This window comes from Sphingobacterium nematocida, from assembly GCF_900168125.1.
In the GTDB taxonomy this organism is placed as follows: domain Bacteria; phylum Bacteroidota; class Bacteroidia; order Sphingobacteriales; family Sphingobacteriaceae; genus Sphingobacterium; species Sphingobacterium nematocida.
Window position 1 is genome coordinate 1 of the sequence record NZ_FUZF01000013.1, and the last position, 115,343, is coordinate 115,343.

At 41.8% G+C, this 115,343-nt stretch carries 97 protein-coding genes and 1 pseudogene (1 of these 98 running past the window's edge); 71 read left to right on the top strand and 27 right to left on the bottom strand.

Annotated features, from left to right (window positions below; genetic code table 11):
• Both B5X76_RS13845 and B5X76_RS13850 read left to right on the top strand, forming a co-directional pair.
• A partial coding sequence (locus B5X76_RS13845; protein ID WP_176141073.1) for an ATP-binding protein occupies positions 1-243 on the top strand: 243 nt, incomplete at its 5' end.
• A gap of 118 nt (positions 244-361) precedes the next feature.
• Positions 362-694 carry an RpnC/YadD family protein gene (locus tag B5X76_RS13850; RefSeq protein WP_139375320.1) on the top strand — a complete coding sequence of 111 codons (333 nt, stop codon included), beginning with the start codon at positions 362-364 and terminating at the stop codon, positions 692-694.
• Between the two features lie 275 nt (positions 695-969).
• Here B5X76_RS13850 and B5X76_RS13855 read toward each other — a convergent pair whose 3' ends face one another.
• The 3 genes from B5X76_RS13855 to B5X76_RS13865 all read right to left on the bottom strand — a co-directional run bounded on the left by B5X76_RS13855 (position 970) and on the right by B5X76_RS13865 (position 3,057).
• Entirely contained in the window at positions 970-1,518 is a 549-nt protein-coding gene (locus B5X76_RS13855; protein ID WP_079643857.1) for an ORF6N domain-containing protein, read from the bottom strand.
• 423 nt (positions 1,519-1,941) lie between these two features.
• Entirely contained in the window at positions 1,942-2,337 is a 396-nt protein-coding gene (locus B5X76_RS13860) for a DUF1016 N-terminal domain-containing protein (protein WP_217699659.1), read from the bottom strand.
• Between the two features lie 180 nt (positions 2,338-2,517).
• A complete protein-coding gene (locus B5X76_RS13865) occupies positions 2,518-3,057 on the bottom strand; it encodes a hypothetical protein (protein WP_079643859.1) in 540 nt (179 codons plus the stop codon).
• 927 nt (positions 3,058-3,984) lie between these two features.
• Between B5X76_RS13865 and B5X76_RS13870 the strand changes: the two genes are divergently transcribed.
• From B5X76_RS13870 to B5X76_RS13880, 3 genes are read left to right on the top strand one after another with little or no spacing between them, the layout of a single operon-like run.
• Positions 3,985-7,272: a SusC/RagA family TonB-linked outer membrane protein gene (locus B5X76_RS13870; RefSeq protein ID WP_176141074.1), complete on the top strand. Its 3,288-nt coding sequence runs from the start codon at positions 3,985-3,987 to the stop codon at positions 7,270-7,272.
• Positions 7,273-7,274: 2 nt separating this feature from the next.
• The gene (locus B5X76_RS13875; protein ID WP_079643863.1) at positions 7,275-8,633 is read left to right on the top strand and encodes a RagB/SusD family nutrient uptake outer membrane protein; all 1,359 of its coding nucleotides are present in this window, start codon (positions 7,275-7,277) and stop codon (positions 8,631-8,633) included.
• Between the two features lie 22 nt (positions 8,634-8,655).
• Positions 8,656-9,969, top strand: coding sequence for a TlpA family protein disulfide reductase (locus B5X76_RS13880; protein ID WP_139375321.1), 1,314 nt, complete (start codon positions 8,656-8,658; stop codon positions 9,967-9,969).
• A 56-nt stretch (positions 9,970-10,025) separates the two neighbouring features.
• Here B5X76_RS13880 and B5X76_RS13885 read toward each other — a convergent pair whose 3' ends face one another.
• The 4 genes from B5X76_RS13885 to B5X76_RS13900 all read right to left on the bottom strand — a co-directional run bounded on the left by B5X76_RS13885 (position 10,026) and on the right by B5X76_RS13900 (position 12,532).
• Entirely contained in the window at positions 10,026-10,337 is a 312-nt protein-coding gene (locus B5X76_RS13885) for a hypothetical protein (protein ID WP_079643867.1), read from the bottom strand.
• On the bottom strand, positions 10,301-10,828 hold the full coding sequence (locus B5X76_RS13890; RefSeq protein WP_079643869.1) for a MauE/DoxX family redox-associated membrane protein: 528 nt from the start codon (positions 10,826-10,828) through the stop codon (positions 10,301-10,303). The genes B5X76_RS13885 and B5X76_RS13890 overlap by 37 nt, the downstream gene beginning before the upstream one ends.
• Positions 10,829-11,044: 216 nt before the next feature.
• Positions 11,045-11,614, bottom strand: coding sequence for a cyclic nucleotide-binding domain-containing protein (locus B5X76_RS13895; protein WP_079643871.1), 570 nt, complete (start codon positions 11,612-11,614; stop codon positions 11,045-11,047).
• A gap of 312 nt (positions 11,615-11,926) precedes the next feature.
• On the bottom strand, positions 11,927-12,532 hold the full coding sequence (locus B5X76_RS13900; RefSeq protein ID WP_139375322.1) for a cyclic nucleotide-binding domain-containing protein: 606 nt from the start codon (positions 12,530-12,532) through the stop codon (positions 11,927-11,929).
• Between the two features lie 297 nt (positions 12,533-12,829).
• On the opposite strand from B5X76_RS13900, the gene B5X76_RS22015 reads away from it, so the two are divergent.
• From B5X76_RS22015 to B5X76_RS21720, 5 genes are all read left to right on the top strand, one after another.
• Complete coding sequence (locus B5X76_RS22015) at positions 12,830-12,976, top strand: hypothetical protein (RefSeq protein ID WP_176141075.1); 147 nt, start codon at positions 12,830-12,832, stop codon at positions 12,974-12,976.
• A gap of 54 nt (positions 12,977-13,030) precedes the next feature.
• Positions 13,031-14,008 (top strand): lysophospholipid acyltransferase family protein, encoded by a 978-nt coding sequence (locus B5X76_RS13905; RefSeq protein ID WP_079643875.1) that lies wholly within the window; start codon positions 13,031-13,033, stop codon positions 14,006-14,008.
• A gap of 103 nt (positions 14,009-14,111) precedes the next feature.
• The gene (locus B5X76_RS13910; RefSeq protein ID WP_079643877.1) at positions 14,112-15,158 is read left to right on the top strand and encodes a hypothetical protein; all 1,047 of its coding nucleotides are present in this window, start codon (positions 14,112-14,114) and stop codon (positions 15,156-15,158) included.
• Between the two features lie 4 nt (positions 15,159-15,162).
• A complete protein-coding gene (locus B5X76_RS13915; protein ID WP_079643879.1) occupies positions 15,163-15,879 on the top strand; it encodes a LytR/AlgR family response regulator transcription factor in 717 nt (238 codons plus the stop codon).
• A 294-nt stretch (positions 15,880-16,173) separates the two neighbouring features.
• Entirely contained in the window at positions 16,174-16,353 is a 180-nt protein-coding gene (locus B5X76_RS21720) for a hypothetical protein (RefSeq protein WP_139375323.1), read from the top strand.
• A gap of 147 nt (positions 16,354-16,500) precedes the next feature.
• Here B5X76_RS21720 and B5X76_RS13925 read toward each other — a convergent pair whose 3' ends face one another.
• From B5X76_RS13925 to B5X76_RS13985, 13 genes are all read right to left on the bottom strand, one after another.
• Positions 16,501-17,373, bottom strand: a complete 873-nt coding sequence (locus B5X76_RS13925; RefSeq protein ID WP_079643883.1) for an endonuclease/exonuclease/phosphatase family protein — start codon at positions 17,371-17,373, stop codon at positions 16,501-16,503.
• A 3-nt stretch (positions 17,374-17,376) separates the two neighbouring features.
• Positions 17,377-19,218, bottom strand: coding sequence for a carbon starvation CstA family protein (locus B5X76_RS13930; protein WP_176141076.1), 1,842 nt, complete (start codon positions 19,216-19,218; stop codon positions 17,377-17,379).
• A 70-nt stretch (positions 19,219-19,288) separates the two neighbouring features.
• Positions 19,289-20,890, bottom strand: a complete 1,602-nt coding sequence (locus B5X76_RS13935) for an FAD-dependent oxidoreductase (protein ID WP_079643885.1) — start codon at positions 20,888-20,890, stop codon at positions 19,289-19,291.
• A 43-nt stretch (positions 20,891-20,933) separates the two neighbouring features.
• A complete protein-coding gene (locus B5X76_RS13940) occupies positions 20,934-22,604 on the bottom strand; it encodes a RagB/SusD family nutrient uptake outer membrane protein (RefSeq protein ID WP_176141077.1) in 1,671 nt (556 codons plus the stop codon).
• Positions 22,605-22,618: 14 nt separating this feature from the next.
• Positions 22,619-25,879, bottom strand: coding sequence for a TonB-dependent receptor (locus B5X76_RS13945; RefSeq protein WP_176141078.1), 3,261 nt, complete (start codon positions 25,877-25,879; stop codon positions 22,619-22,621).
• Positions 25,880-26,092: 213 nt separating this feature from the next.
• Positions 26,093-27,241 (bottom strand): FecR family protein, encoded by a 1,149-nt coding sequence (locus B5X76_RS13950; RefSeq protein WP_079643891.1) that lies wholly within the window; start codon positions 27,239-27,241, stop codon positions 26,093-26,095.
• Between the two features lie 71 nt (positions 27,242-27,312).
• A complete protein-coding gene (locus tag B5X76_RS13955; protein ID WP_176141079.1) occupies positions 27,313-27,903 on the bottom strand; it encodes an RNA polymerase sigma factor in 591 nt (196 codons plus the stop codon).
• 192 nt (positions 27,904-28,095) lie between these two features.
• The gene (locus tag B5X76_RS13960) at positions 28,096-28,911 is read right to left on the bottom strand and encodes an endonuclease/exonuclease/phosphatase family protein (protein WP_079643895.1); all 816 of its coding nucleotides are present in this window, start codon (positions 28,909-28,911) and stop codon (positions 28,096-28,098) included.
• A gap of 88 nt (positions 28,912-28,999) precedes the next feature.
• A complete protein-coding gene (locus B5X76_RS13965; RefSeq protein ID WP_079643897.1) occupies positions 29,000-29,860 on the bottom strand; it encodes an endonuclease/exonuclease/phosphatase family protein in 861 nt (286 codons plus the stop codon).
• 3 nt (positions 29,861-29,863) lie between these two features.
• Complete coding sequence (locus B5X76_RS13970; RefSeq protein ID WP_245801044.1) at positions 29,864-31,462, bottom strand: RagB/SusD family nutrient uptake outer membrane protein; 1,599 nt, start codon at positions 31,460-31,462, stop codon at positions 29,864-29,866.
• A gap of 12 nt (positions 31,463-31,474) precedes the next feature.
• Positions 31,475-34,750 carry a SusC/RagA family TonB-linked outer membrane protein gene (locus tag B5X76_RS13975; RefSeq protein WP_079643901.1) on the bottom strand — a complete coding sequence of 1,092 codons (3,276 nt, stop codon included), beginning with the start codon at positions 34,748-34,750 and terminating at the stop codon, positions 31,475-31,477.
• A gap of 102 nt (positions 34,751-34,852) precedes the next feature.
• Positions 34,853-35,893 carry a FecR family protein gene (locus tag B5X76_RS13980; protein WP_079643903.1) on the bottom strand — a complete coding sequence of 347 codons (1,041 nt, stop codon included), beginning with the start codon at positions 35,891-35,893 and terminating at the stop codon, positions 34,853-34,855.
• Positions 35,894-35,932: 39 nt separating this feature from the next.
• Positions 35,933-36,487: an RNA polymerase sigma factor gene (locus B5X76_RS13985; protein ID WP_079643905.1), complete on the bottom strand. Its 555-nt coding sequence runs from the start codon at positions 36,485-36,487 to the stop codon at positions 35,933-35,935.
• A gap of 321 nt (positions 36,488-36,808) precedes the next feature.
• Between B5X76_RS13985 and B5X76_RS13990 the strand changes: the two genes are divergently transcribed.
• Entirely contained in the window at positions 36,809-38,119 is a 1,311-nt protein-coding gene (locus tag B5X76_RS13990) for an ATP-binding protein (protein WP_079643907.1), read from the top strand.
• Positions 38,120-38,219: 100 nt separating this feature from the next.
• Here B5X76_RS13990 and B5X76_RS13995 read toward each other — a convergent pair whose 3' ends face one another.
• The 4 genes from B5X76_RS13995 to B5X76_RS14010 all read right to left on the bottom strand — a co-directional run bounded on the left by B5X76_RS13995 (position 38,220) and on the right by B5X76_RS14010 (position 40,778).
• A complete protein-coding gene (locus B5X76_RS13995; protein ID WP_079643908.1) occupies positions 38,220-38,654 on the bottom strand; it encodes a hypothetical protein in 435 nt (144 codons plus the stop codon).
• 72 nt (positions 38,655-38,726) lie between these two features.
• Positions 38,727-39,254, bottom strand: coding sequence for a CHAP domain-containing protein (locus B5X76_RS21725; RefSeq protein ID WP_139375324.1), 528 nt, complete (start codon positions 39,252-39,254; stop codon positions 38,727-38,729).
• A gap of 314 nt (positions 39,255-39,568) precedes the next feature.
• On the bottom strand, positions 39,569-39,958 hold the full coding sequence (locus tag B5X76_RS14005; protein ID WP_079643912.1) for a hypothetical protein: 390 nt from the start codon (positions 39,956-39,958) through the stop codon (positions 39,569-39,571).
• 184 nt (positions 39,959-40,142) lie between these two features.
• The gene (locus B5X76_RS14010; protein ID WP_079643914.1) at positions 40,143-40,778 is read right to left on the bottom strand and encodes a fibronectin type III domain-containing protein; all 636 of its coding nucleotides are present in this window, start codon (positions 40,776-40,778) and stop codon (positions 40,143-40,145) included.
• Between the two features lie 613 nt (positions 40,779-41,391).
• Here B5X76_RS14010 and B5X76_RS14015 point away from each other — a divergent pair.
• The 46 genes from B5X76_RS14015 (at position 41,392) to B5X76_RS14240 (ending at position 90,733) form a co-directional block, all read left to right on the top strand.
• Positions 41,392-41,628, top strand: coding sequence for a hypothetical protein (locus B5X76_RS14015; RefSeq protein ID WP_079643916.1), 237 nt, complete (start codon positions 41,392-41,394; stop codon positions 41,626-41,628).
• Between the two features lie 186 nt (positions 41,629-41,814).
• Positions 41,815-42,150, top strand: coding sequence for an RNA polymerase sigma factor (locus B5X76_RS14020; protein WP_079643918.1), 336 nt, complete (start codon positions 41,815-41,817; stop codon positions 42,148-42,150).
• Between the two features lie 21 nt (positions 42,151-42,171).
• Positions 42,172-43,032 carry a helix-turn-helix domain-containing protein gene (locus B5X76_RS14025; RefSeq protein WP_079643920.1) on the top strand — a complete coding sequence of 287 codons (861 nt, stop codon included), beginning with the start codon at positions 42,172-42,174 and terminating at the stop codon, positions 43,030-43,032.
• Between the two features lie 101 nt (positions 43,033-43,133).
• Positions 43,134-43,427: a putative quinol monooxygenase gene (locus tag B5X76_RS14030; protein ID WP_079643921.1), complete on the top strand. Its 294-nt coding sequence runs from the start codon at positions 43,134-43,136 to the stop codon at positions 43,425-43,427.
• 161 nt (positions 43,428-43,588) lie between these two features.
• Positions 43,589-43,813, top strand: a complete 225-nt coding sequence (locus tag B5X76_RS14035; RefSeq protein WP_079643923.1) for a hypothetical protein — start codon at positions 43,589-43,591, stop codon at positions 43,811-43,813.
• Positions 43,814-43,815: 2 nt separating this feature from the next.
• Complete coding sequence (locus tag B5X76_RS14040; protein ID WP_079643925.1) at positions 43,816-44,337, top strand: RteC domain-containing protein; 522 nt, start codon at positions 43,816-43,818, stop codon at positions 44,335-44,337.
• Positions 44,338-44,575: 238 nt separating this feature from the next.
• The gene (locus B5X76_RS14045; RefSeq protein WP_079643927.1) at positions 44,576-45,634 is read left to right on the top strand and encodes a FecR family protein; all 1,059 of its coding nucleotides are present in this window, start codon (positions 44,576-44,578) and stop codon (positions 45,632-45,634) included.
• A 162-nt stretch (positions 45,635-45,796) separates the two neighbouring features.
• A complete protein-coding gene (locus tag B5X76_RS14050) occupies positions 45,797-49,306 on the top strand; it encodes a SusC/RagA family TonB-linked outer membrane protein (protein ID WP_139375325.1) in 3,510 nt (1,169 codons plus the stop codon).
• Between the two features lie 14 nt (positions 49,307-49,320).
• Positions 49,321-50,760, top strand: a complete 1,440-nt coding sequence (locus B5X76_RS14055) for a RagB/SusD family nutrient uptake outer membrane protein (protein WP_079643929.1) — start codon at positions 49,321-49,323, stop codon at positions 50,758-50,760.
• 24 nt (positions 50,761-50,784) lie between these two features.
• Complete coding sequence (locus B5X76_RS14060; RefSeq protein ID WP_079643931.1) at positions 50,785-51,858, top strand: TlpA disulfide reductase family protein; 1,074 nt, start codon at positions 50,785-50,787, stop codon at positions 51,856-51,858.
• Positions 51,859-51,875: 17 nt separating this feature from the next.
• Positions 51,876-53,060, top strand: a complete 1,185-nt coding sequence (locus B5X76_RS14065) for a TlpA disulfide reductase family protein (protein WP_176141080.1) — start codon at positions 51,876-51,878, stop codon at positions 53,058-53,060.
• Between the two features lie 113 nt (positions 53,061-53,173).
• Positions 53,174-55,450 carry a redoxin domain-containing protein gene (locus tag B5X76_RS14070; protein WP_079643935.1) on the top strand — a complete coding sequence of 759 codons (2,277 nt, stop codon included), beginning with the start codon at positions 53,174-53,176 and terminating at the stop codon, positions 55,448-55,450.
• Between the two features lie 431 nt (positions 55,451-55,881).
• A complete protein-coding gene (locus B5X76_RS14075) occupies positions 55,882-56,076 on the top strand; it encodes a cold-shock protein (RefSeq protein ID WP_079643937.1) in 195 nt (64 codons plus the stop codon).
• Between the two features lie 231 nt (positions 56,077-56,307).
• On the top strand, positions 56,308-56,814 hold the full coding sequence (locus B5X76_RS14080; RefSeq protein ID WP_079643939.1) for a winged helix-turn-helix domain-containing protein: 507 nt from the start codon (positions 56,308-56,310) through the stop codon (positions 56,812-56,814).
• A 95-nt stretch (positions 56,815-56,909) separates the two neighbouring features.
• Positions 56,910-57,389 (top strand): adenylyltransferase/cytidyltransferase family protein, encoded by a 480-nt coding sequence (locus B5X76_RS14085; RefSeq protein ID WP_079643941.1) that lies wholly within the window; start codon positions 56,910-56,912, stop codon positions 57,387-57,389.
• Between the two features lie 129 nt (positions 57,390-57,518).
• Entirely contained in the window at positions 57,519-58,514 is a 996-nt protein-coding gene (locus B5X76_RS14090) for a mannose-1-phosphate guanylyltransferase (protein ID WP_245801045.1), read from the top strand.
• Positions 58,515-58,519: 5 nt separating this feature from the next.
• A complete protein-coding gene (gene rfbB, locus B5X76_RS14095) occupies positions 58,520-59,569 on the top strand; it encodes a dTDP-glucose 4,6-dehydratase (RefSeq protein WP_079643945.1) in 1,050 nt (349 codons plus the stop codon).
• Positions 59,570-59,609: 40 nt separating this feature from the next.
• A complete protein-coding gene (rfbC, locus tag B5X76_RS14100; RefSeq protein ID WP_079643947.1) occupies positions 59,610-60,179 on the top strand; it encodes a dTDP-4-dehydrorhamnose 3,5-epimerase in 570 nt (189 codons plus the stop codon).
• A gap of 172 nt (positions 60,180-60,351) precedes the next feature.
• Positions 60,352-61,200 carry a dTDP-4-dehydrorhamnose reductase gene (gene rfbD, locus B5X76_RS14105; protein ID WP_079643949.1) on the top strand — a complete coding sequence of 283 codons (849 nt, stop codon included), beginning with the start codon at positions 60,352-60,354 and terminating at the stop codon, positions 61,198-61,200.
• Between the two features lie 92 nt (positions 61,201-61,292).
• On the top strand, positions 61,293-62,153 hold the full coding sequence (gene rfbA, locus B5X76_RS14110; RefSeq protein WP_079643951.1) for a glucose-1-phosphate thymidylyltransferase RfbA: 861 nt from the start codon (positions 61,293-61,295) through the stop codon (positions 62,151-62,153).
• Between the two features lie 35 nt (positions 62,154-62,188).
• The gene (locus B5X76_RS14115; protein ID WP_139375326.1) at positions 62,189-64,660 is read left to right on the top strand and encodes an SLBB domain-containing protein; all 2,472 of its coding nucleotides are present in this window, start codon (positions 62,189-62,191) and stop codon (positions 64,658-64,660) included.
• A 4-nt stretch (positions 64,661-64,664) separates the two neighbouring features.
• Positions 64,665-65,753, top strand: a complete 1,089-nt coding sequence (locus B5X76_RS14120; RefSeq protein ID WP_079643954.1) for a GumC domain-containing protein — start codon at positions 64,665-64,667, stop codon at positions 65,751-65,753.
• Positions 65,754-65,755: 2 nt separating this feature from the next.
• Positions 65,756-66,166, top strand: coding sequence for a sugar 3,4-ketoisomerase (locus B5X76_RS14125; RefSeq protein ID WP_079643956.1), 411 nt, complete (start codon positions 65,756-65,758; stop codon positions 66,164-66,166).
• Positions 66,159-66,593 (top strand): sugar 3,4-ketoisomerase, encoded by a 435-nt coding sequence (locus tag B5X76_RS14130; protein WP_079643958.1) that lies wholly within the window; start codon positions 66,159-66,161, stop codon positions 66,591-66,593. The genes B5X76_RS14125 and B5X76_RS14130 overlap by 8 nt, the downstream gene beginning before the upstream one ends.
• Positions 66,565-67,092: an acyltransferase gene (locus B5X76_RS14135; protein WP_079643960.1), complete on the top strand. Its 528-nt coding sequence runs from the start codon at positions 66,565-66,567 to the stop codon at positions 67,090-67,092. The genes B5X76_RS14130 and B5X76_RS14135 overlap by 29 nt, the downstream gene beginning before the upstream one ends.
• Before the next feature lie 2 nt (positions 67,093-67,094).
• Positions 67,095-68,195: a DegT/DnrJ/EryC1/StrS family aminotransferase gene (locus B5X76_RS14140; RefSeq protein ID WP_079643962.1), complete on the top strand. Its 1,101-nt coding sequence runs from the start codon at positions 67,095-67,097 to the stop codon at positions 68,193-68,195.
• Positions 68,196-68,197: 2 nt separating this feature from the next.
• Positions 68,198-69,457, top strand: a complete 1,260-nt coding sequence (locus tag B5X76_RS14145) for an O-antigen translocase (RefSeq protein WP_176141081.1) — start codon at positions 68,198-68,200, stop codon at positions 69,455-69,457.
• Entirely contained in the window at positions 69,444-70,379 is a 936-nt protein-coding gene (locus B5X76_RS14150; protein ID WP_176141082.1) for a glycosyltransferase family 2 protein, read from the top strand. The genes B5X76_RS14145 and B5X76_RS14150 overlap by 14 nt, the downstream gene beginning before the upstream one ends.
• Position 70,380: 1 nt before the next feature.
• Positions 70,381-71,616 carry a glycosyltransferase gene (locus tag B5X76_RS14155; protein ID WP_079643968.1) on the top strand — a complete coding sequence of 412 codons (1,236 nt, stop codon included), beginning with the start codon at positions 70,381-70,383 and terminating at the stop codon, positions 71,614-71,616.
• Positions 71,604-72,335, top strand: a complete 732-nt coding sequence (locus B5X76_RS14160; RefSeq protein ID WP_079643969.1) for a glycosyltransferase family 2 protein — start codon at positions 71,604-71,606, stop codon at positions 72,333-72,335. Before B5X76_RS14155 ends, B5X76_RS14160 begins: the two co-directional genes overlap by 13 nt.
• A 25-nt stretch (positions 72,336-72,360) precedes the next feature.
• Positions 72,361-73,557, top strand: coding sequence for an O-antigen polymerase (locus B5X76_RS14165; RefSeq protein ID WP_176141083.1), 1,197 nt, complete (start codon positions 72,361-72,363; stop codon positions 73,555-73,557).
• A complete protein-coding gene (locus B5X76_RS14170) occupies positions 73,554-74,276 on the top strand; it encodes a glycosyltransferase (RefSeq protein WP_079643973.1) in 723 nt (240 codons plus the stop codon). Before B5X76_RS14165 ends, B5X76_RS14170 begins: the two co-directional genes overlap by 4 nt.
• A 60-nt stretch (positions 74,277-74,336) precedes the next feature.
• Complete coding sequence (gene gmd / locus B5X76_RS14175; protein ID WP_079643975.1) at positions 74,337-75,416, top strand: GDP-mannose 4,6-dehydratase; 1,080 nt, start codon at positions 74,337-74,339, stop codon at positions 75,414-75,416.
• 63 nt (positions 75,417-75,479) lie between these two features.
• Positions 75,480-76,406: a GDP-L-fucose synthase family protein gene (locus tag B5X76_RS14180; protein WP_079643977.1), complete on the top strand. Its 927-nt coding sequence runs from the start codon at positions 75,480-75,482 to the stop codon at positions 76,404-76,406.
• A gap of 6 nt (positions 76,407-76,412) precedes the next feature.
• Complete coding sequence (locus tag B5X76_RS14185; protein ID WP_079643979.1) at positions 76,413-77,234, top strand: glycosyltransferase family 2 protein; 822 nt, start codon at positions 76,413-76,415, stop codon at positions 77,232-77,234.
• Positions 77,231-78,127, top strand: coding sequence for an NAD-dependent epimerase/dehydratase family protein (locus tag B5X76_RS14190; protein ID WP_079643981.1), 897 nt, complete (start codon positions 77,231-77,233; stop codon positions 78,125-78,127). Before B5X76_RS14185 ends, B5X76_RS14190 begins: the two co-directional genes overlap by 4 nt.
• 118 nt (positions 78,128-78,245) lie before the next feature.
• Entirely contained in the window at positions 78,246-79,202 is a 957-nt protein-coding gene (locus B5X76_RS14195; RefSeq protein WP_079643983.1) for an MraY family glycosyltransferase, read from the top strand.
• Positions 79,203-79,564: 362 nt separating this feature from the next.
• Positions 79,565-79,993: a WxcM-like domain-containing protein gene (locus tag B5X76_RS14200; protein WP_079643985.1), complete on the top strand. Its 429-nt coding sequence runs from the start codon at positions 79,565-79,567 to the stop codon at positions 79,991-79,993.
• 413 nt (positions 79,994-80,406) lie between these two features.
• Positions 80,407-80,790 carry a hypothetical protein gene (locus B5X76_RS14205; RefSeq protein ID WP_079643987.1) on the top strand — a complete coding sequence of 128 codons (384 nt, stop codon included), beginning with the start codon at positions 80,407-80,409 and terminating at the stop codon, positions 80,788-80,790.
• Positions 80,791-80,950: 160 nt separating this feature from the next.
• The gene (locus B5X76_RS14210; protein WP_079643989.1) at positions 80,951-81,721 is read left to right on the top strand and encodes a tyrosine-protein phosphatase; all 771 of its coding nucleotides are present in this window, start codon (positions 80,951-80,953) and stop codon (positions 81,719-81,721) included.
• 207 nt (positions 81,722-81,928) lie between these two features.
• A complete protein-coding gene (locus B5X76_RS14215) occupies positions 81,929-82,447 on the top strand; it encodes an RNA polymerase sigma factor (protein WP_079643990.1) in 519 nt (172 codons plus the stop codon).
• 52 nt (positions 82,448-82,499) lie between these two features.
• Positions 82,500-83,642, top strand: a complete 1,143-nt coding sequence (locus B5X76_RS14220) for a FecR family protein (protein WP_079643992.1) — start codon at positions 82,500-82,502, stop codon at positions 83,640-83,642.
• A 92-nt stretch (positions 83,643-83,734) separates the two neighbouring features.
• Positions 83,735-87,124, top strand: coding sequence for a TonB-dependent receptor (locus B5X76_RS14225; protein ID WP_079643994.1), 3,390 nt, complete (start codon positions 83,735-83,737; stop codon positions 87,122-87,124).
• 28 nt (positions 87,125-87,152) lie between these two features.
• A complete protein-coding gene (locus tag B5X76_RS14230) occupies positions 87,153-88,994 on the top strand; it encodes a RagB/SusD family nutrient uptake outer membrane protein (RefSeq protein WP_079643996.1) in 1,842 nt (613 codons plus the stop codon).
• A 28-nt stretch (positions 88,995-89,022) separates the two neighbouring features.
• Positions 89,023-89,928: a DUF5017 domain-containing protein gene (locus B5X76_RS14235; protein ID WP_176141084.1), complete on the top strand. Its 906-nt coding sequence runs from the start codon at positions 89,023-89,025 to the stop codon at positions 89,926-89,928.
• Positions 89,906-90,733 (top strand): glycoside hydrolase family 16 protein, encoded by an 828-nt coding sequence (locus B5X76_RS14240; RefSeq protein WP_176141085.1) that lies wholly within the window; start codon positions 89,906-89,908, stop codon positions 90,731-90,733. Before B5X76_RS14235 ends, B5X76_RS14240 begins: the two co-directional genes overlap by 23 nt.
• Before the next feature lie 33 nt (positions 90,734-90,766).
• On the opposite strand, the gene B5X76_RS22275 is transcribed toward B5X76_RS14240, so the two are convergent.
• The 3 genes and pseudogenes from B5X76_RS22275 to B5X76_RS14250 form a co-directional block, all read right to left on the bottom strand.
• The gene (locus tag B5X76_RS22275) at positions 90,767-90,937 is read right to left on the bottom strand and encodes a hypothetical protein (protein ID WP_245801046.1); all 171 of its coding nucleotides are present in this window, start codon (positions 90,935-90,937) and stop codon (positions 90,767-90,769) included.
• Positions 90,938-91,040: 103 nt separating this feature from the next.
• A pseudogene (locus B5X76_RS22470) lies at positions 91,041-91,106 on the bottom strand (zf-TFIIB domain-containing protein); the annotation flags it as partial.
• 101 nt (positions 91,107-91,207) lie between these two features.
• A complete protein-coding gene (locus B5X76_RS14250) occupies positions 91,208-91,846 on the bottom strand; it encodes an HdeD family acid-resistance protein (RefSeq protein WP_079644004.1) in 639 nt (212 codons plus the stop codon).
• Between the two features lie 327 nt (positions 91,847-92,173).
• Here B5X76_RS14250 and B5X76_RS14255 point away from each other — a divergent pair, with 327 nt between their 5' ends.
• The 14 genes from B5X76_RS14255 to B5X76_RS14320 all read left to right on the top strand — a co-directional run.
• Positions 92,174-94,084 (top strand): polysaccharide biosynthesis protein, encoded by a 1,911-nt coding sequence (locus B5X76_RS14255; protein WP_262507910.1) that lies wholly within the window; start codon positions 92,174-92,176, stop codon positions 94,082-94,084.
• Between the two features lie 378 nt (positions 94,085-94,462).
• Positions 94,463-97,369 carry a SusC/RagA family TonB-linked outer membrane protein gene (locus B5X76_RS14260; protein ID WP_079644008.1) on the top strand — a complete coding sequence of 969 codons (2,907 nt, stop codon included), beginning with the start codon at positions 94,463-94,465 and terminating at the stop codon, positions 97,367-97,369.
• Positions 97,370-97,387: 18 nt separating this feature from the next.
• The gene (locus B5X76_RS14265) at positions 97,388-98,995 is read left to right on the top strand and encodes a RagB/SusD family nutrient uptake outer membrane protein (RefSeq protein ID WP_217699660.1); all 1,608 of its coding nucleotides are present in this window, start codon (positions 97,388-97,390) and stop codon (positions 98,993-98,995) included.
• A 378-nt stretch (positions 98,996-99,373) separates the two neighbouring features.
• Entirely contained in the window at positions 99,374-99,784 is a 411-nt protein-coding gene (locus B5X76_RS14270; protein ID WP_176141086.1) for a hypothetical protein, read from the top strand.
• 135 nt (positions 99,785-99,919) lie between these two features.
• The gene (locus B5X76_RS14275; RefSeq protein WP_079644011.1) at positions 99,920-101,620 is read left to right on the top strand and encodes a hypothetical protein; all 1,701 of its coding nucleotides are present in this window, start codon (positions 99,920-99,922) and stop codon (positions 101,618-101,620) included.
• Between the two features lie 125 nt (positions 101,621-101,745).
• On the top strand, positions 101,746-102,330 hold the full coding sequence (locus B5X76_RS14280; protein WP_079644013.1) for an RNA polymerase sigma factor: 585 nt from the start codon (positions 101,746-101,748) through the stop codon (positions 102,328-102,330).
• Between the two features lie 87 nt (positions 102,331-102,417).
• Positions 102,418-103,605, top strand: a complete 1,188-nt coding sequence (locus tag B5X76_RS14285) for a FecR family protein (RefSeq protein WP_079644015.1) — start codon at positions 102,418-102,420, stop codon at positions 103,603-103,605.
• A gap of 170 nt (positions 103,606-103,775) precedes the next feature.
• The gene (locus B5X76_RS14290) at positions 103,776-107,285 is read left to right on the top strand and encodes a TonB-dependent receptor (RefSeq protein ID WP_245801048.1); all 3,510 of its coding nucleotides are present in this window, start codon (positions 103,776-103,778) and stop codon (positions 107,283-107,285) included.
• 13 nt (positions 107,286-107,298) lie between these two features.
• Positions 107,299-109,065 (top strand): RagB/SusD family nutrient uptake outer membrane protein, encoded by a 1,767-nt coding sequence (locus B5X76_RS14295; RefSeq protein WP_079644019.1) that lies wholly within the window; start codon positions 107,299-107,301, stop codon positions 109,063-109,065.
• A gap of 49 nt (positions 109,066-109,114) precedes the next feature.
• A complete protein-coding gene (locus B5X76_RS14300) occupies positions 109,115-110,809 on the top strand; it encodes a right-handed parallel beta-helix repeat-containing protein (protein ID WP_079644020.1) in 1,695 nt (564 codons plus the stop codon).
• A gap of 3 nt (positions 110,810-110,812) precedes the next feature.
• Entirely contained in the window at positions 110,813-111,967 is a 1,155-nt protein-coding gene (locus tag B5X76_RS14305) for a YdcF family protein (RefSeq protein ID WP_079644021.1), read from the top strand.
• A 20-nt stretch (positions 111,968-111,987) separates the two neighbouring features.
• Positions 111,988-112,863 (top strand): phosphodiester glycosidase family protein, encoded by an 876-nt coding sequence (locus tag B5X76_RS14310; protein ID WP_176141087.1) that lies wholly within the window; start codon positions 111,988-111,990, stop codon positions 112,861-112,863.
• 240 nt (positions 112,864-113,103) lie between these two features.
• Positions 113,104-114,246 carry an Sb-PDE family phosphodiesterase gene (locus B5X76_RS14315; protein WP_079644024.1) on the top strand — a complete coding sequence of 381 codons (1,143 nt, stop codon included), beginning with the start codon at positions 113,104-113,106 and terminating at the stop codon, positions 114,244-114,246.
• Positions 114,247-114,262: 16 nt separating this feature from the next.
• Positions 114,263-115,343 carry the start of a SusC/RagA family TonB-linked outer membrane protein gene (locus B5X76_RS14320; RefSeq protein ID WP_079644026.1) on the top strand. Its footprint extends 2,174 nt past the window's final position, so the window shows 1,081 of its 3,255 coding nt (coding positions 1-1,081); it begins with the start codon at positions 114,263-114,265; its stop codon lies off the right edge, out of view.

The following is a 115,343-nucleotide window of genomic DNA, read 5'->3' on the forward strand; positions in this document are numbered from 1 at the left end:
GACCTGTTGATTGTCGATGACTTCGGGCTGGTAAATCTAGACCAGCAACAAAGGTTGGATCTAATGGAAATAATTGAAGATAGGCACGCTAAGGCATCGACCATAATTGCTAGCCAGTTACCTGTTGCCAGTTGGTATGATGTAATCGGAGAAGATACAATTGCAGATGCCATACTCGATAGGCTAATTCATGGCTCATATCGAATTGAGCTAAAAGGCGAAAGTCTAAGAAAAAAGAAGTAATATTGTCAGGTCATCAGTTGGACTGTAGAAATCCTCGACAGAGGGGTCAGTATGTCCAGCGGAGGGGTCAACATCACCATTATATCCAAAAGATATCAAGCATGATCTTTATGATGAAATGATGAAGCGTAAAATGGATAAAAGCACGCGTCAGGGTCTATACGACTTTTTAACATATTATGTGAATTTTGATAACCAACACATTTTGAGTATCTTTGAGCAAGAGATTAAAGAACAATTAGGAAGGAGCGACATTATGGGCACTCGAGAATATTTATTGGACAAGGCCAAAAAAGAAGGACTAGACAAGGGAATTCAGACTGGAATGGAAAAGGGAAAAATTCAAGGCAAAATCGAAATGCTTAAAGAATTAGGTTATTCGATCGTGGAAGTCTGCAAAAAACTTAGCTTGACTGAAGAGCAGGTTAAACCATATTATACAGGAGCATAATTAGCATTTTCATAACAAACATTATATTGAAAAAGCGTTTAGAATTTAAGTCTAAGCGCTTTTTTATGTTTTAGTCTTGTGTGCTTTCGGTTTCCATTACCTGCTGTCCTCCTCGGGAAGCGCCAAGGCTATAATAGGACGCTCGCAGTCGCTCAGGATTCCTCCTTACTTTTTATCCTCTTTTGGTTTTCTTCTGGTGTTGGCTAGCGAATACGTGCTTTTAATAGTTAGACACGAGCGAGGACGCTCGCGCGAGCAGGGGGAAATCTAAATAGCTAAAGCTTGTCTTTTAGTTCGTATCCAATCGGTTTTCTCTCTGTTACGGGCTGTTGCTTTTTGTCTACCATTTCGTCGAGGTACTGAAATACAACCTCTAAGTTTTTGTCCTGATTATCGAGTTTCTTTTTTATTTGTTCAATTTCTAATCGTAATTCAGAATAAGAATGGAGGCTTCTTCGCAGTTGTACAAATATCTCGATAAGCTTAATGCTCATTTTTGTCGCCAGCTCGCTCTTCAATACATTTGACAGCATTAGTACGCCATGCTCGCCGAATGCGTATGGCAATGAGCCTCCTAAGTGTTGTCGTGAAGGTATCGCATTTTGCGAGACCATGATATCGACTTCTTGTTCGGTAAGCTGAAACATAAAATGTTCGGGAAATTTTTCGATATTTCTACGGACTTGTTCTCTAAGTCGAAAGGGTTTTACACCATACAGGTCTGCCAAATCTCTATCCAGCATAATATTTTCATGTCGTAAAGAATAGATTTTACCGAATAATATCCCATCAGGGACTATAACCTCTTGAATAGATTTTGACATAATTTCCGATTGGTATCTTAGTTTATCTAAGGTCTCGCAAAATGCGATACCTTAAAGTTTCATTTATTGGTTCTAAAAATAGAAAGTGCCTTCTGATGTTCTTGTGTGAATCAGATGGTTGGATTTTATAACATAAAGATAATAAGTATATTATATATTGTCAATTATATCCAGTGTTATAGATGGTTAATCAAAATAATTCCTTAATTCTATGCTACAGGTAAATATAATACCACTCTCATGACACGATTAAAGAAAGATTAACATGGCTATTTGAATATTCGATGATTTCTATTTTCCTTTCTTCTCGTCCGCTGGAGGTGCCAAGGCTATAATAGGGCGCTCGCAGTCGCTCAGGATTCCTCCTTACTTTTTAGGCTCTTTTGGTTTTCTTCTGGAGTTGGCTAGCGAAGATACGTACTTTTAATAGTTAGCACACGAGCGAGGACGCTCGCGCGAGAAGGGGTAGAATTCCATTTCTTCAATGTTTTTACATCTTGAAAAAATCAGTAGATTGTTTGTCCAGCTAATTTCTCTCACCAGTGGTGAGAGTTCTGGAAACTTTTCGTAAGTCTCGTAAAATTGCTTCATTCTCCAGATATTCTTATCGGAGAAACCTTTTATTTCTGGCTCGTTTGTCTGTATGAAATTGGCCAATTCTGCTACTACAGAGTCCCCCCATTCAGATTGTTCAATTTTTCTGTATATATACTCTCCGATATTCCAATAGAGATTTATTAGTTCTGCATTCACGGCTTTTATAGCCTTGGTCCGTGATTGCTTGATTAATTGAATAATATCTGTAAAGCGATTGTCCATTGTTATTTCTATGTCTTTTTTCCTTGCTTAACTAAGTTTATTTCTTGCTTAACTAAATGGTTATCATGTTTTGTTTTTATAACTTATTGATTTTAAGTTTGTTGATTTGTTTGTTCAACCTTGCTTAGCGATACTTAATTCTTGCTAAAGCGTTAAAAAATTTTAGACTTCTATTTTTTCTTATTTCTCTTCCGCAGGTGGCACTAAACCTATAATAGGACGCTCGCCGTTGCCGTAGAAATATTCGAAAAGTTGGCTGGGGAGAATTCCTGATATTTTTGCTAGGGCGTAAACTTGAAATGGATAAAAGTCTGTATCATCGGTGTTGTTCCTAACACGACTTATCCTGCTACCACTGGAGCCAATAGCTGATGCTATTTCCCCATCATTTAGGCAGATGCCAGAAACAAAAATGGCAAACTTACTTGACAGTTTAGTTGATGGAGTAATTCCAGGATACACATAATCATCAAATAGACTTTCACAAACTTGATCGATATCTCCGTCAATATTCTTTAATGTAACATAGAACATTTTCCCAGCAAAGTTATCTCCGCCGTATTCCACAATTAGGTCTTGTATTTCAGATTTCTTATCTTCCTTGTCAGCTCTCGATAAATCACTGTCTTTGATTTTTTTATAAAGATATTCTCTAAATCGTTTTAATTTAAAATCCTTATAATCAGTGCTTTCTGTTTCTTTGTGAATATTTGTATTCATAAATGATTTTAATTAACTATATTTGTTGAGTAATCAGTTCGCTGATTGGAGTCTCGACAAAAAAAACTAGCAATTTTAATGACGCGAGACCACTAGGAGTTTTATCCCTACTTTGCTATCTTTGCGATGTGCGGGATAGGCTCCTGCTGGATGTCACGTCACGGTCTTTGCTAGTACCATTTTGTTGACTGAAAGCAGGAGCCTATCCTTTTTTAATGATCCTAGCTTTCTTCACGAGACTCTTTAAAATGTGTTACCAATTTTATAGACAACATGAAACAAAGAGAATCATTCACCAACAACAGTGTACAGCATTCGGCCCAAGGTCGAGACTGCTACCCAGCGCTAATCGTACTGATAAAGAACAAATGCTGTCCGCCGGAATAGAGCTTCCAAAACATTAAAAACCAACAAAGGGGTGCATAGACCTAGGTCTATCGCATAGTACATATTAAGGGCCTTGAAGGTCAATAATCAGTACGACTTTTATTGGTTTTTCCGACTTGTACAGATACGAATCCGACACAAGGCAGACGTGTTTTCCACACCTTTGGACTTAAGCAACCTAAAAGTAGGAAAATATAAATGCACTTGCAAGGATATGAATCAGAATCATATAGATTTTCTATAAAAAATAGGTCGGTTTTTATTCTTGTGCAGATGGGGAGTCACCAATTAATGAACCCATATGAGATACCGAATAGTCCTCGTCTGCCTTTCAATTTTATTTTTTAACCGTGTGGCCTGATCAAGGATTGGGTACGGTAGGATATTGATCGATTCCACCATCATTGGGTCACACCTAATGAACCAAAAATGAAACATTTTTTTTGGGGTGGTAATATATTGCCTTATCGGCGAGACAGTGACTGCTCAATAATTGAAAAAAAGGAATTACCATGTAGGCGTGCTTTAAGTCTCCTATATGTGTTTAGATACCTCCACTTCGGTCGGCATGACGCAACAAAAGTAGGAGGAGTGCTTTTAATAATATTCTGTGTGTTGTTTAGTCAGTCTGTATTTATACAGGCGGTCGCTCAGGAGCAGTCGAGGTTGGTACTTGTTGGGGAAGTGCGCTCGGCTGCCGATGGGCAGGCTATCGAGGGGGCATCTATCACTTTCGATAAGAAACATACGAGTACGGACAAGGCGGGAAGATTTACGATCAGTGTAGACAAGCCTACAGGAGTATTAATTATAAAACATATCGGATATAAGGAGCAACGGCTTGCCTATGAAAATACGTCTACATTTATAAAAGTACAATTACAGCCGAATGAGAATAATATAGAAGAGGTTGAGGTGGTATCCACGGGGTATCAGACAATACCGAAAGAAAGAGCTACGGGAAGTTTTTATAGCGTGGATCATAAACAGCTTGATAGTCGTGCATCGACCAATATCATCAACAAGTTAAATGGAATCGCTAGTGGACTGGTATTTAACAAGCAAGGTATCACAGGTCAGGACGAATTGCAGATACGTGGACGTAGTACCTTATTCGCTAATGAACAACCACTGGTGGTCGTTGATAACTTTCCTTTTGAAGGTAGTCTTAGTCAGATCAATCCTAACGATATTGCCGATATAGTGCTGTTGAAAGACGCCGCTGCAGCATCAATATGGGGCGTAAGGGCAGGTAACGGGGTGATTGTGATTACGACCAAGAAAGGAAGTAAATCGGATAAGCTTAATATCAGTTTTAACGCTAATAATTCCATAAGTGCTAAGCCTAATTTATTGTACAACCCCAACTTTATCTCTGCAAAAGATTTTATCGAATTTGAACGATTTTTGTTTGACAAGAATTATTATCAGGCTGATTTAATATCCAAAAGTAAAGCTCCTCTATCGCCTGTGGTGCAGCTGCTGTATGCACGCCGGGATAACAAAATTACAGATGAAGAGTTGAGAGATAGATTGGCTGCGTACCAAAACTACGATGTGCGTAGTGAAATAGGGCATCATTTGTACCGGCCTGCGCACAACCAGCAGTATGCCGTTCAGTTTTCAGGAGGAGCGACGAATTACAGATACCTCTTTTCAACAGGTTATGATCGCAATGATCTCCCTACAATCCGGGATTATAATGATAGGCTCACGCTTCGGTCCAGTAATCAATTTGACCTTTCGCAAGCACTTCAGATTGGGGTAGATTTTAATTTTGCTAAAACGGGAACCGCATTTAACAAAGGCGGTATTAATTTAAATACGGGAAATGGAAGGGGTATTTATCCTTATCTCCGATTGGCTGATGAGTATGGTAATCCCCTACAGATGGTCAAGGATTATCAACAGTCCTTTATTGATGATGCTACCAAAAATGGCTTCCTGGACTGGACTTATACCCCGCTGCGTGATATCGGTCTACATAGCGAATTGACCCGAGGACGGGATATCCGTATCGAACCCAGTATAAATTATCGTTTATTTGAGGGGTTAGAAATACAGGGTAAATATCTCTATCAGGATTTCAGGTCAGATCGCAATGAATTGGCTTCCCAAGACAGTTATTATACACGGGATCTGATCAATCGGTATGCCACAGTGAATACTGCGGGAGTAGTCACTAAACCGGATAATATTCCGGTGGGCAGTATTCTGGATGAGACCTATAGCGGATTTGTCTCACACAATCTTCGTGGACAGCTTCGCTTTTCGCGTACGATAGCTTCAGTCCATCAGATCGATGCCATTGCAGGTGCCGAACAGAAAATGCTTTCTAGAAATTCATCATCTCTACGAACTTATGGGTACAATGAGGATAACGGTTCGAGTAAACTGCTGGAATCTCCGCTTAAGAACTATGTCCTTTATCCTTCAGGAATGGGAGCACCCATACCCAGTATGCGTTCACTAGGAGGGGGCGAGGATAGGTTTAGGTCTTACTTCAGCAACATTTCTTACAGCTACGGTAATTATACTGTATCGGCAAGTGGTCGTATAGATCAGTCTAACTTTTTTGGCGTCAATGCCAATCAGAAATCAGTGCCTTTATGGTCATCGGGTTTTAAGTGGCGTGCCTCCAATGAGTCATTTTATTCTATACAATGGCTTCCAGAGCTTTCACTTCGGGCCACCTATGGCTATAATGGTAATTTAGACCGTTCATTGACAGGAGTGACCATTTTACGCTTTAATGCTGCACCTGCACCTATTTCTGGCTTGTCCTATGCCGATATCAATACGTTGGGCAACCCGGATCTCCGTTGGGAACGGATAGCAATGCTGAATCTGGGGCTCGACTTCGGGACGAAAGGCGGTTTGCTGCGGGGTAGCGTAGAGTATTTTAAGAAGAATGGAAAGGATATGATCGGTGATGCGCCAATGCCTCCGAGCTCGGGTGTGCAGAATTTTCGGGGCAACTATGCCGAGATAAGTGGACAGGGGCTGGATTTTGTATTAAAGCTTAACAAAAGCTTTGCGAAAGAGTTCCGATGGCAGTCGTCACTCCAATGGAGCTGGGCGACCGATAAAGTTAAAAAATACGAGACTTCTTTTGCGCCCGCACTCTATTTTGGAGCCAGTGGAAATACTTTTGATAAATATCCTATTGAAGGCTATCCTTTATACGCTGTATTCAGTATGCCATGGGCAGGTCTTGATCCTGCCAATGGTAATCCTAGAGGATACATTGGGGAGGTCGTGAGCGATGACTATGTAGCCTTGAATACGCCTGCATTGGAGGATATCCGGTACCATGGCCCAGCTAAGCCCGTTTATTTTGGGAATCTATTCAACGAATTATCTTATAAAGGATTTTATGCCTCGTTCAATATAGTGTATAAGCTGGGCTACTATTTCCGTCGTGGATCCATCAATTACAATTCACTTATCAACAATTGGTCTGGGCATCGGGATTTTGCGATCAGATGGGAGCAACCCGGTGATGAGTTGAGAACAAATGTCCCATCTATGCTGTACCCCAATAATACCAATAGAGATACTTTTTACCAGCGTGCCTCTGTATTGGTAGAGAAAGGCGACCATGTCCGCTTGCAATACATCAATTTGGGCTATGAGTTCAGGCCTAAGACAGGAAGCGATGTCCCATTCAATAGCCTTAGATTGTATACACAGCTGGATAATCTGGGTATACTCTGGAAAGCCAACAAACAGGGACTTGATCCCGATTTTCAAGCGTATGCTGGTGCCGCTGCGGTCAGTATACCTACTCCATTTGTATTCACCCTTGGTTTAAAAATAAATTATTGATTATGAATGTTCTAAAATATGGCGCATGCCTATTGCTATGGCTCATTACTTCTTGTCAGAATGAATGGCTAGATGTCAAACCTGTACAGTCTATGGTAATACCCAAGACGATAGCTGATTATGAAGCTGTTTTGGATAATGTTAGCCTTATGAATAGCGATTTTCCAGGAATGGGAGAGATTGCTGCTAATGATTTTCAGGTTGCAGATGCGATCTTTTCGCGATTGACCGAAAATGAACGTATCGCTTACCTGTGGTCGTTCAATCCTGCTTACACGTCAAATATGCTCTCCGAATGGAATTATGCATATGCCAGAATTCTTCGTGCAAATATAGTATTGGACGGTTTGGAGAAGATGAAAGGGGAATCGAATGCTACACAAAGGAAAGAATTAAAAGGCAGTGCATTATTCTTTCGTGCATTTAACTATTTCCAGCTAGCGCAGACATTTGCAAGTCCCTATGCAGCATCTGTCACAGACAAAGAATTGGGGTTGCCGCTTAGGTTGACTGCTAACGTCAATGAAAATGTAGGCAGGTCCAGTCTTAAGGGATTGTATGCGCAAATTTTAGATGACCTGACGGAAGCGAAGGATTTATTGCCCATGCATGTTATTTCTAAAACAAGACCGTCAAAATCCGCTGCTTACGCTTTGCTCTCACGTCTTTATTTTTCAATGAGTGATTATGACAATGCATTGATCTATGCAGATTCCTGCCTTTTAGAACACAACAGTCTGATGGATTTTAATGGTGATGGTGATATCAATCCCCAATTGACAAATCCAATCAAACAGATGAATCGAGAAACTTTATTCTTGGCAAGAATAGGTAATTACTCGGCATTTTCCCCAGCAACACTAATTGTTGATGAGTACTTGTACAAGCTATATGTCCCTCATGATCTGCGAAAAAAGGTGTTTTTTAGAGAAGATGGAACGTTGGTGAGGTATAAAGGAAGTTATGACGGTACACGCCTTTTGTTCTGTGGCCTATCTACGAGTGAAATACTGCTAAATAGAGCTGAATGCTATGCTAGAAAGGGATTGGTGGATAGTGCATTGGAAGATCTCAATGCGTTATTGAAGATGCGTATCGATAAGAACCACTTCCTTCCGATTTCAATTACAGATAAGGATATCCTTCTAAAGGAAATTTTGCTAGAGCGAAGAAAGGAACTTTGTTTTCGGGGATTAAGATGGTCAGACCTTAGGAGATTGAATCAAGATTACAAAACGGAAACCGTACTAACAAGAGAGCTCGCTGGAACGCATTATGAATTATTACCTGGCTCTGCCCGTTACACCTTTGCTATCCCTAATCAGGAAGTGTTATTGACTGGAATTGAACAGAATAATTAATACTAAAAATAAAATAAAAGAAATGAAAACAATAAAGTATGTATTGGGAATTTTGTTTGTCCTCAGTATAAATCTGGCTGTCGGCCAGATCAAGCCTTTAAAAATAGGAGATCAATTCCCCGAGGCAGGTCTGCACGAGGTTGTAGGGCGTGAGCAGGATTCTGTAGATTTTAAGGAATTTAAAGGGAAGCACATTATTCTTGACTTCTGGGCGACTTGGTGTGCGCCCTGTCTGGCCGGATTTCCAAAAATGAAAGCTATTCAGGAAAAATATATAGATAAATTAATGGTTATGCCGGTCACTTACGAAACGAAGGAGAAAATTGAGCAATTTTTCACGAGATCGGATATTGGTAAATTGGGCCTGATATCCATTGTCAATGATAATAACTTGAAGCGTTACTTTCCGCACCGTACCATACCGCACTATGTATGGATCGATGACAAAGGAAAGGTCGCTGCTATAACCGAATCGCAATATGTTACGCTCGAAAATGTGGAAAAATGGATAAAGGGGGTAACTATTTCTTTTCCTGTAAAACAGGAAGCCATGGAGTGGCTGAATGATAAAGAGCCTGTTTTTAGACTAGGAAATGTATTGCATAGTGATACCTTCAGTCGGTTGGAGCCTCTTCATGATAGCAGTATTAACTATTACTCTATCCTTACCAAAGGTAATATTCCAGGGGTATATGGTTCATTAGTTAGGGATTCAACAAGAGTTTCCTATACCAATACATCTGCGCAGAGTTTATTTAAATTAGCTTTCTCAGATTTTAACAGAGCATACTTGTATACAACTAGAGTGGTTTTTGAGAATCAAGATTCTTCTATGCTTACCAGTGGTGGGCTGCGTGGTCTGGCTTATGAAGAATGGCTTAAGAGTAATGGATTTTCGTATGAGCTACGTATGCCTAAGAAGATTGCCAATAAAATGTTAGAATATATGCAGCAGGACTTAAATCGATATTTTGGAGCCATGTATGGAATTGAAGGTCGACTGGAAGAAAGGGATTCTCCTGCATTGGTTTTGGTTTCAACAAATGAAGGAACACTTTCGAGGAGTACAAGTGATACTTCTATTTATAATGCAGACTTAGCAGGATTAAAAATCGTGAATAGAAAGCTATCTTGGTTGACGCACTATTTGACTTTTACCTTACAACATTTAAAATGCCCAATTTTGGACGAAACTGGTATTGATTTTCCGATTGATATACATTTGGAAGGTAGCCTGTCTAACTTAGAATCTATCAATATAGCTTTGAGCCCTTATAATCTTAAACTAGATGAAGTTATAAGGAAAGTTAGAGTTATTGTTATATCTGATATATAATAACCAAGCAGAGCCGGATAAAATATCCGACTCTGTTCGCCTCCTAAGACTTTTTTCTAAGGAGTGTAATCACCCTGTTTTTCTGCTGTTACGGGACCTAATGGATTTCCCGATCCATCGGCTCCTAAATCCGATGATCCATAACAATAGTTTGCTTCATTGATAGTACAATCCAATGCCCCAGGTTCTACAGTACCGATGTATTTCCAGATTGGACTAGCCATAGTGCCCTCATTTCTAAAGAAATGTTGCGTTTGTTTGCTGGTCTTTTCAACCGGAATACTTGTAAATGCCGAACCAACTACTGCCAGTCCTAATAATAATGCGCCAACTAGCGCTTTGCCCTTGTTTTTTTGTGAATTTTCCACGGCTTTAAATTTAGTTGTTTATAATTTTTTTGTCGGATGGCGTGTATGCCCAATATAAGCCAAAGTATGTTAAAGGCTAGGTGGGTACCCCATCCCATGCTTTCGATTACACCGCCACAACTACATAAGCGGTCTGGAACAAATAGCATCATTACTGCTAGGTATGCTGTAAATATGCCCATCAATATTGTGCTGCCCCGTAAGGAGTTGCGTTGATAACGGGGCAAGATCAGTCCGATCGCCAATAGGATTTCGAGCTGTGCCACGTCCCAGCCTATGGGTTGTGCATAGTTGCCTATATAGGGGATTTCTGCTATTCCCTTAATAAAGGTTTCCATTTTCCATAGTTTGCTGGATGCCGTATACATATAGAGCATAGCATAGCCATATACCGTGAAGTTGTATACCGGTTGGCTCAGATATCTCCGATACCAGCATAAAGTTTTGCCTAGCCTATCCACTATTGCCTGCTTGTACCTGAGTGTGATCATGTTTCTATTACTTATGTTCTACGTGATTGTGTTCAAAAGCTTTGCTGCCGCACTTTCTTTATACACCTAGGTACAGCTATCGCGGTGTGCCCTTTTGGTGAGCTTCCCCTTTTCATTGACACCTGGTATCGCCGATCCGCTGTACTTGCGTTTTGATATTTCAAAGGTAGGGGGCGTTTATTTCTTAAAATCGGGTCGTACGGTAGTATTTTATTTTTATCGGTTTATTTCTTTCTTCCTACTTTTGTACAAGGTTTTTGGATTGATATTTAGGTATTGCGCCAGCTGGTTGTTATTGAGGGTAGCGGGTATAGCGGGTATTTCGTATAGCGTCTCCCTGTAACGATCTGTGGCATTGCGCGCCATCACTCTGGACTTGATATCACCTATGGTAAATCGCCGCTGCCGCAGCACATTGATCAGTCGCATGATAGGGATTTGCTCGTCCATAAGTTCACACAGCAGCTGCAGATGGATCATAGCCACCTTGCTGTCTTTTAAAAAACGGATCTCGAGAGAATGGCTGTTATCGCTGTACTCATGCTTAGTGCCTGTAAATGTCTGTCCGGGCAATGTTGCCCAGTGCATATAAGGTGGTTCGTATTCGAAGTACTGATACGCACCGACCAGACCATCGATCACATAACACCAATACGGCTTCTGCTCGCCCTCGCTGCAGTATACCTTGTTTTTATTAAACTCCTGTATCTTGATATGGCGCAATAGTGCCTGGCTGGAGGCCTCGCATCGCAACAGTTGCTTGGTTTGGATCATAAATTTATCCATATTATTCGATTAAAAATAACAGCTGATCACCCTCTTTCTTTTATTGGGGCGGAGTGATCACTAGCGCCCCACTGTATTGTGAGGATACTTATTGTTCTTTAAGCATAGTTACTTTACAGTTCGTCATTCAGGTTTATAATATGCACGTACCGGCCTACCCGGAAATACGGCAAATTTTCTTTTATAGTGTTTCATTGTGCGCATCTTTTGTGTCCCCAATATGGCTTGTGTTTTTCTATGGGTGCCAAGTTACAGCGGGATCCTCCAGCGGTTTCGTGCCATAGATAACGCAAAATCAGCCGACTTAAACCATCATAACAGGTGTTTTTTTGCGAAAGCGACTGTAGCTCTGGATATTTCCAGGTATTCGGCTTGCTCTTTTTGGATGGTGGCTCGGTAAATGTCGGGAAGCAGTTGCGTAAACTTGACAAACCGCTTGGAGGGCGATTCTTCTTGGAGTAACTCCGTATGGATACGCATCTGCTTGAGCTTCTTTTCGCGCAGTACATTGAGGTAGTTTACGAATACGGGATCAATCGTTTTATAGGGGACGATCTTGCTATTGGGACTATATAGCAGCAAGCTGCGCTTTAGCGATACGATGTCGCCATTTAAGGGGGTTCTGCTCTCCATGTTGCTGGTATTGAGCAGCATGTTGCCGGGCAGACAGATCGATATGAGCTTTCGCTTACTATTTTCCTGTACAGTACTACGGGCCATCAGTCCTTCGACAAGGTAGAATGCAGCGGGTACAAAGTCGTGCAGCACATCCATTATTTTTTGTCCTTTTTTTAGTTCTAATAGTTCAGCATGTCTCCAGATCCACTCTTCGTGAAATTTTTCTGTAGCAACATACTTGTTCCATTGCGTCATGGCAAAGGTTACCGCTCTGCGGCATTTTGGGCTTTTTCTGTTCATAATCGGTCATTTAAAAAATAACCTAAGTTACCTCGGACATCCTCGTACGCCCAACTTTTGGGACATAAACCCCTGTTTTAGGGATCAACCTCCACCATTCCTGTGACGAATGCCCTTGGTCATAAGCTTTGTATCCTCCTGTCACGGTTTCCCGCCTTTAAGTCCCGCAATGAGGCGCAGCTAAAACTTATTTTTCACCTTCGTTATCGATAGCTATCACCTCTGGCCAGAGGAAACTCAAGGTGGATGTCCTTACCTGGTAAATGGACAAAATGGTTTTAGTTAAATAAAAAAATTATGTTACAGCTAATTATGGATTTCGCTGTGTCGCTAGGTACATTCGGCGGCGAATATATGGACTCCGATACCATGGGTCAACTCTTGAACGATGTGGTAGAGGCTGGTTCTAAATGTCGTATAGATCCTTTAGAACCTACAAACTAAAAAAATGTGTGGATTAGGGGAGGTAAAAGCAACCTCCCTTTTAAGCCTTTTATTATGAGCGAAATTCTTGGTAATCCTCTATTTGCGCTTTTCTGCGCTAATCTACAGTATTATTGGCCTTCACTTCCGGTTTCTTCTTACTGCCGGCTATACTCCGATTTGATACAGCGTCAGCATTTTTTGCTGCAGGACCAGCAGCTTCTCGACCTTTTTAGCAATGTGCATATACCTATTGAGCAACGTGAGCGAATCGTGGAGATGCGGCAGCAAAAGGGCATTATATTGACCTTTCATACGGGCGCTTACCGCGTATTGCCTCGACTATTATGCGAGTTAGGATTTAATATCGCATTGCTGGCTTCAGCCAAAGTACGCCAAGAGCAAATGGAGGGGCTCGGGTTACAGCACGCAGGTATACGACAGGTCGATTCCAAAACCGGCGATTTTATTATTTTGGATGCCGAGCAGGGTAGTAGCTTATTACAAGTACGTAAAGCATTACGAGATGGCTATCATATTTTAGTTTATGCCGATGGTAATACGGGAAGCCAGCAAAAGCAAAAGGATAATGGCCATAGCTTGGGTATTCCATTTTTTAAAAGATCTATTCTCCAGCGAACAGCGATAGCCTGCTTGTCTTATCGTTGGCAGTTGCCTATCTACAGTATACTTGGTAGCAAGAAGAATGAACAGATTTCTTTTAGTTTAGGCGAGCCTACGTTGTGGGATGAATACAGGGATGCGGAGACCTATTGCAAGATTCTTTACACCAGGTTATATGCAGATTTAGAGCGATTGATATGGGATGATCCGATGACCTGGGAGGGTTGGCGCTATGTGTTGCCTCGATCTAAGGGAAATGCTTATGTATGGAGTAAACGGTATTACGGGTGGAATACGAGTCGCTTGTGGCCATTATTTATGAATGGTACGTATTATGCGCTTGATAGTCAATATCTACATAGTCATACATTACATGTTAGGGCTTATGATCGCTTGTGCAGGGGCAAATCAAAATTGCTGTCAGGTTAGTCTATTCGTAATGTTGTTCTTACAATATAACGTTGTGTTTCAAACGGAGATTATGTAGTTTTACTATCTTGAAATAGTATAACCTCAAGCACTATCTACTTCCATGGCAAACATTTACCTTGTATTTGAACGGTACCGATATTGGATTACGGGTGTATTTTGGACGGCAGTCTGGCTCCTATATTCGCTGAAAAATTATAAGAAATTAGAGCTAGAGAGTTTCTTGCTTAGTGCGGTGCTGCTTATTCTATATGCACTATTTGCCTATACGATTGTTTATTTACTCGATGTTTTATTAGCTAAAAACAAGTTTGTTTTGGCTCCGGTTTTAGTTGTTTTCGTGTTCCCGATCGCATTGATCGTCGTTTATCTGTGGGTCTATCAGGTATTGCCTGTCATCGGGGTTTTTGTGTTTGAAAGAGAAGCTGCTTTTGATTTCAATGAATTTGTTACGACCGTAGGCACCGAATATGGAAAATTAGTATTGCTTTATATAACGCCCATCTGGTTGTTTAATTCATTGATAACACTGCTCCGCAGTTGGCAATCCTATCAGCGGGGCTTTGGTCTATTGAACGATCAAGTCAAGCGCAGCAGGATGTCCATGCACCTAGAACGTAATACGCTGAGCTTTATCCTGTACGTGACCCGTATTGGCCAGGCTGTCCACACCGCCACCCTATTGCATATGTACATTGATATCAAAGATTATATTGAAGAAGTTTCGCAGCTATCTCTTCCGGTCAAACCCATAAAAACCGAAATGGCTTATGTAGAGAAGATGCTTGATTTCTACTGCCTAAGGTATCAAAAGCAGGATGCCGTGCGACTTCAGGTAACTGGACGGTATTCGGGACAGATTATACCAGCTCTCGTATTACTGACCATCACTGAGAATGTAGGTACCTATGCCGATCTTACCCGCCCCGATGCGGTGTGCATTGAGCTTCTGCTACGTGATGATGGCTATACTTTTCGTGTCCGGAATATTAAAAGAAGCGGGAGAGTAGCTGTTACACATGCTACAGGTAGGGGCATGCAATTTGTCCGCGAGCAGCTGGATACACATCTTGACGGCAAGTACGATCTACAAGTTGTGGATATGGAGACCACATACCAATTGGAGTTAAAAGTTAACCTAAATCAGTAACCCTATGCAAGAGCGCGTAAAAAAGGTATTATTGCTGGATGATGAGCCGGCCCTATTGGATAAACATGCTGACCTGTTTAAGTTAATTCCTGGTTATGAAATTAAGACCGAGACCAACAGTATCCGGGCGATTGATTATGTCAAAAATAATCCCGTAGATCTACTGGTATTTGATGTGGAGATGCCTGGCTTGAACGGGCTAGAAATGCTTTCGCTCTTAAACCCCAGGCCTAAGCTTTTGATGGTGACAGGCTATGCAGATTATATAGTACCGGGCTACCTGGACGATGTGGATTATTGCTTGACAAAGCCGCTTCTGATACCTCACCTGCTCAAAGCACTCCATGTCATATTTAAAGAGGAGACGCACTCCAGCAAGGTATTGCGTCCCAAGCTTGTCATCAAAGACAAAGAGACCAATCATGAACTGCTACTCAGTGTGGATGAGGTGTCGGTCATCGAGGCCTCAAAAAATGATGTTAAAATTTATTTTATCGACGGCGGGTTGTATATGCAGCGCATGACGTTGGAAAAAATATATGAAAAATTGCCTAAAGACCGATTTGTGCAGATAAATCGCAGTTTTATTATCCATATCGAGAATCTAATAAGCCTCGATACCAAATTGTATAAAATACAGATGCGTGGTTACCGCGGATCGGTACGCGTCACCGATATTTACAGCGAGAGTTTCCTTGCGCTTTATAAACGCTTTCAATGATGTTCTTGATGGAGCCTGTTTTTCTATGCGAGTCTAAATCAAACACACTTAATCATTGTAATTATGGATTCTTTAGAAAGTATGGTCAATCAAAACGACCGATTTTATTTTTTAGTTATGGAGCTGTTCGAGTGGTTGAAGACGCAGTTTGCGCCTAATACCCGATGTCCCGCTTGCCTGTCCCGCTATGGGGCGCAGACCATGCATGTGCCCACTGCAGACTGTGAGATCCATGTCGATAAGCGCCGTGTTGTACATATCCGCGATCTGGTACTGGCCCAGGGCGACTGGCTCATGGATACCGTCGAGGCACTCGATGTATTGGGGTTTTCCCGGGGTACACTGGTATCCCACCGTGACGAAGGCCTGCTTACCGAAGTACGGATCGGCAAGAAAGGGGGTGGCGTACGCTTTATCTCCAGTGAGGTAGCCAAGCTCCGGGAATGGTATTCGGTACGCAAGGGGAAGGTTTAGTTAGTTTTAGATAGGAGATGAGGTGATGAAGGTTAAGAAGGTGATGGGAGTTAATGAGGTTGATAAAGTTGATAAGGGTGATAAAGATAATGGCGGTTAAGTTAACCGCCATTAAGTTATTCTATAAGTATGGTCATATAATAGCAGTTAGAAGATTACATCACAAGAAACGGGCAAATGGTCCGAAGGGTAGCGTGATGAACCATACTGGTCTGCATATACCTCGTAGTTTTTAACCTCTATATTCTTACTCACAAAAATGTAATCGATACGTCCCTCGGGCGTGCCCTCAAAATTACCACCGCCCAGATTGGTGTCTTCAAATCCCTTTGTGCCATTTTCACTCGCTTCAAATGTATCTTGCAAGGAAACTTTTATAGCCTGTATCTGGCTTGTTTCGGGGGTAGAATTGAAGTCACCTACACATAATACAGGAGCATCACCTGCTATATCCTTTATCTTGGAGACCAGCACGGGGCCGGACGCTTGCTTCGCCCTATGATAGCGCCAGTAAAAATGCGCATTGAAAAAGTAAAATAAACGACCTGTATTCTTATCCCGTATTTTTGCCCACTGGCAGATACGCCTGTCGGTCGCGTCCCAGCCGATACTAGGCACATCAGGCGTCTCACTCAACCAAAATACGCCGTGCTGGACTAACTCGAAACGGTCTTTCTTGTACAGGATCGAGCAGGTGTGCAGATCTCCTTTGCCGCCATATGGCTGTGCTATATAATCGTATCCGGGCAGCAACGTTTTCAGCTGTGCCATCTGTATCGTATCTCCCTCTTGGGTACCAAAGATTTCAAAGCCATGTTCGAGGATCACCTGCGCCACAGCCTGCTTGCGCTGATCCCATCCATTGCCGGTGGTCTCGTCTGCTGCAGCACGATACCGTATATTGTAGGTGGCCGCCCGAAAACTCACCTTATCCGAGAGGGTTTGGCCTAATAGGGAGGTATGACCTAAAAAGACACTAAATAGTAATAACGCAATCTGAATCGTAATTTTCATTTTCATTAATTATCTTTCAACCAATTCTTTGACTTCCTCGCCAAAGTTATCCATTTTTGACTTCTTTATTCCGAACAGCTGCCCCCATTTGAAAAATGTACCAATGAACACAATACCCATCAGTAGCATTGCCACACCCGCCAAAGAAGCTAGCAGGTACTGCTGTTGTGGTAGATAGATCTCCACAATCTGTACATAACCTGCCCAAAAGGTGATAATAGCCATAAATATTCCCGGTATCGCCGCACAAAGTGCGTAATTTTTTCTATTCATTCGAATGAGCATAGTCGTACAAACTATCAGTCCACAGGCTGCAAGCAATTGATTGGATATCCCAAATAGGGGCCAGATGCTGCTCACATTGCCGGTGTAGACCAAGTATCCCCAGGAGAAAGTGAATACGGCACTGCAAAAAATTATGCCGGGCCACCAATTCTTATCTTTAAATGCGGGAAAAACAGAGCCGAGCATTTCCTGTAGAAAAAAACGCCCCACCCGCGTGCCCGCATCGATAGCGGTCAAAATAAATACCGCTTCGAACATAATGGCAAAATTGTACCAGTAGGCCATCACATTGTCCATGAAGGGCACCTTATCAAATATATGTGCCATACCCACGGCTAAGGAGACCGCTCCTCCAGTCCGGCCATAAAGATCGACTCCAATTTTGTCTATAAAATGCGGTAAATCCACCGCATTTAACTCGGGATGCAATGCCAGAAAAGCCTCGTACGAAGCTACCGGTGTATTGATCGCAAAATAGTCGCCAGGCAGCAGGGTACAGGCTGCGATTAATGCCATTAGGGCTACAAAACCCTCGACAAGCATAGCGCCGTATCCCACAAAAAGTATTTCACGTTCATTGCCGATCATTTTTGGGGTTGTGCCGGTAGCGATAATGGCATGGAAGCCAGAAATAGCGCCACAGGCTATTACAATAAAGATAAAGGGCAATACCGGCCCCCCTATGATAGGCCCGCCACCGTGTACAAAACTGGTCAGTGCCGGCATCTGTATCGTCGGGGCAACAAATATAATGCCTATAGCGAGCATCAGAATCGTTCCGATTTTGAGGTAGGTAGAGAGGTAGTCTCGAGGTACCAACAGCAGCCAGATGGGGAGTACGGATGCCAAAAAACCATAGACGGCAATCGCTATGGATATGGTGCCTATACGCCAATTGAAAAGATTGGCAATGGCAGGTATTTCCATCAGATGATGTCCGGAGATAATCCCAATAAACAATAATATGCCGCCCAAAATACTGGCAAAAGTGACAGAGCCTTCCCGAAAACGCATAATCAATCCCATAAGTAGGGCAATAGGCATCGTAAGGATAATGGTAAACAAGGACCAGGGGGCTTCGTGCATGGCGGATATGCAGGCTAGAGATAATCCAGCTAAGGTCAGGATCAGAATAAAGAGCACGGCCAATCCGGAAATGGTACCGATGGGTCTAGAAATTTCTTTGGCGGCGATGCTCGCTAGACTCTCACCTTTATGCCTTACCGAGGCAAATAGTACTACCATGTCGTGCACCCCGCCTCCCAGTACGCAGCCGATCAATATCCATAGTGCACCCGGAAAGTAGCCAAACTGCGCTGCCAATACCGGACCTACCAAAGGTCCCGCAGCTGCAATAGCTGCAAAGTGATGTCCAAAAAGCACTTTTTTGTCGGTGCGCACATAATCCTGTCCATCCGCAAATTCTACTGCAGGGGTCACCCTGTTTGCATTCAACCGCAATACCTTATTAGCGAGAAAAATTCCGTAAAAACGGTAGGCAATAGCGAAAATAAGCAAACTGCTAAAAACGAGCGTTAGGGCATTGATGCCGTTAAGAAATTCCATGTGTCTATTTTTAAGAACAAACCGAAAATCTTTTACTAGAAGAAGATTTTCGGTTCAGCTGCTATTTTAGTTATTTTTTCGGTTGAGCGAGGATCTGGCCTTGCTTCAGAAGTTCCATTTTTAATTTACCATAATCCACGGCCTGCACCGATGTATCTTCATCGATGGCATGCGTTGCGACAATAGCTGCACTCTGCCCCAAAACCATAAAGACAGGCTCCATCCGTATCGATCCGAAAGCGATATGCGAAGCAGAGAGTGATACCGGCACGATTAGGTTAGTACACTCTGTTTTTTGGGGTACGATAGCACGAAGTGAAACAGGATAAGGAGCAAATCCTCCGACCTCCACATTCCCTTCATTTTTGACCATCCCATTCACCACGATACGTTGGGTGTTATGACTGTCCATCCCATAGGCTGCCATTCCCACTGGATCGTTTACGACTTCGTGTCCAACGCAGTTGTGCTCGGTCATTACATACTCGCCCAACATTCTTCTGCCTTCACGAATATACAATTGTGGGGTAAAATGTCCATTCTTTACGTACTCGTCTTTCGGATAGCCCCAGTTTGCAATAAACGCGCTAAATGCCGCAGGGACACGCTTGTCGGTCAGATAAAAATACAATAACCCCTTTGTGTAAGACTCATGCTCTTCAAATATTTTTTTCCGTTCATCAAAACTTGCTTCTGCCCAATTGTGGTTTGCGCCGATCATATCGGTAGAGAAAGCACCTCGGTTGTTGATATCTGTTTTTCGTTTAGGCATTCTGCTCCAGATAAAGTAGCGATCAAGTTTATCATCCGGTTGAGCTTCAAATAGGCGTGCTAATAGCTCATATTTCTTTACGTCATAGCCCTTGGGTTTGGTAATCGGAATTCTGTTTTCCACACTGTCAGTTAGACAGATGCGAAAATTATAAGCCTGTACCAGCTTATCGCCACTGCCGGTAGGAGTAGCTTTATTGTCACTGATGCCCCACACCAATCCGCTCGATGGGTTATCGGCCACAACATACGGACTCACACCATCAGGAAATTGATGAAAGCCAGATTTTTTGCGATATTCGGGCAAGTGAAAGCCGCTCAGGGTTTCTCCGTACAGGTCATTATTTTCACGGCCTACTGTATAGGAGACTTTAGCCATCGCCATCAGATCTCCTTCATACGTGCAGTCTAAAAATACTTTTGCAGCTATACGCTTTTTCTTACGGCTGGATCCAAAAGTGTTTACTAGCGTGACCGACACTATAGCAGCCCCTTCTTTTTCAACCGTTTCGATACGTTTATTAAAAATAATAGGCACATCGGATTCTTTTAGGTAGTCATTGAATATTTTTAATGCAGCTTTGGGTTCAAAGGTCCAAATTTCTTTTTCGCCGTAGATTTGTCCCAATCGTTGATAAAAGTCTCTTGAATAACCGCCGATTACCTGCTTGTTGCCGATATCTGTCGCTCCAAGTCCTCCGGACGATAACCCACCAATATGTTCATCTGTCGCAATCAGCACCACGGATTTTCCCATTTTTCGGGCGGTATGTGCAGCTATGACACCAGATGATGTCGCGCCATAGATGCATATGTCATATTGATCTGTATCTTTTGATGCCCAGCTCTCTAGTGGGAGTACTGCCCATAAAATAAGTATGCTTAAAATAATTCTTTTCATTTCGTTTTTATTAAATAGTTCTTAACCTTGAAGATATAGTCGTTTAATAGTTCGGGTTTTGTTCTAACTTCGTGTTTACTTCCCTTTCTAACCTTGGAATTGGCCATAAATAATTCTTCTTTTCATCGAAGGTTCGAGTTTCGATCACCCGCATTTTTTCGGCATTGGATACCTTCTCATAGTGTGGTGTGCCATTTTCATCGATCACAGGTGCTGACGCAAGAAAGGCATTACGGATTCTTCCTAATAGCTTACCAGGGATCACTTGATGGGCTATTTTCCACCTTCGGATGTCAAAAAGCCGCAATCCCTCGGCAGCGAGTTCGTACTTTCTTTCTTTGCGCACTATGGAGCGAAGCTCTTCTTGAGATTTGCCCGTTTGGATAGGGGGCATATTCACAGTAGGGCGCTGCCGTACGGTATTAATGGCATCGTACACGGACTGATCAAGCTGGTTTTGTTCAATTTTGGCTTCGGCATAATTCAACAATACCTCTGCATATCGGAAGGCTATGATATTGATGTCCGAATTTGCCGGGTCATCCTTATCGGCTACGTCCGCATATTTTCGCCATAGGTAGCCTGAAAAAGTGGCATACGCATTGGTCACATCTGTATTCGATACCCGCGTCGCCGGATTGGTATTGTAATTCCAGGTTTTGAGGCTGTCTGGATGTGTCTCAAACATATAATTGATAAATACGGTCTGCGGGAGGACAATAGATTGTGTCAATCTTGGATCTCGATTCTCAAACGGTTTTTGAGGGTTGTATCGCGGTGATTTGTCTATCGAAAGACCATCAGTACACTCGTACGAATCTACCATGGACTGCACGGGGATCTTGCCTGAAAATCCCTTGGCTAGACGCGAGAAAAACTGTAAGGATATGGCATGCACCTGGAGCCCTTTTTGATATTGAATGGACCATATGATCTCATCGGATTTTTCGCCTACATAAGAGAATAGTTCTCCGAATTTTGGGTGTAGCTTATAGGTGCCGAGATCCATCAGCGCTTTGGCCGCCATAGCCGCCTCATCCCATCGTTCATTGAACAGGGCCACTCTGGATTTTAGTGCTAGGGCTGCACCTTGATTCGCGCGCCCCTTATTGGATAAGTTCGTTACTTTTAATAGGTGGGGCTCTATCTGATCGAGCTCGTCGAGTACAAAATTTGTTACTTCTTCTTTTGTCGATCGGGCTACCTGCGACTCGGATAGGGGTAATACCTTGGTGATCAGGGGTACGCCTCCATATAGCTCGTTGAGGTAGGAATAAAAATAGGCTCTTAAGAAGCGGGTTTCCGAAATTAACTGGTTGTATTTTGCCTCGGCTACGATCGCTTTGATGCCCTCTGCTTTGTCCAGAATATTGTTGCACCGTGCTATTCCTTTGTAAAGTTGATTCCAGATAGCGCTCGTATAACCATTGTCCGGATTTCCTAAACCTAAACCTAGATACTGCAGATCGTTTGTATTGCGATCCCACCCGATGTCGGACGCATAATCGAAGGTGAGTGACATAGGTAGCCCCGAATATGAATACCATAAAGCGTTATAAGCACCGGTGACGGCCATCTCTAGTTCTGCCTCGTTGGTCAGGAATGTCTCATTGGAAGGGCTGTCTAAGGGATACCGCTCCAAATATTCGCTATTGCAGGAAGTAAAGGTCAGCATTACTATGCCAACGATGTATAGGTATGTTTGCTGTTTCATTGTTTTCGTCATTATTAAAGCTTAACATTCAGTCCAACACTGTATACTTTCATCTGTGGGTACCAGCTTCCATCACCAACAGGACCTTCTGGATCATACCCTTCCCAAAATTTATTATGGGTGAAAAGATTCTGACCGCTTACATAGATTCGAAGTGCCTTGATATTTTCCTGCATCCGAGGAGACAAGGGGACAGTGTAGCTTAGTTGTACATTTTTTAGACGCAGATAAGCGGCACTTTTCATCCAAAATGTAGAATTCTGGATATTGTTGATTTCATTAAATGCAAAACGGGGGAAATTACTGTTCGTATTTTCGGGTGTCCATCGATCTTTGTGCTGTTCCTGCACCGTGCCACCTTCGTAAAAAGGCATTATACCTTGCCCATACAGATAGCCCGATGCTTTTCCTACCCCTTGTAAAAATAGAGACAGGTCGAATCCTTTATAGCCTAAATCAATATTCGTACTGTAGGTGTAGCGCGGCAAATGGCTGCCCATGATGATTTCGTCTTGGTTGTCGATCTTGCCATCACCATTCTGGTCTTTGTATTTAATATCCCCAGGAGCCACTGTGCCAAATTGTTTGGCATGGTCTGCAATATCTGCAGCATCTTTAAAATACCCCTCCGCTTCATAACCATACAGTGAATTCATAGGATAGCCTTCATGATTGACCTGCAATCCCGTCCTTTGTACACCCCGCATATCCAGTACTTTGTTTTTGACATCCGAGAGATTTACCGTAACTCCGTATTTAAAGGAATTGACCTGATTGCGGTACCCTAAAGAGACTTCCCAGCCCTTGTTTTCCATTACTCCTGCATTCTGGTAAGGAGCACCCAGACCATTGGTCTTTGGGATGTCGAGTTGCAGAAGGATGTCGGTTGTTTTGCGATAGAAATAATCTGCCGTCAGGCTAAAGCTTTTCCATAGCTGAAGATCCACCCCGATATCCGTAACGGTGGTTGTCTCCCATTTTATTTCCGGATTTGCCATGGTAAGTAGTGCCGCTCCCGTATAAATGCGGTCGTCAAAAACATAGTTATTGTCCCCGATAGTGACAAACGCAGCAAATGGATATAGTCCTATATCTTGATTGCCCAGCTTACCCCAGGATGCCCGCAGTTTCATATCGTTGATGGTAGGAAGAATATCTTGCATAAAGGACTCCTGGCTCAATCTCCAACCTGCTGAAAAGGATGGAAAAAAGGAGTATTTATTACCCTTGCCAAACCGAGATGAACCATCGTAGCGTGCATTGGCTTCAAAAAGGTACTTTTCTTTATAATTGTAGTTTATTCTCCCAAATAAGGATCTTAAAGACCAATGGGTGGAATTGCCACCCGTGCGTTCGTTTTCCTTATTTCCGGCATCGATCTCCTGAAATTGGGGAAGCAGAAAAACCTCTCGAAAAGCAGATAAGGTATGATCTACTTGGTCCTCTTGTTGAAACCCCGCCAGTATGGTCAACTGGTGATCCGCTGCGATCCGCTTGTCGAATGTGGCCATAGCACGTAGATTATTGTACCAATATTGAGAAAAGCTTTCCTTTAATGAATTGCGGGCAGGTTTGGCAAAACTCTTTGTTCCGTCCCAATTGTAGGTTTGGATGATTTCTGCGAATGATTTGTTGTGGCTTATCTCAAATTTTGGGGAGTATACCAGGTTAAATTTCAACCATTCTACAGGCTGATATTTTAAATCCAGATTGATAATGGAATTGAAAGGGTTCACTTTATTAAGTCCACCATCACGGGCTTTGGCAATGGGATTATCGCCATTCCAGCCTTCTCCATATTGGCCATTGGAAAAAATCCCGGGTTGATTTGCGGGAATACGTCGCATCCAGTGAAAGACAGAACTGGTGCTGGAAGAAGGTTCTATCAGATTTTTGCGTACCAACAGTAGATCCATGGCTGCCGACCACTTGTCATTTAAGGTAATATCTGTATTTAGCCGCATATTGTAACGCTTGAAATTCGTATTGTCCAATATGCCGTCCTGATCGATATAGTTAATCGATCCCAATACTTTTACCTTCTCACTCGATGAACTAATGCCTATGTGGTGATTATGCATAAAGCCGTTACTACGCATGGTGAGTGCTCTCCAATCGGTATCTGGATAGCGGTCTGGATTGGTGGATATCCCTGCTATATATTCATCGATTACTTTTTGCGTATATAAGGGATCTCGTCCGGTATTTGTATAGGCTTCGTTGATCATCGTCATATGATCTATTGCACCTACCATCGATGTATTATCCGTCGGGACCTGCCAGCCGGCGTAGCTGCTGTATTCGACCATAGCTCCCGGTTTGTTTGCGCGCTTGGTCGTTATTAGAATTACACCTCCTGCCGCGCGGGAGCCATAAATTGCAGCGGAGGCTGCATCTTTCAAAACAGAGATATTCTCGATATCATTGGCATCCACGTTGTTCATCGTAGACTCTACGCCGTCCACCAAGACAAGAGGCCCCATGCCACTGCCGAGTGTACCTACACCTCGGATTAATAAATTCCCCCCATCTCGGCCCGGCTGCCCGGACTGTTGTCTGACGGTGAGCCCGGGAACTAATCCCTGTAGGGCGCTTGATACCTGTGCTACCGGTCGTTTTGCTATTTCATCCCCTTTTACAGAAGATACGGAGCCTGTTAAGTTTACTTTTTTTTGCACCCCATAGCCTACTACGACAACTTCGTCCAGTTCATCATTCTCCTGAATAAGGACAATTGCCATGGAATTGCCAGATACTTTAGCTTCTTGGGGTTTAAATCCTACCGAGCTGAATACTAGGGTGCTTGAAGGATCGACCTTTAAGGTGAATCGACCGTTTTCATCGGTCAACGTCCCTGCTGAAGTTCCTTTAACCTTGACACTAACGCCCATAATAGGTTCCGCACGTTCGTTAGTTACTTGTCCGGTGATAGACTGTTGCGCTGCTGCAGGATCTATATTCCGCTTATCACTTAGTGCGATCGGCTTTTTCCGTACTAGAATAATCCGATCCACAATTTCATAGGTCAGCGGTTGTTTGGAGAATAGTTGCTCCAACGCATGTTCTATCGATGCATTGCGGATGGTGATGTTTACCGGCTGGGCGATGTCCAATATTTCGGCATTGTAGGAAAAGTCATACCGGGTCTGTTTACTTATTCGCTCCATCGCTGTGGACAACAACGTCTTTTTGAGCGTAAGATTTACAGTCTGGGCAGATATCTTGGCCGAAACTTGCAAGCTTAATGCCAGTAGTAGTGTCACGAAAATCTTCATAAGAATAAGCGTTCTTAAAAAACGTCTGTCAAAGTGAAACTTGTATACCACTAAAGGGATATACGCCTCCTTGCAAACTGAGGTATAATTCATAACTTTGTGTTTAATGGTCAATTATTCTGTTTAACAATACGCAATAAATGCTGGCCAAAAAATGCCGGAGTGTTCCACCACTTCGGTATTTTTTATTATAAGGCATCGCATCACTATAATCTATTCGCTCATAACCTGAAGCCTCCTTCCTTCTATTTTAAGCTTAATATTAGCCATCCTTTCCAATACATAGAGTACACTGGAAAGCTTCTTGTCATTTCTTATCGAAGCATGTATTTTTACATTTTCTGGGATCCTATTGTAATCTACGTCCAGATCATACCAGCGTTCTATTTGACGGATGACTTCGGGCAGCGGCGTCGCAACGAATCGAAATTCTCCGCTCGTCCACGCGGTGTATGCCTCGGAGTTTACCTGTTTTACACGATATCCAGCACTGCCGAGCGAAGCTTGTTCATCGGGGTTCAGTATCGTTGAAGCCCCGCTATCCACGGTTTTGAGTGCTACCTTGCCACTTACTAAGGTTGTGGTTACATCGGGTTCATTGGCATACGCATTTACGTTAAATACGGTTCCCAAGACTTGCAATTCTTGTTTGTCTGTCTTTACAACAAAAGGCTTTGCTGTGTTGCTGATGACCTCAAAATAAGCCTCTCCCTGTAGCTCCACTTCTCTTTTGGTCCCGCCAAACGCAGTAGGGTAGCGGAGGGAAGACGCTGCATTTAACCATACGAGCGAGCCATCGGGCAATATTAATTTATACATTCCTTTGCGAGGAGTGACTAAGCGGGCAAACTTGCTCTCCGCATCATCGACTATTTGTGTACCGTCGGTATAAGTAATCTTATCGTTTTGCATGGAAATACCGGTATTTTCTTCCTTGAGTGCGATGGATTGCCCATTTTCTAAGATCAGGGTGGCGCGATTTGTCCCGGGCTCAATATCGGTAAGAACACTGTTAGTAGAGGGAAATCCTGACTTTATGCGCTGGATAACGAAAGTAAATGAACATATAAGTAGGATCGATGCCGCAATAGAAACCAATTTTATCCGTCGTGTTACTATTTTTTTGTTATTATACTGGTTTTCTATCGCACGGAGAATTTCCCGTCGTTTGGATTTCGCTAGATGGACCGCATCAGTGGAGATTTCATTTTCCGGGACGGGCTTTGAGAATTCCTTTTCAACAAGGCGATGGAGATCTTCTGTATATTCATTGAGTTCAAAGTGTCTTAGTAATATACTCAACTCTTCTTGAGTATATTCGTTATCCAGAAAACGTTTAAATATATCATGAATATAGGCCATAGGGAATCTCTTTAACTATACAGACTCCGTTTAAAGAAATGTTCTCGGCTCGGGATTGAAAAAAAATGAAATTATTTAAAGACTAAAGTAACGAGCAGGGAAAAAAGTATTTCCGGATGATTTTTTGCTATCTCGTCGCGAAGGAATACAGCAGATTTAGCCATGTGGTCTTTAATCGTGCTGATCGACACGCCAAAGTATTGAGACGCTTCTTCGTAAGTTTTGCCTTCCAATTTAATAAGCCTAAAGACCCGTTGTCTTTGTGGGGGGAGCTGCGATATCAGCTTTTCTAGCACTTCCAGCGTTTCTTTCTCCTCTAGTAGTGGCTGTATATGATCATAACTGACCCTAACATGAAGCAACAATTGCCTTTCAAGTTCTTTATCTTTTGAAGCCCGATGAAAAAAATCTATCGCCAGGTTCTTGGCGATAACTAGGAGATAGGCTTTTATATTGGTTTCGTTTGTTAGATTTTTGCGTCCGTTCCACAGCTTTAGAAAAGTGTCCTGAAGCAACTCTTCTACAATTTCAGTCCTTTTTACCAAGCGATAGAGCTTATAGGTGAGCGTGTCTGCATACTGATCATACACTTCTTCATAGGCCCAAGGTTCCCCCTTTTTAAGCCCCAGAACAAGTTCTGTATCATCGATTGGACAGTGCATTCGCATTAAAAATTTAGATTTATAAGTCAAACCTACATAAATTCACCTTTACAAGCAATACAATTGCGCCGAAATATACAAGCGAAACAGTTGATAAGGGTGATAAAGTTGATAGGGTTACAATAACATACGCCTGAAGTGATCTGCTTCAGGCGTGTTCCTTTTAGATACCTTTTCGGCAGAGGTAGATTTTTAATCGTATTGATATATGGCGACTACGGGGAGGTGATCTGATGCATATTGTCCGGTCATAGCTATCGCCGATAGCAAGCTATACGTTTGCTTTGCCAATGGGTTATATACGATAAAATCAATTGCTTTAGTTGGGTTTACGACAGGGATCGTAAACTGGCAATTGCCCATGCAGGAAAAATTGAACCCTTTCTTGAGCAGGGTCATTTCTTCCGAATCGGGTGTCGCATTAAAATCTCCGCCGATGAAAAGTGGCTTCTTGAGCTGCTCACTTATATCATTAAGAAACTGTGCCTGTGCTACGCGGATGGTATTCAGATCAAAATGTGTGGATCCAAATTCCATAGTCTTGCCATCCGGCAAGGTCACGGTAGCTAAGGCAATACTACGCTGTTCGCCTCCCACAATCGCAGGCAGATCAAAGCGACGTTTGTTGCTCAGCGGATATTTACTAAGGATTGCATTCCCATATTCTCCTCCTTTGTAATCAATGGATTTGGAAAAATAATACTCCATGTCGAGCAATTCGGCTAATTTTTTGATCTGATCGATCTGATCGGCGACATTTGCCGAACGTGTGGTGTTTACGTCGACTTCCTGTAAAGCGACTATATCGGCGTTGCTTTTCTTGATGACGGCCGCAATATTATTCAGGTTGATCACGTCCGAATTGTAGGGTGCACCATGCCTGATGTTATACGTCATCAGCGTCAGTCTCTTTTTTTGTGTTTCGGGCTTGGTCTCTTCACCTGAGCTGCTGCAACAGGTAATGACCAAAAACAGAAGTGCTGTGATAGCAAGTAATCCTTTTCTCATTTTTTTTTGATTTGTTAGTGGTGAAAACACCAGATTTATACAGCTTTCTAAAGAGCCATATAAATCTGGATGATTTACTATTGCGTTTCTATTTTTGCGTTTTTACTTTGATTTCTGCTGTTGTAGGGAAAAAAGTGTTGGCCGTTTCTGGATTTTTGAACGCTTCTAACGTCTTGTCCACAATAAGAATGTTCGCAGGATCCTGATAGGTAATGTAATCAAAGGTGCCAGTGGGGTTAGCCTTGGGAGCATTAAAAACACAGCCTGTCGCAGGGCAGGCATATTTGAAATTGCCCGTAATATATGTCAGTGCAGCGCCAGGTGCTGACCACTGCTCATTAAAATTCCCAACAAAAATAACAGGATCTGTTAGATTCTCTGTCGCACGAAGGATATCAATGGCTTGTAATCTCCTGTCGTCAGCATTTGTTTCTAACTCTGTCCCTGCAAATTGCACAAATATGCCATCCTCCACCTCTACTTTTATCCTAGCCAGCATCCGTTGCTCCCCTCTGCTAGGGTCTTTGGTCAGATCTAGGCCAAAACTTTCGGTGATAGGGAATTTAGAAAGCACAGCATTGCCAAACTGTCCTCCGCCGTAGCTCCGGCCTTTCATAAATACCTGCATACCCAGCTCGTCACCGATCACCTGCGGTCGGTCAATACCTGCGGCACGGGTTGTCTTGCTGTCACATTGCCTTAAGAATAATAGATCCGGGTTGTATGCTTTTATCATCGCGACCATAGCCGGAAAATTTGTTGCGGTATTTCCCAAATTCATATTCACCGACATGATCTTCAATGTCTTTACGGGACCGGTATATTCATTAGGATCTAGAAATTTGGTAGGTGTAACATTCCAGTCCCCGGCATCAACCGATTTACGGCAGGACTGCGCCAGGACCAGCACAACACAAACGCCTAATAGGGTAAAAAATATCTTTTTCATCTCTTAATAATTTGGATTTTGAACCATGTTCGGATTTGTACTCGTTTCCGTTTCGGGTATCGGCCACAGGTATTCGCGATTACGGTTGTATTTGCGCATCTGCACCTGTACAATTTCGCCAGTAGTCGGGTTGGTGGCCCCATACACCTGTCCATTCATCACATCGGTGTCTATACCCCAACGGCGGATATCAAAATAACGCCCACCTTCAAATGCTAATTCAGCCTGTCGCTCGCGGCGGACCAATGTACGCATACGTTCCTGCGAATTGTACACCATGGTCGTTACCGCTGGCATAGTAGCCCGCGTGCGTACTTGATTGATAGCATCAAGTGTCTCTGCATCATTCCACTCATTCAGCTCGATCTTGGCTTCGGCATAGGTTAATAAAATCTCGGCATAGCGAATGATCATAAAGTCAAGCTCACCTGACTTTTTCTGCTGATCTCGGGCATCGATATATTTCTTGATCCAATAACCTGTAGCTGTAGACTTTGTCAAGCCGATCTTGTCGGCAGGACTATAAAAGGGGTCCAAGGTGTACTGTCCCAAAAACTTTTCATTGGGTACAAATACGGAGGCCGAAAGCCGTGGATCCCGTCTATTTAGGTGGTTGGGGTCTTTACGGTAAATAGCCAACGAATCAGGTCCCAGCTCATAAATGGTTTTTCCTTGTTTTGTTTCATAGTTATCAACTACCCGGTTAGTGGGCGAAAGATAAGTCTCGCCGCCTATACCATACGGGGCAAAGGAAGTCCACGCATTGCTTGCTCCCTGCTCTTTGAAGAAAATACGCTCATTGTTCAACTCGCCCGTGTAGCTGAACAGCTCGCTGTAGCTTGCCTGCATATTAGCGGTATTCTGCCATAATTTGTACACCTTCGAATCAATGATCTTCTTGGAGGCCATCTTTGCGAGTTCATAATCTTTTTTGTAAAGACCCAATCGTGATAATAACGCCCAACAGATACCACTCGTGATTCTTGTCCTATCGGCATTGGTATAGGTCGACGGCAACAGCTCCGCACATTGTTTTAGCTCTTCGGCGACAAAATCATACACCTGATCCTGTGGGGTCCTCGATTGATTATTTTCCTCGGGTTTTAAGGAAGCCGTCAACAAGGGAATATCTCCATAGAGCATCATGAGTTCCATGTGGTAATAGGCCCTTAGCGCACGGGCTTCCAGCTTCATCCTTTCTTTCAATCCTGCATCTGCAAACACCTTGTCCACATTTTCCAAAAAACGATTCGCTCTTCGGATACAGGTGTAGTCATCCTGCCACAAGGACTGCGAAACACCCCAGCGACTGGTAGCTAATCCTCTGGTAAAACCATCGTAATCTCCCTTAAACTCGCCCCGTTGTACAGCCTCGTCCGTAAGGCCTGAATAGTACATGATGTTACGTCCCGAAGAACCTCCTGGGATCCCCGCATAAATGGAAGACAGTGCGTTGTAGGCATCGGTCTCGGTATTCCACCACTTGTCATCCGACACCCCCGTAGGACTGTCTATAGTAAGGAATTTTTCGCAGGATACCTGCAGCATTCCCACCGCGACCAAGCTGTATATCAATATTCTCATCTTATATATCGTGTTCATATTTTCCCCTAATTAAAAGTTTGCAGTCAGTCCCACGGTAAATGTTTTCATAATTCCATACGTCCAAGAACCACCTTGCGACTCTGGATCTGCCATTTTTACACCGGAGAACAAAAATGGATTCTGCGCGTTCAGATAGATACGTGAACTCTTGATACCGTATTTATTCAACGTCTTTCCGCTCAGACGGTAGCCTGCCTGGATAAATTTGACCCGCATATAGCGCGCATTGAACAGCCAAAAATCACTGACAAATACGTTGGTACCCGGTGTGGTCTTTATGCGTGGGTATATGGCATCCTGATTGTTCTCGCGCCAAGAATTGGCAGCACGATACGTCGTAGGTACACCGCCCGAAGCACTCATATTGAGCGGATGCCATAGGTAACCACTCGATTTACCACCTAGATTGGCAGAGTAGTCGTGATTGCCCGCTCCTTGGAGTAGCACCTCTATATCAAACTTTTTATAATTTACACTGAAGTTTGCAAAGTAATTAATACGAGGTGTAGGGTCGCCGATCATCTGCTGATCGTCGTCGTTGATTACGCCATCTTGATTGAGGTCCTTATAATGAATATCGCCGGGGCCTTGGCTCTGGTTGGCCAGCAGCACATTAGCACGGCCGTACTCATCAAAATTGGAGAGCTGCAGAATACCATCCGATACATAGCCGTAATAACTGCCCAGTGCATAACCTTCGCGCTGCCGTATGATTCCTGTTTCTCCAAACACACCACCAGCCAACTCTAGAATTTTATTCTTATTGTAAGTGATTCCAGGTTTTACGGAGATAAAAAGGTCGGGAGTGATCTGCTCATTATACGTGATCTGAGCCTCTACCCCTCTATTCATCACTTTTCCGGCATTCAACCGGATAGCCCCCAACGAGCCCGATGGAGGGATCATAGGCCGCATCAACATATCTGTCGTTAGCTTATCGTAGTAGTCGAAGGTCAAAGCAAACTTGTTATTGAAAAGTGACATATCAAATCCAAGATCCGTGATCCGTACCTTTTCCCAGCTGATATCCGGATTGCCCCATACCGACTCGGTCCCATTGGTCTCATTGATCAGATTCTGATATTGGTAGTATCCTATATTCTCGTTGCCCAGGTGTCCATAAGATGCCCTTAGCTTCAAATTATTGATCGCATCCAGTTTGAAGAAATCCTCATTGTGCACATTCCATCCGACCGCAACGGAAGGGAAGTAACCCCATTTGTTGCCTGCTCCGAATTTGGAGGATCCATCGGCACGGAAAGCCAACTCGGCCAGGTAGCGGTCGTCGTACGAATAATTAACTTTACTGTAGGCTGATGCCAAAGCGGACATATCCCAGTAGCCTTCATTAAAACGCTCTATAGAAAAGCCTCCTAAGGCAAATACATTGTGCTTATCGAATCGTTTTGAATAATCTAAGGCTCCACTACCGAAAATGTAAGTATCCCGCTTGTCTGAGTATGAATTGCGCTGTACCGCCCAGGTCTGTACGAGCTGCTTGCTGTAATAATCAAAGAAATAAAAATTATCACGGTTCTGTTTATACACATCGGAGTTGAGTCGGTAACTAAACTGCCCTGTCAGGTTGAGGTTATCGGTAATCGTCCACTTAGGCTGCAAATTGATGGTAGCTTGGTCAAATTGATAACCGATGGACCCGCCGACCTCTGCATAGGCCACTGGATTGACGATATCTGCATACCGTCCATAGATGGTAGGCCATCCTTCTTCGGCCGGATATTTGGGCAATATGTTAGGCGGTAGCCTGTATAGGTCGTCCAGCATACGGATTCCACCGTTGCCCAATCCACGATTGGGGTACAACACATTACGACGGATACCGAGTACATCCAGATTGACCAAGAATTTCTTGGATAGTGATACGGATGTATTGGCTCTAATATTGAAGCGGTCCATCTTGTTGACCGGCAACATCCCTTTTTGATACATGTAATTGCCCGTAATGGCAAACCTCGCGACATCGTTACCTCCGCTGAGCGCTAGCGAATGGGAGGTCAATGGCGCATACTCATCGATGACCTCCTTGGTCCAGTTGGTATTTGGAAAATTGATCGGATCCTCACCCGATTCGGTCTTGCGAATCTGCTCGTCATCAAAAAAAGCAGCTTCGCCCGATGCCAGAGCCGCATAATTATAGGTACGCATATAGGTCGCGGCATCAACAAACTCGGGCATCAGTGTCGGGCTCTGTATACCATAATACCCATCGTACAACACATTGATCTGTCCGGCTTTGCCTCGTTTGGTCGTAATCAGGATGACCCCATTGGCTGCTCTGGCACCGTACATGGCAGCCGCAGCCGCATCTTTTAGGATAGTCACACTTTCTACCGTTACGGGGTCGATATGATTCATATCCATAGGAACCCCATCTACAAGCACCAATGGGTCGGAGTTGTTCATCGTAGATATACCTCTGATCTTGATCGTAGCGGCATCTCCCCCAGGTAGTCCCGATCCCTGCTGTACGTTGAGTCCGGTGACACCTCCTTGTAAGGCTTGAGAGAGATTGGTGATTGGCTTACCTTCAATATTAGATTTGACATCCAGTGTAGCGACCGAACTGGCAATATGCTTCTTTTGCATCTCGGTCATCCCCACCACCACGACTTCTTCTACATCTGCTACATTTTCCTGCAACGACAAGCTTAGGTTATTTTCATTCTTATTGACCAATACTTCATATGGGCGGTAACCTACGAGTGTAAAGACCAGTTGTGATCCTTTGGGTACCGCAACATCGTAATATCCGCCAGCACCGGTCATACCTACGGATGCTCCTCCTTTGATCGAGATACTTACGTTCTCTAAAGCCTGTGGTGGTTCCTGGCTATTGAACACACGTCCTTTAATGATTATTTTTTCCTGCCTCATCTCTTCTCGGTCTACCCCTTTGCCGTAAGAGGAATGGGGTACGATCGTGATCTGTCCATCGGACTCCTTGAAGGTAAGGTGGTACTTGGGCAACTCTTTGGACAAGAGCTCCTTGAAATCCCGGTTCTTGGTATTGACCGTGATCCGCTTGTTGGCGACCAACTGATCCGAATACAATAAGGCCACATCGACCTGTGTCTGTACCTGTTCAAGAAATTGTTTTAGTGTTGCGTTTTCCATTTTGACGGTGACACGCTGAGGAAAGGCAACCGCACTGATCGATAGGAAGATACCTGTCAGTGCTAATGATCCTATTTTCATGCTATAGCTCCATTTTGACGGCAATCGCCATCGAGCGGACGCGTATTGTTCCGCCTGTTTATTTTTCATAATTTTGAATAGATTAAATTGTGCAAACGATTTATTGATCAATCGATAAAGGGGAGGTGCAACTCCTCTTTATCTTCTTTGTGATACCATTCTTTTTTTGATTTATCTTTTTCTGATCCAGACCTCCTTTTCTATTTGTGTGATTTCGTAATCATTCAGTTCATAGAGACTTCTCAGCGAAGTCACAATATCCACATCGATATTGAGCCTACCGGAGTAAGCTACTGATAATGCCCTAAGCCGATTGTCTAGGTGTATCCGTACATTATAGATACGCTCCAGTCTACGTGCCAGCTCATCGATGCTCAGCTGCTGCAATACCAATTGGCGTTTGGTCCAGAGGACATCATCCCCTTTGGCATTACGGTTGATATTTATTTTCTTATTCTTGCTATCAAAGCTTATCCGTTCTCCCGGTTTCATACGGATTCCTTCAAAAAGACCTTTCGTACTCTCCAGAGATACGGCTCCTGTGAGTAGCTCGATGACAGTATGGTTATCCTCCTCGTGCGAATTGACATTGAAAGTAGTACCCAATACATGGATTTGGGTCTCGGCTGTACGCACGACGAAAGGCCGCCCGGTATGGGTAACGTCAAAATACCCCTCGCCGTTCAGGTATACTTCGCGCGTGCCCTGACTCATATCCTTTTTAAATGTCAGATAGGAACCGGCGTTGAGCCAAGCCGTAGATTGATCGGGCAGTACAAAGGCCTGCCGTTTTCCGTAAGGAACATACACGGTAGCATATTGTACCTCGTTATCCCCGACATGCTCGTCGAGCTTAAGCATATCCTCATTACCATCCACCTTTAAGGGATTGACCTTGGTGCGATCCTGCCCCCTCGCAGAAGATACTAGTAATAAATCGCTCCCCGCCGGAATAGCCCTTTGATTGTGTTGTGCAGTCTGGATGATATCGTCTTGTTGAAATAGTTCTTTCGCGGGATTATAGGGATAGTACATAAAAAACAACATCAGCGCCGCGGCGATCCCCGTTGCATAGCCCCATACACGCCTATAACGCCTTCTACGGTGTTGCCTCCTTATCGATTGATAGAGTACGGCCTTGGCATCCGTGTCGAACAATTCACTCGTACCAAGGTTAAAAATCTTTTTATAGTTCTCTTTATTTCTGTCCACAATAAGTGTATTTACTTATATAGAGCAGCAATTGTCGTTTTATTGACTATAAATTATAAAAAAAATAACAGAGAGTGCTTCGGGCGAGCTCAGTTCCAGGCGAAGCTGCTTCATCCCCCGAAAAGAGAGGGTTCTACAGGTCTCTATATGGATCGACATCATCTCGGCGATGTCCTCATATTTGAAATCCATATAATATTTTAAGAAAAGAACCTCCCTTTGCCGAGTTGGTAATTTTTCGAATTTTTCGCGTAACAGGATAATTTGCTCTTCCTTCATCTCCTCCTGCTCAAAACTGTTGTCCTCAGACCAGTTCAGGATTTCCTCTAACTGTACATTGCTAAACTTGTCCTGTGCGACTTTATTGCGCAGCAAACGTCTACGTAGAGAAGCAAATAGATAGTATTTAATATTTACTTCCTTCGCTATCTTGACATTCCCAAATAAATCAGTAAAAAGATCATGAATGCAATCTATAACGGTGGCATGATCGGTATGGTAATGCGTACCATATTTGTACAGATCTTCAACATAGTCGTTATAAATCTGTTCAAATGCGCTGGTATCCCCCTCTATAAATTTAACCCAAGACATAGCTAATTTACGTTTTTTAATGGCTTAAAAAGCTTTAGCAAAGTTTGACAAATTCTATTAATTATGTGTTATCTAAAGATTAACTTCAGGTTTACTTTTTGCTCAATGGTTTATTAATCAGGTGCAAGGTAATTATTTTATGCAAGATTTACAACGTCATTGCCAGCTCATGTTTTTCAAGATAATCAGATAAGGATGTACACGGGTATCTTTGGTAGATATGTGGAGAGGGCTTAAGAAAGTTATAAAATAAATTGTTATTTTTGTAATGACTATTAACTTAATGGCGGTTAACTTAATGGTTGTTAAATTATTTGTGCTATGCAGTTTTATAATAGACATAAGGAGTTGGAGTTGCTTCAGGCTAATCTGAAGCGATCGGTTGATGTGGCCTGTTTTCAGGCTGTCATTGGTAGAAGACGGGTTGGTAAGACCTCTTTGCTGATGGAATCTGTCCGTGGAGCGCGTTATCTTTATTTATTTGTAGCCCGAAAGAATGAACAATTGTTGTGTCAACAGTTTCAGCAGGATGCCGAACAGATGTTGGGCTTGCGTATTTTTGGTACAATATCTAGCTTTAAGGATCTGTTTGAGCAGCTTTTAATATTCTCGACACAGCAGCACTTTACCTTGATCATCGATGAGTTTCAGGAGTTTGATAATATCAATCCATCGATATTCAGCGATATTCAGCATTTGTGGGATCAGTATAAGGCTCAGGCAAAGATTAATCTGGTAGTCTGTGGCTCTGTATATTCGTTGATGATCAAGATTTTTGAACATAGCAAGGAGCCGCTTTTTGGACGCTTGACTTCCAAAATGATCGTACAACCCTTTAAAGTAGACGTTATTAAAGAGATTCTGTCCGACTATAATCCAGATTTTCAACCCGAAGATCTGTTGTGTCTGTATATGATTTCGGGAGGCGTAGCCAAATATATCGAACTGTTGATGGATTCTGGGGCGTTTACAAAAACGCAGATGCTGGATTTTATTACCCGTGCCGATTCTCCTTTTTTAGGGGAGGGCAAGGATATTCTTATTACCGAATTCGGCAAAGAGTATGGTACCTACTTTTCGATACTTCAGCTTATTGCCTCGGGCAAAAACACACAAAGTGAGATAGATTCTGTTATTTCCAAGAATACAGGTTCTTATTTAAGTAATCTAGAGACCAATTATTCTTTGATCGTCCGCAACAAACCTATTTTCTCCAAACCGAATAGCCGCAATACCCGTTGGAGCCTTCGGGACAACTACCTGCGTTTTTGGTTCCGCTTTATTTATCCACATCAGTCGCTTATTGAGGTCGGTCGCCTCGATCTACTGCGCGAGTTTATCGACAGGGATTATGAGCAGTACAGTGGACTGTTATTGGAGCAGTATTTCAGAGAGAAGATGAGCCTCGAGGGGCGAATTACTGAGATAGGTAGCTATTGGGACAGCAAGGGTGAAAATGAGATTGATATTGTAGCCCTAAATCAATTGGATAAAGTAGCTATCCTAGGGGAGGTAAAAAGAAACCCTAAAAAAATAAGCCTTGGCCTGTTAGCACACAAAGCAAATGCACTGAAAAAAGAACTTGCTTCTTTTGAATTTCAGTTGATCGGGCTGTCTCTGGATGATATGTAGTTGTGAAGGCGATGAGGGTTAAGAAGAGCTTGTCCCGAGTATCGGGATGATAGGATTACAATAAATACGCCTGAAGTGATCTGCTTCAGGCGTTATTAATTTAAAGGCATTTTCTCCAAAGGTAATATATCCCTACGGATCCTATCCCGAGTAGCGCAATTACATAAATATACCAAGGGAGCTGATTTTTTCGAATCGTTGTTTGCTCCGTTCTGGACGAATGTTGTTGATTTGACAGGCTATCCCTATGGCTAACATTGGACTGTAGTTTGCTTTTACGTGCCGACTGCTCCTCCGCATACAGCCAGCCACACTGTGCCCACAGCCCACTATCGGGGTGGAAGTAAAAAGCGGAATCACTGGCAAAGTGCCAATACCGCTTGGTGCTATCCTGCTGTAGGTATTGTTGCCATTCCTGAGACGCAGAGAGTCTTATCTGTTGTGAGGCTTTTTGCTCCTCAAGCCTGTGCTTGCTCGTACGGCAAGAGATGATGGTGAAGATTCCCAAAATCGGGATAAGGGTGATGTTTTTCATGGTTTATAAGGGTTACAGGGTTACGGAGTGACGCGAATCCGCCATTAATCATTAACAATTAATCATTAACCATTAATTTACCCATTTCGCTAATGCATATATCGTCCGTAGATGCCTCCGTCTAGACTCCACCCGGTTGTTGCTGTTGCCTTCGATGCTGATGAGGTAGTCATTAGATATTTCTTTGACCAATCCTACGTGGTTGATGCGTCTCACTTTTGCACCATAGATACCAAATACATCGGCTGGCTGACATTGTTTTTTTAAGATTTGTCTAGCCTTTGGAAACAGCGCTGGCGCCCAAGGATTACGGGGTGCGGTAAGACCCGCCTGCCCATAACACCAGCTTAGGAATGAGGCACACCAATTGTACCCTTTACCAAGGTTCGTATAGTGAAGGTATTGTTCAACGCGATTGCCATCGTTATTGCCTGTAGCTTCGTGAGTTCCTAGTTCTTTGCCTGCTATTTGTATTATTAGATCTCTTTTGTCTTCATCGCCAGACGGGCTCCTTCTTTTTCCCAAAAAGAAGCAAAAATCGTCGCTCGAACATTCTGACCGTACGTTAGTGCCTCCCATTGCTATTGTCAGAATCTTCACAGGCGACATTATTTCTGATTGTAAGGGGGGACTAGTATTATTCTGGTAAAACGGCCTAGGTTGCGCAAGGCGTAAAGAATTGTCGATTATTTCTGACGAGCAATCAGACCTGTTTGAGCGAAGTGAGTTTAGCTTCGCTGAGCTCGGCTTCCAGCCTTCGGTTGTCTTATTGCCAGAAATAAGAAGACAATTTAGCCGAGCAACCAAGCCTTGATTTAGCTTCGCTGAGCTCCACTTCGTTCCGGTTCTTTGCGTACTTTCTTGATCAAGCAAGAAAGTATGAGCCACTCGCGGCTTGAGCGAGAATAAAGAACTTAAAACACCACTTCTATCCCCTTTAAAACCGCATATAACAGTAAAAAGAAGACCGAAAAATAAAGAATACATTGTTGCCATGATGATAGTTGATTAAAGTGATGATCAAACTGTTTACGAAACGATTTAAAAGAATGCCATAGCAGCTCCTGCAGCCATATGCTGACATATACCGCTAGCCAGCCGACCAGTAGGCCAAAGACAGCAATGGTCAAGGTGCCAAAATCGAGCACGCCAATAGCAGGATCTAGCAGCTGTAATATGGTAGATACCATGATCCAGCCGATGATTAGAAATAGAGAACCAAAGAATAGTTTCTCTTTTAGCGAGAGCTCCCACCGCCAGCCCTGGGCCAGCAAAGAAGAATTTTTTGTTAGTGTTGTTTGCATATTTTTTAAGTTATGTAGTAACGAGTGACAAGTGACCAGTGACTAGCAAACAGTTCGTTACTTCATCACTTTTGTCACTCTGTCACTCTATTCTTTTCCAATCCCCCCAAGAATCAGATTGAGCTAATAAAACCTTAGGAATAATGCGAAGCTTTGTTCCAGCTTTAGGGCCCAACTTGATTCGCTAACGCACTATCATCGATACCGGATCTGACCAATCGCCTGTACCAACCTTATTGCGGCCGCGTACACGTATGTAATAGCGGGTGCCAGGTGTCAGCGGAGCGATAATGGTATTGTTGCTGGATGGTGTCAGGTGCGTTTCTCCCCAGATAATCCGCTCTGAGGCACTATCCATCTCGCCGACTTCAATTTCATATTCGTAGGCATTAGGTATTTTGTCAAAATCTACCCGCATTTGTCCTGTCAGGCGGCCATCCTTGAGTATGATCCTGTCCGTGATGCCCGGTTCCTGCAGTGCAGTAGGCAGCTTGTTAAACACCAGACCCGTGCTGCTGAGCGCTACCATATTGCCTTTGGCTTCTATATTGACCATATGGGCGAGGTGTGTCAACATCCCCTGAAGCTTTAGCTTAGCTTCCTTCTTGAGCTCTTTCTCGTGAGAGGAGCCCCCATTTATAGCTACCTCATGCTTGACCCTATAGTCTTCGGCTGCGGCCAGTAGCTCTGCCGCCGAGGGTTTGATGTCGGCACTGAAAAGGGTATTGCCCTCCATAAATCCGGCAACCTTGCCCGCTAGGATAGCCAGCTCGCTGTCCTTTACCCCCGTATAATCTGTTTTTACTTTTTCTTTTCTCATGATTTTTAATTTGTTACCTGTATTGTTATCTAGTGAACGAGTTATCTAGTTAAGAAGGTAATAGCTCTTGACTTCGCTATCAACCCCTGTCCCGATTTTCGGGATCTTCATTAATAATCAACCATTAATAATCAACCATTAATAATTAACCATTAATCATTAACAATTAATAAGGTGGTGCCCGGGCACGATTACTGTTTGTTTCCATACCCCGAAATTGAGGGATAATACCGCGGAGTACGAATATTTGAACAAGATTGGGCAAAGGTTGTACAGACACTGTATAAGCGTTGTACAAGCAGAGGTGCGGTCAGCCACTTTTAGCAGAAGGATCTCAAATTTGGATGTCCTTTTGCGCCAGCCGTTACATCAAATGGAACAGCCGATTAATCAAGTGTGCCGAACGATGAATCAATTGGCCTGGGAACATAATCAAATGAGCTGGATTATGAATCAACGGAGGCAATCGATTAATTAAATGACTTGGACGCATAATCAAATGAGCCGGATGATGATTCAAATGGACTAAACTATTCATCAAGTAATACAGACGATAGATCAAGTGACCCAATCGATGAATCAAGCGAGGTGATCTATTAATCAAACGCGGTCCATGATGAATCAAATCGATAATGAGATTAATCAAATGAACCAGACTATTCATTATCTGCTGCAGATGCATCATCGAATGGGTTGTATGGTCAATCAAGTGGGGGAGATGATTAGTCAATTAGAGCAACCGATGAATAGAAAGAGTAGGGTGATTAATCAACTTAAGCAGGAGATTAATCAAACGGAGCACTTGATAAAGCAGACGGTGCAAATGATTAATCATTTATGCCGTTTTTAGTTACACAGATTTATTTTATCTTGCCAAACTAATAATTAGGAATGACGACCAAATCGTCGTTAATGGATTGGCATCGCCATTAATGCAGAAAGATGCGAATGCGTTTTAAAATAATTTTATTAAGTTTGGTTATAGTCTAATAGGCGTTATGAAATCTTGATTTCGTCTTAGATCAAAGAATGGCAAATGAATAGGGATATACAAGAACAACAGCTGTGGGGGGCGTTATGTGCAGGAGATCAAGATGCTCTTCAAAAATTGTATGTCAGCTATTACAATGGTTTACTGCAATATGGCTTAAAATATTCGGACGACCGCGATACGCTCAAGGATAGTATTAACTCTACGTTTTTGTATATCTGGGAAAATCGTGCAGGACTTTCTTATGCAAACCACGTAGGTAGCTACATCTTTATGTTTAGCTGTACAGATCAGGAACCATTGGTAGCCGAATTATTTAATCTGGCTAAAATCGCTTTTGGAACGAATTTCTTAATGACACAACCAAAGAACACTCCGTAAAAAATCAATTTAATTTTGACGATGGACATTACAAACCTTCCCGAAGATCTATGGGAACATAACGAAACTCATACTTCGGACTTTCAAATTTTCAATTACGAAGTGTATAAGAACGGTTCCAGAAACAAGATTGGCCTGAATAAAAATGTATTCAGTTTCTTATTGGATGGTCAAAAAAACATTCACTTTTCTAATGATATCATTTCAATCAATGACACACAATCGCTACTTATCACATCTAATAATGTTTTGGTTACCGAGCTGGTAGGTGTAAGTTCATACCGTTGTTTACTCTTCTTCTTTTCTCACAAAAACATCACCGATTTTTTATTGAAACATTCCCATTCTTTCAGTCAGAATGCCTCAGATAAAAAGATAACGGATATACCTTATTTCCTTTTAGAGAAAGACAATTTTATCATCCATTATATTCATTCGCTCCAACAGATTTTTGGTTTGCAACAATCTATCTCTCAAAAGATTTTGGAACTGAAATTTCAAGAAATAATGCTTTATCTGGCGGATAAATATGGGACGGTATTTTTAGATTACTTACATTATTTACTAATCAATGAAAGAGAATTATCATTTAAAATGGTAATTGAAAAGAACCTTTATACGAACTTGAATATTGACGAAATAGCCTTTCTGTGCAATATGAGTGCCTCTACTTTTAAGAGAAAATTTATAAGTATATACCAGAAATCTCCAGGGAAATGGTTTCAGCAAAAACGGCTTAACAAGGCCAAAGAATTGTTACATAATAACCAAGTCACACCTTCCGAAATTTTTATGGACTTTGGCTATGGCAGCTTGTCAAATTTTAGTGCAGCCTTTAAAAATGAATTTGGGTATAGCCCCAACCACATCCAATCAAATTGACCTCTATTCATAACTTATTGAACCAAACTAATAAACGAAGCAGCGCTGGTTTTTTCTAATTTTGTCTGATTAAAGAATTGTTTAACTAAAAAATAAAAACAATGAAAAAATTAGGATTGTTAGTTCGGTTGGAAGCAAAGGCCGGCCAAGAAAAAAACGTTGAAGATTTTATTACAGGAGCATTACCGCTTGCTCTTGAAGAAGCCGGTACCGTTACGTGGTATGCATTCCGTATTGATGCTTCTACCTTCGGTATTTACGATACTTTTTCAAACGAAGAAGGCAGAGAGGCACACCTTGGCGGTAAGATCGCAAAAGCATTAATGGAAAATGCACCAGACCTATTGGCAACACCTCCTTCTATTGAAAAATTGGACATTTTAGTTGCCAAATAGCCTAAGATAATACCATTATATTTAAGGGAGGATTTTGCAAAAACTCAGCAAAATCCTCCCTTAATTGTTCAAAAAAATATCTTCTCTTCCTCATTTTTTTAGATATCTAAAAAATCAACCCAAAAAAGCTTACGTCCTTTGCATTATCAAATTTTAAAGAGATGCAAAAGGTAAAAGAAACCACGTATAAACACCTTGTCTTCGCTGCCGACAGCGATGGGATCAATACCGTTTTCCCGATGCTGGTGGAGCGGCTCAAAGATGACCGTTTGTATGGGGAGCATTTAACGCTGCTCTATGTTTCCGACAATTATGGGTTTGTCTTCAAAGAAGAACTGAATATCCTGACCAAACGTTTTCCAACTCGTTTTTTGACCTGCGTTTAAAGATGTTCTTCGATAATAACCTTGATTTTTATAAGTACTATCGGACCAACATTACGTACATGGACGATAAATACTTTATCAGAGGTAATTATGATATTAAATACACCCTTGACTCATACTATTTTGAATCAGATTCTAGGTTTTCTACTTCACACGATTTTAAAGTGGCAAAAATTCTTGCAAATGAGTTAATTCAAGTTTATATAGAGAATCAGTTATTGAATTTAAACAAACATATAGGAATTGCGAACAGCGATATTGGAAAGATGAGATTACAATGGACGGGAAGTAAAACAGCCTTAATAGAATTGATCTATGCGTTACAATCTTATGCTGTTTTTGATATGGGAAAGGCTGACATTAAAGCTATCGCTACATATTTTGAAAATGTTTTTGAAATTGATTTGGGTGATTTTTACCATACGTACCTTGAGATAAGAACCAGAAAAATAAACAGAACCAAGTTTCTTGATTCGCTTAAAGATGCTGTCATACGAAAAATGGATGAGCAGGACGAAAAATAGGATTGGACTTTAATCCAATCCTATTTTTTTTGTAATTCAGCATCTGATTTACAAGGAAATTAGAAGAAAAGAAATGTTGTAAGCACCATTACTAAATCGTTACCTACTCCGATAAAGTCCTTTACAAACCACTATTGATGAGCTACTTTAGCTTTTTCTAACGTTTTTATAAAAAAAAACTGGTAAAAATAAGGGAACTCGCTCTCTATATATTAAAACGACTAATTTTTTAAATCTTATGAAGGGTTACCAATCTATTCATGACTTTTTGCTTGATGAATCTTTTGTTCGCTATGTTTTGAAACAAAACAGTGCCGATGTCGAAAGATGGGAGGAGTATATAATGCATAATCCCCAAAAAAAGCAACTTCTAGAGCAGGCCAAAGTAACCCTCTTGGACATGCAGCAAGCCCTGTCTTCGATCGATGCAGAAGAAAACTACCAGAAACTGAAACCGATGCTACTCGACGGAGCGCTTAAAGAGCTGCCTAAGCGTCGTAATTGGTTTTACTATGCGGCGGCCAGTATTGCAGTCCTATTTATTTCTATTGCCTCGCTATGGATCTTGATGAATGATGGCGCTAACAATGATGCCGTCTATGCGACACAACCCTCCCAACGAAAGACGATCACACTAGCTGATGGTACACTGGTAAAACTCAATGCAGACAGCAAATTAGAGGTTATGGAAGGGTTTGGAAAGACCAATAGAGCTATCAAACTGACAGGAGAGGCCTATATGGAAGTGGCTAAAAACCCAGACCTTCCGTTTACAATCGGTACCAGTACTATCGCGGTACGCGTACTGGGCACCACACTCAATATTCGGGCCTATGCCAATGAAGACCATGCCGAAGCTTCGCTACTAGAAGGTAGTGCCGAAGTGATCTTAAAAAATAAAGACGTAGCGCCCATAAGGTTAAAACCTATGGATAAAGTTGTCGCCTCCGTAGGCGAACTGTCTAGCAGCAGAAGCGACACCCGTACCGAAGTGCCCGATAGCACGGCATACAAATTGGCATCGATGACCCATTATGATAGTAAGCAAAGATTGGTAGAAACTTCGTGGACTGAACAAAAACTGGTTTTTGTCAATGAGCCCCTATCCTCTATTGCCAAAACCCTGGAGCGCTGGTATAACATCAAGATTGAATTTGATACCGCAGGTATTAAAGATCGAAAATACACGGCTGCTTTTGACGAAAGTGAAGAACTGCAAAGTGTACTGGAGAGTTTAAAGGCAAGTATGCCTTTTCATTATAAAAAAACAGGACCAAGAACAATAAGTATAAACTAACTAACCACATAGATCCATAATATGACGTACACAGGAAGTTAAAAGTAGATAAAAGAAAAAGGAGCATGCCAGGCACGCCCCTAAATCGTTAACTAACAGAACAGGCTGCGACGGCTAATCTCAGGCCTGGTTACTAATCGTTTACATTAACATTTCAAAATTATGAAAAAAAACGCAATATGCGTTAAGGGAAGATATTGCCCGAGACTTTTAAAAACACTCATTGTTGTGAAACTGACCCTCATCCTCGCCCTGCTATTCAATCTGACCGCTATTGGCAATACCTGGGCTCAAAATGATCGCGCTACATTAAACATGAAATCGGTCAAGCTTGGATCCATACTAAAGGAAATTGAATCTCAGACCAAGTATCGGTTTGTATACGGCGAAGATCTTGTTGAAGATCTAGGGAGTTCTTTTGTGGTGCGTACCCATAATCAGCCCGTAAAAGAAATACTTCAAGAGTTGTTGGTTGGCACAGATTTAAGCTATACGCTCAGCAAAGATTACCTTATTGTCTTGACAAAAGCACATAAATCGGGCTCCCAACTTCAAACCAGAATTCAGGGCATAGTGACCGATGATCAGGGCAAAGCCATACCGGGTGTTACAATTTCTGATATAAATAATAAAGCCGTATTAACCGATCAGAATGGTCGCTTTGCCATTGAGGCCAATCCAGGACAAACACTGCGGATCTCCTGCTTGGGCCGTATTTCGCAAACGATCATCATCACCTCCTCGCACCTACAGGAAGGTATAAAGGTGACAATGACTGCCGGAGTAAATGCCCTAGAGGAGACAGTAGTAATCGGTTATGGATCCATTAAACGGAAAGATTTAACCGGGTCTGTAGTGTCCGTGGATCCAAAGGAGATCCGGGATGTGCCTTTCACCAGTATTGACCAGGCTTTGACCGGAAAAGCTGCTGGTGTACAGGTTATTCAAGCAGACGGTTCGCCTGGTGGTGTCGCCAAGATCCGTATTCGTGGCGGAACTTCCTTAATGGGTGGAAATGACCCACTCTATATCATTGATGGTGTACAGATGACGGTTCAGAACCAGTATGTCAGTAACTCGGCCGAGGTCGTAAATCCGATAGATCGCTTCGGTTCGGACGATCCGAATAGCGCTGTCTCTGGCTCATTTGCCAGAGGATTAAACAGTCTTGCTGGCCTTAATATCAGTGATATCGAAACCATTGACGTCTTAAAAGATGCTTCTGCAACAGCTATCTACGGATCACGTGCAGCCAATGGCGTGGTGATCATCACGACTAAGCGGGGTAAAACAGATCAAAAACCGACTTTAGAAGCCAATTATTACCGAGGTATCAGTAAAGAAAGAAGAATAGATTTATTAGATCGTGATCAATACATCATGATTATGCAAGAAGCGAATAAAAACCTGTTGGCTTCAAAGTTAGCCGCCGGCGAGCAACTCACGCCAGCCGAACTGGCTGATTTTGACGGTCGGATTAATAACCGTGATTTTTATGGGACTGCAAATACAGACTGGATGGATCTGGTAACACGTACCGGTAAAACGGACAATGTTGACCTTTCGGTACGCGGAGGAGGTAATGCCTCTCGTTATTTTATTTCCTTAGGATATACGGGCAACGAGGGTGCGATAGTTGGGACGGATTTTAAACGTCTATCGGGTCGCATTAATCTCGACAACGAAATAAATAGCAGATTACGAACACAAGCGACTTTTGGTTATGGTTATACCATTAACAATATCACCAATGGCTTATATACACAAGCACTATTTGCGCCACCGACCTTCCCTGCTTTTAATGCAGATGGTTCCATTGCTACATATACGGCATCCTCATTAGGAGGTTACGATTACCAAGGCTTCCAAAACCCTTTGGTTCTTCTGGATGGGATCAATCGAGCAGCAAGCAGTGCGCTGTTGGGATCCGTATCAGCAGATTACAAGATAGTTCCCGGTCTGGTATTCCGTAGTACAGCGTCCATAAATTATAACAATGTACACCAGCGCAACTATGTTACTGGCGATGCGTTGATAGCTTCGGCAAGCGGCGTTAGTACGTCGAGCTTGGGCACAGGTTCGCAGTCGCAAAACCAAGGGTCTGATTTATTCTTTGAGAACACATTGACCTGGGATAAAGAGTTCAATGCCGACCACCGTATCAATGTGGTAGGTGGTACTTCTTGGCAGAAGGCTCGGAGACAACTCTTCGGCGTGACTGCACAGGGCTATCCGGATGACAAGTACCTGAATAACCTTTCTTCTGCCAGCTTAGTAACGGCAGCAGTAGGTACCAGTGGACAAAATTCCTTATTAAGCTTTTACGCACGGGCCAATTACGCCTGGAAAGACCGTTATCTCTTTACATTTACAGGCCGTTCGGATGCCTCTTCCAAATTTCCCAAAGCGAATAGAACCGGCTTCTTCCCTTCGGGAGGTATTGCATGGCGTATTTCCGAAGAGCAGTTTATGAAAGACATAACATGGGTGGACGATATCAAGCTTCGCGCCAGTGCCGGTTATACGGGCACACAAAATATTGGCGACAACATGTTTTATACCTTGTATAGTCCCTATTCGTATGGTGGCACCAGTGCCATGGTTCCCGATCAGCTCGGAAATGGCGACATCCGCTGGGAATCAACCTTGCAAAAGGATGCAGGATTGGACATCAGTTTATTTAATTCCAGATTTGGAGCTTCTATTGAAGTATACCAAAAAGCAACTACCGGGATATTATTTACCAAGGCAGTGGCAGGAAGTTCTTCTTTCAGTAGTATAATCGCGAATCTAGCGAATATCCGTAACCGCGGATTGGAGATATCCTTACGTGGTACTTTTATAGAAAAGAAAGATTTCAATTGGAACGGAGCCTTTAATATCTCCTTCAATCGCTCATTGGTGACCAATGTAAACCGGGATTTCACCAACCCGAATAATGTGGATGATCAGTATTATCTCGGTAATGCTATTGTACGGGAGGGGGAGCCATTAGGATTGATCTACGGTAAAATATTTGAAGGGTTATTTAAAAACCAAGAAGAAGTAGATGCCTATAAGGCAGGAAATCCTTATTGGATGTATTTTGATCCGTATATTGGTATAGGTGACCCCAAGTATAAAACAGTAGAAGGAGATCCATTTCCTGTCAATGATATTATCGGTCGTGCCGAGCCTAAATACTACGGTGGATATACCAATACGCTTTCGTACAAAGGTTTGAGCCTCGTCACCCTTTTCACCTTTAGCCATGGAAACGATATCCTTTATCAGGGCGATATACAGAACAATAATGTGTCCAATAGATCGAATAAGACTATGGAGATTCTGGGAAGATGGACGCCGGAAAATCCGACGTCAACCCGCCCAAGACTTATTTACGGAGGTAATGGCACGGCATACACCAATAGTGCAGCCGTATATGATGGTTCTTTCTTCAGACTGAAGACCTTAACATTAGCTTATTCGTTACCTGCGCGCTGGAGCAGCAAGGTGGGGATTCCACACGCTTCCATTTTTGGTTCTGCGACAAACGTAATAACATGGACAAAATATCCGGGGGTAGACCCGGAGGTGAGCAACGATCCATATAGCTTAATCAACGGAGCTAGTGATCCTGGAACTTTTCCTGCTGTTAGACAATTTACCTTGGGACTTCGTTTTAACCTTTAACAAGAACAGATATTATGAATCGTAAAATAACATGTATAATATTCGCGCTGGCTTATGCTGTATCCAGCCTCACCTTCACTTCCTGCGAAAGCGAACTCGGGGCATTGCCTGAGAATGCGAAAGTAGACGGGAATACCGTTTTGGATGCCGCTACAGCAAGAATTGCGCTCAATGGGGTGTATTATCGCTTTGCCAACGTCAGTGCAGGAGATAATATTACACAATGGAGGAATAATGAACGATTGCCAGCACAGCTATCGGGATACATGACGTATGGCTACGGGACCGGCGCCGGTGCTCCCGAAGACAATCAGATGCTTAGTTCTGCGGGTCAATATTGGATGTATGGATACGGTATCATCAATGCTTCCAATTCGTTGATTCAGGCGATGGATCAATTGCCGTCTGGCCGTATCCCGCAGTCTGAAAGAGAGCTAATTGAGGGGGAAGCCCGTTTCTTACGTGCTTATGCCAACTTTAAATTATTAAGTTTTTATGGACAGTGGTTTGACCATAGCAGTAAGTATGGGGTATTATTACGCACAGAGCCTGTTACCATCAGCAATATTGCCAAAGCACGATCGTCTGTTGCAGAAAGCTATCAGGCGATAGTAGCAGATCTGGATTACGCCATAGCGCATGCGCCTGATAAAAACGCCAAGTTTTACGCCACTAAGGCAGCGGCTAAATCTTTAAAAGCAAGGGTACTGATGTGTCGGTCTCAGGCCGGAGATTATGCTGAAGTCATCAAATTGGCAGATGAAGTGATCAACCAAGGAGACTACAGTCTAGAACCGCTAGCAAAGGACCTGTTTCGTACCAAGGGGGCTACAAGCCCAGAGGTTATTTTGAGTGTTGTGCCACAACCCAATCAAGCCGCATATTATTATAATCGGACACGACAATTTTGGCCTAGAGCATCTTCATTGTACTGTGCGACCGAAGGCCTACGCAATCTGTTGGTTACCGACCCAAGGCAGGCCTGGATGATCGGCAGTTTCCGTACAGCATACGCCAATTATTTCTTTACGAAATACGTGGCCGAAGGCAGCACGCCAACAGAAATTACGGAGACGGCATACGCGATCCGATTGACAGAGTTGTACCTACTTAAGGCCGAAGCTATATTACGAAATAATGGCGCCGTGAGTGATGCTAAAACCATATTGAAAAATATCGGAACACACAATGGCCTCACGGATTTTACAACGCTGGATGGATTGACGGATAGAGCCGATGTTTTACGCTATACTTATCAAGAGGTGTCCAAATGTCTGGTTGCCGAAGACGGACAAGAATGGTTGGCCTTATTGCGTTTACCTTTGGAGACTGTTACATCACTACGCCCCAAGCTAATTGGTAAAGAACAGTACATTCTTCCGGTGCCTACAAACGAGTTTGCAGAAAACCCGGCCTTTGGCGAACAAAACCCAGGATATACGATTGATTTATAAGATTAAAAATAACAATCTAACACGATGAACTACAAACATTACATTACCATCACCGCGATTGTTATTTCAGCGATAGCTGTTCAAGCGCAGGAAGCCTCTGTTTTAGGGCGTATAAAAGATATAGGAAACGCTGAATTTGTCATGCATTATATGGATGGCGCTACACGCAGATCGGATACGGTACAGATAAAAAATGACCTCTTTAGTTGGAAGGGAGTCTTAAGAGAGCCCCAAAAAGTCGGCTTTATGTTTCCATCCCGCTATGCGGAAGCCTTTTTAGAGGCGGGCACGATTAAATTAGATGCACATAAAGATTCGCTTTATAATCTACGCGTGACGGGCAGTAAACTTCAAGATGAGGCCGACGCCTATGCTGCGACATTGGTCGATCTAGAGGAACGGACTAATCCACTTTATGAAAAATGGGGCAAAGGAACTGCCGAAGAGCAGTTGAAAATCGAGCAGGAAATGGAAAGTATCCGCAAGGAGCGGAGGCAGCGTGCTGCTAAATACATCGCTGCTCACCCCAAAAGTGCGTTTAGCCTGAGTCTCGTAGAAGACCGGTCTGCCATGGGCAGCTTCGAAGAGGTGAAACCATTATATGACTTATTGGACAAGGGGCTATTGAATACAGCGAAGGGAAAAGCATTGACAGATCGTCTAGCGGTTATCCAACGTAGTGCCCTAGGTTCGGACATGCTCGCTTTTACACAAAATGACCAGCATGGCAATCCGGTGAGCTTTGCCGACTTCAAAGGTAAATACGTATTGGTTGACTTCTGGGCCAGTTGGTGCGGTCCGTGCCGGGCGGAAAATCCGAATGTGCTCAAGGCCTATAATACTTACAAAGACAAAAACTTCACCGTATTGGGGATCTCTTTGGATGATAATGCGGAGAAATGGAACAAAGCAATTAAAGACGATGCTATGCCATGGACGCAGGTATCTTCGCTCAAGGGTTTTGACAATGAAGTGTCAACGTATTATGGTATACGCGGTATCCCGAGCACATTGCTGGTAGACCCTACAGGCAAAATCATTGCGAAAGACCTACGCGGAGAATTCTTGCAGCAAAAATTAGCGGAAATATTCGAATAATAACCACTGAAATGAATATGAGAAATACCCTAACTTGCCTCGCAGCAGCCCTCCTGTTGATGCAGGGTTGCGCAAGCAATAAAACAGAAAATAAATACGTGTTGAACGGACAGCTCACCGGTATTCCGGATGGGATGGTGAAGCTGCAGCGCATAGATCAGACTGAACGTAAATCGATCACCATCGATAGTGTACAGGTTCAAAATGGTAAGTTTACACTCGAGGGGGATCTGAGCGCTCCAGAGATGATGACCTTGATGATAGAGCCGGGCAACTGGTCGACCACCTTTTTTATGGAACCGGGTACCCTGCAGTTTGAGGCGGATACTACGGGAGCCACACACTATGACTATACGGCGTACGAGGGGGAGAAAGGAGCAGTCCTAACCAAGTTTAACGTGAAGGGCTCTCAAAATCAGGCTATCTATAATGCTTTTGAAAACCACCCGAAGAGCGTAGCTGCTAAAGAAGTATACACAGCCTTGAATAAAAAATACGAAGCTGAGCCAAATCCTGAAGGTAAAGAAGCTATCCGTGGAGAGATGAGTACTTTTGGCGAGCAGCATAAGGTATGGGAACTGCAGTGTATCGACAGCTTGATCCAGGCACATCCCTCTTCGGTAGCGGTTGCCTACCTGTTGCAGCGCTACCAACAATTTAACGAAGCGCTACCGGTATCGGATCTGGAAAAGCGTGTAGCAAGACTTAGCTCCCCGGCAAAAGAGTCGGCTTACGCCAAAGAACTACAAGATGTTATAGTCATCAAAAAAGCATTACTGCCCGGACAAGAAGCACCAAATTTCAAAGCGTTAAAGACGGACAGTACGGAGTTTACCTTATCCGCACTGCGCGGCCAGTATGTGCTGTTGGATTTTTGGGCGAGCTGGTGTGCGCCATGTCGCAAAGCTATTCCCCACTGGAAAGAGGTCTATGCGCAGTACCATAATAAAGGTTTAGAGATCGTGGGCGTGACCAATGATAGCAGATGGCCGGATTGGTTTAAAGCACTGGACATGGAAAAAATGCCTTGGTTGCAGGTGGCAGATGATTTTCCGGTTAAAAATAGACCCGCCCGCATAGCCACATTGTATGACATCCCGAGTCTACCGACTTATGTGCTGTTGGACAAGGCGGGTAAGATCCTGGTACATACGACCTCCAAAGAAGATATAGATGCGGAGCTGAAGCGTATATTTAATTAATAAATTTTAAGGGGCTGTCTCCAATCAAAAACTATAACGTCACCCCGAAGCAAGTTCGGGACAAGTATTCGAGCTTCGCTTTATGATACAGCCCCTTTTTAACTTTATATAACATGCTAAAGAAACTAATTTTCATTTCGGTGTTGTCCGTTGCGAGCCAGGCTTTTGCGCAAAAACCGAATACCCTAATCACAGGCAAGCTCGAAGGGCTACCAAAGGAAGAGTGGATCTACCTTATGGGATTTGGAGATAGACAGAAAGATTCTGTACAACAAACCGAGAAAGGGTTTAAATTTGAATTGGATATCCCAGAGGGGCAGGGAGACTTCTATATTTTGCAAGCGGGCAAAATGGATCGTTCGGGTAACATGAACGGTGCATTTCTATTTTTGGAAAAAGGGAAGTTGACCATACAGAGCAAAACCAACCAATTGAAAGATGCTAAATTCTCAGGCGGTAAGCTTGCTGGATATTACAATCTATTTCAAAAAAGACCGCAGGTTGCAGGGGTTAAGGACTTGTATGATCAGCTTGGAGATGCTCAGGTCAAAAAAGATACAGCGAGATCGGCCGATTTACGTAAGCGTATTGATGCACTGAACGAAGAACAGCAAAAGCTGGATCAAGCTTTTGTACTAAAACACAAAAATAGTGCGGGCATCGTCTATCCGATGTTTTTCACCCTTCGGGATCGGGATAACCTAGCCGAGGTCGATGCACTCCTACAGCAGGTGAGTCCGCAGGCTAAAAATAATATACCGATTAAAAATATCGAGCACAGCATCAAGACCGATAAGCTGACGGGCATAGGTCGTAAAGCCTTACCTTTCTCACAGACAGATACTTCGGGCAAGGTTGTTTCCTTGAATGATTTCAAAGGGAAGTACGTGCTTATTGACTTCTGGGCGAGCTGGTGTGTGCCCTGCCGGATTGAAAACCCACATGTGGTGACCGCCTACCAGCAGTACAAGAATAAAAATTTCACCGTGTTGGGCATATCCTTTGACAACCCGGGCCAGCACAATCGCTGGATAGAGGCCATCCATGCGGACAACCTGAGCTGGACACAAGTCTCCGATCTAAAAGGCTGGAAAAATGAAGTTGGCGTGCTGTATGATATTAAATCCATCCCTTCCAACCTATTGCTGGATCCCAATGGCACCATTATCGCGAAGAATCTAAGAGGGGATAAGCTGGAAGAAAAACTTCGGGAGTTATTAGGCGCCCCGCAGATGGATCAGAATACCTTTGTTCTATCGGGGAAAGTCGAGAACCCGGAACAGTACACCGCATTCCACATCCGCTATGAAGGTGCCGATGGCAAGACTGTAGCCGACAGCACCCGGATCTTCAACGGTGTCTTCAGCTATATCGGTAAGGTGTCTTCTCCTGTTGAAGTCAGCGCTTATTTTACAAAAGATAAGGAAGGCGCTCCTCAATCCTATGAAAAGTATATGCGCTTTTACGTTGAACCGGGAGCACTCAGTTTGACGGGGAATACCGACCTACCACAAGAGCTACAGATTGCCGGATCAAAGACCCAAGACGAAAATACGCTTTACAATAGTTTGATTAAAGATGAAATTGAAGCTATAAAGCCCTTAAATGAACATTATAGCAAAAAAAGCAGGGAGTACGGCGACTTGAAAAAACAAGGAGCCACAGAAGAAGTGTTAAATGCGAAACTGGATGAATTGGAAAAGCTGAAAGATAGCATGTCTCCATATCAAAAGAAAATGCGGGATAAGCAGTTTGCCTATATCAAAAAGAATCCAAACTCGCATATTTCAGCTTCACAATTGCGCTTTTTCGTAAGCAGCACAGACTTGATTGAGCTAGAAAAGATCTACAATCAGATGGACGATGACATTAGAAACTCCGCCTCAGGTAAAGAACTGGCAGTTGAAATTGCTAATCTTAAATCCGGATCACCAGGTTGTATGGCCACAGATTTCTCCGGTCAGGATATCAATGGAAAGCTACTAAAGCTTTCAGACTACCGCGGACAGTATGTACTATTGGATTTTTGGGCGAGTTGGTGTGTGCCTTGTCGTAAAGGCAATCCCCATCTGTTGCAGTTGTATAGCAAATACAAAAAGAAAGGGTTTGAGATCATCGGTGTTTCGGATGATGATACCAATCCGGCAGCATGGCGTAAAGCCGTAGACCAGGATAAAATCGGAGTCTGGAAACATGTATTACGTGGTCTCAAAAAGTCGCCGGATGGCAGGTATGATAAGTCAGAGGATAAATCCGAAGCTTATGGTATACACACGCTACCAAGCAAAATATTAGTAGGCCCTGATGGTATTATCATAGGCCGTTACGCCAGCGGCGCAGGATCAGATGAAGATCTCGATGCAAAGCTAAAAGAGGTATTTAAGTTTTAACGCCGAGAGGTTATTGCCAAATTAGAGATGATTGCGCCCGTGGTATTATACCATGGGCGTACTTGTCACTCGTCACTCTCTTACTTTTGCGTCGGCCGTTACATCAAGTAGGCTGGCTGATGAATCAAATAAAAACATTAATTCCTTGCATATTAAAATATTAAGTGTATATTTGTTTTATAATCAGGCTCTGCCTAAGCAATCTTTGAGCTTGTTAAGTTTACTCTTCTCCTCTCTCATCCCTTGCATATCCAGCTGCTATTTTTGTTATCAATTGATGATACGTACGTTTTCGAAACTTGGATATTTTCAAGAACCTTAAAATTACCACTATCTTTTTCTTGCCAGCAAACAGTGTTATATAAGTTGTTCGATGACGACTTAATGGTGCGGCCTGATGTAACAAAATTTTTTAATAAATAATTAATACAATGCAAGAAGGAACAGTAAAATTCTTTAACGAGACAAAAGGATTTGGTTTTATTACACCAAAAAACGGTGGACAAGACGTATTCGTACATTCAACAGGTTTGATAAACAACATCCGTGAAAACGATAGCGTAACATTCGAAGTAGAAAACGGACAAAAAGGAGTTAACGCAACTAACGTTCGCGTAGCTTACTAAACAAAAGAAAGACATATCTTTTTGAAAGAGATGCTCGAAAGAGCGTCTCTTTTCGTTTTATAGACATTTTGCTGCAATCTCCCCCCTTCGCGGTTTCGCCATTTTTCTTCTCAACCTTCTAATCTCTGCACGGTTTCACCTTGTCACTCCTCACTTTCTCCCTCTTTTTTTTCTTTTATTTTTGAATTTTAATTTATAACGAGTACTTTTGTGACTCAACGCTATTAGCCAATGTTGCAATCATTGATTACGTCTAAGACGAGACTCAAGTTATTAATTAAATTTTTTGTTTCTGCGAGCAATCGCGGGTATCTAAGAGGTATTGCCGAAGAATTTAATGAGTCGACCAATGCAATTCGTAAAGAGCTTAATCAATTGACCGATGCAGGGTATCTTATTCGTGAAGATGGCGAACAAAAAGTTTTTTACCGTGCAAATTCTAAACATACCCTATTCGATTCCCTACAAGGCTTAATCCATAATTTCCTCGGAATAGATCAGATCGTAGATCAGGTATTGGAACGGGCAGGTGACGTAGAGCAAGTGGTACTCTTGGGAGACTACGCGCAGGGACTGGATTCTGGACATATTGAGGTGTTGGTAACGGGGCAAAATATAGATTCGGCATATTTATTGCAGGCAGCAGAGAAAGCCGAAAAACTGTTGGATAAAAAAGTAAGTTTATATATAGAAGCACCAGAACAGGTGCGGTCAAAAATAATATTGTATAGCAAATAAGCAAACGGCACCATTTTCCCGTCATTTCGACCGTAGTGGAGAAATCTATGGTTAGATAGGATAAGCGGAACTTGAATTGATAAAGGAATATATTAATGAAAGAGCAAGAATCAATACTAAAACATAAGGATTATAATCCCGGACCTCGAGTAGGAATCACCTTTTCGACTTTTGATTTGTTACATGCTGGGCACATCATGATGTTGGCGGAGGCCAAACGTCAATGTGATTATTTGATATGTGGCCTACAAATGGATCCTACATTGGATAGGCCGGAGAAGAATGCGCCAACACAAACCGTAGTTGAGCGATATATTCAATTACGCGGCTGTCAATATGTGGATGAGATTGTGCCTTATTCAACCGAACAGGATTTAGAAGATATCTTACGTTCTTTCAAATTGGATGTACGTATTGTGGGCGATGAGTATGCGGATCGTGATTTTACCGGAAAGCAGTATTGTATAGATAAGGGGATTGAACTTTATTATAACAGTAGAGATCACCGTTTTTCAAGTTCAGGATTACGTAAGATTGTAGCAGATAAAGAGAATTTGAAGAACGGAAAGGGGTAATGTTCAAAAACGAACAAGCCTATTTTTCGTCATTTTGCTGTGTCCCGACTTTTCGGGAACCGTAGTGGAGAAATCTAAGATAAAGTCAAGTGGAAATTTAGATTTAAAGTAAACTAACAAAAAAATATAGTGAGCGTAGTACACGTATTATTATCAGGAGGAATAGGTAGTCGGTTATGGCCCTTATCTAGAAAACAACAACCTAAGCAGTACTTAGATTTATTTAATGGACAATCGTTGTTTGGCTTGACTGTTCAGCGCAATGCAAAAATTGCAGATGAAGTGATTGTCGTAGGAAATAAGGATAATGCACATTTAAGTGAGAGAGCAATGATTCATGGCGGATTGCCTTACCGTAGTATTGTGGAAGCGACACCAAGGAATACAGCTGCTGCCATAGCTTTCGCTGCTCTTGCTGTTAATCCAGAAGATATATTGATCGTGACACCTTCCGATCATATGATTTCAGGAGATGAAGCGTATGGATCAGCAATGAAAGCAGGTATCGCCAAAGCAAACGAAGGTTTTATTGTTACTTTCGGTATTCAACCTACTCGTCCAGAGACAGGGTATGGTTATATCGAGTTTCATGGCGATATGGTAAAGTCTTTCCGTGAGAAACCAAATCAAGATACGGCCGAAGACTTTATCGAGCGAGGTACTTTTCTCTGGAATTCGGGTATGTTCTGTTTTCAGTCCTCCGTGTTTTTGGAAGAACTGAAAAAATATGAGCCAACTGTTTATGATGCGGCTAAGCTAGCATGGGAATCTGCTGAGAATGGAAAGTTGGATGAAGAACTTTCTTTACAAATCCCTTCTATATCTGTTGATTATGCCGTTATGGAGCGTTCAAAAAAAATCAGGGTAGTACCTACCGAGTTTGAGTGGTCCGATTTGGGATCTTTTGAAGCACTGTATGATTATTTAGTGTCTACAGGTTATCCCAAAGACGAAAATGGCAACATTGTGATTGGAACAGATAAGTTTGCTGGTTTTGTTGGACTGAAGAATACGATTTTTGTATGCACAAAAGATGCTTTCTTGATGGTTCAGAAGGAAAAATCACAAGACGTAAAGAAAATATATAATATGCTGGAGAAGCATCAATCTAAACTATTGGATTAAGCGATATGGAAAAAACAATATTAATCACGGGAGGTGCAGGCTTTATCGGTTCACATGTTGTTCGTGAATTCGTAAATAAATATCCTGATTATAACGTCATCAATCTAGATGCATTAACGTATGCCGGTAATCTGGAAAACTTAAAGGATATAGAAGATAAACCGAACTATACCTTTGTCAAAGCGGATATTACAGATGGCAAGCATATTTTAGAGGTGTTTCAGAAATATCAGCCGGATGGTGTGATTCACTTGGCAGCAGAATCGCATGTAGATCGTTCAATCAGCGATCCTCTGGCATTTGTCATGACCAATGTAATCGGGACAGTGAACCTGTTGAATGCAGCTCGTGAGATCTGGAAAGATAATTTTGAAGGGAAGCGTTTCCACCACGTATCTACGGACGAAGTCTATGGTACATTAGGTGAGACAGGGTTATTCACAGAAGAGACGGCTTACGATCCTCATTCGCCTTACTCAGCCTCCAAAGCTTCGTCAGATCATTTTGTTCGTGCATATCAGGATACGTATGGCTTGCCAATAGTGCTCACAAACTGTTCCAATAACTATGGGCCGAATCACTTTCCAGAGAAATTGATTCCGCTGTGTATCCACAATATATTAAATAATAAACCACTACCTATCTACGGTGATGGTAAATTTACGAGAGATTGGTTATTCGTAATCGACCACGCCAAAGCTATTGATTTGGTATTCCACCAAGGAAAGACAGGTGATGCGTACAATGTGGGGGGCTTCAACGAATGGCAAAACATTGATCTAGTTAAAGAATTGTGCAAGCAGATGGACGAGAAGTTAGGAAGACCAGCAGGTACAGCGGCGCAATTGATCACATTTGTAAAAGATAGACCAGGGCACGATTTGCGCTACGCTATCGATGCTACGAAGATCAACCAAGAGCTAGGCTATCAACCATCCGTCACATTCGAACAAGGATTATCTATTACGATAGACTGGTTCTTAAATAATCAAGTCTGGTTAGACAACGTAACATCAGGAGAGTATCAGAGCTACTATTCAAAACAATATAACTAATCTAGATAACTTGTTAACAAGATAACACCATAACTTTATAATGAAAATCACAGAAACCAGTCTAAAAGGCTGTTATATATTAGAACCCGCAAAATTCGGTGATAGCCGAGGGTATTTCATGGAAGGCTTTAATGAAAAGACTTTCAATGAGGTGACCGGTACGAATACGCATTTTGTGCAGGATAACCAATCGTTTTCTACGAAAGGAGTGCTTCGTGGATTACACGCGCAGTCGGGCGAACATGCTCAGGCTAAGTTGGTACGTGTATTGGATGGTGAAGTGTTGGATGTAGCGGTCGATGCCAGACCAGAGTCTCCGACTTTCGGTCAATACGAAGCCGTTAGACTATCTGCAGAAAACAACCTGCAGTTGTTCGTTCCACGTGGCTTCCTGCATGGGTTTGTGGTGTTGAGCGAAACAGCAACGTTCTTTTACAAATGCGATAACTACTATAATAAAGAGTCCGAGTGTGGCGTACACCCGCTAGATCCCGTTCTAAATGTAGACTGGCAAATCCCGGTAGAAGAGATGCTATTGTCAGATAAAGACAAAGAAGCACAATCATTTGCGGAGTTTAAAAGAGTGACGAGTGACATAGTTATAAAGTGACAGAGTGAGATAAAAGCTCAGTCTGTACAAATTATAGAATGTCGCCTATATTTTTGAAAATAGAAGGAGTTTCACTATCCATACATTCAAAAATATCAAGCGACGAGGTTTGACCACTTTGCCGATACAAAGTGGGATGCTTGTCCGGCATAGAGGACAAAGATAAATTGATATGAAGATATTAATAACCGGCTCTAATGGCCAACTCGGTTCAGAATTAAGAGAATACCTAGAATCCAATCCTAGATATGAAACCTATTTCTTGGACCGTAAACAACTGCCTTTAGACCAAACCCTGATCATTCAGGACATCTTAGGAATGTATCAGCCAGATTTGATTATCCATGCCGCAGCCTATACAGCTGTGGATAAAGCCGAATCAGAGCCCGTACTTGCCGATGCGATTAATCATTTGGCTTCCGAAGAGATCGCCCAATACTGTAGGCTGCATGGTACGAAATTGATTGCCATTTCTACCGATTACGTCTTTGATGGTAATTCGGATATAGCACTAACCGAAGATGCTCCAGTAGATCCCATCAATACCTATGGCTTGACCAAGCTAAAAGGCGAACAAGTGATCCTGAAATGGCATGCGGAGAGTATTGTGATCCGTACCTCTTGGGTGTATTCGACTTATGGCAATAATTTTGTCAAGACCATGATCCGCTTGATGACAGAAAGAGACGAGATCTCCGTTATTAATGACCAAATCGGTTCGCCAACTTATGCGAAGGACTTAGCAAGAGCCATAGTCGATATTATAGAAGGTGAAGATTGGGTTGGTGGACTATACCACTACTCCAACGAAGGTGAGATATCCTGGTATGACTTCGCTACGGAAATTAAAGAAATAAAAGGACTAGATTGTAAAATAAATCCGATACCTACTACAGAGTACCCTACACCAGCAAAGCGACCAAAGTACTCGTTGCTAGATAAATCAAAGATAAAACGTACATTTAAAGTAGAAGTACCAAACTGGAAAGAAAGTCTAGAGCGCATGCTCAATAGTCTATAAATCTTGATAACAGGTTCACTTGATAACACAAAAATAAGTTAAGAAAGTCACTTTGTAACATTGTAACTTTATAACAATATAACTAAAAACACATGAAAGGAATAATACTCGCTGGTGGTTCTGGCACACGATTACACCCTTTGACATTGGCCGTATCTAAGCAGTTGATGCCAGTCTACGACAAACCAATGATATATTACCCGCTATCTACATTGATGCTAGCCGGAATCAATGAAATATTGATTATTTCTACACCTCAAGACTTACCAAATTTTGAAAAATTGTTAGGGGATGGTTCACAATTGGGATGTAAATTCTCGTATAAAGAGCAGCCAAGTCCAGATGGATTGGCACAGGCCTTTATATTAGGAGAAGAATTTATAGGTGATGATAAGGTAGCTTTGATCTTGGGAGATAATATCTTTTATGGATCAGGTATGTCCAAGCTATTGCAGGATTCTGCAGATCCAGAGGGGGGCGTAGTATTTGCCTATCCTGTTCACGATCCCGAGCGCTATGGTGTGGTAGAATTTGATGCAGACAATAAAGTAGTTTCTATTGAAGAAAAGCCAGCAGAACCAAAATCAAACTATGCGGTCCCAGGACTTTATTTCTACGATAATGAGGTGGTAGGGATTGCTAAAGGTATAAAGCCATCGCATCGCGGAGAATTGGAAATTACGGATGTGAATAGAGAATATTTAAGAAGAGGGATGCTAAAAGTTGGTGTCTTCGACCGAGGAACAGCCTGGTTGGATACAGGAACTATACAGTCTCTGATGCAGGCAGGTCAATTTGTGCAAGTTATTGAGGAGCGGCAAAGTCTGAAAATTGGCGCTATCGAAGAGGTAGCTTATCGGATGGGCTGGATTGATAAAGAACAGTTAAATCGGATAGCTCAGCCACTTGTGAAATCCGGGTATGGGGAATATTTGATTCGATTGGTTAAATAGATTTAGCTACTTTTGTAGAATTGAATTATAAATACATGAGAAAAATTTTACTTCTTATTACGGTTTGTTTGGTTACTTTGGAGTTAAGTGCTCAGATGAATGCACAACAGATTCGAGTTGACCAGTTAACCGATGCGCAGATTGAACAATATATGAAGCAGGCCGAGTTGATGGGGTATTCCGAAGCAGAATTGCCTGCATTTGCACGAGCGCAAGGTGTGTCGTCTACCGAAATTCAAAAGTTGCAAGATCGATTAAAGCAGATAAAGGCAAGTAAAGGCGAGAAAGCAAATAATGGGGCTAGATCTTTGGGGCGCCAGGTAAATAGTTCGAAGATACCGGACTCTGTGCGATCAAATGTAGATACGGTTACTTCTAGAATATTTGGCAGTGACCTGTTCCGAAATAACAGTATCACCTTCGAACCAAATTTGCGTATGGCTACACCAAGTTCCTATATTATAGGGCCAGATGACGAATTGTTGTTGGATATCACGGGAGATAATGAGGTCTCTTATAAATTACCAGTGAGTCCAGAGGGAACTATTAAGGTAGAATATGTGGGGATAATACCTGTTTCTGGACTTTCTATAGGCGCAGCTCGTGAAAAAGTAGCACAACGTTTATCGGGTACATATCCTGCGATTCGTTCCGGTAGGACGATAGTAAATATCAATGTAGGAAATATTCGCAGCATACAGGTTACTATTACGGGTGCTGCAACTAAGCCAGGTACGTATACACTTCCTTCCTTGGCAACAGTTTTTAATGCTTTATATGCTTCAGGCGGTCCCGCTGAGAACGGTACATATAGAAATATACAGGTGATTCGTAATAACAGTGTCGTTACTACCATTGATGTGTATGATTTTTTGGTAAACGGAATGCAACAGGGAAATGTACGGATACAGGATCAGGATATTATTCATATTCCTGTATACGGTCATAGGATAGAGTTTCAAGGCGAGGTAAAACGTCCAGCGATCTTCGAAGGTAAAGAAGGCGAAAGCCTTCAGGATTTGGTCCTTTATGCAGGTGGATTTACAGAAAACGCTTACACATCTAAGGTAAAGGTGTTTCAAAAAACAGACAAAGAACGTCGTATTACCGATGTTTATGCGGATCAGTTTGCTAGCTATAAGTTGAAAAATGGAGATAGTTTTGTAGCAGAGACCTTATTGGATCGCTACGAGAATAGAGTGAGTATATTGGGGGCGGTATTTCGTTCGGGTGTATATGGGTTGGAAGATGGAATGACCTTGCGTGATGTTTTGCAGCTCGCACAAGGGGTACGTGAAGATGCTTTTTTAGAAAGAGGACTAATCAATCGTCTAAAGGCTGACAATAGTATGGAGTTGATTAACTTCAATCTTCGAGAGGTATTGGCGGGTAACGCACCCGATATCCTGTTGAAGCGCGAAGATCGAATTGAGATTTCTTCCATATTTGATCTACGCGACGAATATAAATTCACAATTCAAGGACAGGTACGTTTACCTGGAGATTTTCCTTATGCAAGTAATACTACTGTATCGGATATGATCCAAAAGGCAGGCGGATTGACCGAAGAAGCCAAGAATGCAAGAATAGAAATCGCAAGACGGATTAAAAACCGAGGCTCACAGGATAGCGTTTCAGCGCAGACCATCCTGATCAATATCAGAAATGGTGTGTTGGATCAGCCTGATGTTTCCTTAAAGCCTTATGATGTAGTTACAATATTGGGTGATGCCAATTATCGCGTACAGCGACAAGTCAAGATTGAGGGAGAGGTGATGTATCCAGGCATCTATACGATAAATAGGGAAGACGAAAGAATTTCTGATTTGATCAAGCGAGCTGGTGGCTTGACTGCTTATGCCTATGTCGAGGGAGCTTCGTTAAGACGTACGGGAAGCTCAAAAGTGAAAGAGGAAGCGAAAAAGGCTCGAGAAGAACAGTTGAAAGCGATTGGGAAGGATTTGAAAGATAATAGTTTTGAAAGTGAGCTGGAAGGTGGTGAGGAGGCGGGAACTTCTAGTGCAAAGCAGAGAGAGCAAACCTTAGCCAAAGCAACAGAGCGAGGCGCTACACCCATATCTTTAGAGACATCTGATTTAGTGGGTATCGAGCTGCACAAAATATTGGAAACACCTTATAAAACAGGAGATTTATTATTGTTGGATGGCGATATTGTCACGGTGCCAAAAGAATTACAAACGGTACGAGTAATGGGGGAGGTGCTCCATCCCAATAATGTGGTATATCAAAAAGGAAAACCCTTGAGTTACTATATCAATCAAGCTGGCGGTTATACTTCGGAAGCGTTAAAGAAAAAGGCATTTGTTCAATACGCCAATGGTTCTGTAAAAGGTTCATCTGGTGGTACGCCATCTGTAACACCTGGCGCCGAGATTATTGTTCCTAAGCGCGCACCTCGTGAACGGATGAATGCCCAAAGTTGGATTGGTTTAGGCACTGGGGTGGCTTCATTGGCTGCGATTATTGTTTCACTATTGCGTAATTAGGAAAATGGAAAATAGTATTGAAAACATTAATGAGTTTGATAAAGAGATTTCCTTAAAAGAAATTTTACTTAATTTCGCTAAGGTATTGAATTTTCTTGTTTCAAAATGGCTAATTATTGTTATAACTAGCCTTTTAGGCGCTACAATAGGTTTTTTGATTGCTAAGTATAAAAGTCCCCTCTATACCGCATCCACAACTTTTGTTATTCAATCTGGTGATCAAGATGGAAACTTAGGGCAATATGCAGGAATAGCATCAATGATGGGGTTTGATATGGGCGGGGGAAATGGAAGTCTTTTCCAAGGAGAGAATATTTTAGAACTTTACAAATCCCGGAAGATGATTGAGGCGGCTATGTTAAGGCCTGTCTCTTATGATAGTTCGATTAATATTCTGGATTTATACCTATTGCAGGCGGGTATGTTTAAAGAATGGCAAAAAGATTCTTCGACTTTATTAGAAGTTAATTTCCAAAAGATTAATCAAGAGAATGATTTTTTACAACGTCAACGTGATAGTGTATTAAATGAAGTTGTTTTAGAAATAAATAAAACATATTTAAATGTTGGAAAGATTGACAAGAAATTATCTTTGTTGAAAATTGATGTCAAATCAAAAAATGAAGTATTTGCAAAAGAATTTAATAGCGCATTGGTCAATGAAGTTAATAGCTTCTATATATCCACCAAGACAAAGAAGTCGCTGGATAATATAGAGATTTTACAACATAAAACAGACTCTGTGAGGGCTGTTATGAATGGGGCAATATCTTCAGCTGTGGTTGCAATCGATAATACACCCAATCTCAATCTCACAAAACAGTCTCAACGTTTAGTACCTGCTCAAAGATCACAATATTCGGTAGAAGCGAATAAAGCTATACTTTCTCAATTAATCCAAAATTTAGAAATGTCAAAAATGGCCTTGCTTAAAGAAACTCCATTGATTCAAATTGTAGATGAACCTGTTTATCCACTTGTTAGTGAAAAACTTAGTAAGATTAAAAACATTATATTGTATTCATTTATTTTTACATTTTTCATAGTGTCCATTTTACTGTGTCAAAGATTCTACTACTCACTTATAAAGTAAAAATGAAAAGTCCTAAACTAATTCAATTACCAAAAATATTTGACCAAAGAGGAAATCTCTCTTTTTTTGAAAATGATATTCAAATACCATTTTCAATTAAGAGAACATATTGGATATCTGATGTTCCAGGAGGGGAGACAAGAGGCGGGCATGCATTTCGACACCAAAATGAATTTATAATCGCTTTATCTGGTAGTTTTACAGTAAAATTACATGATGGTAATTGTGAGAGTACTTACTTTTTAAATAGATCAAATTATGGCTTATTCGTGCCTCAAATGTTTTGGAGGGAAATCACAGACTTTTCAACGAACTCATTAGCATTAATTGTTTCAGACAGATTTTTTTCTGAAGAAGATTACGTAAGAGATTTTTTGGAATATAAAAATTTAAAAAGTATAGAGTATGAATAAAGTTATCGATTGTTCGGTCTTGGATTTAGAAGTAGTACATGAGGAAAAGGGGAATATCACTGTTCTTGAAAATCTAAAAAATATTCCTTTTGAGGTAAAGAGAATCTATTATTTATACGATATCCCATATGGGGCAGAAAGAGGTGGACATTCGCATTATGAACTTGAACAATATATAATAGCTGCTAGTGGTTCATTTTCATTTATACTAGATGATGGTGTAAATAAGCAAGAGATTTTTTTAAACAGTCCAGTAAAGGCTCTCCATATTAAACCAGGAATTTGGAGGGAAATTAAGGGGTTTTCGAGCGGCAGTGTTTGTTTAGTGCTTGCCTCAAAAGAGTACTCGGAGGAAGATTATATAAGAGAATATGATGATTTTTTAAAATTTAGAGATAATGACAATTCATCCTACATCAGAAGTTAAGACAACAAATATTGGCGAAGGTACTCAAATATGGCAGTATTGTGTGGTATTAGCAGGTGCCAAAATTGGGAAAAACTGTAATATTAATTTTAATGTTTTTATTGAAAATGATGTCATAATTGGTGACAACGTCACTGTAAAATCTGGCGTTCAAATTTGGGATGGAGTTATAATTGAAGATAATGTCTTTGTTGGTCCAAATGTAACTCTAACAAATGATTTGATTCCTAGATCAAAACAATACCCTCCCTTTTTCTGCAGAACCTTAATTAAAGAAGGAGCCTCTATTGGGGCTAACTCAACAATTATTTCTGGTAATGTAATTGGTCGTTATTCCTTTGTTGGGGCTGGAAGTGTTGTTACTTGCGATATACCGCCTAACACAGTTTACTTTGGAAATCCAGCTAAGCATAGGGGGTATATAACCCGAGATGGAATTCTATTAGATTTATCTGGAACTGACAAAAATGGGGTTAAATATAATATTAATGAACTATAAGTATGATAAAGTTTTTAGATTTGCAAAAAGTTAATTTGCAGTATAGTAAAGAGATAGAGGATAACCTTATAAATGTCTTTAGGAGCGGGTGGTATTTACTAGGATCTCATGTTAAAAATTTTGAGTCTAATTTATCAAGATACATAGGTGTCAAACATGCAATTGGTGTTGCTAATGGCCTAGATGCATTAAGATTAATTTTTCGTGCTTACTTGGAGTTAGGCATCCTAAAAAAAGGTGACGAGGTAATAGTGCCAGCAAATACTTATATAGCATCATTATTGGCGCTATCAGAAAATGGCTTAATTCCTGTTTTATGTGAACCAAGAATAGATACTTTTAATATTGATATTGCGAAGATAGAGAATTCAATAACTAAAAACACTAAAGCCATTTTATTGGTGCATCTATATGGAAAAATCTCTTTCTCAAACGAGATTCTTGAATTAGCAAAAAAATATAATTTGAAAATTGTTGAAGACAATGCTCAGGCTATTGGTGCCATGTGGAATGGTATTAAATCTGGGAATTTAGGTGACGCCGCTGGGTTTAGCTTTTATCCAGGTAAAAATCTTGGGGCTTTGGGAGATGGGGGGGCAGTGACTTGTAATAATGATAAGCTTGCAGAGGTAATAAGAGCTTTAGCTAACTACGGATCTTCTGAGAAATATATTAATATCTATAAGGGATTAAACTCTCGACTTGATGAAATTCAAGCGGCTGTACTGGATGTTAAATTAAAATATATTGATAAGGAAAATAGTAGAAGACGGGAAATAGCAAATCGATATATTACGGAAATTCAGAATGAGAAAATTATATTGCCAATTCCTCAACAGGAAAACAGTGAAGATGTTTGGCATTTGTTCGTTATTCGCACTACGAATCGTATTGAGTTGCAGGAATATCTGTCACAAAATGAGATTCAGACATTGATTCATTATCCCATCCCCCCCCATCTTCAAAAGGCTTATAATGAGCTTTCTGATTTGACACTTCCATTAACGGTTCAGTTGCATAATGAAGTTTTGAGTTTACCTATTAGTGCAGTTTTGACTGATGAGGAAGTTTCAAGAGTGATATTTGTTTTAAATTCGTTTTAGTCTTGAAATTATTATCAACTTCTGTCTTCTCTGCAATTATTACATTTGTTAAAATTTCAGCAAGTTTTGCTGCAAGCAAAGTGATAGCTTATTTTTCGGGTCCCATAGGGGTGGCAGTTATTGGTCAGTTTTATAGTTTAACTTCTATAATTGTCGGGTTTTCTAATGGTGGTATTAGTACAGGTGTTGTGAAATTTACTTCTGAGTTTGAAGGTAATAAATTTAAGCAGCAGCAACTAATATCTACTGCGTTAAAGCTGAGTTCGATCTGTGCTTTTTTTTTATCTATTTTAGTTGTATGCTTTTCTGAGGTTATTTCAAAAAGTTTATTTGAATCAAAGAATTTTAAATGGCCTATTGTTTGTTTTGGTTTAACTCTGATATTTTATGCTTTTAATAACGTTATTATATCTATTATTAATGGGAAAAAACAAATTAAATTATATGCGTTAGTTAATTGTATCGGAAGTATAGCGTCATTGATATTAACAGTGTTCTTAGTTTATAGGTTTAAGATAGTTGGGGCTTTATATGCATTAGTCGTATCCCAAGTTACTGTTTTTTTTATTACTTTGTGGTGCGTAAGAAAACAAGAATGGTTAAATTTAGATATTTTTAAAATACCTATCAGTAAACAGCTCCTATCTAGTTTAGGTCAGTACAGTATTATGGCTCTGGTTGCTGCGATTTCTCTCCCATTAACTCAACTAATTCTTCGAAATATAATAATACAAAATGGCGATTTGTTTTCTGCAGGTCTTTGGCAAGGTCTTATACGCATATCTGATGGTTATTTAATGATAGTCACCATATCCTTAAGCACTTATTTTGTCCCAAAACTTGCCGGAGCCAGTGACTATATTGCAAAAAGTGAAATATTAAATGGTTATAAAATAGTTTTGCCTTTTTTGATTGTAGTTGGAGCCTCAATTTATTTTCTACGATTTTTTGTTATTAGAGTATTATATACCGATGATTTCTTTGGTATGAGCGAATTGTTCGTTTTCCAACTTGTAGGTGACTTTATTAAAATTATTGGTTTTTTTCTTGGTACCTTAATGGTAGTTAGAAAACTTACTCGAGCGTATTTATTTTCAGAAATAGCTTTTAATATTATCTATATATCGCTAAGTTATTATTTGGTGAAAATAAACGGACTAATAGGTATAACGTATGCATATAGTATATCATACAGCATCCTTCTTTTATATTTTCTTATTTTTTTTCGAAAACTTCTTTTTTCTAAGCATGAGAAATATTAAACATACTATAATCGTTTTGACTTATAATCAAGCCGATTTGTTACCTCAGTGTTTGAATTCTATTTTAAACAACAATGTTTTACCGTATGAAATAATTATAGGAGACGACTATTCTACGGATGGAACGGAGGAGCTATTGGAAAATTTTAGAGCAAAGTTTCCAGATATAATTAAAGTATATAGAAGTACGGCTAATTTAGGTGTATTTGGAAATTGGAATAGATTAATGAGTTTAGTGGAGGGAGAGATTATTTCGTTAATTGCGGGAGACGATTTTTTTAAACCAGATCTTTTGAATTCGTTAAATTCCTTAATGTATGAGAAGGAATTAAATGGATACAATGACAAATTTATTATTGTTACAAACTCAATTGAGCTACATCCTAGTGGAAAGGAAAGAATTTATGATAATTTTCAACTAAGAGACAAAAATATATTTAAAGCTAGAATTCGCTATGGACTTTCTTATAGAGAGGTGGGGTTAAGTAGGAAATTATACGATTCGCTAGATATGATCGACGAAAAAATTGGTTATCACGCGGATTGGTTATATATCATTGATCAAGTTTTTAAAAGCGACAAATTTTATTTCCTAGATAAAGCGTTTAGTGTTTATCGATTAGGATTGGGAGTAACATCAAAAGAGAGGAAAGTAGCATTGGTAAAATCAAAATTGAAGGTTATTCAGATTATTAGAGATAGGTATAAAGAATCTTTAGATTCTCGAGATTTAAAATTCCTAAATTATTGGGAGAAGCGTCATGAATTTTTATTAAATCCTACTCTCAATGGATATTTAAAACTATTTGTGTTCCAATTTTTAAATATAGGTAATTTTACCCCTAACAATAGTTTTTTATTAAATGCTAGACTTCTACTTACTGCACCAATTAGAATATTATTAGGCAATAAAGCGAAGTAGGATGAAGGAAATTAAAGTATTACATGTTTCTTATAGTTCTAATGTTGGTGGCGCAAGTGTTGCTATGTTTAGAATACATAGATCCTTAATCAAATTAGGTATAGAATCTAAAATTGTGACATTGATAAACGATGATGCAAATTTTAGGGAAGGGGTTGTATTAAAAAGAGGGCTTTCAAAGTTTTTTCATAAAATTTATATAAAATTTGAGAGTTTAATAGTTAGGAACTTGCAACATAGCGTTTTTAAAACAACAAGGTCTCTTAATTTGTTTTCAACTGGTCTAGTTAGTTTAATCAATAATTCCGATTGTGAAATTGTTAATTTGCACTGGATTGGTGCAAATACCGTGGGGATTAAAGAACTATCTAAAATTACTAAACCAATAGTGTGGACTCTGCACGATTTATGGGCAATTCTTGGTAGTGAACATAATAACATATCTAAAGATTTTAGATATGTTCAAGGATACTTAAGTTCAAATAGAGGTAACGGGTATAAAGGCTTAGATATTGAAAAGTATGTTTGGAAATTAAAGCGGAAATATTGGAAACATCTGAATTTACATCTAGTTCCTGTAAGTGTTTGGCAGGAAAAAGTTGTAAAAAACTCATTATTATTTCAATCTTATCCGGTTAAGTGTATACATAATCCAATAGATTCAAAGTTGTGGTATCCTGTTAATAAAGATCAAAGCCGTACTAAGCTAGGTATAAGTCAAAGTAAAAAAATATTGCTTTATGGTGCATACAATTTTATATATGATCCGATTAAAGGATTCCAAAGACTTGTTAAATCGCTTGATTTAATAGTAAATAAAAGCGATTTTATTATCGCTTATTTCGGTTCTGATGAAGACGCTTCGTTCGGCGATTTTGAAACAATAAATTTTGGGAAGATATCTTCAATCGAGAAATTAAGATATATATATTCATCGGCCGATGTTTTTCTAATGCCCTCTTTGCAAGAAACTTTTGGCCAGACAGTTCTTGAGGGTATTTATTGTAATTTGCCAGTGGTTGCTTACAGCGGTACAGGTGTAAATGATATTTTAATTCATAAAGTAAATGGCTTTCTAGCGGAAGAAGATAATATAAATGATTTTTATACTGGGATTCAATGGGTGTTGGATCACAGTTTGTTAAACATTAGGGAATCCGTGGGGAATAAATTTTCTTCGGAGGTTATTGGTGAGAAATATTTAAAACTATATAAAGAGATTTTATGCAATCCATAATATCAATAATTACTGTTGTTTTTAATGGAGTATTGACTATTGAGAATTCCATTAAAAGTGTATTAAGTCAGAATGTTAGAAATTTTCAATATATTGTAATAGATGGTGGATCGACGGACGGTACGGTTGAAGTTGTTGAAAAATACTTGGATCAAATTGATGTCTTTTTGTCAGAAAAGGATGAAGGAATATATGATGCTATGAACAAAGGTATTAGTTTAGCAAAAGGTAATTTTTTATATTTTTTAGGTGCAGATGATTTTTTGTATAATAGTTTTGTTACTAAGAATATCGAATATTACACTAGTCAAGATAATTGCGACTTAATATTTGGTGATGTAAAATATGATACAGGTGATTTTGTGAGGTCTAAATTTGATTGGACGTTGTTATTGCATAACTCATTACATCATCAAGGTACTTTTTATAATGTAAAGCTATTTGACCAATTTAGATACGATACCTCGTTCAGGCTGATAAGCGATTATGAATTAAATCTCAAACTTTATTTGAATAAAAGGAACTTGGTTGTTAAAAAAGTTCCTCTTACAATATCTCTTTGTTCGGATAATGGTGCTAGTAGATCCATGTTGAGTATTGCATTGAGAGAAACTAATCAGATTAGGGAAAAATGTTTAGGCGCAACTAAATCTTTTATTTTTTCTTTATTATACAAGTTGAAATTAAAATTATGGCATGTTCGACATAACCAATTATAATCAGCAGGTATTATTTTTTACTTTCGTGAGTACAGTAATATTATTATTTACTTTGTTTAAAAGAAATTTTAATAATCTGCTTGATCCTATTGCTATGCATATATTTTGGTTATCAGGGAATATAGCTTTTTTAACTGCATACATATATAGATATGGGATTTCTAATATGCCAATATGGTTTTTTTTATTTTTTTTAACCTACATTTTTGTCCTTAAAATATTCCTTAAAAAAGTAAGAACTGGAATAATTGACCATAACATGTCGGATAAGATTAAAGAAAAAACGTTCAAAATTAAATTTGTATATATAGTAATAACTTTTATTTATTTTTTTTCAAAAATTTCTTTTTTTAAGTATGCGATGGAAAATCCATCATTAAGTAGCTGGTTTTTTTATCGATTTGTTGACTTACAAGGTAGAGACCCTGTTCTTAGAATATTATCAACGGGTTCCGAAGTTTATTTTTATTTCTTTTCTTTTATTTTAATTTTTCTGATTAAAAAGTGGCGCCATTTAGCATTTATTGGGGTGGTTATGGCTCTTTTGATCGGAGTTTTTTCTGGGGGAAGATCATCACTATTAGCGGCTTTGGTCTACTTGGGGGCTTTTATTTTTTATTTTAATAACTTATTCGAAAAGAAAACTATTACAAAAGTAAATTTTATTGGCGTTATTATGGTCTCATTTGCAATACTTGTAGCGATTGTTGTATCCACATTTTATGAGGAAGATATGTCAATTGTAGATGGCTTTAGTATTATAGTAAATAGATTCATAGCAGTTGGAGATGGTTTAGAATATTATATGTTATATAATGGTTCCACTCATATAAAGTCTGGTTTAACCGAATATTTTATGGCAATATTTGGTGTATATGTTAAACAATTTAGCAGCATAGAATATAAAAACGTAGGAACGCAATTAACAGAATTGGTTGTCGGTGATGTGTATTTTGCCCAAGGAGCGAACTTTGTTTTTCCTTTACAGACAATGGTACTTGGGTTTTATTCTTGGTTTATTTATATTCCAATATTGGCCGCATTTGTGGCTTTATGCAGAAGTAACAGGACTAAATCATTTATTTTGTTACCCTTTTCATTTTTTCTATCATTCCATTGTTTCACTTTCGCCACAGATATGGAATATGCATTATTATGTTTAATTTCAGGTGTCCTGATTTATCTGATCGTTGTTTACCCAATATTAAAAATTAAGTTTTGAAGAAAATTTCTGTTTGTTTACCTAGTTATAATGGAGAATTATACATTAAAGCCCAACTCGAATCTATATTAATGCAATTGTCTTCTGATGATGAGATAATAGTTTCTGATGATACTTCTATCGATAGAACTGTAGAAATAATTGAATCTATCGGCGATCAAAGGGTTATCTTGCATAAAGGAAATAGCTTTAAATCTCCAATTTACAATTTGGAAAATGCTCTTAAAAAGTCAAATGGTGACATAATAATATTGGCCGACCAAGATGATTTTTGGTTACCTGGTAGAGTGGATTTAATATCTCAAATGCTGCAAAAATGTGATCTTGTGATGACTGATGCTTTTATTGTAGATAAATTTTTAAATAAAACAGGAACAACAGTTTTTGAAGTGCTTAAAACAGACGTGGGGTTCCTGTCAAATTTGGTTAAAAATAAATTTGTTGGATGTTGTATGGCATTTAATAAAGATGTTAAAGAAAAAGTTTTGCCTTTTCCGAGAAATCTTCCTATGCATGACCAATGGATAGCATTGATTGCCCATTTGTATTTTGATATTAGATTTGTTACAACACCAACATTACTATATAGAAGACATGATAGTAACACTTCTAATACTGGAGAAAAAAGCTCAAATAGTATTTACGTAAAATTATTATTTAGGGTCAGGATTTTTATAGCAATAGTAATCCACTTTTTTAGCAAAAAAAAGTTTAATTAGACTATCGAAATGTTAAGATATTTAGAGTATGAATTTAAAATCATTCAAAAGGGATAATAAATGAAAATAGCACTCATAACGGGTATTACCGGACAAGACGGATCTTACCTAGCCGAATTATTATTAGAGAAAGGGTACATGGTGCATGGCATTAAACGCAGGGCTTCATCTTTTAACACACAACGGATAGACCATCTATATGTAGATCAGCATGAGCAACATGTTCGATTTAAACTTCATTATGGAGATCTTACGGATTCTACAAATCTTATCCGAATTATTCAGGAAGTAAAGCCTGACGAGATTTATAATTTAGGAGCAATGTCTCACGTAAAAGTTTCTTTCGACTCTCCGGAATATGTAGCAAATGTGGACGGAATAGGTACCTTACGTATTTTGGAAGCTGTACGTATTTTGGGTTTGGAGAAAAAGACTAGAATCTATCAAGCATCTACCTCGGAACTGTATGGTGGATTGGCAGAGAATAAAAATGACAAAGGATTTTATGATGAAAATTCACCTTTTTATCCCAGATCGCCATACGGGGTTGCGAAAATCTACGGTTTCTGGATAACTAAAAATTACCGAGAAGCGTATGATTTATTTGCTTGTAATGGTATTTTATTTAATCATGAATCTCCGCGGCGAGGTGAGACATTTGTAACTCGAAAGATTACGATGGCTACAGCCGCTATTGCGTTAGGAAAGCAAGAATGTCTTTATTTAGGTAATCTTGATGCGTTACGTGACTGGGGGCACGCAAAGGACTATGTAGAAGCTATGTGGCGTATATTGCAACAGGACAAAGCAGAAGATTATGTAATTGCTACCGGTGTAACCACTACCGTACGCGATTTTGTAAAGATGTCTTTTGCTGAGGTCGGCGTTGAATTGGAGTTCAAAGGAGAAGGAGTAGAAGAAAAAGCCTTTGTAAGATCAAGCACTAATCCTGAATATAATCTTGAAATAGGAAAAGAAGTTGTGGCTGTTGACCCAGCTTATTTTAGACCTACTGAAGTTGATCTTTTAATTGGTGATCCTACAAAATCCAGAACTAAATTAGGATGGGAACCTAAGTATGACTTAGCAGGTTTGGTTAAAGAAATGATGCAAGCAGATTTAGAAATATTAAAGAAGTAACTGATAAAAGACAAGTAAATTGTGTGTCGTTTGTAGTTTTTTGACAGAAGTAGAATAAGAAGTATGAAAAAAAGTGATAAAATCTATATTGCAGGTCATCGAGGGATGGTCGGGTCTGCTGTATTACGAGAATTGCAACGTGTAGGATTTAATAATTTTGTATTAAAGACTTCATCCGAATTAGACTTGCGCGATACCACTCAAGTGGTAGATTTCTTTGAAATCGAGAAGCCGGATTATGTTTTTTTAGCTGCAGCTAAGGTTGGGGGAATCGTTGCAAATAATACTTACAGAGCTGATTTTATTTATGAGAATTTAATGATTCAAAATAATGTCATACATCAATCTTATTTAAACGGTGTTAAGAAACTTATGTTTTTAGGCTCATCTTGTATCTATCCTAAGTTCGCTCCACAGCCGTTAAAGGAGGACTATCTTTTAACAGGGGTATTGGAGCCCACGAATGAACCTTATGCTATAGCAAAGATCGCGGGAATTAAGATGTGTGATGCTTATCGCGAGCAGTACGGCTGTAACTTTATTTCGGTTATGCCAACGAATTTGTATGGACCAAATGATAATTATGATTTAAATAACTCTCACGTCTTACCTGCCTTATTGCGGAAGTTTATAACTGCAAAGAATAAGGGTAAAAACGAAGTTGTAATATGGGGGAGCGGAGAACCTCTAAGAGAGTTTTTACATGCTGATGATTTGGCTAGTGCATGTGTATATCTGATGGAGAACTATAATGAATCAGGGTTGGTAAATATTGGGGTGGGAGAGGATATTTCTATTTATGACTTAGCTGTTTTAATTAAACAAATAGTTGGTTTCGAAGGAAGTATTGTTTTAGATAAAACTAAACCCGATGGTACACCTCGAAAACTGATGGACGTATCTAAACTAAGGAGTTTAGGGTGGGTAGCAAAAACGTCTCTAAAAGATGGGATTGAAAGTGTTTATCAAGAAGTGAAATCAAAATTTTAATCATTTATGATAAAGATTTCTGGAGCAATAGTACTATATCGAAATGATAGAAAGGTTCTTTTGGGGGCAATAAATAGCTTTTTAAGATCTACTCTTGTCGATACGTTATTTCTAGTTGATAATTCACCAGATAGCACTCTAGCTGATATTGTACAAAATCCTCGTGTTGTTTATATTCACAATCCCAGTAATCCTGGATTTGGTGCTGCTCATAATATTGCATTGAGAAAGGCTATGGAAAATGGTTCAAAGTATCATTTAGTCCTGAACCCAGATGTATACTATAATGAATCTGTACTAGAAAATTTAACAACTTTTCTTGAAAAGAATGATTCTATAGGAAATGTGATGCCTAAAGTCTTATATCCGGATGGGCAAAATCAGTATTTGTGTAAGCTATTGCCTACTCCTTATGACTGGATAGGACGACGATTCAACCCATTGAGATCAATGGTAGATAAAAGAAACGAAACATTTGAGCTTAGATTTTCAGGTTATGACAAAATTATGGATGTTCCTTATTTGTCAGGTTGTTTTATGTATCTACGGATATCAGCTCTCGAAAAGGTTGGCATGTTTGATGAGGGGATATTTATGTATGGAGAGGAAGCAGATTTGTGCCGTCGTTTGATTGACGGGGGGTATAGAACGGTTTTTTATCCGAAGGTAGAGATATTTCACCATTTTGAGAAAGGCTCTCATAAATCTTGGCGTCTAACTAAGATAGGCATGCAGTCTGCTATCTACTATTTTAATAAATGGGGTTGGTTTTTTGATAAAAGACGTAGACAAATAAATAGGAGGGCGCTTCGAAATTTAAGAGGATGAAAACAGCAATTCTAGGCTCCTCTGGTTTTATTGGGAAGAATCTTTTGAAAGTATTATCAAATGCTCATGGAGTTTCCCTTCGAGAAAAGACATGGAGAAATGATTTTGATTCAGCGTCGGTACTAATAAATTTTGTTGGGAAAGCTCATGATCATAAAATGCTTGCTACCCAAGAGGACTATTACCATGCAAATACTGAATTAGCAAAGCAAGTCTATGAGGCTTTTGTAGCTTCAGAAGCTATATTGCTAATCCATGTGAGCTCACTAGCCGCGGTTGAGGAATTTGAATCTAACGTGCGACTAACTGAATCGAATCAATGCCACCCTGTGTCTTGGTATGGGAAGTCCAAATATGCTGCTGAAAAATGGCTTTTAGAGCAAAAACTGCCAAGTAACAAGAAATTAATTATCCTGCGCCCACCTATGGTACATGGACCGGGGGATAAAGGAAATCTAGGTCTGTTGTATAAATTTATTTCTAAAGGTATTCCTTATCCGCTTTCATCATTTGATAATAAACGATCTTTTATATCGATAGATAATTTTTGCTATTTCATAGAGCAGATTATTGAGGGGCAGGAAAAGATGGAGTCGGGAATATACCATATCGCTGATGATGAGCCTATATCAACAAAGGAAATAATAGCGATCATGAAGAATGTGACAAATAAAAATGTTCGTAATGTGGCTTTGCCTAAGGCTTTTGTGAAGACGATTGCTAAAATTGGAGATAAAATTCCCATTCCTTTAAATAGTAAACGTCTAAAAAAAATGACGAGTGATTTGCTGGTTTCTAACGAAAAAATCAAAAATGCATTGGGAATAGAGAAATTGCCGTTGACAGCGAAAGAAGGATTGGAGAAAACGATAAGGAGTTTTAAGGAAAAGTAAGGCTTAGATAGCGGTAATATTGAGTGAGAAAAGGAGCGATTAGGGTTTTAGATTTCTCCGTTACGTTTCCCGAGAGTCGGGACGCGGCGAAATGACGTGTTTTCTAGAAGAAATTATAATGATATACGCATTAGTTTTTATTGCTCTATTTGTATTAGAGCTTGGTTATTTTAAGATAGCAGATCGCTTTAATATAATCGATAAGCCCAATGAGCGCTCCTCGCATACAGCCATTACACTACGTGGTGGTGGAGTGATATTTTATCTAGGGGCTTTAGTTTTCTTTATCCTGTCGGGATTTCAGTACCCTTGGTTCTTTTTGGGATTGACAATGATGACAGTGGTTTCTTTCTTGGATGATGTATTTACACTGTCCAATAGGATACGTCTGTTGGTGCATTTTTCGTCGGTACTCTTAATGGCTTACCAGTTGGAGCTCTTTGAAATGCCCTGGTATTTTTTGCTAATTGGGTTTGTGGTAGTAGTGGGGGTGATCAACGCGTACAACTTTATGGATGGGATCAACGGAATCACGGTCTGTTATAGCTTGGCAGTAGCAGGATTGTTGTTGTTAGTAAATGAAAAGATTGAATTTATAGCATCGGATTATCTGATCTATACGATATTGGGATTATTAGTCTTTGCCTTCTTCAACTTCCGGACGAAAGCGAAATGCTTTGCGGGCGATGTGGGATCGGTAGCGATAGCCTATATCTTGCTATTTGCGCTGGGAACTCTTATTATTACTACTGGAAACCTGATCTATATTCTTTTCTTGGCCGTATATGGGATTGACGCGGTGTGGACAATAATTCGTCGACTTTATCTTAAAGAAAATATATTTAAAGCACATCGTTCTCATTTGTATCAATATCTGGGCAATGAAGCTGGAGTTAACAAACTGTTGATCTCATTTTTGTATGGTGCAGTTCAGTTTGGAATAGGGTATGTGGTGATACAGTTGGCAGGTAGGAGCTTGAATATTCAGCTTTTGTTTTCTGTCGGATTATTGTTGGGGCTGAGTATCATTTATTTGCTCTCCAAGAGCTACATCATCAAGCGGTACGTTAATTAGGAAAAACGAACGGTGTGAGGAGCTTGATTATAGGATGTATCGTCCGGGTCTGAAGGCCCCAGCTGTGCTGCGTTGGGAATGATACAGAAATAAAATAAGGGAATGTGTATATGGGGCCACTAGACCCCGAAGTACAATAGCGAGGCAAACATTAACGCAGCTACAACAAATAGACTAAAAGCTACAGCGAATACCCGTGCCTCATTGGGCAATGTTTTAAAGATTAACGTAAATTTGCTCATATAAAATTCAAAAAAATAGGTAATATGTAAATATGTTTCTAGCAATATTGGTGCCGTTTTTGCTATGGAGTATTAATATATTTGATTTGTTACTTTTAAGTTCTTTTTTTAATTTATTCTATGATAACTGTTACCAAAGGGGGCATGGCCTCTGATCATCGCGGATCTATCCGATTTGTCAATGAATTTGACATGACGCAGGTCAAACGCTTTTATATTATCGAAAATAAAGACGCCGAGCTCATACGCGGCTGGCGTGCACACCGTATAGAGCAGCGCTGGTTTTACGTGCTTTCGGGATCTTTTATATTGGATCTGGTCAAAATCGAGGATTGGGAGAATGTGTCGGCACAACTGCCTATAGAACGCAGGGTACTATGCGTAGAGGACAAGCAGGTAGTGCATGTGCCTGCTGGCTATGCTACTGCATTTCAGGCGATAGAAGAGGGGGCTGAGCTATTGGTATTTGCAGATTATGGTATTGAACATGCCGCGAACGATGACTATACTTGGCCTGCAGGGTACTTCATAAATCGCGATGAAGTATAATAGGCCTCTGGTCGGCCTCGAGATAAGAAAGTTTTTTTATTTTTTTTCGATACAAGATGAGTTTGTATCATCTGCAAGGTTAATCCAGTTAGGGGGGCTGTGTTGACCAATTTGGAGCTCGATGTCATTGGTGTCGGCTTTGTGCTTTAGTCTTTTTTTGAAAGGCAATTCTTGTTTTTTGAGCCTTTTACGATGCAGGTGTTTCGGAAGGATAACCCCGTCTGAATAGGCTGGTATCAGTGATCTCTATAGATAGGGGTTTTGTGTAAATATTGTATGTTATTGTATTGTTTGTCAGAGTTATATGGTAGCATAGTAATTTCATGAAAACTTAAAAATTGCTTAATGCGAAAGTTTTGATTTTTAAGCTTTCGCTTTGTAACTTTGGTAATACACTAACTTAAACAACCCCAATGATCAATGTTATTTTATTGATAATGCCTTTCATGGCTATGGCTTCTCCAAGTCGGAGTGATGCGATAGAGCAAGAGAAAACAAGCCATTTTAGCAGTAGGTATTTATCAAAAGCATCTCCTGCGGATAGTACTTATATCACCCTAGAACTGTATGGCAAAGATAAAGAGCCGCTGGATGTAGCTGCTGCAACTAATATTAATGTGTCGCAATATCGCAATAGAAGTGAAGAGCCGCATATTTATAAAGCATTGGTCCCGAATAGATCCATACCTCGCTTTATCTATGTGCAGTTTGATGATAGGTACCCTATTTATTTTCAAACAAATCTAAGAACGAACCGAGATGTGGTCTATCGCTTGTATCTGACGAAAAGTAAGTGATAACTGGGGTTAATAACCCAAATGAAAGATATTGTGGGTACAAATCTTATTTTGTATTTTGGAAGTAATGTACAGTAGGCTCTGTATTTTCTAATGTAGAGAGAAGGAAAAGACTGAGTGGGAATCGGCTAGTAATCATTTACTTAATTCAAAGGGTATAATGGGGATTTTGTCAAGATTGTTTGGTAAAGGTCAGGAGGAAGCCAAGGAGAACTCGTTGGGGAAACTGGCATTTCTCCAAGTGGATATGCATAATCATCTGCTCCCGGGTATCGATGACGGTAGCCAATCTACGGAACAGTCAGTTTTACTCATAAAGGGCCTGCATGCGATGGGCTTTGAAAAGTTTATCTGCACACCCCATATCATGGCGGGGGTACATCCCAATACAAAATCTACGATAGCTGCAGCGCACGAGGTGCTAAATAAGGAGCTGCACACGACAAATCCTAAGGTACAGATATTTGCGGCTGCCGAGCATATGATCGACGAAGAGTTGGAGACGATCATTAAGATGGATAACCTCTGTGTAATGCCGGGAGGTTATGTGCTCATAGAGATGTCTTACATTGCGGAATCTAAGGCGCTATTCCAGACAATACTGGATATACAGAACCTGGGTTATAAGCCCATACTGGCCCATCCCGAACGCTACAACTACTACCACTACAACTTTGATATGTATAAGCAGATCAAAGATGCAGGTTGCCTCTTGCAGCTCAACTTGCTTTCGATAAGCCGACACTATGGTAAGGAAGTGAAGGAGGCCGCATTAAAGATGATTAAATCGGGTATGTATGATTTTGTAGGCACAGATACGCACCACGAAAGGCACATGACTGCGCTACAGGATGTGGTGGCTAAGTACCCGGTAAGGGACCTGTTAAGAACCTGTCCGATCAAAAATCCAACTCTGTTGGATCATTTATAGGCCGAATCGCTGTTAATGGATATAGAAATAAGGCTTAGCTCTTCGATAGGGCTAAGCCTTATTTTTTAATCGAAGTCCAGAAAAAATATTTTGGGAAGGCTACTAGTTACGGAAACGTTTGCATGAATAATGTAGCATCCCTTTATTAACTTTAGCTATAATAGCCTCACAATTTGTAACTGAAAGTTGAAAAGTGGACCTAGATTTATGACAGCAGATAGCACAGAATCGCTTTTTAGACAGTACTATGGGAGGCTGTGCGTGTATGCCACAGGTATACTGGCAGACCCGAACGCAGCGGAAGATGTCGTGGCCGCGGTATTCTTAAATATAATAGCCAATGGAAGTAAGGGAGATGTGGGACTGGCCTATCTGTATCGTGCGGTCAAAAATGGCTGTTTGAAGAATATCCGCCAGGAGAATACCCATACCAAATACTTGGGCAGCGGGATGATAGCGGTCAGTGAGGATGCCTACGACAAGCACATCATCCAGACTGAATTGACCGTAGCGTTATCTGCCCTGTTGGAGGAATTGCCAGAGGGATGCAGCCGTATCCTGAAGATGAGCTATGTGGAAGGGCTAAAGAATGCCGAGATAGCCGAGAAGCTTTGTATCTCTATACACACCGTAAAAAGTCAGAAAAACAGAGGTCTATCGCTGTTGCGGGAAAGGGTCTCACTGCAGTATTTACTTACTCTATTGCTGTTTTTGAAAAATTTTTAAAAAAAGATAGTTTTCGTTCCATCCTTTTCGCAGCCCTGTGGATTATAGGTATATGGAACAGCACTCAATCCGACTGGCGCAACTGATCGCCAAATATATAAATCATAGTATTTCATCCGATGAACTGAAGGAGCTTAGGAAGGATCTTTCTGAAAAGGAGCTAGAGAGCATTTTGTTTGATTTTGAACAAAGACAAGAAAAACAAGATGAGCTGCTGCTGTACTTTGAAGCGAAAAAGGAGGGGGCTTGGGAAAACCTACAGACTGTACCAAACCCTCGTGCCAAATGGAGCGTTTTTTACAGATACACCGCAGTGGCTGCTACTTTGCTGCTGGCGGCCTTGTCCTGGTATGTATTGCGATGGGATCAACAGCAAATTGTACGGTACAATGAGGTGCTGCCGGATTATGTATTTGGTCAAAAAAATGATGTCAGCCCAGGTAAGATGCAGACGCTGATAGAACTGGCCAACGGGGAGACGCTGGTCGTGCAGGATAAGATCATTAAGATAGGAGCAGACGGTGTGTTGGACGCTGCCACCGATGCTTTTTTGACGCAGCAAATGGAGAACATAAAGACTATCAGCACACCGAAGGCGAGCAATATCGAAGTTTGGCTACCCGACAACACCAGGATATGGCTGAATGCCTCAAGTACGCTGACCATGGATAAGGACTATAACGTAAATAATAGGACGGTACACTTGGATGGGGAAGCTTTTTTTGAGGTTGCCAAAGATCGGGACAGGCGCTTTATGGTCATCTCGGATAGCGATACGGTAGCCGTTTATGGTACCTCATTTAATGTGAATAGGTATGGAAAACGTATGGCAACGACCTTGCTGGAAGGAAAGGTACGTATGCAGGGTAAAGGTAACGCAATACTGGACCTGCCGGTGGGTTATCAAGGTAGATGGCGGAATGGGCAATTGATCGCGATGAAGGTGGATGTGAAGAAATACAGCTCCTGGAAAGAGGGGTATTTCTACTTTAAACAGGATAATCTGAATGAAGTGGTAAAGAGGATGGCCGATTGGTACGATATCGAAATACAGTCTGAGGTGGCCGATAAGACAGTACAGATATCGGGAACAATAGATAAAAAGGCGAGTCTGGCCGAGGCGGTGTCCATACTGAAAGATGTATCTGGACTCCAGTTTACGATAGACAATAGAACACTGAAAATAACCAAATAAACGAACTTATGGAGAAGGATTGATAATGCGGCAAAGCCTGGATGAACGAACTAATTGTAGTATTTAAAAAAGAAAAAATACCAATCTAAATTATGATGAAAAACCGATTTAAAAATAGGAGCCGACAAGTGTTAAAGTACGCACTGCTCGTACTGTCGATGTTCTTATTTGGCTTTTGGGCACAGGCAAATGCTCAATTGATTACACTCAAACACAGTAATGCACGTATTGAAAAGGTGTTGGAGCAGATTACCGGGCAGTATAAAATACACTTTCTATATAAGGATGATCTGTTGAGTCGATTGAAACCGGTGAGTATAGAGGTTAGGGAGATGAATATCGATCAGGTGCTCCACGAGTTATTTCGTACTACAGGAATCACCTACACGCGACGCAATAATAATATAACGTTGCAGCGAAGTGAAAGGCTGGACAACAGACAGGATAAAATTAAAATAACGGGCTTAGTGACTGATAGTGCCGGTGTAGCCATCACGGGGGCTTCTGTAGCCTTGAAATCGAATCCGGCGATTGGCACGGCTACCGATAGAAATGGCCGATTTGTTATGGAGGTGCAGCCTAACGCGGTATTGGTGGTAAGCTATATGGGGTTTGCCAGTCAGGATGTGTCCGTAACAGGAGAACGGGATTATAAAATAGTATTGCAACCTGATGCTGCGGGACTGGAAGAGGTAATCGTTGTGGGCTTTGGCAAGCAGAAAAAGGAATCTGTCGTGAGCTCGATCGCGACGGTATCGGGGGAAGCGCTACGTGCACCTACCCGAAGCCTAAGTAATAATCTCGCAGGGCAGGTGCCGGGACTGATCGCTGTACAACGATCAGGGATGCCGGGTTATGATGATGCCGAATTCTGGATACGCGGTACCAGCTCTTTTGCAGGTGGCACGTCTCCGCTAGTTTTGGTGGATGGTATCCCGAGGAGCTTGAATAATATTGATCCCGATGAAATCGAAACCTTCTCGCTATTGAAAGACGCGGCTGCTACCGCAGTGTACGGGGCAGAGGGGGCCAATGGGGTAATTTTGATCACTTCTAAAAGAGGGAAGGTGCAGAAGACTGAAATATCCTATCGTGGAGAATACTCCTATTCGAACCCGACACGCGTGCCAAGTGTAGCTTCTTCGTTTGACTACATGCGCTTATACAATGAAGCGTTGCGCAACGATGGGCAGGAACCGATGTTTTCGGATGCACTGATGGACCTTTATCGGACCAACGCAGACCCCGATCTGTACCCAAGCAGCAATTGGTACGATCTACTCTTAAAGGATCATACCTATAATACAAGACATAACCTCAATTTTAGAGGTGGAGGAGACCGAATGCGTTTCTTTGTGAATGCAGGTTTCTTTGGTGAGGATGGTTTATTTATCTCCTCGAAAAATTACGATAACAACTCGAAATTTCATCGCTATAACCTGCGAAGTAATATCGATATGGATGTAACGGCTACTACTACACTACGGGTAGACCTGGCTGGACAATATGGTAAAGTGAACCGCCCTTTCTTTGACCAGACGAATATATTTGAGCGCTTCTCGCGCATACCGCCACACTTATTCCCGGCGCTCTATTCGGACGGTCGTCTAGCTGCTCACCCTTCACAGGATTTGAATAAGGTAAATCCATACAATCAGTTGACCGAATACGGTTATAGAAAGGAATGGCGATCTTCTATACAGAGCCGCGTAGATATAGAACAGAAGTTGAATTTCCTGACACAGGGCTTGCGTGCCAAAGGTACAGTGAGTTACGACTCGTACGGTGAGTTCCAGATGTATAGAACACAAACTCCTGAAACTTTTGTAGCAACGGGTCGGGATGCGGATGGCAACCTGATCTATCAGCGCAAGACGAATAAAAGTGCTATGGGCGAGCCTATAGAAACGAATTCGGCCGAAAAGAAAATCTACCTAGAGGCTTCGATCAATTATGACCGTGTATTTGCAGACAAGCACGATGTGTCGGCGATGGTACTGACCTACCAGAAGGAAAGGCAGCTGCATAGCCAGGCACTGGCCTATCGTAAGCAGGCTTATGTTGGGCGTGTGACTTACAGCTTTAACCGTATCTATTCCATGGAGGCTAATTTTGGTATTACAGGATCGGAACAGTTTGCAGAAGGCTACCGTTTCGGTTTCTTCCCAGCAGTAGGGGTGGCGTACAACTTGACGAATGAGCCTTTCTTTCCGGAGGATCTGAAACGCTATGTCTCTAATGTGAAGTTGCGTGCTTCTGTCGGTAGAACGGGGAATGATGATACAGGGAGTGATGCCAACAGATTCTTGTATAGAGGGCAGTTTGCTGGATATTCTACCTACCCGATTGGAATAGGTACGTCGGGAGCGACCAACTCGCTGGCGGGTCTCACCGAAACACGTTTCGAGGCGCCCATGTTAGGCTGGGAGATTGAAGATAAGCGTAACTATGGGGTAGATCTGGGGCTTTTTAATAGCAAGTTGCAGATTACGGCCGACTATTTTGATAATCTACGTACAAATATATTATTGCAACGTCGGACGATAGTGAACGTGGCGGGGTATATGTCGAGCCCATGGCAGAACTTTGGTAAGGTGCAGAACAGAGGTGTGGACGGTTCTATTACTTTTAATCAAAAGTTGGGGTCGGATTTCAGCGTGCAGCTGCGGGGTAATTTTACTTTTGCGCGTAATAAGATCATCGAATACGATGAGGTGAAGCAGCTATACCCTTGGATGGAACGTACGGGCAAGCGCCTGAACGCGATCGATGATGTGTATATAGCAGAACGCCTATTTAATGATGGTGACTTTAATATCTATACGAATGAGGATGGTAAAATCGCCTATCAGCTCAAAGACGGCATCGCCCCATCCGAGCAAATGTCCAACCCAAAACCGGGGGATATCAAATATAAAGACCTGAACGGAGACGGTATCGTGAATACGTTTGACCGGGTAAAAGATGCTGCGATGCCAACTGTACCGGAGATCATATATGGATTTGGTACTAGCTTTAAGTATAAAGGGGCTTTTTTGAGTGTATTTTTTCAAGGAGCGGCCAATGCTTCGGCAAACCTGAACAACCAATCCAATGCGATGATGCCATTCCACTGGGGGGTATTGGAAAGTAATGTGCGAACGGAGGTGCTGGAAAGCAGATGGGATGCCCAAAACCCGAATCAGGATGTGTTCTTCCCTCGAATTCAGATCGCTAACATGACCAATACAAATACGGCGAATACCTGGTGGGTAAGGGATGCTTCATTTATAAGGTTGAAGAACGTAGAGTTTGGGTATAATTTTGATGTAAAGAGATTGAATCTTATTGGAATAAGGTCCATCCGATTATATGCAATGGGACAGAATGTAGCCCTGTGGGATAAAGTGAAGATGTATGACCCGGAGCTGGGAAATAGTGCTGGAGGGACTAAATATCCGATCCCTTCGATATGGACGGGTGGTCTGGAATTGTCGTTTTAATCAATTTTTACGAAGAAAGAATTTAATTATGAACAGAAAAAGTGTAATAGCTATAGCGATATCGGCAGTGATGGCCTTCTCCTTTTCATCCTGTAAGAAATTTTTGGATGTATCGGATGAACTGGCAGAGGAACTGGATTATGAAAAGGTATTTAACGATCCGAACAATTTGCGCAGATTTCACCGAGTGGTGTACACCGGTATTCCAAATACAGCTGAATTTGCGCGTGACCTCACAGGTACAGGTCTGCCTTGGCCACAGATCAGTGATGAGATTGAGCGGGCACAGGGTGCGGATTTTAATTTGATAGCCTTTAATTCTTCGCATACGGTGTACGGACGCTGGAACCTCTACTACCAATTGATACGCCAGGCTAATGTATTCTTGGAACGGGCGAAGGCTATTCCTAAGCAGGGAGATGCAGATTATGTATCGGATGAGGAATTGTTTGAGCTGCAGACGCAGGCGCGTTTCTTTAGAGCTTATTACCATTACTTGCTGTTTGAGCAGTATGGACCTATCCCTATCATGGATTATCTGGCTGACCCTAACAACCCCGCACAGTCGGACTTTGCGCGCAACAGTGTGGATGAAGTGGTCAAATTTGTGTATGACGAAATGACCTACTGTGCCGATGCGCTAAAGGATCCGGACCTAACTCGAACAGAGCAGCTGGGTGTGCCTACCAAGGGAACGGCCCTAGCAGTACGGGCACGCCTGATGATGTATGCGGCCAGCCCTTTATTTAACGGTGGTTTTGCAGAAGCCCTACAGGTAAAAAATCCAGATGGTAAGCAACTATTTCCGGCAGCGGATAATACGAAATGGACGGCCGCTTTGAACGCGATGCAGGCATTTATCGACTATGCCAATACCGGTTATTATGAGCTGTATAAGGTAATGAATGGAAATACGATCAACCCGGATGAGAGCCTATACGGCATGTTTATGAGCATGAATAAGGAGGTGATCTTCGCACGGACGAATGGCGATTTCGGAAATGTATCGGCTAGAGCGGGCGTGGATGGATGGAACCTGCCGCGCGGTGCACGTAACGGGACGGCGACAACGGGGTATATAGCCGTAACGCAGGAACTGGTTGATGATTTTCTGATGCGGGATGGGCTGACGATCGACGAGTCGCCCTTGTATAAAGAAGCCGGATTTTCGGCTGCCGGTGATGACCCTACAGGGCGTACCGAGATAGGTACCTACCGTATGTGGACCAACAGGGAGCCGCGTTTCTACCGTACGGTATTCTACAACAAGCGTAAATGGCACGTGGGAGGCGAGGTAATCACTTTTCATCTGGGAGGCAATAGCAGTAATAACCAGACAACAGACTATGCGCGGACGGGATACCTGATGTATAAGCGGATGAGCCGTAGGGTATATAATCTTAGTCCGAATCCGTTCTTCGAATACAGACCGGCAATTATCCACCGTCTGGCGGAATTCTACCTGCTGTACGCGGAGGCATTGAACGAGGTAAATCCCAATGACGCACGCATATTGGAATATGTGGACAAGGTGCGGGAGCGGGCAGGGGTACCGGCACTTCGTACCATAAAGGCAAATATCATAGGGAATCAGGCTGCACAGCGTGAGGCTATACGACGGGAAATGCGGATAGAACTGGCGACAGAGGGACAGCGCTACTTTGACGTGCGCCGCTGGATGTTGGCCGAGACCGATGGTTATAAACAGGGAGGACCTGTATACGGGATGAATATGAATGGCAATGAGGCTAATTTTTACCAACGGACCAAAATAGAAGATAGGATGTTTACAAAAGCGATGTATCTGTATCCGATCCCATTGACACAGATTCAAAATAGTAAATTGTTGGTTCAGAATCCTTTATATTAATCAGGTTTTTATGAAAACAGATTTAAAGATGAAGAAGATATTATTTGTGAGCCTATTGGTAGGCACACTTTTTAGTTGCGATAAGCAGGATTATCCAGAAGATTGGAAGCCGGGAAGTGGTGAATTGACTATTCAGATGGATAAGACCTCGATCAAGCAATCCGAATTTTTTACCTTACAGTTTGGCGGGTATGCCGATAGTATAATGGTATATGATGGTACACTAGGACACGAGTATAGGTATAAAGATCGTACCGCAATGGAGGGGGTAAAACCCAAAGTGTCTTTTACCAGCTATATGCAATGGGGAGCACAGACTAACTCGCTATCGGTACTGGTATCTACAGACTTTGCGGGGGGTAAATACGATGCTACCGAGATACAGGCGGCTACCTGGACAAATATTACTAACCGCTTTACCTTATCAACAGGCGCTGATAATACGGTCTCGGGGGAAGTGAATCTAGCTGATCTCGTAAAACCGGGAAAACAGATGTATTTTGCCTTTAAATATGAAGGCAAAACAGGATCTACACAGCGGCAGTGGACGATAAAAAACTTTGTGATCAAAAATGAACTGCCTACAGGGGTGGTGCAGGATGTCGTAAACACGGCATCGGCCGGGTGGAAACAGTATAGTGTTGCCAATAGTGCGAAGGTATGGACATATAATACCACACAGGTGGGAATAGAAGGAGGAAATGCTACTTCGGAAGATAACCTGGACTGGGTAATCACGAAGGCGCTTGACTTTACAAAGGTTGCGCCCGACCAACCGTCGCATATGCTGAAAACTAGGTTTGAAAATATGCTGCAGATGTACCGTGTAGGGTATAAGTCTCCAGGGCAATATAAAATGACTGTTATTGGTAAGGAAAATGCTGGCAAAGAAACAAGTAAATTGGAAAAAGATGTTACGGTACAGGCAAATTAAAATGGCGCTGATAGGCTCGCTCGCGATAGGGCTACTGGCCTGCTCGCCTGGAAGCGAGTTGCCGGATCGCAAAGATCCAACGAAAGAGAATCCCATAGAAAAACCGAAAACGAAAGTGAGTGATTTCATTGATCGGTATAAGTTGATCTGGTCTGATGATTTTGAGGGAACGGTGTTGGATACAAAAAAATGGAAGTATAGAGCGGAAGGTTCGGTGAGAGGATTTGCAACAGTGTCCAGAGAAACAATATCGCTGGATGGAAAAGGTAATTTGGTTATACAGACGTCCAAAAAGGATGGGAAGTATTATGTGGGACAGGTAACTACCGATGGAATATTTGCCCAAAAATTCGGGTATTTTGAATGTCGTGCCCAAGTAAATAAGTACTTAGGTACGCATTCTGCATTTTGGTTGCAGACCAATACGATGGGAATAGAAAACAATGATCCACGAAATAACGGGACGGAGATAGATATCTTTGAATACCATAGGAAAACCTCAAATCAAGTACATCACAATTTGCACTGGAATGGCTATGGTGTGGGACATAAAAATGTGGGGGTGGCGTTGTCGTCTCCGGGTATAGATACAGGTTATCATACGTTTGGATTGTTGTGGACGGATAAGGAGTATATCTTCTTCGTAGATGGTGTGGAAACTTGGAGGACTTCGGAGGCGCTATCGCATATAGCTGAATACATTATTTTGAGTACGGAGCTTACGGGCTTTGGAGGTAATCACCTTCACGAAAATTATCCGGATAGCATTTTATTCGACTATGTGAAGGTCTATGTTGAAAAATAAAGACAGGTATAATTGGTGATGATTTAATTTTCATCACCAATTTTTTTTAATCGAAATCAAAGAAATCGGATAGAAAGGATTTCTTTTTGCGAGGGTGCTGCTGGTTGTAGCCTCTGCTATCTCTCGGATCTCGGGAGTCGCGGTGATCCCGCTGCTCGTACCGATCGCCTCTATCGTAGTGGCTGTCGCGTGGACGCTCTTCATAGCGTGGTGCGGATGCTACGGGAGCCTGGCTCTGTGCCGACGCATAATCCATAAGCTTGTCTAGCTCGCCCTTGTCGAGCCAGATGCCGCGGCAGCTCGGGCAGTAATCGATCTCGACCTGATGACGCTCGGTCATCAGTAATGTTTCATTGCAATTTGGGCACTTCATATGTTTTTTGTTTTGTTGACGTTTGTAAAATATAAACGGCAAGCTAAGGATTTTGGTTTGTTCCTCCGCCTACCGTTTTAAATTTTTACCGTTTTTTAACGTTAGCCTTTGCGATGTCTGTAAAATTCATCTTTTAGACTTTGGTATTTCTCTTTCCACTCTGCAGACATCTCGGCATGTTTGTTTTTTATGCCCTTGAGCTGGAATGCTAAGAAACAGGCCGAGAAGCCAATGGCTGTAATGGCCAGCCCGGTCCATATCACTAAGGAAAGGCCTGCAAATGCAGGGTTCCATATGAGGATAAAGCTAAAAATAAGCCCCAATACGGCCCAAGCGGTCATCCAGCCCCAGTTCTTGTTGCCGTAATTTTTCAGGTCGAAGGAAAAGGACATGAGTTGTATCGAGCGGAACATGACGTAAAAGCCTACGATAAAACTGAGTGTAGTGGCTGATAGCAATGGATTGCTGAACAACAGTATGCCGAATAGGGTATAGAGTATACCGCCAGTGAGGTACCAGCCCCAACCCTCGATCTCGTCCTTATTCTGCAAAGCGAAGACAATTTCCAGTACACCGGAAATAATAAAGGACCACGAGAAGAGAAGTGTCAACGCTAGAAAAGAAGCTACTGGTGTGCTGATGGTATAGAAACCCAACAGGATCAGTAGTATCCCGATGATCAAGGGGATGTACCAGTGTTTTACGGAGTTCCGGATGGTTTTGAAAAATGAATGTTGCATAATAAATGATTTAAGGTATGGAATAAACAAAAAACGAGGCACATGGTTTTTAACTAAACACCATGGATCTGGAAGATGTAGTCTAAAAGATACGAATTTAATACAAATCGGATTGAATGTTTTTTATATATTGCACATTATTCGAACTCAATTATATTTTATTTTTTGGTTTTTGGTATCTTTTTTGTCTAGGTAGATCCAGTTAATCGTTAATAAAGAAAGTTAATGCAGGGGAAAGTTGTTGTGCGCTGACCTGCAGTTAGATAGTGACCTGAGACTTAGTTTTGTAGTATATACATGATAGATATTTGGAGAGAGGGGCTGCGGATGAACAAGCCGCGCTGGGTGATCTTGGTGATCGACCTGTTATTGATGGCTGGGGCATTTGTCGTCAGTTTTGTTTTGATCTTTAAAGAGCGTAATGGAATAGAGACGCATAATCTGGTAAGTATGCTGGACCGCATGCTGGGGCAGCTCGCTCTGGTAGGTAGCATATACCTGTTGTGCTTTCTGGGGTTCCAGACTTATCGGTCGGTAATACGTCGCACCGGCATCCGCGACCTACAGCAGGTGGCCATAACGGTGTTTGTAGCTTTGGTACTGGCGGTGACCGTGACGCACCTGATCCATTGGCAAATAAAATCATGGACTTTTTTCGTGCCTATAGTACCTTTTTCGGATACGCAATTGCTTTTCCATGCGTTTATAACCGGATTCAGTATGTCTTTCGCGCGGGTGATCTATCGAGCGCTTTACCACGAATTGTTGTGGAACCGTAAAGACAACCGTATTCCGGTGATCTTATTCGGGGCAGGTAATATGGGGAATACAACGTTCAACTTCATCCAGTCAACTTCTAGAAACAAATACCGTATCGTAGCGATCATGGACGATAACCCGACGCGTATCGGCAAACGCTTGCAGGGATTTAAGATTCACGATGTAGCAAAATTGGATAAAGATTTTGTACAGCAATACGGAAATGCGCATGAACTGATTATCGCTACGGATCGAAATGCCCCCGAGCGTCTACAGCGGGTCGTGAAACTGGCGGAGCCTATTCCACTGATCGTCAAGATAATTCCGGATAGTGCGCGCCTGATGGCGGGCGAGGTGGCTACCCGACAGATCCGAAGCTTACGTATAGAGGATTTATTGGGACGCAAAACCATCGACCTGGATAACCCGGTAATACAGGAGGAAATGTGCAATAAGGTGGTCTTGATCACCGGGGGGGCCGGATCGATCGGATCGGAGTTGGTCAGGCAGATCGGCCGTACGGGATGTGCAAAATTGATAGTGCTGGATCAGGCGGAGTCTGCGCTGTATGAGGTACAACAGGAATTGCAGAGTTATAAAGGAAGTGATCGTTTTGTATTTGTGGTGGGGAATATCCGTAATGAGGCTTTCATGCAGCGTATTTTTGAAAAATATAGTCCACAGTATGTGTTCCATGCGGCAGCGTATAAGCATGTGCCGCTCATGGAGGCAAATCCCTACGAAGCGGTGATGACCAATGTGTGGGGCTCCTGCAATGTGGCTCAGCTTGCTGATCGCTATGGCGTGGAGAAGTTTGTGATGGTATCTACGGATAAGGCAGTGAACCCCACGAATGTGATGGGCGCTACGAAGCGCGTGGCCGAGATAATTGTGTCCTGCATTAATAAAGAGTCGAAAACCAATTATATCGTGACACGTTTTGGAAATGTGCTGGGCTCGAATGGCTCAGTAATCCCATTGTTTGAAAAACAAATGCTCAAAGGGGGGCCGCTGACCATTACGCATCCGGATATTACGCGTTATTTTATGACTATTCCAGAGGCCTGTCAATTGGTGCAGGAGGCGGGAGTGATGGGTGCTGGCGGAGAGGTATTTGTATTTGATATGGGTCAGCCGGTGAAGATTATGGACCTGGCGAAGCAGATGATCCGACTGAAGGGGTACAACTACCCGGAGGATATAGATATCAAGGTGGTGGGGCTGCGCCCGGGGGAAAAGATATTTGAAGAGCTCCTGGCGAATGGGGAGAATACCGAAAAGACGCATCATGAAAAGATTATGATCGCCAAAGTCAATCCGCACGATATACATCTCAAGAAGCAGAAAATCGTGGAGCTGTGTGAACTGGTGAAGGCGGCAGATCCCGAAGACCATAAGATGGAGCTGGTAAGGCTGATCAAAGATATCGTGCCCGAGTTTAAATCGCAGAACTCGGTGTTTGAAAGGCTGGATAGCTAAGCCGATCGAGAAGTAAAATTTTAGTATTGAAGTCGTTACGATTGGGTGGCGGCTTTTTTTTGTTTGTTATGGTTTCGAATCTTGTAGGTGATTATTGAAAGATAAGTTAATTTCTTCTTGTTGTTTGTGTTTTATTTCTCTTTACTGGGTTTGAAGTGTTTTTTTTGTTTCTTTTTGTTACAAATAATTTCATTATGAAAATTTAATGTAAACATAATATATGTTGGTAAATCGTTTTATCATTTAAAATACAGCGTAAACATGGTTTAGTTAACTTAAAATTTTTAAATACTTTTAATATCGATTTCTTTTTTTTAATAAAGTTTACCGATATATGCTCCGGAAATCCTGAATTATTCAAATAAGACTATTAACTAAATGAAGCAAACTTTACTATTTCTAATGGCGTTGTGTTCTATCTCACTGGCCATTGCTCAAACTGGCCTGACAATAACAGGTACAATAAAAGATAATCTAAATCGACCTATCTCCAACGCTTCTGTGCTGATAAAAGGTACTAACGTAGGGACGGAATCGGATGCCGGTGGTAACTTTGACATTAAGTCCAATTCCAACAACGTTACGTTGATCATCAGCGCTGTAGGGTATGAAGACCAAGAAATAGGAGTGAAAGACAGTAAGAAGCTGAATATCATCCTGGCAGATAAAGAGATCGGGCTGGATGAGGTGGTCGTGATGGGATATAATGCCGTCGAAAAACAACACGTTGCTTCTTCTGTGGCGCAATTGGATATGACGCAGACCAAAAGTAGACCGATTATGAAAATGCAACAAGCGTTTAGCGGTACCATCGCAGGAGTGACCATGATGCAGGGCAACTCGTTGCCGGGTAGTACCTTTGGGGGGATAAATATACGGGGTATTAGTACTTTGCAAAACGCCGCTCCATTGGTCCTCGTCGATGGGATGGAGATGGATATTTCGGATTTGGACCCGAATCAGATCAAGAGTCTCACCGTATTGAAGGATGCGGCATCGGCCTCTATGTATGGATCGAGGGGTGCCAACGGGGTAATTGTTATTGAGACGGAACGCGGTACTACGGGGCAATTTAAGGTAAATGTGAATGCCTGGTCTGGTTTTAATAAGGCTATCGATCTCCCTGATTTTGTAAATGCCGCTCAGTATATGAGACTCAACAATGAAGCCCGTGGGTACCAAGGGCAAAGTTTAACCTTTACGGATGAAGATATACTAAAGGCACAAAATGGCGAGATAAAATCGGTTGACTGGATGAAGGAGGTGATGCAGAAGACTTCTATGACACATAACCAATCGGCAAATATAGCCGGTGGCGGTGGAGTCGGTACGTTTAATCTAATGCTTGGCCACCTTAAAGAAACTGGACTGAATAGTGTTGAAGGCTCTCAAAAGTTTACGGCACGCTTCAACACAAATGTCAACATAGCCAATAAGTTTGTGTTGTTGGCTGATTTTTACGCACAGCGCCTACAGAATGACCGTCTCTTGGCGAATGACGATGGAAACGGACTATACAAGATCGCATGGCGTATGAACCCCACACAACAGGTATATTACGATTCGGATATTCCTGAACATTACATCCTGCATAATGACTTGAATCCCGTAGCGAGAATTAACAGGGGGGGAATAAAGAATTATATGCACGATAAAAGTGCGATAAACCTGCGACCTAGATACAATATCAGCGAAAAGGTGAACATTGAAGGAAACGTATCGTATCATGTCAGCAAATCGGCGCATAAGGAAGAAGTGAAATCATTCAAATATCTGGATGCTACGGGTAAGCCTATTCAAATCGTATCGAATGCGGTGAAGGCGGAACAGGGCGTGAGTGAAAGCCAATTGACGGCACGTGCTCTAGTAAACTATACAGACAACCTGCGAGGAGGTAAGGATAAAGTTTATTTTACCGCAGGTACAGAAGTAATGGACTTGACTTATACCGATTATAAGCAGATCTCTAAGGCTTCATTTTTTGGTAAACTAAATTATTCCTTTGATAACCGGTATATACTGGAAGTTACGGGAAGGGGAGATGGTAGTTCAAAATTTGCTCCAGGACATAAATGGGGCTTCTTCCCGTCCGCAGCGGTAGCGTGGAATGCACACAACGAATCTTTTATGGAGGCTATCAAAGAAATCGGAGCGATTTCAAACTTGAAATTCCGAGGATCGTACGGTTTGATCGGTAATGAAAATGTAGATCCTTACCTCTGGGAGGAAGTGGTCAACAACTACGGTTGGACAATGCGTGTCCCGAATCCGAATTTCTCCTGGGAGAAGCAAAAACAATGGAACATAGGAGTGGATGTAACGACGCTTAAAAATCGGTTGACCTTTACAGCGGAAGTTTATGACAAATTTTCGTATGATTTGATATACTCGAAGTTTCCGGTGCCGCCATTGACAGGATCGCATACGCTGACCACCTCCGTGAATATTGGTGAGGTGAGAAATAAAGGCTTTGAGTTATCTGCAAACTGGAACGATAGAATAGGAAATGTGGAGTATACAGTAGGAGGAACTTTCTTTGATAATAAAAATGAAGTGCTAAAAGCAGGATACAGTAGTAGCGATACATTGGTATTTACTGATAATACCGATAAGATATGGTACAAAGGAATCTCCATTGATAACTATTATGGGTTTGAGACGAATGGTTTCTTTGCAGATGCAAATGATGTAGCAAATACAGCTGCTAAAATGCCAAATACATTGCCTGGTGATATCAAATATGTGGATCAGAACGGTGATGGTTTGATCAACGATGCGGATCGGGTATATCTCGGAGATCCTTCGCCTCGCTACAACTATAGTGTTAACCTGAGCTTGAGGTATAAGGGATTTGATTTTAGTGCGCTGGGACAAGGAGTGGGTAAACGTACGGCTAGGCTGGGAGGTCAAGAAGGATATCCCGTACTGGTAGATGGATCGACCAATGCATTAGGAGCGCCACGACAGTATTATGCAGATAATCGGTGGACAGCAGAGCATCAAAACAGTCGATTCCCAAGAGTATGGACCGGGACTAGTACGAATACTTACCTAAGTGATGTGTGGCTGGGGAATGCTGCTTTCTTTCGTATAAAAGTGCTCCAATTAGGGTATACATTTAAAAATATCGGTAAGGCTTTTCATAATACAAGAATATATGTGAATGCCCAGGATGCTATAACCTTTACGAAATGGGAAGGTTTGGAGCCAGAGAGAAACGGTGGTGATGGTAATTATCCACGTATGGCTACCTATACGTTTGGAGTGTCTACAAGTATTTTTTAAGCTTAAATGATGATGAAGATGAAATTTAAAAGATCAAAATTAGTATATATATTGCTTGCTTCAGCGACGCTTTCAATGTCGGGTTGTGAGAAATTTTTGGATAAGACTGACCCTACGGCTACAGACTTTGTGGAGTTCTTTAATACGGAAGCAGATATTCTCCGGGTGATCTATAGTAGCTACTTAGATATGTTTTCTAACCCGACCAATAGATCGAATATCTTCTATATGGAAGAGGGTAAGTCGGACAATGCGTATAGTCGTTTAGAAGCGGATAATCACCAGAAAATCGCTAACGGAAATATCAACTCCAATACACAGGCTTTTCTGACTTACTATCAGTTGCATATGAAGCATCTAGGACGTCTTAACACCTTTATTGCGAATATGGATGTCCCCTATGTGGAAGATGAGGCGCTGCGCACAAGGTATAAGAGTATCTTGGAAGCTCTGCGCTGCTGGCATTATTTTAAAGTGACAAGCCGCTGGGGGAATGTGCCTTTCTTTTTAGAGCCTGCAGATATTGAATCGGCACTGCAGCCGGCAAAACCGAAGGAGGAGATCTTGGAGGTACTGTTTCCGCTAGCAGAAGAAATCGCAAATAGATTGCCTGAAGAAACCTATACTACCAATGCTTATTTCTTTAATCAATACTCCTTTAAAGCCCTTATCATGCGCTATGCGTTGATCAATGGGCGTTACGAATTAGCAGCGCGCTTAGCAAAAGAGGTGATGGATAGTGGTAAATACCAATTGCATCCAAAATTTGGGGATATTTTTAACTATAAGGCGGATAAAACTAATAACGAGTTTGTTATCCGATTTAATAACGAGAGTAGAGGGACGAATAATCCGGTTACTTTTACCCATATGGCACCACAGTCTAAGACCGGGCCAGGACAGTCGCATCTAGTACCATTGAAGGGGTTGATAGATGCGTATTGGACTAAGCAAGGAAGGCCAATTGATAAATGCCCCCTGCATACAAAAGAAGAGTATGAATTGAATCCGAAATTAAATAGAGATCCTAGGTTTGCTGAAAGTATTTTCATGCACGGCGATAGTTTCAACGGAGAGGTAATAGATGTCTATAACGCAAATAGTGCGCAGTATTATGAAAAAGCACGTGCTAGCAGATCTGGATTCTGGTTTAAGAAATGGGTAGATCAGGCCGATGCGGCTAAGACCTCAGGAACAATCGATCTTGGCGTACTGCGCTATGCTGAAGTATTATTGACGTATGCAGAAGCTAAAATCATGATGAATGATGTGGACGATTTGGCGAAAAAGTGTATTAATGATGTACGTAAGAGAGCCGGCTTGGATATGACAGTAGCAGATGTAACATTGACCAATAAAACACAACCTGAGTGGATCGAGCTGATACGTAATGAGAGGCGTACTGAATTGGCGGGAGAAGGACTGCGCTATGATGATATTATCCGTTGGAAAATCGCTGAACAGGTGATGAATCAGCCAGCTCTTGGGCATAGCCGTATAGTCAATGGAAATAAAGAAACGCTCAAGGTTGAGGATCGGTCTTTTAAACCAAATAACTATGTTTGGCCATTTCATGAGAACAGTTTAAAAGTGGAACCGGGGCTTACTCAGAATCCTGGATATTAATTAACAAAAAGTGTGTAGAAGGGGCATCTCAATTATGGGATGCTCTTTTTGTGTAAATCGCAGAACTCGGTGTTTGAGCGATTGGATAGCTGTGTTGATTTAAGATCGCTTCGTAGTCTCGCGATGACGACGATCCGTTAATTTTTAGACACCTTCTTTTGTTTTTGCATAAAGTCACTGATACTTAGTTATATAGCTTATCGTTTCTCGGTTTGGACTAAAAAATCTATTCCGCTCGGATATAGAATGGCTTAATAATTGTTTAGGGTTGCGTATTAAAAAGATAGAACTATGAAATATCTATGGATATTCCATCCCGAACAGTCGGGACAAGATAATGGCAGTTGAAAATTAAATTAAATATATATGAACAAATTTATGAAAAGAAACAGTTTCCTAGCTGTATTGTTTTTTGTCTGTGCGAGTGTACTATTTGCAAGTTGTAGTAAAGATGATGACGGACCTAGTGCTAGCGGTATTGATGAAGCAGTAAGTACATATGTAGGTACACTTAAAGTATTTGGAGGAAAAGAATACTATAATGCCGAAATTAATGTGACTAAAGTAGATGATTCGCACCTGAAAATCACAGCAAAGGCAGGTGAAGAGTATTCTGTAGTGGCTGCAAAAACTATGAAAGTAGAAAGAAACTATAATGTATCTATAAACACGCTTGTGGAGCCTAACGGAACTTTTTTGTATAGTATAGCGGATAAAAATATAGTGATGTACACACAAAAAACACAAGAAGGGGAGATTACCTATTCTTTTGAAGGTAAAAAGAAATAATAAACTAAGCTTAATATTAAGAGAAATGTCCTGATTGTATCAGAACATGCAGGTGTCGGTATAAAACCGACGCCTGTTTTTTTATTCGATAAAAATTTCGGCCGAACCAAACGGTATTTGATTTGTTCGTCAGTAATGGAATTCAGGAAAAGAACACAATTCTTTTTACCCCGATGGAGCAAATGGTTGATCGGAATTTTTGCCGGTCTACTGCTGGCCGGCATACTACTCAGTTGGTACTTATCCCGGCATTATAAAGATATTCTGCGCGACAAGATCAGCGAAAAAGTGCATAGCGCATCTCGGGGACTGTACCATGTAGAAATGGATGATTTGGAAATTAACCTGTTGACAGGATCTGCACAGGTGAAAAGACTTCAGTTAATAGCGGATACGGCAGTCTATGCCGCACTGAAAGCCCAGAAAGAAGCCCCTGAAACCCGTATTGACCTTATCACCAATAGCCTGAAAATAGAACATTTGAATCTATGGAAGATGCTAGTGATCAAGAAAATCAGTGTGGGCGCGATTAAAATCGACACTCTAAATGTTAAAATCGTAAAGGAGATATTGCCTTACGAAAGAAAGGATACCAGCGCTATGGATCTGTATGCTCGGATCAAAGATTCGTTTAAGGAACTAAGGATTGATCAAATAGCACTTACAAGTTTGAATACGGATTATAGCGATGAATCGGGAAAGGCCCCGCTAAGATTGAAAAATGGGGCTATACAGGTAACAGATTTCCTTGTTGATCCTTATAGCCGCGCAGATAGCAATAGGGTATTTTACAGTGAGCGAATCCAATTAACATTGCCGGGATTTAATTATTCAATCCCAGAGAGCCCATACCGACTGGCATTTGATAATTTTCAATTAGATAGTAAATGCAGATCGGCCTTGCTGCATAAAATACGCTTGGAACCGAAAATCTCAAAGGAACAGTATTTTCGAAATGATAAACAGAATAAAGCATTGATCACGCTGGAATGGGATACGCTACGGGTCAAAGACTGGGATTTGGGGCTTCTGTCTAGAGAAGGTAAAGTACATGCTAAACAGGTGTTTTTGAGCAGGGGTGCTGCGGTGTTCAGAAAGGATCGGAGATACCAAAAGGATAATGTCAATAAAATCGGTGAAGCTCCGCACCAGCAAATTATGAAACTGCAGCAACTGATCCGTGTGGATACGGTTCATGTAGACCGATCCTTGGTGCAATACCGGCAGATTAATGAGAAGGGGACGGATGAGGGAATAATATCCTTTGTGAATGTACATGGTATAATAACCAATATGACCAATGATAGCACCCAACTGCGCAAAGACAAGTATATGCGGGCAGACCTAAAAGCAATGTTGATGGGAAAGGGCCCATTGCACGCTCTCTTTGGCTTTGATATGCGGAGTAAGGATGGAGCGCATACCTACAAAGGAAGCTTGGGGCGTATGGATGCTTCTGCATTTAATTTGATACTCACGCCTTTACTCAACTTAGAAATAGCTTCCGGAAATATTAAGGGTATCCGCTTTGATATGAAGGCTAATGATTCGGGCAATTGGGGAGATTTTCGCTTTGATTATGATGATTTTAAGGTTAATATATTCGGTGGTCTAGCGGAGGGGGAAAGAAAGAAAAAGGGGATTGTATCTTTCTTTGTCAATAAATTTGTGATCAACGATAGTAATCCCGATGCGAATGAGGTATATCATATCGGCAAGGTAAATCATACACGGGTACCTGAATATTCGCATTTTAAGACGATATGGAAAAGTCTTCAGGATGGGATAGCGCAATGTGCGGGGATCGAATCGAAGTGGCTGCGCGAGAAGATGTAAGATAACTAGGCTAAATTAACATTGGGATAACATTGGGATGGTATCTTTGGCACAGATTGGATTTTTAGATAAATGTGTATACCTTTATCCAGAATCTAAATTGTCTGCGGTAATTGCTGGAGATCATGATAACAAGCGTAAAGGATATATTGGTACAAATCAAAATGGGTGACAGGGAAGCCTTCAGGTCGCTATATGATACGTATGCACCATTTGTATTTGACCTAGGGTATAAGCTTCTTAAGGATTCCGGGCTTGCCGAAGAGATGGTGCAGGATTGTTTTGTCAAAATATGGGCTACCCGTAGTGAGATACATGAGGATCAAGAGATATGGCCACTCATCTATGTTATAGCTAAGCGTCTTTGCTTTAATCAATTGCGGCACGCCCGTGTCGCTAGAAAATATCTTGTCCAGGTGGACGATGTACTAATCAACGATGTGGAGCAGCGTCTAAACGTACGTGAATTGGAAAACCAACTGGAACATTCTATAGAAAATCTGCCCGAGCAGCAGAAAAGGGCCTTGAGATTGAGCCGTATGGATGGTTATACCCACCAGCAGATAGCGGTAGAGATGGGAATATCTCCAAATACAGTCAAAAATCATATTACGCAGGCACTCAAAAATCTAAAAAAGACACTTCCCCAAGCGGATTATAACTATTTAATGCTAGTGTATGCCTTATGGCTTATAGCATCTGGCATATAGCCAATAGCTTTTTAAAAAAAAATACATCTTCAACTAGTCCTATCGCCCGACTTAGGTGTACTGGGTATAATAACTAATTTCAATAAATTGGACAAAAATAGATTACAACTTCTTTTTAATAAATACCTGAACGGCACACTGGACACATCGGAAGAGGAAGAGTTTGATGCGATGATGGCTACGTTGGAAAATTCTGAATTCTCAAATTTAGTAGATGAGTCTATTGAATTACGGGAGAATGTCGATTTTGAACAGGAAAGCGTCTACCAAAACATTGCCGCGAAAATGGAGGAGGAGGATAAACCTGCCGCGATACGATCGCTGTACGCTAAATGGAAGCAGCTCGGCAAGATTGCCGCTGTGCTTCTATTAACCGGATTGTTAGGCATAGTGACCTACCGGATGTGGAATGGCGAATCTACAGAAGGGAATTTGGTAACTGCCCTATCGCTGGAGCAAGCAAAAGATATGGAACTGCCTAAAGAGGATGCATTGATCACGCTGGCCGATGGGAAGCAGCTGTCACTGGCAGATGTGGGCAAAGATACATTGCATTACAAAGGGTTGACATTGCTACGAGATGGAAATGGAACAATTGTGATGGGACAGGATGAGGCGGCGGATTTTTTTAATGCGAATGAAAAGCATCGTTTTGTGGCGCCTAAAGGCGTGATGCTCCGTCTTATGCTCCCGGATGCTTCGATCGTAAATCTCAACTCAGATTCGCAAATAGAAATCGCAGGCACGTTTGGCAAGAGACAGCGGGAAGTAGCGCTCGAAGGTGAGGCTTTCTTTGACGTGGCACACAATAAAGCTTTGCCATTTGTAGTACATGCTAAGAATGCAACCGTCACGGTATTGGGTACACAATTCAATATGTCGGCCTATAAGACGGATAAGGTGGTGGCGACTACGTTATTGTCGGGCTCGGTTCGGGTGGGAGCCGCTAATAGGGAAATACATATAAAACCGGGACAGCAGGCCCAGGTGAATCTCTCGGCTACAATAGAATTGAAAAATAAGGTGAATATGAGCGATGTATTGGCATGGAAGGAAGGGTACTTTCGATTCAGGGATGCGCCGATACGGAACATAATGGCTGATCTGGCAAAGTGGTATCCTATAGAAGGAGTTGAATTTAAAGCGGGTTCTACCGATCGATTTACAGGGAGTATACAGCGCTCCAAGAAGCTGAGTGATGTGCTGGCTAGTATAGAACAAGTATCTGATTTACGTTTTGATATTCAGGAAGGGAGGGTAGTGGTGATGAAGTAGGACGAAAATCAAATCAGGAGAAGAGGAGATGCGCCAACACCCCCTCTTCGATAGTACCTGGAAATAGCATCAGTTTTGAATTAATAATATTTATACCAAATACCTATCAAATGTATAAAAATATTACCGCAATCGGAGGAGCTCACCGCCGATTGATAACGTGTTTACTAATGATGAAGTTATATTCATTTTTGCTCCTAGGCCTTATCATGCAGGCGAATGGAAATACCTATGCGCAAAAAGTAAGTCTGTCCGTAAAAGGGGCCGAGCTTGCAGATGTACTGACACAGATCCAAGAGCAGACTAATCTCGATTTTTTTTATAACAGCAGTCAACTAAAACAGGTTGAGAAAATAGATCTGAATGTTAAAAATATGGACCTGAAAAAGGTATTGGACGCTTGTCTGACACCGAGGGGATTATTCTATGTGGTGCAGAACAAAACTGTACTGATAAAAAGGGCTTCTGATCTGGAAAATAAGGAGCTGGAAGAACAACAACAGCAAATTCAAGGAAAAGTACTAAATAGTGACGGGCTACCGTTGGTGGGAGCTTCAATACGATTGCAGCAAAGTAATATTGCTACAGCGACAAAAGGGGATGGCTCATTTACAATGCCGGTAGTGCATACCGATGGTCAATTGCTCATCACTGCGCTCGGCTATGAAGATAAGATTGTATCGTATAAAGTAGGGACGGAATTGCTGATACGGATGTTGGAATCTACAAGCGATCTGGACGAAGTGGTCATCGTTGGCTACGGTACGCAAAAGAAGGCTAACCTAACTGGAGCTGTAGCCCAGATCAATGCCGAGGATATCGCTTTGCGCCCGGATGCTAATATAGCGACGACACTGCAAGGGTTGATGCCTGGGCTGAATATTCAGATCAACAATGGTGACCCTGGTGCGACGCCGGATATCAACGTGCGGGGATTTAACTCGATAAACGGGGGCAATCCGCTGGTGCTGATCGACGGGATAGAAGGCAATATCACGCGGGTCAATCCGAATGATATTGAAGCCGTAACGGTACTGAAAGATGCGGCTTCGTCGGCAATATACGGGGCACGTGGAGCTTTTGGGGTAATCTTGATAACGACAAAGTCGGGTAAGTCGGGCAAAACAGAAATTAATTATTCTAACAACTTTGCCTGGACTACACCAGCGGCTCGCACGGATTATATCACGGATCCTTACGTATATGCCAAGACGGTGGATGCTGCCATATACGGGTACAATGGAAGCAGCTACAGCCGATTTAACGAAATGGATTGGGAAGCGATAAAAATGGTGTCAAGAGGAGAAATAGCTCCTTTCCATGAATTGCAGTCGGATGGTACAAACAAGTTCTTCTACCAAACGGATTGGTGGGACTATCTGTTCCGAAAATATCAGGCTTCTAATTTTCATAATATATCGATATCAGGCGGTAGTGACAAGTTGAAAGGCTACCTATCGGGGCGGGTGTATGACCGACAAAGTATCAATAATATCAATAAGGATGCAGGTATAGGCCGTGATAATATGAAGGCTAACATCGTGTTTACACCGTATGATTGGTTGGAAGTGTCCAATAATGTGCAGTTTATAAACGAGAAGGATAAGGATTACGGCGGATTTTCGAATGGTTTTGGTGGTTTGTGGAGCACGACAACCTGGTATAACCTGATGCCTTTTTACCCAAATTTTGTGGATGGTATACCTACGGATATCGGTACGGGATCGGGAGGACAAGGAGGAAATGCAGGTCTGTATTCAGGAAAGAGCTGGCGCGACATCGGAACGGAGGAGTTCACGAATACATTCCGTGTGGTGGCTCGCCCGCTGAAAGGACTGGAGTTCAACTTTGACTACAGCAACCGTATCGAGAATAGAAGTGTGGCCCTACGCCTCAATCCTTTTACCTACTTGTCGGGTTACAGATTGACACCACTGACCGTGGGGCTGAACCGACTGGAGGAACAACGTCGGAAAGACAAATATAATGCATTGAACTTCTTCGGAACGTATAATACCTCGGTAGCAGATAAGCATAATTTTAAATTGTTGCTAGGTTTTAACCAGGAAGAGTATGATCGGGATTTTATCGGAGCAGTAGGGGATGACCTGCTGTTGGAAGATTTGTCCAATCTATCGCTGTCGACCGTGATGAATTCGATGACGGGTAGTGCGACAAACTGGGCTGTACGAGGTTTTTTTGGTCGTTTTAACTACGATTACGATGGCAAATACCTAATGGAGATCAATGCGCGTTATGACGGATCCTCCCGTTTTCCGGTAGATAGCAGATGGGGATTCTTTCCCTCGCTTTCACTAGGATGGCAAGTGGATCGGGAAAATTTTTGGCAAGAGATCAAACCCTATGTGTCGTCACTCAAGCTGAGAGGGTCGTATGGCGAGTTGGGCAACCAGACGGTAGATGTGAATACGTTTAAAGAACTGATGGCGGTGAGACGGATTTCGTGGTTGAACAATGGGTTGCCAGTGACTGGCGCACAGATGCCGGCGCCGCTACCGAGTGTCGTGACCTGGGAGCGTACTAAAAGTTTGAATCTCGGAGCGGACATCGGTCTGGTCAATAATAAATTGTTTGTGAATGCGGATTGGTACCGTAAAAATGTCTCTGGCATGTATTTGCCAGGAGAACCGCTGCCAGGTGTATTCGGAGCAAGCGAACCCCGTGAAAATTATGCCGCATTGCGTAATGATGGGTGGGAAGTCGCTGTATCGTATCGCGATAAGTTTGATGTGGCCGGAGCTCCGTTGCAATTTAATGTGACGGCGAATGTCTCTAATTTTAAAGCGACGATCACTAAATATAACAACCCGAAAGGATTGTTGAGTACGTATTATGAGGGACAACGCCTGGGTGAAATATGGGGATACCGCATTGATGGCCAGTTCCAGTCTGATGAGGAGGCTTTTGCTTACCAAAATTCGTTTGATAACCCCTCCACAAATCTAGGACAGGTATATGATGATGTATTGAACATTATGCAGAATAGCGAATGGAATCACCTGCGTGGGGGAGATATCAAGTACTTGGATCTGAATGCAGACGGGAAGATAAATAAGGGCGATAATACCTTGGCTAATCACGGTGATCTCGAAAGGATCGGTAATGCCATGCCGCAATACTTATTTGGCTTGAACCTCAATGCAAGATGGAAAGGATTTGATGTGTCTACAGCGCTGTCCGGGGTCGGTAGGCAAGACTGGTACCCTACGGGCGAGCTGTATTGGGGGACCTATCAAAGACCGTACTTATCTTTTATCCGGAAGGATTTGATCGATAATGCATGGACACCAGACAATAAAGACAACATGTACCCACAGATCTATAGGGGATATTCTTCGCTACAGGCAAGACGGTCACTATATGAGGTTAACGATTATTACCTGACAAATTTAGGTTTTCTTCGTGTCAAAAACTTGACGGTAGGTTATACATTACCGCAAGAGTGGACGCGTAAAGCCAAAGTGGATCGTCTGCGGGTATTTTTTAGTGGAGAAAATATGTTTACCTGGAGCTTTGGCAAATTGACCAAGTATATCGATCCGGAGCAAGCTGGGGCAGGAATAAGCTACTCTGATCCGGACAAGGCTACTACTAGGGGGGATCAACGGGTGTATCCTATGGGTAAAACGTATTCTTTTGGTGTAATGTTGGGCTTATAATAGGAGGAAAGTCATGAAATTAAGATTAATAATATTCGGAATTGTATTTGGTGGGATGTTGACTGCATGTGATGATGGTTTCTTGGATAGACCATCGGAAGATCAGGTAGAGGCCCCTTATTTTTTTAATACGGCCAAAGATCTGGAAGTAGCAACGAATGATTTTTACAGCATGTTGCCGGATGAAGGAAATTATACGGAGGATGCCGGCTCGGACAATCTAATGCCGCTGAATCCTGCGGCACGGGTGCGTGGCTCTAGGGTGGTACCGGTAGGTCGTGGTTCAGGTGGTTGGAGCTGGTCTAACCTGCGAAAGATAAACTATTTTCTAGCTAACTACCATAAGGTAAAAGATGATGCAGCTAAAGCTAAGTTTGGTGGTATTGCCCGTTTTTTTAGAGCGTACTTCTATTACGATAAGGTAAAGACCTTTGGTGATGTGCCTTGGTATAGTGGTGTACTGGATGCAAAAGATCCAGAACTGTATAAAGCACGAGATTCACGGATATTGGTGATGGACTCGGTGATGGCTGATTTGGACTTTGCGATAGCCAATATACCCGCAGAAAAGCAGGTGAACCTCATCACACGCTATACGGCTATGCTATTGAAAGCACGTGTCGCGCTGTTTGAAGGTACATTTCGAAGGTATCATGGCTTGGAAGGAGCCGATCGCTACCTGACATTGGCAGCAGAAGCAGCTCAGGAGTTGATCGCTACCAATGCCTATACGCTGTATACAGAGGGTGGCACAGAGGCGGCTTATAGAAATTTATTTGCCCGTAATAAACAGGATAATAGTGAGACGCTATTGGCGGTAGACTATGAGTTGGGCCTTAGGGTGCACTCACTGGGTTATTCATTTACTTCGGCGACACAGGGATCGTATGGTATTCCAAAGGATTTGATCAACAGTTACCTCATGCGGGATGGTTCAAGATTTACGGATAAGGCCAATTATAGGACCATGGGATTTTTTGAAGAAATGCAAAACCGGGATCCTCGATTGACCCAAACGACGGCAGGACCTGAATTTAGAGTAAACGGCGAGACAAAAAATGAACCGGTAAATCTATCGATCACAACGACGGGCTATCGTCTGATCAAAGCACTCCCTGACCGTGCACAGTGGACAACTTCTGGAGCTTATTTTGATATCATTTTGTTTCGATATGCCGAGGCTTTGTTGGTATTGGCAGAAGCAAAGGCCGAATTAGGTACGCTGACGCAGGGGGATTTGAATATTTCGATCAATAGATTGAGAGCCCGGGTGGGAATGCCTAACCTCGATATGGCACAGGCTAATGCAAATCCAGACCCGTATCTGATAGCGATGTATCCGAACGTGAAAAATGACCGAGGTATGCAAGGGGTAATCCTGGAAATCAGAAGAGAACGTAGGGCGGAATTATTTAATGAGGGCTTTCGTTGGGATGATCTGATGCGCTGGAAAGAAGGTCAAAAGGTGATGCAGCCTATTGTTGGTGTTTATTTTCCAAGTGTGGGGGCTTATGATTTTACCGGTGATGGCCAAGCTGATGTGTTTGTACATACGGGAAGCACAGCTGGGGCTCCTTCATCCGTCACTTCTATGGTGAATATTAGGCAACGCACGTTGCGCGATCCTTTGACGGGTAATAGAAACAGTGATTTTGGGAATATAGATCCTTTCGTTGATGGTGGTAAGTTTAGAGAGGATAGGGATTATCTAGCACCTATTCCTTCGGAAGAATTGTTGTTGAATGAGAATCTACGCCAAAATCCAAAATGGGACGAATAACCTGTTTTTTTAAGAAAGAGGTAAATGTAAATTTAAAGATGCTATTCTAATGAACAAAATAAACTATATACTGCTTGGCTTGCTTCTCGTACTGGGTATAAGCAGCTGTAAGAAGGATAAAGATGCCTTTGAAGAAAAACTGCTGATCGGCACAGAATATATGGAGGTGAGCAGTAAGGGGAATACCTATAATTTTGAGGTGTTATCCAACACAACCATGCAAGTAGAAACGGATGCCGAATGGATCGTATTGGATACGACGGTATACGAAAAAGGAAAACAGCGAATTGGTTTTTCAATCGTTACGAATACGGACGACGAACGATCGGGACTGGTGCTGGTACGTACCAATGCGGAGACAACTAAGCAAGTACTGGTGGTACAGGAGTCGGGAAAGGTGCCTGTGTTTTACGTGAAGGCTGATGGCACAGGCGACGGTAAATCCTGGAATACCGCCACGGACCTGAACACGGCAATAGAGAAAGCGACAACCAACAGCACAATCTATCTAGCAGAAGGTGTGTATGTGCCGTCTAAGACCATCCGTAATGGGGATGCTAATCTGCTGTCGGATAGGACGTTTGAAATATCGAAAAATATATCCCTGATCGGTGGTTTTGCTGAGGATGCGCTCCCGGGAGCTAAACCTAATACAGCACTTTATAAGACCATATTGGATGGCACGTTACCGACTGGTAAAAAAGCCTATCATACGGTCACAATTACTGCAGCACTGGATACAGAATCAAAGGTGTATCTGGAAGGCCTCACTATCCGCGGTGGAGAAGCCACCAATAGGGGTAGTAATGTGAGTATCAATAGTGTGCAGTACAACCGTGGTCACGGTGGTGGAATGTTGATTGCAAATGCTGTCGTGCATATGAAAAATGTAGAAGTCGTTGATAATGTTGCTTCTACCTCGGGCGGAACGGCTGGATTTGCAGCGGGAATGTATGTCTTTGCTGGTGCGAAGGTAACGATGGAAGATTCAAAGGTAAATAACAATTCGAACAACAATAATAACGGAGGTGGTGTATGGGTCGCCGATGCTAGTCTATTGGCATATAATTCGAAATTTAACGAAAATTATGCCCGAGGAACTGCGGGAGCAGTGCATGGCTATCCGAATGCAACACTGCATCTGTACAATTGTGAAGTGATGAATAACAGCAACACTTCTTACGGTGCTGGCGTCTATGTGCGGGAGAACTCAAGTGCGCTATTGGTGAACTGCCTTTTGGTCGGAAATAAAAGTACATCGGCCAACGGTGGCGGAGCTGTAATGCAGTATGGCGGAACCACGGTGGACATCATTAGCTGTACGATTACGGGCAACGATATCGTGGGACCTGGCGCTGGGGTGTATCGACGAGATAAAGTGAATAACCTAACTATCCTTAACTCGATCATCTCGGGGAATAAGCAGGCGAGTAACTCGAAAGATGTGGACGCTTTTACGGATAATGCGGCGGTGATCCCTGTGATTAAGAATGCTGTTACTACGGCCTCGGTATATGGCGATGCGGGAACAATTGTAGCTGGTGCGGTATTTACGCCTTCGTCGATGTTGAGTACCGATTACCTGCCTATTGGTACGAATAATCCGGCATTGGTTTATGGGTTGACGGGGGCGACCCTGATGGGTATAGGACAGACTTATAACCCGGTGCTGAACGAGGCTATTGCCAAGGATATGAATGGCGAACCGAGAACTGCAACGGTGATGGGTGCTAAAGTAAAATAGACGATGAAGAGGAAGCTATTTTGGTTATTTATCTGTTTGGGCTTGTCGATTAAAGTCAGTATGGCTGTTAATCCCAAGACTGTTATGCTGGTCTTGGGATCTGCAGACCCGAAGGTGTTGGAAGAACGTATAGCTATTGCGGCGCGGTTGTACCGGACACAACCTATTCAAAGGATTATTGTGAGCGGTGGCTGCGGAGCGCACGGCTCCGCTATCTGTGAAGCGACGGCTATGCAGGAGGGACTGTTGGCTAGAGGGGTGGATCGGCATAAAATCTACAAAGAGGAAAATGCGAAGACAACCGTCCAAAACTACGTATTCAGTAGGATTCTTCGTGACGAAAAGGATGATCTGATTATGCAGCCCGGGGATACGGTATTTGTCGTGTCTAATCATTGGCATGCAATAGCTGTGGCGGCGCGATTGCGCGAGCACGATGGGATGGAAGCGCGCTTTTATATAGAGGGTAGTATCTTGCCCAAGGATACGGATAAACTGGATTATGTGGGTATTTTTAATGGCCAAGTAGATAATGAAAAGTTTGTGCTAAAGGGAAATTGGCTTACACCAGAAGCGGTTTGGTCACATAATGATAGGACTTATTACCTACGTAATAATCTGGTGTATGGGACGGATCTTGCGAACACATCTTTTTCTACGCAGCGTGCGGAAGAAGTATTGCCGTTCTTGGGCCAGTTGGACCAGACACATTCGCGAGCCTTTATCGATGGTGGTGAATTCTGGTGGGTACGTAATGGCAATACGCTATGGAAAGTAAAAAAGCATGATAAGAATATTGTAGAGCATGGTACTTGGTCTGATTGGGTAAAGGGGATGCCAGCTGCTTGGAGAGAAGGTGCATTTGCAACAGGAGTGATTTGGGATAGGACCTTGCTGTTATTTGCCGATGACCGTATGCTTATCGCGAAAGCAGGAAAGCATGGTTTTGTATTCGTGGAGGAGATGAATGCCGCTGAATATTTTGGAAAATGGCCTTTTGCGTGGGGCAAGTGTAATGTAGCCTGTGCTACGGTAGATAAAGCCACGGGAGAACTGCTCCTCTATCGTAACATGGAAATGGCACGGGTAGGTAAAGACCGACAGTTAATCGGAAAGCCAATGCCATTTAAAGTAAAATGGATCGAAGATCTCAAATAATAACGTATAATTTGATACAGATGAAAAATAAATTTTTATATAGTTTGATGTTGCTTTTCCTTGTCTTCTCGTGTACTGAGAAAGGGGACGGTACCCAATTGCCTTACGATTATTCGCAGGTTGAAAAAGACAATCTCAAGGATTTATTAGCGAAAGCGGATTGGAAGACAAAAGTGGTATCTGATGGGGTGATGTGGAAATATTATCAATTCCCACAGATTTTTGAATCGAGGCAATACCTAAATGTTTTGGAAATCGATTTGACTAAAGGTTTAAAAATCGAGATTCCTTATGTGAAGTCTGGATTTTTGAAAACAAGTGAAGCTGCTGTGAGTAAGAACGCACTGGTGGCTTTTAACGGTAGCTATTTTAACACAACGACGGGGGGATCGACTGTATTTTTTAAATATGAGGATCAAGTAATTAATAATACGGTATCGGGATTTAACGCATACAGAGAAAATGGCGCTATAGTGTTGGATAATACGGGAGCGCCACGGATAGTGGGAAAGCCGTCGACTGGTTGGACTGCATTGACTGTGCCAGTTGCATTAGCAGGGGGACCTTTGCTTATGTTGGATGGTAAAGAGTTAACACAATTGGAGGTCGCTTTTAATACCGCTAGACATCCACGCACGGCAGTAGGTATCACAGCCGATAATAAGATGATTGTAGTGGTGGTGGATGGACGTTCGTCACAGTCGCAGGGATTAACGATTCCTCAGTTGTCGCAATTAATGGCAGCCCTAGGCTGTACACAAGCGCTGAATCTAGATGGGGGAGGATCCTCTACCGCTTGGGTAAGAGGAGAAGGTGTTGTCAATTTTCCGTCGGATAACGGTAAATTTGATCATGAGGGGGAACGAGGTGTAGCGACGGTGTTTACGGTCAAGTAAAGGCATTAAAATATAAAGACAATTATTTGTAAATAAGCCATAACGGACAATAATTCCGTTATGGCTTTCTTTAACTACGGGGAGAAACATAGGGATAATGAATTTACGTGGAGTGATGAAATAAAGTTAATAGAAGAAGGTAAAAGGACTGAACCAAGGTGACTTCATTAAAAGACCATGTTGAATTAATATTCACTTAATCCTAGAGGACTATGTTTGCGCCAAAATAAATACGCTACTATGAACAAAACTTTACTTCTGATCGCTGCGGTATTCACGTTAACAGGATCAGCTATTGCACAAGATGATTCCGGTATAATGAAATTGGATGAGTTTCGCTATCCCAAACAGCGTAAAATAATCGACATCCCTCATGTAAATGGATTACAGGTATTGAAATGTGACTTTCATATGCACACGGTATTTACCGACGGGCATGTATGGCCTAATGTACGGGTACAAGAAGCCTGGAAAGAGGGTTTGGATGCGATTTCGTTTACGGAGCATGTGGAGTATACCCCACATAAAGACGATGTAAAACCGGGTAATCTACGTTCGAATGAATTGGCTAAAAATCTAGCTGCTGAACAGAATATACTCTTGATCAAAGGTACAGAGGTAACTCGTAATACGCCTCCAGGTCACTTTAACGCCTTATTTATACAAGACGACAAGAACTTGGTAGTATCCAGAGAGTTGGAGCTAGATCAGCAAGCTATACAGGCTGTAGTGGATCAAAAGGCTTTTATCTTCTGGAACCATCCGGGATGGAAAGCTACGCAGATCGAAGGCTCGTACGAGTGGATCCCATTTGTGGATAAAATGTATAAAGACAAGAACCTGCATGGCATAGAGGTGGTCAATGGCTTTGGGTTTCATAAAAAAGCATTGGACTGGGCTTTGGATAGGAATCTAACTATTATCGGTAATACCGATATTCATAATCTGATCGCACATGAGTATGATATCGAACGGGCTGGTATACACCGTACAATGACGTTGGTCATGGCGAAGGACCGCTCGGCCGAAGGTATACGTGCTGCACTGGAAGCAGGCAATACGGTGGCGTGGTCGAGCAACTACCTGTTTGGAAAAGAAGAAAATGTACGGGATTTATTCCATGCCTGTGTGAAGTTGAGTCCGACATTCTACACGAAATCCAACGCTAAGAAAGCTAGTAGTAAGTATTATGAGCTGCAAAATAACTCGGATCTGTACTTTGAGCTTAAGCTTGTAGACGGTAAGGCTACTAAAAGTATTGTATTGCAGCCGAAGTCTTCGCAGATCCTAGTAGCAGACGACGGACAAAGCAAACTATCATATGAAGTGGTATCTACCTATGTACGCAGTGATAAGCATCTGAAAATAGAACTAAGCCTTTAATCTATATCAAGAAATCATGAATAAGCGAATTCCAATTTTTTTATTGGCAGGGATAGCTATGTCCCAAAATCTACAGGCTATGGACTGGAACGTGGTATCTTCAGGGCTTTCTACCATGGTGGCACCACAGCAAAAAGTCGCCGGACGTGTGGTCGATGCTAGTGGAAGACCTGTGCCTTATGCAAATGTAGCGGTAAAAGGTACGCTGTTGAATACAACGACCACTGTGAACGGGGAGTTTGAATTCAACTACAGCAATGGAGCTAAAATCATACTGACTGTAAGCTGTGTGGGATTTACAACAAAGAGCTTTGAAGTGGATAGGGGGACAGATATTCTTATCACGTTGGATAATAAGAATGACCTGGATGAGGTAGTTGTAGTCGGGTATGGCACACAGAAAAAGGTAAACCTAACGGGGGCTGTATCGCAGGTAACCTCGGAGGTATTAGAAAATAGACCTGCTCCTAACCTAAGCCGGATGCTACAGGGGACACTGCCCAACCTTAATCTCAAAATGGTGGATGGTAGCCCTACCCGTGGGGCTGAATTTAATGTGCGTGGTACGACCTCGATAGGTGCAGGAGGATCGGCTCTGGTACTGATCGATGGTGTGGAGGGGGATGCAAATATGATCAATCCGAATGATATCGAATCGGTAACTGTACTGAAGGATGCATCGTCTGCAGCAATATATGGCTCCAGAGCTGCCTTTGGTGTGGTGCTGATCACAACCAAAAATCCTGTTAAAGGACAGGCAAAGGTGACCCTCAATTCGAATTACTCCTTTAACCAACGCACTGTCGAGCCTAAGCTGGTGACAAATGGTTATGAGTGGGCGAAAAATTTTAACGATTCGTTCAATGCTTGGTATGACTATAAGTCTACACCAATATCGGTCAATAATATCTATCCTTTCTCTTTAGAATATCTGGAAGCGTTGAGAAAATACGCAGAAAACCCTACCGGTGAGGAGGCTGTATTTAACCCCGTGAAGAATAGGTATGAGTATTTCGGTAATACCGACTGGTACAATATGATCTATAAAGATGTGATGCCAGCTACTGAACAGGCGATGAGTGTGTCGGGAGGTGGAG

Coding starts and splice junctions, on each gene's coding strand:
- B5X76_RS14220 (WP_079643992.1), top strand. CDS start 82,500: ATGGAACAGCACTCAATCCGACTGGCGCAACTGATCGCCAAATATATA.
- B5X76_RS13960 (WP_079643895.1), bottom strand. CDS start 28,911: ATGAGAAAAGGATTACTTGCTATCACAGCACTTCTGTTTTTGGTCATT.
- B5X76_RS14265 (WP_217699660.1), top strand. CDS start 97,388: ATGAAATTTAAAAGATCAAAATTAGTATATATATTGCTTGCTTCAGCG.
- B5X76_RS14315 (WP_079644024.1), top strand. CDS start 113,104: ATGAACAAAACTTTACTTCTGATCGCTGCGGTATTCACGTTAACAGGA.
- B5X76_RS14050 (WP_139375325.1), top strand. CDS start 45,797: ATGAAAAAAAACGCAATATGCGTTAAGGGAAGATATTGCCCGAGACTT.
- B5X76_RS13930 (WP_176141076.1), bottom strand. CDS start 19,218: ATGGAATTTCTTAACGGCATCAATGCCCTAACGCTCGTTTTTAGCAGT.
- B5X76_RS14225 (WP_079643994.1), top strand. CDS start 83,735: ATGATGAAAAACCGATTTAAAAATAGGAGCCGACAAGTGTTAAAGTAC.
- B5X76_RS14230 (WP_079643996.1), top strand. CDS start 87,153: ATGAACAGAAAAAGTGTAATAGCTATAGCGATATCGGCAGTGATGGCC.
- B5X76_RS13935 (WP_079643885.1), bottom strand. CDS start 20,890: ATGAAAAGAATTATTTTAAGCATACTTATTTTATGGGCAGTACTCCCA.
- B5X76_RS13915 (WP_079643879.1), top strand. CDS start 15,163: ATGCAAGAGCGCGTAAAAAAGGTATTATTGCTGGATGATGAGCCGGCC.
- B5X76_RS14195 (WP_079643983.1), top strand. CDS start 78,246: ATGATATACGCATTAGTTTTTATTGCTCTATTTGTATTAGAGCTTGGT.
- B5X76_RS22015 (WP_176141075.1), top strand. CDS start 12,830: ATGTTACAGCTAATTATGGATTTCGCTGTGTCGCTAGGTACATTCGGC.
- B5X76_RS13940 (WP_176141077.1), bottom strand. CDS start 22,604: ATGAAACAGCAAACATACCTATACATCGTTGGCATAGTAATGCTGACC.
- B5X76_RS14290 (WP_245801048.1), top strand. CDS start 103,776: ATGATGAAGTTATATTCATTTTTGCTCCTAGGCCTTATCATGCAGGCG.
- B5X76_RS14075 (WP_079643937.1), top strand. CDS start 55,882: ATGCAAGAAGGAACAGTAAAATTCTTTAACGAGACAAAAGGATTTGGT.
- B5X76_RS14255 (WP_262507910.1), top strand. CDS start 92,174: ATGAACAAGCCGCGCTGGGTGATCTTGGTGATCGACCTGTTATTGATG.
- B5X76_RS14240 (WP_176141085.1), top strand. CDS start 89,906: ATGTTACGGTACAGGCAAATTAAAATGGCGCTGATAGGCTCGCTCGCG.
- B5X76_RS14275 (WP_079644011.1), top strand. CDS start 99,920: ATGGAATTCAGGAAAAGAACACAATTCTTTTTACCCCGATGGAGCAAA.
- B5X76_RS14260 (WP_079644008.1), top strand. CDS start 94,463: ATGAAGCAAACTTTACTATTTCTAATGGCGTTGTGTTCTATCTCACTG.
- B5X76_RS14235 (WP_176141084.1), top strand. CDS start 89,023: ATGAAGAAGATATTATTTGTGAGCCTATTGGTAGGCACACTTTTTAGT.
- B5X76_RS13855 (WP_079643857.1), bottom strand. CDS start 1,518: ATGTCAAAATCTATTCAAGAGGTTATAGTCCCTGATGGGATATTATTC.
- B5X76_RS14280 (WP_079644013.1), top strand. CDS start 101,746: ATGATAACAAGCGTAAAGGATATATTGGTACAAATCAAAATGGGTGAC.
- B5X76_RS14055 (WP_079643929.1), top strand. CDS start 49,321: ATGAATCGTAAAATAACATGTATAATATTCGCGCTGGCTTATGCTGTA.
- B5X76_RS14155 (WP_079643968.1), top strand. CDS start 70,381: ATGAAGGAAATTAAAGTATTACATGTTTCTTATAGTTCTAATGTTGGT.
- B5X76_RS13850 (WP_139375320.1), top strand. CDS start 362: ATGATGAAGCGTAAAATGGATAAAAGCACGCGTCAGGGTCTATACGAC.
- B5X76_RS14310 (WP_176141087.1), top strand. CDS start 111,988: ATGAAAAATAAATTTTTATATAGTTTGATGTTGCTTTTCCTTGTCTTC.
- B5X76_RS14160 (WP_079643969.1), top strand. CDS start 71,604: ATGCAATCCATAATATCAATAATTACTGTTGTTTTTAATGGAGTATTG.
- B5X76_RS13995 (WP_079643908.1), bottom strand. CDS start 38,654: ATGAAAAACATCACCCTTATCCCGATTTTGGGAATCTTCACCATCATC.
- B5X76_RS14035 (WP_079643923.1), top strand. CDS start 43,589: ATGCAAAAGGTAAAAGAAACCACGTATAAACACCTTGTCTTCGCTGCC.
- B5X76_RS13895 (WP_079643871.1), bottom strand. CDS start 11,614: ATGGATAAATTTATGATCCAAACCAAGCAACTGTTGCGATGCGAGGCC.
- B5X76_RS14300 (WP_079644020.1), top strand. CDS start 109,115: ATGAACAAAATAAACTATATACTGCTTGGCTTGCTTCTCGTACTGGGT.
- rfbC (WP_079643947.1), top strand. CDS start 59,610: ATGAAAATCACAGAAACCAGTCTAAAAGGCTGTTATATATTAGAACCC.
- B5X76_RS14250 (WP_079644004.1), bottom strand. CDS start 91,846: ATGCAACATTCATTTTTCAAAACCATCCGGAACTCCGTAAAACACTGG.
- B5X76_RS13865 (WP_079643859.1), bottom strand. CDS start 3,057: ATGAATACAAATATTCACAAAGAAACAGAAAGCACTGATTATAAGGAT.
- B5X76_RS13860 (WP_217699659.1), bottom strand. CDS start 2,337: ATGGACAATCGCTTTACAGATATTATTCAATTAATCAAGCAATCACGG.
- B5X76_RS14295 (WP_079644019.1), top strand. CDS start 107,299: ATGAAATTAAGATTAATAATATTCGGAATTGTATTTGGTGGGATGTTG.
- B5X76_RS21720 (WP_139375323.1), top strand. CDS start 16,174: ATGGATACCGTCGAGGCACTCGATGTATTGGGGTTTTCCCGGGGTACA.
- B5X76_RS14060 (WP_079643931.1), top strand. CDS start 50,785: ATGAACTACAAACATTACATTACCATCACCGCGATTGTTATTTCAGCG.
- B5X76_RS14205 (WP_079643987.1), top strand. CDS start 80,407: ATGATCAATGTTATTTTATTGATAATGCCTTTCATGGCTATGGCTTCT.
- B5X76_RS14005 (WP_079643912.1), bottom strand. CDS start 39,958: ATGCAAACAACACTAACAAAAAATTCTTCTTTGCTGGCCCAGGGCTGG.
- B5X76_RS14305 (WP_079644021.1), top strand. CDS start 110,813: ATGAAGAGGAAGCTATTTTGGTTATTTATCTGTTTGGGCTTGTCGATT.
- B5X76_RS13955 (WP_176141079.1), bottom strand. CDS start 27,903: ATGCACTGTCCAATCGATGATACAGAACTTGTTCTGGGGCTTAAAAAG.
- B5X76_RS13945 (WP_176141078.1), bottom strand. CDS start 25,879: ATGAAGATTTTCGTGACACTACTACTGGCATTAAGCTTGCAAGTTTCG.
- B5X76_RS14015 (WP_079643916.1), top strand. CDS start 41,392: ATGATGAATCAAATCGATAATGAGATTAATCAAATGAACCAGACTATT.
- B5X76_RS13925 (WP_079643883.1), bottom strand. CDS start 17,373: ATGAAAATGAAAATTACGATTCAGATTGCGTTATTACTATTTAGTGTC.
- B5X76_RS13970 (WP_245801044.1), bottom strand. CDS start 31,462: ATGAACACGATATATAAGATGAGAATATTGATATACAGCTTGGTCGCG.
- gmd (WP_079643975.1), top strand. CDS start 74,337: ATGAAAATAGCACTCATAACGGGTATTACCGGACAAGACGGATCTTAC.
- B5X76_RS13990 (WP_079643907.1), top strand. CDS start 36,809: ATGCAGTTTTATAATAGACATAAGGAGTTGGAGTTGCTTCAGGCTAAT.
- B5X76_RS14115 (WP_139375326.1), top strand. CDS start 62,189: ATGAGAAAAATTTTACTTCTTATTACGGTTTGTTTGGTTACTTTGGAG.
- B5X76_RS14010 (WP_079643914.1), bottom strand. CDS start 40,778: ATGAGAAAAGAAAAAGTAAAAACAGATTATACGGGGGTAAAGGACAGC.
- B5X76_RS13965 (WP_079643897.1), bottom strand. CDS start 29,860: ATGAAAAAGATATTTTTTACCCTATTAGGCGTTTGTGTTGTGCTGGTC.
- B5X76_RS14030 (WP_079643921.1), top strand. CDS start 43,134: ATGAAAAAATTAGGATTGTTAGTTCGGTTGGAAGCAAAGGCCGGCCAA.
- rfbD (WP_079643949.1), top strand. CDS start 60,352: ATGAAGATATTAATAACCGGCTCTAATGGCCAACTCGGTTCAGAATTA.
- B5X76_RS14185 (WP_079643979.1), top strand. CDS start 76,413: ATGATAAAGATTTCTGGAGCAATAGTACTATATCGAAATGATAGAAAG.
- B5X76_RS14180 (WP_079643977.1), top strand. CDS start 75,480: ATGAAAAAAAGTGATAAAATCTATATTGCAGGTCATCGAGGGATGGTC.
- B5X76_RS14130 (WP_079643958.1), top strand. CDS start 66,159: ATGAATAAAGTTATCGATTGTTCGGTCTTGGATTTAGAAGTAGTACAT.
- B5X76_RS13875 (WP_079643863.1), top strand. CDS start 7,275: ATGAATGTTCTAAAATATGGCGCATGCCTATTGCTATGGCTCATTACT.
- B5X76_RS13975 (WP_079643901.1), bottom strand. CDS start 34,750: ATGAAAAATAAACAGGCGGAACAATACGCGTCCGCTCGATGGCGATTG.
- B5X76_RS14020 (WP_079643918.1), top strand. CDS start 41,815: ATGAATAGGGATATACAAGAACAACAGCTGTGGGGGGCGTTATGTGCA.
- B5X76_RS13910 (WP_079643877.1), top strand. CDS start 14,112: ATGGCAAACATTTACCTTGTATTTGAACGGTACCGATATTGGATTACG.
- B5X76_RS14065 (WP_176141080.1), top strand. CDS start 51,876: ATGAGAAATACCCTAACTTGCCTCGCAGCAGCCCTCCTGTTGATGCAG.
- B5X76_RS14025 (WP_079643920.1), top strand. CDS start 42,172: ATGGACATTACAAACCTTCCCGAAGATCTATGGGAACATAACGAAACT.
- B5X76_RS14150 (WP_176141082.1), top strand. CDS start 69,444: ATGAGAAATATTAAACATACTATAATCGTTTTGACTTATAATCAAGCC.
- B5X76_RS14085 (WP_079643941.1), top strand. CDS start 56,910: ATGAAAGAGCAAGAATCAATACTAAAACATAAGGATTATAATCCCGGA.
- B5X76_RS14200 (WP_079643985.1), top strand. CDS start 79,565: ATGATAACTGTTACCAAAGGGGGCATGGCCTCTGATCATCGCGGATCT.
- B5X76_RS14215 (WP_079643990.1), top strand. CDS start 81,929: ATGACAGCAGATAGCACAGAATCGCTTTTTAGACAGTACTATGGGAGG.
- B5X76_RS13905 (WP_079643875.1), top strand. CDS start 13,031: ATGAGCGAAATTCTTGGTAATCCTCTATTTGCGCTTTTCTGCGCTAAT.
- B5X76_RS14270 (WP_176141086.1), top strand. CDS start 99,374: ATGAAAAGAAACAGTTTCCTAGCTGTATTGTTTTTTGTCTGTGCGAGT.
- B5X76_RS14120 (WP_079643954.1), top strand. CDS start 64,665: ATGGAAAATAGTATTGAAAACATTAATGAGTTTGATAAAGAGATTTCC.
- B5X76_RS14125 (WP_079643956.1), top strand. CDS start 65,756: ATGAAAAGTCCTAAACTAATTCAATTACCAAAAATATTTGACCAAAGA.
- B5X76_RS22275 (WP_245801046.1), bottom strand. CDS start 90,937: ATGAAGAGCGTCCACGCGACAGCCACTACGATAGAGGCGATCGGTACG.
- B5X76_RS13985 (WP_079643905.1), bottom strand. CDS start 36,487: ATGTCTTGGGTTAAATTTATAGAGGGGGATACCAGCGCATTTGAACAG.
- B5X76_RS14135 (WP_079643960.1), top strand. CDS start 66,565: ATGACAATTCATCCTACATCAGAAGTTAAGACAACAAATATTGGCGAA.
- rfbA (WP_079643951.1), top strand. CDS start 61,293: ATGAAAGGAATAATACTCGCTGGTGGTTCTGGCACACGATTACACCCT.
- B5X76_RS14140 (WP_079643962.1), top strand. CDS start 67,095: ATGATAAAGTTTTTAGATTTGCAAAAAGTTAATTTGCAGTATAGTAAA.
- B5X76_RS14080 (WP_079643939.1), top strand. CDS start 56,308: ATGTTGCAATCATTGATTACGTCTAAGACGAGACTCAAGTTATTAATT.
- B5X76_RS14045 (WP_079643927.1), top strand. CDS start 44,576: ATGAAGGGTTACCAATCTATTCATGACTTTTTGCTTGATGAATCTTTT.
- B5X76_RS14070 (WP_079643935.1), top strand. CDS start 53,174: ATGCTAAAGAAACTAATTTTCATTTCGGTGTTGTCCGTTGCGAGCCAG.
- B5X76_RS13900 (WP_139375322.1), bottom strand. CDS start 12,532: ATGAACAGAAAAAGCCCAAAATGCCGCAGAGCGGTAACCTTTGCCATG.
- B5X76_RS13880 (WP_139375321.1), top strand. CDS start 8,656: ATGAAAACAATAAAGTATGTATTGGGAATTTTGTTTGTCCTCAGTATA.
- B5X76_RS13950 (WP_079643891.1), bottom strand. CDS start 27,241: ATGGCCTATATTCATGATATATTTAAACGTTTTCTGGATAACGAATAT.
- B5X76_RS14210 (WP_079643989.1), top strand. CDS start 80,951: ATGGGGATTTTGTCAAGATTGTTTGGTAAAGGTCAGGAGGAAGCCAAG.
- B5X76_RS14190 (WP_079643981.1), top strand. CDS start 77,231: ATGAAAACAGCAATTCTAGGCTCCTCTGGTTTTATTGGGAAGAATCTT.
- B5X76_RS14040 (WP_079643925.1), top strand. CDS start 43,816: ATGTTCTTCGATAATAACCTTGATTTTTATAAGTACTATCGGACCAAC.
- rfbB (WP_079643945.1), top strand. CDS start 58,520: ATGGAAAAAACAATATTAATCACGGGAGGTGCAGGCTTTATCGGTTCA.
- B5X76_RS13890 (WP_079643869.1), bottom strand. CDS start 10,828: ATGATCACACTCAGGTACAAGCAGGCAATAGTGGATAGGCTAGGCAAA.